Origin of the sequence: Pseudomonas sp. MPDS, assembly GCF_013283895.1 — a bacterium.
Taxonomy (GTDB): Bacteria; Pseudomonadota; Gammaproteobacteria; order Pseudomonadales; family Pseudomonadaceae; genus Aquipseudomonas; species Aquipseudomonas rhizophila.
Window position 1 is genome coordinate 1,168,187 of the sequence record NZ_CP054128.1, and the last position, 115,343, is coordinate 1,283,529.

At 58.9% G+C, this 115,343-nt stretch carries 87 protein-coding genes, 3 tRNA genes and 1 pseudogene (2 of these 91 running past the window's edge); 64 read left to right on the forward strand and 27 right to left on the reverse strand.

What is annotated here, in order from left to right; genetic code table 11:
• Both HQ912_RS05080 and HQ912_RS05085 read right to left on the reverse strand, forming a co-directional pair.
• On the reverse strand, window positions 1-765 hold the 5' portion of the coding sequence (locus HQ912_RS05080; RefSeq protein WP_107321857.1) for a (Fe-S)-binding protein. Its footprint begins 60 nt before the window's first position; 765 of the gene's 825 nt are visible here — the first part of the coding sequence; it begins with the start codon at window positions 763-765; its stop codon lies off the left edge, out of view.
• 151 nt (window positions 766-916) lie between these two features.
• Window positions 917-2,611 carry a lactate permease LctP family transporter gene (locus HQ912_RS05085; protein WP_107321858.1) on the reverse strand — a complete coding sequence of 565 codons (1,695 nt, stop codon included), beginning with the start codon at window positions 2,609-2,611 and terminating at the stop codon, window positions 917-919.
• A 263-nt stretch (window positions 2,612-2,874) separates the two neighbouring features.
• On the opposite strand from HQ912_RS05085, the gene HQ912_RS05090 reads away from it, so the two are divergent.
• Window positions 2,875-3,642, forward strand: a complete 768-nt coding sequence (locus tag HQ912_RS05090; RefSeq protein ID WP_047229074.1) for an FCD domain-containing protein — start codon at window positions 2,875-2,877, stop codon at window positions 3,640-3,642.
• Between the two features lie 154 nt (window positions 3,643-3,796).
• On the opposite strand, the gene smpB is transcribed toward HQ912_RS05090, so the two are convergent.
• Window positions 3,797-4,279, reverse strand: coding sequence for an SsrA-binding protein SmpB (gene smpB / locus HQ912_RS05095; protein WP_047229073.1), 483 nt, complete (start codon window positions 4,277-4,279; stop codon window positions 3,797-3,799).
• A gap of 118 nt (window positions 4,280-4,397) precedes the next feature.
• Between smpB and HQ912_RS05100 the strand changes: the two genes are divergently transcribed.
• Genes HQ912_RS05100 through HQ912_RS05110 form a run of 3 tightly spaced genes read left to right on the forward strand, consistent with a single transcriptional unit; the run spans window position 4,398 to window position 6,551 of the window.
• A complete protein-coding gene (locus tag HQ912_RS05100) occupies window positions 4,398-5,801 on the forward strand; it encodes a sodium-dependent transporter (RefSeq protein ID WP_047229088.1) in 1,404 nt (467 codons plus the stop codon).
• Window positions 5,802-5,808: 7 nt separating this feature from the next.
• Window positions 5,809-6,252, forward strand: coding sequence for a type II toxin-antitoxin system RatA family toxin (locus HQ912_RS05105; protein WP_047229072.1), 444 nt, complete (start codon window positions 5,809-5,811; stop codon window positions 6,250-6,252).
• Window positions 6,249-6,551 carry an RnfH family protein gene (locus tag HQ912_RS05110; protein ID WP_107321859.1) on the forward strand — a complete coding sequence of 101 codons (303 nt, stop codon included), beginning with the start codon at window positions 6,249-6,251 and terminating at the stop codon, window positions 6,549-6,551. The genes HQ912_RS05105 and HQ912_RS05110 overlap by 4 nt, the downstream gene beginning before the upstream one ends.
• A gap of 58 nt (window positions 6,552-6,609) precedes the next feature.
• Here the strand turns inward: HQ912_RS05110 and HQ912_RS05115 are convergent, their stop codons facing one another.
• Window positions 6,610-7,137 (reverse strand): outer membrane protein assembly factor BamE, encoded by a 528-nt coding sequence (locus HQ912_RS05115; protein ID WP_047229070.1) that lies wholly within the window; start codon window positions 7,135-7,137, stop codon window positions 6,610-6,612.
• A gap of 97 nt (window positions 7,138-7,234) precedes the next feature.
• Between HQ912_RS05115 and fur the strand changes: the two genes are divergently transcribed.
• Window positions 7,235-7,645 carry a ferric iron uptake transcriptional regulator gene (gene fur, locus HQ912_RS05120; RefSeq protein ID WP_076383526.1) on the forward strand — a complete coding sequence of 137 codons (411 nt, stop codon included), beginning with the start codon at window positions 7,235-7,237 and terminating at the stop codon, window positions 7,643-7,645.
• Window positions 7,646-7,700: 55 nt separating this feature from the next.
• Here fur and recN read toward each other — a convergent pair whose 3' ends face one another.
• On the reverse strand, window positions 7,701-9,374 hold the full coding sequence (gene recN, locus HQ912_RS05125; RefSeq protein ID WP_173406548.1) for a DNA repair protein RecN: 1,674 nt from the start codon (window positions 9,372-9,374) through the stop codon (window positions 7,701-7,703).
• Window positions 9,375-9,615: 241 nt separating this feature from the next.
• Between recN and grpE the strand changes: the two genes are divergently transcribed.
• From grpE to HQ912_RS05165, 8 genes are all read left to right on the forward strand, one after another.
• Window positions 9,616-10,182: a nucleotide exchange factor GrpE gene (gene grpE, locus HQ912_RS05130; RefSeq protein ID WP_076383527.1), complete on the forward strand. Its 567-nt coding sequence runs from the start codon at window positions 9,616-9,618 to the stop codon at window positions 10,180-10,182.
• Window positions 10,183-10,283: 101 nt separating this feature from the next.
• Entirely contained in the window at window positions 10,284-12,200 is a 1,917-nt protein-coding gene (gene dnaK / locus HQ912_RS05135) for a molecular chaperone DnaK (RefSeq protein WP_047229066.1), read from the forward strand.
• 366 nt (window positions 12,201-12,566) lie between these two features.
• Complete coding sequence (gene dnaJ, locus HQ912_RS05140; protein ID WP_047229065.1) at window positions 12,567-13,691, forward strand: molecular chaperone DnaJ; 1,125 nt, start codon at window positions 12,567-12,569, stop codon at window positions 13,689-13,691.
• 9 nt (window positions 13,692-13,700) lie between these two features.
• Window positions 13,701-14,507: a 4-hydroxy-tetrahydrodipicolinate reductase gene (gene dapB / locus HQ912_RS05145; protein WP_107321860.1), complete on the forward strand. Its 807-nt coding sequence runs from the start codon at window positions 13,701-13,703 to the stop codon at window positions 14,505-14,507.
• Window positions 14,508-14,801: 294 nt separating this feature from the next.
• Entirely contained in the window at window positions 14,802-15,938 is a 1,137-nt protein-coding gene (gene carA / locus HQ912_RS05150) for a glutamine-hydrolyzing carbamoyl-phosphate synthase small subunit (RefSeq protein ID WP_076383528.1), read from the forward strand.
• Between the two features lie 105 nt (window positions 15,939-16,043).
• Window positions 16,044-19,265 carry a carbamoyl-phosphate synthase large subunit gene (carB, locus tag HQ912_RS05155; RefSeq protein ID WP_047229062.1) on the forward strand — a complete coding sequence of 1,074 codons (3,222 nt, stop codon included), beginning with the start codon at window positions 16,044-16,046 and terminating at the stop codon, window positions 19,263-19,265.
• A 2-nt stretch (window positions 19,266-19,267) separates the two neighbouring features.
• The gene (gene greA, locus HQ912_RS05160; RefSeq protein WP_027911987.1) at window positions 19,268-19,744 is read left to right on the forward strand and encodes a transcription elongation factor GreA; all 477 of its coding nucleotides are present in this window, start codon (window positions 19,268-19,270) and stop codon (window positions 19,742-19,744) included.
• A 28-nt stretch (window positions 19,745-19,772) separates the two neighbouring features.
• A complete protein-coding gene (locus HQ912_RS05165) occupies window positions 19,773-20,177 on the forward strand; it encodes a hypothetical protein (RefSeq protein ID WP_047229061.1) in 405 nt (134 codons plus the stop codon).
• Window positions 20,178-20,187: 10 nt separating this feature from the next.
• Here HQ912_RS05165 and HQ912_RS05170 read toward each other — a convergent pair whose 3' ends face one another.
• Window positions 20,188-20,496, reverse strand: a complete 309-nt coding sequence (locus HQ912_RS05170; RefSeq protein ID WP_003177852.1) for a YhbY family RNA-binding protein — start codon at window positions 20,494-20,496, stop codon at window positions 20,188-20,190.
• A 107-nt stretch (window positions 20,497-20,603) separates the two neighbouring features.
• Between HQ912_RS05170 and rlmE the strand changes: the two genes are divergently transcribed.
• From rlmE to HQ912_RS05255, 17 genes are all read left to right on the forward strand, one after another.
• Window positions 20,604-21,254, forward strand: coding sequence for a 23S rRNA (uridine(2552)-2'-O)-methyltransferase RlmE (rlmE, locus tag HQ912_RS05175; protein WP_047229060.1), 651 nt, complete (start codon window positions 20,604-20,606; stop codon window positions 21,252-21,254).
• 192 nt (window positions 21,255-21,446) lie between these two features.
• The gene (gene ftsH, locus HQ912_RS05180) at window positions 21,447-23,360 is read left to right on the forward strand and encodes an ATP-dependent zinc metalloprotease FtsH (RefSeq protein WP_047229059.1); all 1,914 of its coding nucleotides are present in this window, start codon (window positions 21,447-21,449) and stop codon (window positions 23,358-23,360) included.
• An 8-nt stretch (window positions 23,361-23,368) separates the two neighbouring features.
• Window positions 23,369-24,220, forward strand: a complete 852-nt coding sequence (folP, locus tag HQ912_RS05185; RefSeq protein WP_173406549.1) for a dihydropteroate synthase — start codon at window positions 23,369-23,371, stop codon at window positions 24,218-24,220.
• Window positions 24,221-24,236: 16 nt separating this feature from the next.
• Window positions 24,237-25,574, forward strand: coding sequence for a phosphoglucosamine mutase (glmM, locus tag HQ912_RS05190; protein WP_047229057.1), 1,338 nt, complete (start codon window positions 24,237-24,239; stop codon window positions 25,572-25,574).
• A 66-nt stretch (window positions 25,575-25,640) separates the two neighbouring features.
• Window positions 25,641-26,396, forward strand: coding sequence for a triose-phosphate isomerase (gene tpiA / locus HQ912_RS05195; protein WP_047229056.1), 756 nt, complete (start codon window positions 25,641-25,643; stop codon window positions 26,394-26,396).
• A 4-nt stretch (window positions 26,397-26,400) separates the two neighbouring features.
• Window positions 26,401-26,784 carry a preprotein translocase subunit SecG gene (gene secG, locus HQ912_RS05200; RefSeq protein WP_047229055.1) on the forward strand — a complete coding sequence of 128 codons (384 nt, stop codon included), beginning with the start codon at window positions 26,401-26,403 and terminating at the stop codon, window positions 26,782-26,784.
• Window positions 26,785-26,805: 21 nt separating this feature from the next.
• Window positions 26,806-26,891 (forward strand) — tRNA-Leu (locus tag HQ912_RS05205).
• A 97-nt stretch (window positions 26,892-26,988) separates the two neighbouring features.
• Window positions 26,989-27,065: transfer RNA gene (locus tag HQ912_RS05210), tRNA-Met, on the forward strand.
• 140 nt (window positions 27,066-27,205) lie between these two features.
• Complete coding sequence (gene rimP / locus HQ912_RS05215) at window positions 27,206-27,664, forward strand: ribosome maturation factor RimP (RefSeq protein WP_025211790.1); 459 nt, start codon at window positions 27,206-27,208, stop codon at window positions 27,662-27,664.
• A 59-nt stretch (window positions 27,665-27,723) separates the two neighbouring features.
• Window positions 27,724-29,205 carry a transcription termination factor NusA gene (gene nusA, locus HQ912_RS05220; protein ID WP_047229054.1) on the forward strand — a complete coding sequence of 494 codons (1,482 nt, stop codon included), beginning with the start codon at window positions 27,724-27,726 and terminating at the stop codon, window positions 29,203-29,205.
• A gap of 27 nt (window positions 29,206-29,232) precedes the next feature.
• A complete protein-coding gene (gene infB, locus HQ912_RS05225) occupies window positions 29,233-31,755 on the forward strand; it encodes a translation initiation factor IF-2 (RefSeq protein WP_047229053.1) in 2,523 nt (840 codons plus the stop codon).
• Window positions 31,756-31,914: 159 nt separating this feature from the next.
• Window positions 31,915-32,316, forward strand: coding sequence for a 30S ribosome-binding factor RbfA (gene rbfA, locus HQ912_RS05230; protein ID WP_003177871.1), 402 nt, complete (start codon window positions 31,915-31,917; stop codon window positions 32,314-32,316).
• A gap of 3 nt (window positions 32,317-32,319) precedes the next feature.
• Window positions 32,320-33,237, forward strand: coding sequence for a tRNA pseudouridine(55) synthase TruB (gene truB, locus HQ912_RS05235; protein ID WP_092394915.1), 918 nt, complete (start codon window positions 32,320-32,322; stop codon window positions 33,235-33,237).
• Window positions 33,238-33,379: 142 nt separating this feature from the next.
• The gene (gene rpsO, locus HQ912_RS05240; protein WP_024684882.1) at window positions 33,380-33,649 is read left to right on the forward strand and encodes a 30S ribosomal protein S15; all 270 of its coding nucleotides are present in this window, start codon (window positions 33,380-33,382) and stop codon (window positions 33,647-33,649) included.
• 175 nt (window positions 33,650-33,824) lie between these two features.
• Window positions 33,825-35,930 (forward strand): polyribonucleotide nucleotidyltransferase, encoded by a 2,106-nt coding sequence (gene pnp / locus HQ912_RS05245; protein WP_047229052.1) that lies wholly within the window; start codon window positions 33,825-33,827, stop codon window positions 35,928-35,930.
• Window positions 35,931-36,055: 125 nt separating this feature from the next.
• Window positions 36,056-36,131: transfer RNA gene (locus tag HQ912_RS05250), tRNA-Thr, on the forward strand.
• Window positions 36,132-36,332: 201 nt separating this feature from the next.
• A complete protein-coding gene (locus HQ912_RS05255) occupies window positions 36,333-36,638 on the forward strand; it encodes a DUF6388 family protein (protein WP_047229051.1) in 306 nt (101 codons plus the stop codon).
• Between the two features lie 38 nt (window positions 36,639-36,676).
• On the opposite strand, the gene nadC is transcribed toward HQ912_RS05255, so the two are convergent.
• Window positions 36,677-37,525, reverse strand: a complete 849-nt coding sequence (nadC, locus tag HQ912_RS05260) for a carboxylating nicotinate-nucleotide diphosphorylase (RefSeq protein WP_047229050.1) — start codon at window positions 37,523-37,525, stop codon at window positions 36,677-36,679.
• Window positions 37,526-37,814: 289 nt separating this feature from the next.
• Between nadC and HQ912_RS05265 the strand changes: the two genes are divergently transcribed.
• The 4 genes from HQ912_RS05265 (at window position 37,815) to HQ912_RS28055 (ending at window position 43,787) form a co-directional block, all read left to right on the forward strand.
• A complete protein-coding gene (locus HQ912_RS05265) occupies window positions 37,815-40,025 on the forward strand; it encodes a DUF1631 domain-containing protein (RefSeq protein WP_047229049.1) in 2,211 nt (736 codons plus the stop codon).
• Between the two features lie 64 nt (window positions 40,026-40,089).
• The gene (gene ampD, locus HQ912_RS05270; protein ID WP_047229048.1) at window positions 40,090-40,650 is read left to right on the forward strand and encodes a 1,6-anhydro-N-acetylmuramyl-L-alanine amidase AmpD; all 561 of its coding nucleotides are present in this window, start codon (window positions 40,090-40,092) and stop codon (window positions 40,648-40,650) included.
• The gene (gene ampE, locus HQ912_RS05275) at window positions 40,647-41,483 is read left to right on the forward strand and encodes a regulatory signaling modulator protein AmpE (RefSeq protein WP_076383532.1); all 837 of its coding nucleotides are present in this window, start codon (window positions 40,647-40,649) and stop codon (window positions 41,481-41,483) included. The genes ampD and ampE overlap by 4 nt, the downstream gene beginning before the upstream one ends.
• A 1,599-nt stretch (window positions 41,484-43,082) precedes the next feature.
• The gene (locus HQ912_RS28055) at window positions 43,083-43,787 is read left to right on the forward strand and encodes a methyl-accepting chemotaxis protein (RefSeq protein WP_373685061.1); all 705 of its coding nucleotides are present in this window, start codon (window positions 43,083-43,085) and stop codon (window positions 43,785-43,787) included.
• A gap of 58 nt (window positions 43,788-43,845) precedes the next feature.
• On the opposite strand, the gene HQ912_RS05285 is transcribed toward HQ912_RS28055, so the two are convergent.
• Window positions 43,846-44,622 carry a TatD family hydrolase gene (locus tag HQ912_RS05285; protein ID WP_160893423.1) on the reverse strand — a complete coding sequence of 259 codons (777 nt, stop codon included), beginning with the start codon at window positions 44,620-44,622 and terminating at the stop codon, window positions 43,846-43,848.
• A 20-nt stretch (window positions 44,623-44,642) separates the two neighbouring features.
• On the reverse strand, window positions 44,643-45,638 hold the full coding sequence (gene cra, locus HQ912_RS05290; protein WP_047229044.1) for a catabolite repressor/activator: 996 nt from the start codon (window positions 45,636-45,638) through the stop codon (window positions 44,643-44,645).
• Between the two features lie 289 nt (window positions 45,639-45,927).
• Between cra and ptsP the strand changes: the two genes are divergently transcribed.
• The 4 genes from ptsP (at window position 45,928) to HQ912_RS05310 (ending at window position 53,232) form a co-directional block, all read left to right on the forward strand.
• On the forward strand, window positions 45,928-48,792 hold the full coding sequence (gene ptsP / locus HQ912_RS05295) for a phosphoenolpyruvate--protein phosphotransferase (protein ID WP_047229043.1): 2,865 nt from the start codon (window positions 45,928-45,930) through the stop codon (window positions 48,790-48,792).
• Entirely contained in the window at window positions 48,792-49,733 is a 942-nt protein-coding gene (gene pfkB, locus HQ912_RS05300) for a 1-phosphofructokinase (RefSeq protein ID WP_047229042.1), read from the forward strand. The genes ptsP and pfkB overlap by 1 nt, the downstream gene beginning before the upstream one ends.
• A 14-nt stretch (window positions 49,734-49,747) precedes the next feature.
• Window positions 49,748-51,490, forward strand: coding sequence for a PTS fructose-like transporter subunit IIB (locus HQ912_RS05305; protein ID WP_107321866.1), 1,743 nt, complete (start codon window positions 49,748-49,750; stop codon window positions 51,488-51,490).
• Window positions 51,491-51,690: 200 nt separating this feature from the next.
• Window positions 51,691-53,232, forward strand: coding sequence for an alkaline phosphatase (locus HQ912_RS05310; protein WP_173406551.1), 1,542 nt, complete (start codon window positions 51,691-51,693; stop codon window positions 53,230-53,232).
• A gap of 139 nt (window positions 53,233-53,371) precedes the next feature.
• Here HQ912_RS05310 and HQ912_RS05315 read toward each other — a convergent pair whose 3' ends face one another.
• On the reverse strand, window positions 53,372-55,897 hold the full coding sequence (locus tag HQ912_RS05315) for a PepSY domain-containing protein (RefSeq protein ID WP_173406552.1): 2,526 nt from the start codon (window positions 55,895-55,897) through the stop codon (window positions 53,372-53,374).
• Between the two features lie 191 nt (window positions 55,898-56,088).
• Window positions 56,089-57,252 (reverse strand): type III PLP-dependent enzyme, encoded by a 1,164-nt coding sequence (locus HQ912_RS05320; RefSeq protein ID WP_047229038.1) that lies wholly within the window; start codon window positions 57,250-57,252, stop codon window positions 56,089-56,091.
• Window positions 57,253-57,881: 629 nt separating this feature from the next.
• Between HQ912_RS05320 and HQ912_RS05325 the strand changes: the two genes are divergently transcribed.
• Together HQ912_RS05325 and HQ912_RS05330 are read left to right on the forward strand one after the other, a co-directional pair.
• On the forward strand, window positions 57,882-59,327 hold the full coding sequence (locus HQ912_RS05325; protein ID WP_107321869.1) for a DUF2599 domain-containing protein: 1,446 nt from the start codon (window positions 57,882-57,884) through the stop codon (window positions 59,325-59,327).
• A 50-nt stretch (window positions 59,328-59,377) separates the two neighbouring features.
• Window positions 59,378-60,949, forward strand: coding sequence for a hypothetical protein (locus HQ912_RS05330; protein ID WP_173406553.1), 1,572 nt, complete (start codon window positions 59,378-59,380; stop codon window positions 60,947-60,949).
• A gap of 3 nt (window positions 60,950-60,952) precedes the next feature.
• On the opposite strand, the pseudogene HQ912_RS05335 reads toward HQ912_RS05330, so the two are convergent.
• A pseudogene (locus tag HQ912_RS05335) lies at window positions 60,953-61,143 on the reverse strand (glycine/betaine ABC transporter ATP-binding protein); the annotation flags it as partial.
• A 176-nt stretch (window positions 61,144-61,319) separates the two neighbouring features.
• On the opposite strand from HQ912_RS05335, the gene HQ912_RS05340 reads away from it, so the two are divergent.
• The 3 genes from HQ912_RS05340 (at window position 61,320) to HQ912_RS05350 (ending at window position 64,861) form a co-directional block, all read left to right on the forward strand.
• Window positions 61,320-62,228 (forward strand): hypothetical protein, encoded by a 909-nt coding sequence (locus tag HQ912_RS05340; RefSeq protein WP_047229035.1) that lies wholly within the window; start codon window positions 61,320-61,322, stop codon window positions 62,226-62,228.
• 166 nt (window positions 62,229-62,394) lie between these two features.
• Window positions 62,395-63,978 (forward strand): peptide chain release factor 3, encoded by a 1,584-nt coding sequence (locus HQ912_RS05345; RefSeq protein ID WP_047229034.1) that lies wholly within the window; start codon window positions 62,395-62,397, stop codon window positions 63,976-63,978.
• Between the two features lie 640 nt (window positions 63,979-64,618).
• The gene (locus tag HQ912_RS05350; protein ID WP_173406554.1) at window positions 64,619-64,861 is read left to right on the forward strand and encodes a hypothetical protein; all 243 of its coding nucleotides are present in this window, start codon (window positions 64,619-64,621) and stop codon (window positions 64,859-64,861) included.
• Between the two features lie 164 nt (window positions 64,862-65,025).
• Here HQ912_RS05350 and HQ912_RS05355 read toward each other — a convergent pair whose 3' ends face one another.
• The 8 genes from HQ912_RS05355 to HQ912_RS05390 form a co-directional block, all read right to left on the reverse strand.
• Window positions 65,026-66,006 carry a peptide ABC transporter ATP-binding protein gene (locus tag HQ912_RS05355; RefSeq protein ID WP_047229032.1) on the reverse strand — a complete coding sequence of 327 codons (981 nt, stop codon included), beginning with the start codon at window positions 66,004-66,006 and terminating at the stop codon, window positions 65,026-65,028.
• On the reverse strand, window positions 66,006-66,974 hold the full coding sequence (locus HQ912_RS05360) for an ABC transporter ATP-binding protein (RefSeq protein ID WP_173406555.1): 969 nt from the start codon (window positions 66,972-66,974) through the stop codon (window positions 66,006-66,008). Before HQ912_RS05360 ends, HQ912_RS05355 begins: the two co-directional genes overlap by 1 nt.
• A gap of 10 nt (window positions 66,975-66,984) precedes the next feature.
• Complete coding sequence (locus HQ912_RS05365; RefSeq protein ID WP_047229030.1) at window positions 66,985-67,896, reverse strand: ABC transporter permease subunit; 912 nt, start codon at window positions 67,894-67,896, stop codon at window positions 66,985-66,987.
• Between the two features lie 10 nt (window positions 67,897-67,906).
• Window positions 67,907-68,917, reverse strand: coding sequence for an ABC transporter permease subunit (locus HQ912_RS05370; RefSeq protein ID WP_047229029.1), 1,011 nt, complete (start codon window positions 68,915-68,917; stop codon window positions 67,907-67,909).
• A 74-nt stretch (window positions 68,918-68,991) separates the two neighbouring features.
• Window positions 68,992-70,587, reverse strand: coding sequence for an ABC transporter substrate-binding protein (locus tag HQ912_RS05375; RefSeq protein ID WP_076383542.1), 1,596 nt, complete (start codon window positions 70,585-70,587; stop codon window positions 68,992-68,994).
• A 75-nt stretch (window positions 70,588-70,662) separates the two neighbouring features.
• Window positions 70,663-72,096, reverse strand: coding sequence for an OprD family porin (locus HQ912_RS05380; RefSeq protein WP_047229027.1), 1,434 nt, complete (start codon window positions 72,094-72,096; stop codon window positions 70,663-70,665).
• A gap of 171 nt (window positions 72,097-72,267) precedes the next feature.
• Window positions 72,268-73,869 carry an ABC transporter substrate-binding protein gene (locus tag HQ912_RS05385; protein ID WP_047229026.1) on the reverse strand — a complete coding sequence of 534 codons (1,602 nt, stop codon included), beginning with the start codon at window positions 73,867-73,869 and terminating at the stop codon, window positions 72,268-72,270.
• A gap of 304 nt (window positions 73,870-74,173) precedes the next feature.
• Entirely contained in the window at window positions 74,174-75,799 is a 1,626-nt protein-coding gene (locus HQ912_RS05390) for an ABC transporter substrate-binding protein (protein ID WP_076383545.1), read from the reverse strand.
• Window positions 75,800-76,434: 635 nt separating this feature from the next.
• Here HQ912_RS05390 and HQ912_RS05395 point away from each other — a divergent pair.
• The 10 genes from HQ912_RS05395 to HQ912_RS05440 all read left to right on the forward strand — a co-directional run bounded on the left by HQ912_RS05395 (window position 76,435) and on the right by HQ912_RS05440 (window position 94,607).
• On the forward strand, window positions 76,435-87,528 hold the full coding sequence (locus HQ912_RS05395; protein ID WP_173406556.1) for a filamentous hemagglutinin N-terminal domain-containing protein: 11,094 nt from the start codon (window positions 76,435-76,437) through the stop codon (window positions 87,526-87,528).
• A gap of 1 nt (window position 87,529) precedes the next feature.
• Window positions 87,530-88,060, forward strand: coding sequence for a contact-dependent growth inhibition system immunity protein (locus HQ912_RS05400; RefSeq protein ID WP_047229024.1), 531 nt, complete (start codon window positions 87,530-87,532; stop codon window positions 88,058-88,060).
• A 902-nt stretch (window positions 88,061-88,962) separates the two neighbouring features.
• Window positions 88,963-89,409 (forward strand): hypothetical protein, encoded by a 447-nt coding sequence (locus HQ912_RS05405; protein WP_080962915.1) that lies wholly within the window; start codon window positions 88,963-88,965, stop codon window positions 89,407-89,409.
• A 347-nt stretch (window positions 89,410-89,756) separates the two neighbouring features.
• Window positions 89,757-90,272, forward strand: a complete 516-nt coding sequence (locus tag HQ912_RS05410; protein ID WP_173406557.1) for a hypothetical protein — start codon at window positions 89,757-89,759, stop codon at window positions 90,270-90,272.
• A 729-nt stretch (window positions 90,273-91,001) separates the two neighbouring features.
• Window positions 91,002-91,409, forward strand: coding sequence for a contact-dependent growth inhibition system immunity protein (locus tag HQ912_RS05415; protein ID WP_155417185.1), 408 nt, complete (start codon window positions 91,002-91,004; stop codon window positions 91,407-91,409).
• A gap of 167 nt (window positions 91,410-91,576) precedes the next feature.
• Window positions 91,577-92,131, forward strand: coding sequence for a hypothetical protein (locus tag HQ912_RS05420; RefSeq protein WP_173406558.1), 555 nt, complete (start codon window positions 91,577-91,579; stop codon window positions 92,129-92,131).
• 110 nt (window positions 92,132-92,241) lie between these two features.
• Window positions 92,242-92,535 (forward strand): hypothetical protein, encoded by a 294-nt coding sequence (locus HQ912_RS05425; protein WP_173406559.1) that lies wholly within the window; start codon window positions 92,242-92,244, stop codon window positions 92,533-92,535.
• Between the two features lie 105 nt (window positions 92,536-92,640).
• Window positions 92,641-92,979 (forward strand): Imm45 family immunity protein, encoded by a 339-nt coding sequence (gene imm45, locus HQ912_RS05430; RefSeq protein ID WP_260990065.1) that lies wholly within the window; start codon window positions 92,641-92,643, stop codon window positions 92,977-92,979.
• Window positions 92,980-93,224: 245 nt separating this feature from the next.
• Window positions 93,225-93,647 (forward strand): hypothetical protein, encoded by a 423-nt coding sequence (locus HQ912_RS05435; RefSeq protein ID WP_173406560.1) that lies wholly within the window; start codon window positions 93,225-93,227, stop codon window positions 93,645-93,647.
• A gap of 576 nt (window positions 93,648-94,223) precedes the next feature.
• Window positions 94,224-94,607 carry a DUF6124 family protein gene (locus tag HQ912_RS05440; RefSeq protein WP_173406561.1) on the forward strand — a complete coding sequence of 128 codons (384 nt, stop codon included), beginning with the start codon at window positions 94,224-94,226 and terminating at the stop codon, window positions 94,605-94,607.
• Between the two features lie 148 nt (window positions 94,608-94,755).
• On the opposite strand, the gene HQ912_RS05445 is transcribed toward HQ912_RS05440, so the two are convergent.
• Window positions 94,756-95,472, reverse strand: coding sequence for an SIMPL domain-containing protein (locus HQ912_RS05445; protein ID WP_047229019.1), 717 nt, complete (start codon window positions 95,470-95,472; stop codon window positions 94,756-94,758).
• Window positions 95,473-95,840: 368 nt separating this feature from the next.
• Here HQ912_RS05445 and HQ912_RS05450 point away from each other — a divergent pair, with 368 nt between their 5' ends.
• The 9 genes from HQ912_RS05450 (at window position 95,841) to HQ912_RS05490 (ending at window position 107,612) form a co-directional block, all read left to right on the forward strand.
• On the forward strand, window positions 95,841-97,103 hold the full coding sequence (locus HQ912_RS05450; RefSeq protein ID WP_047229018.1) for an ATP-binding protein: 1,263 nt from the start codon (window positions 95,841-95,843) through the stop codon (window positions 97,101-97,103).
• Window positions 97,096-97,656, forward strand: coding sequence for a response regulator transcription factor (locus tag HQ912_RS05455; protein WP_047229017.1), 561 nt, complete (start codon window positions 97,096-97,098; stop codon window positions 97,654-97,656). Before HQ912_RS05450 ends, HQ912_RS05455 begins: the two co-directional genes overlap by 8 nt.
• Before the next feature lie 93 nt (window positions 97,657-97,749).
• Window positions 97,750-99,477 (forward strand): ABC transporter ATP-binding protein/permease, encoded by a 1,728-nt coding sequence (locus HQ912_RS05460; RefSeq protein WP_173406562.1) that lies wholly within the window; start codon window positions 97,750-97,752, stop codon window positions 99,475-99,477.
• A gap of 256 nt (window positions 99,478-99,733) precedes the next feature.
• Window positions 99,734-100,480: a FadR/GntR family transcriptional regulator gene (locus tag HQ912_RS05465; protein ID WP_047229015.1), complete on the forward strand. Its 747-nt coding sequence runs from the start codon at window positions 99,734-99,736 to the stop codon at window positions 100,478-100,480.
• 428 nt (window positions 100,481-100,908) lie between these two features.
• On the forward strand, window positions 100,909-101,820 hold the full coding sequence (gene kdgD, locus HQ912_RS05470; RefSeq protein ID WP_047229014.1) for a 5-dehydro-4-deoxyglucarate dehydratase: 912 nt from the start codon (window positions 100,909-100,911) through the stop codon (window positions 101,818-101,820).
• A 129-nt stretch (window positions 101,821-101,949) separates the two neighbouring features.
• The gene (locus tag HQ912_RS05475) at window positions 101,950-103,395 is read left to right on the forward strand and encodes an aldehyde dehydrogenase family protein (RefSeq protein ID WP_047228689.1); all 1,446 of its coding nucleotides are present in this window, start codon (window positions 101,950-101,952) and stop codon (window positions 103,393-103,395) included.
• A gap of 85 nt (window positions 103,396-103,480) precedes the next feature.
• Window positions 103,481-104,845 (forward strand): MFS transporter, encoded by a 1,365-nt coding sequence (locus HQ912_RS05480; RefSeq protein ID WP_047228688.1) that lies wholly within the window; start codon window positions 103,481-103,483, stop codon window positions 104,843-104,845.
• Between the two features lie 13 nt (window positions 104,846-104,858).
• Window positions 104,859-106,412, forward strand: a complete 1,554-nt coding sequence (gene garD / locus HQ912_RS05485; RefSeq protein ID WP_160893412.1) for a galactarate dehydratase — start codon at window positions 104,859-104,861, stop codon at window positions 106,410-106,412.
• A 258-nt stretch (window positions 106,413-106,670) separates the two neighbouring features.
• Window positions 106,671-107,612, forward strand: coding sequence for an AEC family transporter (locus tag HQ912_RS05490; RefSeq protein WP_076383557.1), 942 nt, complete (start codon window positions 106,671-106,673; stop codon window positions 107,610-107,612).
• A gap of 134 nt (window positions 107,613-107,746) precedes the next feature.
• Here HQ912_RS05490 and HQ912_RS05495 read toward each other — a convergent pair whose 3' ends face one another.
• The 6 genes from HQ912_RS05495 to gatC form a co-directional block, all read right to left on the reverse strand.
• The gene (locus HQ912_RS05495; RefSeq protein ID WP_076383558.1) at window positions 107,747-108,127 is read right to left on the reverse strand and encodes a carboxymuconolactone decarboxylase family protein; all 381 of its coding nucleotides are present in this window, start codon (window positions 108,125-108,127) and stop codon (window positions 107,747-107,749) included.
• Window positions 108,124-109,185 carry a calcium/sodium antiporter gene (locus tag HQ912_RS05500; RefSeq protein ID WP_047228693.1) on the reverse strand — a complete coding sequence of 354 codons (1,062 nt, stop codon included), beginning with the start codon at window positions 109,183-109,185 and terminating at the stop codon, window positions 108,124-108,126. The genes HQ912_RS05495 and HQ912_RS05500 overlap by 4 nt, the downstream gene beginning before the upstream one ends.
• A 49-nt stretch (window positions 109,186-109,234) precedes the next feature.
• Window positions 109,235-109,612, reverse strand: a complete 378-nt coding sequence (locus HQ912_RS05505; RefSeq protein WP_047228684.1) for a septal ring lytic transglycosylase RlpA family protein — start codon at window positions 109,610-109,612, stop codon at window positions 109,235-109,237.
• Window positions 109,613-109,806: 194 nt separating this feature from the next.
• Window positions 109,807-111,252, reverse strand: a complete 1,446-nt coding sequence (gatB, locus tag HQ912_RS05510) for an Asp-tRNA(Asn)/Glu-tRNA(Gln) amidotransferase subunit GatB (RefSeq protein ID WP_047228683.1) — start codon at window positions 111,250-111,252, stop codon at window positions 109,807-109,809.
• A 10-nt stretch (window positions 111,253-111,262) separates the two neighbouring features.
• Window positions 111,263-112,714: an Asp-tRNA(Asn)/Glu-tRNA(Gln) amidotransferase subunit GatA gene (gene gatA, locus HQ912_RS05515; RefSeq protein WP_047228682.1), complete on the reverse strand. Its 1,452-nt coding sequence runs from the start codon at window positions 112,712-112,714 to the stop codon at window positions 111,263-111,265.
• Between the two features lie 16 nt (window positions 112,715-112,730).
• A complete protein-coding gene (gene gatC / locus HQ912_RS05520) occupies window positions 112,731-113,018 on the reverse strand; it encodes an Asp-tRNA(Asn)/Glu-tRNA(Gln) amidotransferase subunit GatC (protein WP_047228681.1) in 288 nt (95 codons plus the stop codon).
• Window positions 113,019-113,312: 294 nt separating this feature from the next.
• Here gatC and mreB point away from each other — a divergent pair, with 294 nt between their 5' ends.
• Both mreB and mreC read left to right on the forward strand, forming a co-directional pair.
• Window positions 113,313-114,350, forward strand: a complete 1,038-nt coding sequence (mreB, locus tag HQ912_RS05525) for a rod shape-determining protein MreB (RefSeq protein ID WP_002555108.1) — start codon at window positions 113,313-113,315, stop codon at window positions 114,348-114,350.
• Between the two features lie 142 nt (window positions 114,351-114,492).
• On the forward strand, window positions 114,493-115,343 hold the 5' portion of the coding sequence (gene mreC, locus HQ912_RS05530; RefSeq protein ID WP_076383560.1) for a rod shape-determining protein MreC. Its footprint extends 223 nt past the window's final position; only the first 851 of its 1,074 coding nucleotides appear in the window; its start codon is at window positions 114,493-114,495; the stop codon falls past the right edge of the window.

Below are 115,343 nucleotides of genomic sequence, written 5' to 3' on the forward strand. Positions count from 1 at the left end.
TTGCTGCTGTTTCTCCAGGGCGCCATTGATATTCATCAGGCAACCGCAGTCGGCACTGACGACCTGGTGCGCGCCGGATTCCTTCAGCGCGCGGGTTTTGTCGGCCACCATCGCGCCGGAAATATCCGGCATGCGAACGCTGAACGTCCCACCAAACCCACAGCATTCACTTTCATGGCTGTGTTCGACGCGCTCCACGTTGTCCAGCTGCGCCAGCAAGGCGCGGCCATGCAGGTGGGTGTTCATTTCCCGTCGTGCCGAGCAGGAGGTGTGCAGCGCGACCTTCACCGGTTCGCCACTGTCGTTCAACTGCACCTTGCAGACAAACAGCAGAAACTCGGCCAATTCATAGGTTCTGGCCGCCAGGGCCTGGACCTGTTTGAGCGTATCGGGCTCGTCCTTGAACAGGTCGGCATAATGCTCGCGCAGCATGCCGGCACAGGAGCCCGACGGCACCACCACCGGATAATCTCCGGCAAACAACGCCAATTGCGCCCGCGCTACCGTCCGGGCCTGCTCGGTGTAACCGGAGGTGTATGCCGGTTGCCCGCAACAGGTCTGCCCTTGCGGGTAGTCCACCCGGATCCCTTCGCGTTCCAGAAGATGAATCGCATCCATCCCGGCTTCGGGATAGAACAGGTCCACCACGCAGGTTCCGAACAGGTAAACCCGTTCGGGCTTGTTGCTGGGGTACTGCCGAGGCTCGGGCAATGGCGGGGCGACACGGGTCGCATTCGGCACGGCGTTGTAAAAAAGCTCGCTCATCAGGCGTGTCTCCGGGTGGTCCCGGTTATCCGTCCGCTGAGGCTGCTGAATATAGATAAGGAATCTTTCAGCAGCCTTGCAGACCCGGTTATCAATAGCAGACGCCGAATCGTGGTTCGGCGTCGTTCTTTTTCGGTGTTAGCTGTTGTGCTTAGTGCACCAGCATGCCGGTGAACCAGTAGGCCTGGGCCAAGGTGATCAAGCCTACGATCGTTGCAAAGAATAGGCTGTGTTTCAGGGTGAAACGGAACAGATCCGATTCCTTGCCCACCAGGCCGGTCGCAGCGCAGGCCACGGCAATGGACTGTGGCGAAATCATTTTGCCGGTCACGCCGCCGCTGGTATTGGCTGCCACCAGCAATGTGTCGTTGACGCCGATCTGGTGCGCGGTGGTGGCTTGCAGCGAGCCGAACAGCGCGTTGGACGAGGTATCGGAACCGGTCAGGAACACCCCTAGCCACCCCAGAAAGGGCGAGAAGAATGGGAACGCCGCGCCCGTGCCGGCCAATACCAGGGCCATGGTGGACGACATGCCCGAGAAGTTGGTGACGAAGGCGAACGCCAACACCATGCCAATGGACAGGATAGGCCAACGCAGCTCGTAGAAGGTTTCTTTTAAAGTGGTAAGACCAGTTCTGAGGTTGATCTTCAGCACCAGCATCGAGATCAATGCGGAAAAGAAAATCGCCGTACCGGTGGCGGAAATCGGATCAAGTTTGAAGATCGCCGGGATGGCTGTTGGATTGGTCACGATCGGCGCGACCTTGATCACCATCTGATCCAGGTGTGGGATGGCGAAATTGAACACCCAGCCGTACATCGATCCGCCCGGGGCGAACATCGCCTTGAACGGTTTGAGCGTCCAGATCGTCACCAGCACGGTGAGGATCAGGAACGGTGACCAGGCCTTGAGGATTTCTCCCAGGCTGTAAGGGGACGCCACGGTGCTGCGTGGCTGGCCGAAACCGCCGACGCTGGCGGTAATGGTTGCGCTGGAGGTGGCGCCGGCAATCTGGGCACCTGCGGTGCGTTTTGGCTGCCAGATTTTCAGGAACAGAGTCAGGGAAACCAGGCTGGCCAGGGCAGATGTGATGTCCGGCAGTTCCGGGCCGATGAAGTTGGAGGTGAAGTATTGGGTGATGGCGAAGCTCAAGCCTGCCACTAGCGCCGCCGGCCAGGTTTCCCGAACGCCGCGCAGGCCATCCATCATGAACACCAGCCAGAACGGTACAAACAGCGACAGCAATGGCAATTGACGGCCCGTCATGGCGCCGATCTTGAACGCGTCGATCCCGGTGACCTGGCCGGCCACGATAATCGGAATGCCCAGGGCGCCGAAGGCCACGGGGGCGGTGTTGGCGATCAAGCAAAGGCCGGCGGCGTACAGGGGATTGAAGCCCAGGCCGACCAGCAGCGCCGCGGTAATCGCTACCGGCGCGCCGAAGCCGGCGGCACCTTCCAGAAATGCCCCGAAGCAAAAGCCGATCAACAGCACCTGAAGGCGCTGGTCATCGGTGATCGACAGCACCGAGCTGCGGATCACTTCGAACTGGCCGCTCTTGACGGTCAGTTTGTACAGAAACACCGCCGCGACGATGATCCAGGCGATAGGCCACAGGCCATAGGCAAAACCATAACCGGCAGCAGCGAACGCCATGTCCGCCGGCATTTGAAACGCGAAGATCGCCACGGCAATCGCCAAGGCCAGGGTGATGCTGCCGGCCACATGTCCCTTGAGGCGAAACACCGCCAGGGCCAGGAAGAAAAATACGATGGGGATGACGGCCGCAAGTGCGGACAAGCCGAGGCTGCCGAGCGGGCTGTAGAGCTGTTGCCAGGTTTGCATAGTGGGTGGGCCCCTAATTGTTGTTGGTCAGGCACTGGTCAGCGATTTTGGATAATTGGTAAGACCAATTTACAAGCGCTGTCGGCTAGGGTAAAAGCCTTGGTTGTCGCATGTCAATTTGCCGCTCTGAAACTTTCGTCGAATGAGTGCGGCCGATGGCATCTGATCTGTGGGTCGAAGTGGCTTGTGGAGGGTGTCGGCGGGGCGCGGATAGGCGAGAATAGAGAGCCCGGCGAGCCGTCGGGATCGTGGAGAGTCGAGTTATGGGGTTTGATCAGATTCGTCAGCGCCGTTTGTCTGACGATATTGTCGAGCGGCTTGAAGGAATGATCCTTGAAGGCACGCTGAAGTCCGGCGAACGCCTGCCCGCCGAGCGTGCCTTGGCCGAGCAGTTCGGCGTGTCACGCCCTTCGTTGCGCGAAGCGATTCAGAAACTGGCGGCCAAGGGCTTGCTGGTCAGCCGCCAGGGCGGTGGCAACTATGTGGTGGAGTCGCTGGGCTCAACCTTCAGTGATCCCCTGTTGCAGTTGTTGGAAAGCAATCCTGAAGCGCAACGTGATTTGCTGGAGTTTCGCCATACGCTGGAAGCTTCCTGCGCTTACTACGCGGCACAGCGGGCCACGGACGTGGACCGCGAGCGGCTGACGGCGGCGTTCGAGGAGCTTCAGGATTGCTATTCACGCCATGAAAATGTGAGTCGGGCTGAGGAGGGCGCGGCGGATGCGCGGTTTCACCTGGCCATCGCCGAAGCCAGTCACAATGCAGTGTTGCTGCATACGATTCGGGGTCTGTTCGATCTGCTCAGGCGCAACGTCGTCACCAACATTGGCGGCATGTACAAACAGCGCAGCGAAACCCGAGACATGCTGATCAGTCAGCATCGGGAGTTGTACCAGGCCATTATGGGCGGGCACGCCGAGCAGGCGCGGGAAGTCTCCAGCCGGCATATTCTGTATGTGCAGGAGGTGTTGGAAGAGGTGCGTCAGGAAGTGCAGCGGGTGGCGCGGGCAGAGCGGCGCAAGGGGATGTAGTCAGTGGGTTCTATAGTGATTGGACCCCTGTGGGAGCGAGCCTGCTCGCGAAAGCGGTCTGTCTGACACATCAAGGTTGCATGTGCCTCCGTCATCGCGAGCAGGCTCGCTCCCACATTGGATCTTCAGCGAACGCATAACCCAGGCGAAAGAATCAGTCTTCCTTGCCCTTGTTGCGTACCGCGCGTTGCAGCTCGCGACCGGCGTCGCGTTCGCGCTCGGTATCACGCTTGTCGTATTCCTTCTTGCCTTTGCCCAGTGCAATTTCGCATTTGATCAAATGCTTGCTCCAGTACAACGACGTGCAGACGCAGGCATAGCCTTTTTGCTGCACGGACGCGAAGAGCTTTTCCAGCTCGCGCTTGTTGAGCAGCAGCTTGCGCGAGCGTGTCGGATCGGCGATCACGTGGGTGCTGGCGGTGGTCAGGGGCGTGATATGGCTGCCCAGCAGCCAGGCCTCGCCGTCCTTGAGCAGCACATAACTGTCGACCAGTTGCGCCTTGCCTGCACGTAAGCTCTTTACTTCCCAGCCGGCCAGGACCATGCCAGCCTCGAAACGTTGTTCGATGAAGTAGTCGTGTCGCGCTTTTTTATTTTGCGCGATGGTCCCTGTGGGGTGTTTCTTCTGTTTAGCCATAGGGGCGGCATTATAGGCAGTTGCGGGCGTGTCGGCTACGGTGAAGCTACGTGCTTGAGCAGGTTGAATGAATCCCGGACAATGCGGCCTCTTTTTCGAACGCTTGGGCGTGATCACGATGTCGACAGACAAGGTTTCTGTCCACGGCAGTTGGGCTAGCCGCTGGGTCTTCATATTTGCCGCAACCGGTTCGGCCGTGGGGTTGGGCAGTATCTGGAAATTTCCCTACATGGTCGGCGTCTATGGTGGCGGTGCCTTTGTATTGATGTTTCTGGCGTGTATCGCGCTCATCGGCGCGCCGGTGATGCTGGCCGAAACCCTCATCGGTCGTCGCGCCCGGCAAAGCCCGGCCAATGCCCTGAAGGTGCTGGCAGTGGAGGCCGGGCACTCGGCCAAGTGGTCGTGGGGCGCGTTTGCCGGAATGATCACGGCGCTGCTGATCCTGTCTTTCTACAGTGTGGTCGGCGGTTGGTCGCTGGACTACATCATCGATATGGGGCGTGGGGACTTTCAGGGGGTGACACCCGATCAGGTCGGCGCCTACTTTGGTGATGTGATCTCCGATCCCTGGCGGCTGACACTTTGGCATACGATTTTCATGCTGCTTTCTGCGGTAGTGATTGCCCGCGGGGTGGTTGCGGGGCTTGAGCGCAGCCTGCGAATAATGATGCCGCTGCTGTTCGTGATGATCCTGGTATTGCTGGGCTACAGCATGACCACCGGGCACTTCATGGAAGGCGTTCACTTCATGTTCGATTTCCAGCCGGAGAAAGTCATGGATGGCCTGCTGCCGGCCATGGGGCATGCGTTTTTCTCCCTGAGCGTGGGGGTGGGCTCGATCATGATCTATGGTGCCTACATGCCCAAGAGCGCCTCGCTGACCAAGACCGTTGTAGGTGTCGCGCTGCTGGATACCTTTGTATCGTTGCTGGCCGGGCTGGCGTTGTTTCCGATTGTCTTCGCCGCCGGCCTGAACCCCAGCGAAGGGCCGGGGCTGATGTTCGTCAGCCTGCCATTCGCTTTCGGCAACATGGCATTTGGTCAATTCATGGGGGTGGTATTTTTTCTCCTGGTGGCCATTGCTGCCTGGAGTTCGGCCATCTCCCTGCTGGAACCCATGGTCGCTTATCTGGTGGAGCGAACCCGGCTCAGTCGCGCCTGGGTGACGTTCTGGCTGGCCTTTACCTGTTGGTTCGTTGGCCTGGGGACGGTGTTTTCCTTCAATATATGGAAGCAAGCGAAGTTTTTCGTGAACGAAGGCGGGATGTTCCATCTCTACCAGTGGGGAGCAACCGGAGGGCTGGATTTCTTCGGCGTGATTGATTTCTTCACATCACGGATCATGCTGCCGCTGGGTGGTTTGTGTTTCGTGGTGTTTGCAGGATGGGTCATGGGGCGTGAGGCGGTGCGTGACGAATTGTCGTTGCGCAGCCCTGTACTGTTTACCTTGAGCCTGTTCTTGATGCGCTATGTAGCGCCCATCGGCATTCTTGTAGTGTTTGCCGCCCAGCTGTGGAAGTGACGCTTACATGACGACACATATTCAACGCTCGGCCTTGCTGCCCTATCCGGCGCAGGCGTTGTACGACCTGGTCAACGATGTGGCAAGTTACCCGCAATTTTTGCCTTGGTGCTCGTCCGCCGAAGTGCTCGAAAGCTCTGAAGCCCATATGCGCGCCAGGCTCAATGTCGCCAAGGGCGGATTGAGCCAGCACTTTGTCACGCGCAACACCCTGGTGCCTGGACAGTCCATTGAAATGAACCTGGAAGAGGGGCCTTTCAATCAGCTCCACGGCGTCTGGGTGTTCAAGGCGCTGGGAGAGAAGGCCTGCAAGATCAGCCTGGATCTGTCGTTCGACTATGCAGGTCCGTTGGTGCGAGCCACGCTGGGGCCGTTGTTCAATCAGGCGGCCAATACCCTGGTCGACGCGTTCTGCCAGCGCGCCAAGCAAAACGCCGAGCTTGCCCGTTGATTGAGCTGGAAGTGGTGTATGCCGGCGTCGATCGTCAGGTCTTGCGCGTATTTTCCGTGCCGGAAGGCACCAGTGTTCGGGCGGCGTTAGAGGCGTCCGGCATTGCTGCTGAGTTTCCGCAACTGGATCTGGCCACTTGCCCGGTGGGGATTTTTGGCAAGGTGGTTGCCGATCCGGATCGCCAGGTGGTGCGGGCGGCTGATCGACTTGAAATTTATCGACCGTTATTGGCAGATCCAAAAGAGATTCGGCGGCTGCGTGCCGCCAAGGCCGCCCAGGCGCGCCAAGCTGATCAATAGTCAGCTCTGAATTGCAGGCAATAAAAAACCCGGTAAGCCGGGTTTTTTATTGAGCAATTTATTGCGGCGAAGTATCCAGTGGTTCTGGCGTCGGGACCGGTACGGTCTCGACGTTGTCCACGTCCTTCTGGATCTGATCGAGCAACGAGCCTGGCTTGACCGGTTTTTCCGGTTTCGGCTGCTCGGCATTCTGGGTTGGGTCGGTCACCGTAGTGCCGCTGTCCTGGCCCATAATGGCCTCGTCGCGGCTCACGCCGGGCATGAAATCGCCAGACAGGCTGACAAGTTGGTCATTGGCGTTGAAGATAACGCTGATGCGTTCCTGTTGGCGTTCACCACCACCTGGTTGCAGGCTGTACAAATAATCCCAGCGATCGGCATGGAACGTGTCGGTCAGCAGAGGGTTGCCCATGATAAACCGTACTTGCCGACGGGTCATTCCCGGGCGTAACTGGTCTATCATGTCCTGCGTGACGACATTGCCCTGCTGGATGTCGATTTTGTAAACCCCGGGGAATGAACAACCGGCGAGTGCGAGCAGTCCCACAAAGGTGAAACTGGTTAGCAAGAGCTTGGTGTTTTGCATCGGTGGGCGACTTCCACTATCTTGGCTGGGACAACGTAAACGCCGATCATACCCGCATTAAGAGAAGCTGCGAAGCAGCATCGCGAGAAAGCTGACCATGGTTGAAAATAGCGAACTACGCAAAGCCGGCCTCAAAGTGACCCTGCCACGGGTCAAAATTCTGCAGATGCTCGATTCCGCCGAGCAACGCCACATGAGTGCCGAGGATGTCTACAAGGCGCTTATGGAAGCTGGCGAGGACGTCGGTCTGGCCACGGTTTACCGTGTCCTGACTCAGTTCGAGGCGGCGGGGCTGGTGGCTCGTCACAATTTCGATGGCGGTCATGCGGTCTTTGAATTGGCCGATGGGGAACATCACGACCACATGGTGGACGTGGAAACCCGTGAGGTCGTCGAATTCACTTGTCCGGCAATCGAAAAGCGCCAAAAGGAAATTGCTGAAGAGCATGGCTTCGAGTTGATCGATCACCATCTCGTCTTGCATGTGCGCAAGAGAAAGCCGGTTTAAAGCTGTTGAAACGCAAAAAGGCGACCCCAGGGTCGCCTTTTTGCGTTTGGGCTGTTCAGATTTTTGCCGCGACGACCATTTTTTTCGCGTGAGCCAGGGACTCCTTGGTGAGGTCGATGCCGCCCAGCATCCGTGCCACTTCTTCCACGCGCTCGTTCTTGTTCAGCTTGGACACGGCGGTGCGAGTGGCGTCCTCGTCACGCACCTTGTGCACAAATAAATGCTGGTGTCCTTGGGCTGCGACCTGGGGCAGGTGAGTCACTGTCAGCACCTGGCCGCGCTCCCCGAGTCGACGCAGCAACTGGCCGACAATTTCCGCCGTAGGGCCGCCAATACCCACGTCCACTTCGTCGAATACCAGCGTCGGTATGCGAGAGGTTTGTGCGGTGATGACCTGGATGGCCAGACTGATGCGTGACAACTCGCCGCCGGAGGCGACTTTGGCCAGGGCCTTGAGCGGTTGCCCGGGGTTGGCGCTGACCAGCAACTCCACCTGCTCCAGCCCGTTGGGTTGAAGGTCGTCACCCGCGTTGGGGTGCAGCTCGATGGTGAAGCGCCCGCCGGGCATGCCCAGGCGCTGGATCTCCTGCTCAACGGCACTGGCCAGCCCGGTCGCGGCCTGCTGACGCAGCTCACTGAGCTCCCTGGCTTTTTCCTGATAATGACGGGCATAGGACGCCAGTTCGTCTCCCAGGCGCTCAATGGATTCGTCGTTGGCGTTCAGGGTTTCCAGCTCTTCAAGCAGGCGCTGCTGCAGTTCGGCGACATCGGTTGGCTGGACGCGGTGCTTGCGCGCCAGCGTATAGATAGTGTCCAGGCGTTCTTCCAGATATTGCAGGCGCGCCGGGTCGGCGTCGAAATGATCCAGAAACCGGTTCAGTTCCCCGACGGCCTCCTCGACCTGGATCTGTGCGCTCGTGAGCAGATTGGTCGCTTCGCTCAGGGCGCCTACCGAATTGTTGACGCTGGACAGCCGGTTCAGGCTGGCGGTCAGCGCATTGAGCACGTTCCCCGAGTCGCTTTCACTGCATTGCTCGACCACTTGCCGGCAAATGCCCAGCAGCGTTTCGGCATTGGTGAGGTTCTTGTGTTCCTGTTCCAGTTCCGCCAGCTCGTTTTCACCCAGGGCCAGGTTCTCCAGCTCTTCGAGCTGATAACTCAGCAACTGGTGGCGGGCACGTTGTTCGTCGCCGGAGTTGGAGAGGCGATCCAGTTCCTGGCGGGTCTGGCGCCATCGCTGGGCGGCCAGTTGAACCTGGCGGGCCAGATCGGTGGCGCCGGCGTATTCGTCGAGCAGGCGGCGATGGGTCTCGGTCTTGAGCAGGGACTGGTGTTCATGCTGGCTGTGAATGTCGATCAGCAGCTCGCCCAGGGCCTTGAGGTCGCCGAGGGGGCAGGGCGTACCGTTGATGTAACCCCGGGAGCGGCCTTCGGCGGTGATGACCCGGCGCAATATGCACAGGCCGTCGGTATCCAGGTCACGTTCCGCCAGCCAGGCGCTGGCCTCGGGGATGTCGATCAGGTCGAAGGTGGCCAGGATGTCGGCCTTGTCCGCACCGGGGCGTACCACGCCGCTGTCGGCGCGATCGCCCAGCGTCAGGCCCAGGGCGTCGAGCATGATCGATTTGCCGGCACCGGTTTCACCGGTGATCACGCTCATGCCCCGATCGAGCTCGAGGTCGAGGTGTTCGACGATGGCGTAGTTGTGTACGGACAGGTGCACCAGCATAAAGGCCGCTCCCAGGCTTAGGTCTGGTTATTTATACAGTGTTTTGTTTCGGCCTGACAATGCCTTCGCTTAGCTCGATTTGCTTGGGTGGAAGACTTTCTTAGCGCCGGGAGGAATGAATATGCAGGGGTTTTTTGTAAGGTTAATTCGTCGGACCGCCCTTGAAGCTGGAAAACACGGCCCCATATACCGGGGCAGAAGCGCGAGTTGAGCTCGCGGACGAAGTTGAAAGGAGAAATCTATGGCTGACGAACAGACGCAGGACACGCAAAATCTAGACGCCAATCAGGCTCCCCAGGATTCGGGTGACGACCTGGCGGCACGTGTACAAGTGCTCGAAGAGCAACTGGCCGGTGCGCAGGATCAGGCGCTGCGTGTAGCCGCCGACCTGCAGAATGTCCGCCGTCGCGCCGAGCAAGATGTTGAAAAAGCTCATAAATTCGCCCTGGAGCGGTTCGCAGGCGACCTGTTGCCGATCATCGACAGTCTGGAGCGCGGCCTGGAGCTGTCCAATCCGGACGACGAAAACATTCGTCCGATGCGTGAAGGTATCGAGCTGACCCTGAAGATGTTCCAGGACACGCTCAAGCGCTATCAGCTTGAAGCCATTGATCCGCATGGCGAGCCCTTCAATGCCGAGCACCATCAGGCCATGGCGATGCAGGAAAGTGCGGACGTCGAGCCCAACAGCGTATTGAAGGTTTTCCAGAAGGGCTACCTGCTCAACGGTCGCTTGCTGCGCCCGGCCATGGTTGTGGTCAGCAAGACGCCGGCGCCGGTTTCGCCTTCTATTGATGAGCAGGCTTGAAATTTAGCGCAGCGGCCCCATTTAGAAGTCAAGCGTTTAAGTGCTACCGCAGTTAGCCACCACTGCTGCGGCAACAAAATCCAAGTTCCGGGAGAGTTAACATGGGCAAGATTATCGGTATCGACCTGGGGACCACCAACTCGTGCGTCTCCGTGCTGGAAAACGGCAAGGCCAAAGTAATTGAAAACGCTGAGGGCGCGCGTACTACGCCGTCGATCATCGCGTACGCCAACGATGGCGAAATTCTGGTTGGCCAGTCGGCCAAGCGTCAGGCAGTGACCAATCCGCATAACACCCTCTACGCGGTGAAGCGTCTGATCGGTCGCAAGTTCGACGAAGAAGTCGTTCAGAAAGACATCAAGATGGTGCCTTACAAAATCGCCAAGGCTGACAACGGCGACGCCTGGGTTGAAGTGAACGGCCAGAAAATGGCGCCGCCACAGATCTCGGCGGAAATCCTGAAGAAAATGAAGAAAACCGCCGAAGACTACCTCGGCGAAGCGGTGACCGAAGCGGTCATCACTGTTCCGGCCTACTTCAACGACAGCCAGCGTCAGGCGACCAAAGACGCCGGCCGCATCGCGGGCCTGGACGTCAAGCGCATCATCAACGAACCAACCGCGGCCGCTCTGGCTTACGGTATGGACAAGGCCAAGGGCGATCACACCGTGATCGTTTATGACCTGGGTGGCGGTACCTTCGACGTCTCCGTGATCGAGATCGCTGAAGTCGATGGTGAGCACCAGTTCGAAGTACTGGCCACCAACGGTGACACCTTCCTCGGTGGTGAGGACTTCGACATTCGTCTGATCGACTACCTCGTCGACGAATTCAAGAAAGAAAGCGGCATGAACCTCAAGGGTGACCCGCTGGCCATGCAGCGTCTGAAAGAAGCTGCCGAAAAAGCCAAGATCGAGCTGTCCTCGAGCCAGTCGACCGACGTGAACCTGCCGTACATCACTGCAGATGCCACGGGGCCGAAGCACCTGAACGTGAAAATCTCCCGTGCCAAGCTCGAAGCGCTGGTGGAAGACCTGGTTCAGCGCACCATCGAACCTTGCCGCATTGCAATGAAGGACGCCGGTATCGACGTTGGCTCGATCAACGACGTGATCCTGGTCGGCGGCCAGACCCGTATGCCGCTGGTTCAGAAGCTGGTAACCGATTTCTTCGGTAAAGAAGCGCGTAAAGACGTGAACCCGGACGAAGCCGTTGCCATGGGTGCCGCCATTCAGGGTGCTGTTCTGGCCGGTGACGTGAAAGACGTTCTGCTGCTCGACGTCAGCCCGCTGACCCTGGGTATCGAAACCATGGGTGGCGTGATGACTGCGCTGATCGAGAAGAACACTACGATTCCTACCAAGAAATCCCAAGTGTTCTCGACCGCCGATGACAACCAGAACGCCGTGACCATTCACGTGCTGCAGGGTGAGCGCAAGCAAGCCGCGCAGAACAAGTCCCTGGGCAAGTTCGACCTGGCCGAGATTCCGCCAGCTCCACGTGGCGTGCCACAAATCGAAGTGACCTTCGACATCGACGCCAACGGCATCCTGCACGTTGGTGCGAAAGACAAGGCCACCGGCAAGACCCAGTCGATCGTGATCAAGGCCAACTCCGGTCTGTCCGAGGAAGAAATTCAGCAGATGGTTCGCGATGCTGAAGTCAACGCCGAAGAAGACCGCAAGTTCGAAGAGCTGGCCAGTGCCCGCAACCAGGGTGATGCCCTGGTGCACTCGACTCGCAAGATGGTCGCTGATGCTGGCGATAAAGTGACCGCTGAAGAGAAAACCGCCATCGAGGCAGCTGTGGTTGCTCTTGAAGCGGCTGTCAAAGGTGACGACAAGGCGGCCATCGAGGCGAAGATCGAAGAACTGTCCAAGGTCTCCGCTCCAGTGGCTCAGAAGATGTACGCCGAGCAGGCTCAGCCGGCTGAAGGCGCAGCGCAGCAAGGCGAGTCGGCCGAAAAAGCCGATGATGTCGTTGATGCCGAGTTCGAAGAAGTGAAAGACCACAAGTAATCGCTTGTTGGTCGGCCGGTTGACTGCATTTGTGCGGTGACTGGTAGGATGTCGCCGCGCGGGAGCTTGCTCCCGCGTTGGCGTGTCTGGAGTCAGTGAATTTTTACAGCATGCGACAGCGTTCGGATGCTGGCGGCGTGATCGGGAATGCTCCTGCTTTCCGAGCGAGAGACGCCGCGTTTTGGCCGGTTCCCTGGCTGAAAGATGTGGGTTTGTACGAATCGTCGCTCAGCCACTTTTCGTACAGGGCCCAAGACCAGGATCGTTGAATTGACGTGAGTTGGGTCCGGGCCTGTATTGGGGCTCAACGAGTTTGGCAAGGTTCAGGAGAGGTTTGCCGGACGTCCTATAAGAGTGCAAAGACTAATGGCAAAGCGTGACTATTACGAAGTATTGGGTGTCGAGCGTGGTTCAAGCGACGCGGACCTGAAAAAGGCCTACCGTCGTCTGGCAATGAAGCACCACCCGGACCGTAATCCCGACGACAAAGCGTCGGAAGAGTTGTTCAAGGAAGCCAACGAGGCTTACGAAGTACTGTCCGATTCCAGCAAGCGTGCGGCTTACGACCAGTACGGTCATGCCGGTGTCGACCCGAGCATGGGCGGCGGCGGTGCCGGTTTTGGCGGGCAGAACTTTTCCGATATTTTCGGCGATGTGTTCAGCGACTTCTTCGGTGGTGGTCGCGGTGGTGCTCGTGGTGGCGCCCAGCGTGGCAGCGATTTGCGCTACACGCTGGAGTTGAACCTGGAAGAGGCGGTGCGCGGTACCACCGTCAACATCCGCGTTCCCACGCTGGTCAATTGCAAGCCGTGTGACGGTTCGGGCGCCAAGAAGGGGTCCTCGCCCGTCACCTGTCCGACTTGCGGCGGCATCGGTCAGGTGCGCATGCAACAGGGTTTCTTCTCTGTGCAGCAGACCTGTCCGCGTTGCCATGGCCAGGGCAAGATCATTTCCGATCCGTGCGATTCCTGCCACGGCGAAGGGCGCGTCGAAGAGTACAAGACGCTGTCGGTGAAAGTGCCGGCCGGTGTCGATACTGGTGACCGCATCCGTTTGTCTGGCGAAGGCGAGGCGGGTGCTCAGGGCGGTCCGACTGGCGACCTGTACGTGGTCATCAACGTGCGTGAGCACGCGATCTTCCAGCGCGACGGCAAGCATCTGTTCTGCGAGGTGCCGATCAGTTTCGTCGATGCGGCCTTGGGCGGTGAGCTTGAGATCCCGACTCTCGATGGTCGCGTGAAGCTGAAAATCCCCGAGGGCACGCAAACCGGCAAGCAGTTCCGGATTCGCGGCAAGGGTGTTGCGCCGGTGCGTGGCGGCGGTGCGGGTGACCTGATGTGCCGTGTTGCGGTGGAGACTCCGGTCAATCTGAGTCGGCGTCAGCGCGAATTGCTGGAAGAGTTCCGCAGCTCGCTGGCGGACGATAACAGCCACTCCCCGAAAACCACCGGTTGGTTCGAAGGCGTGAAGCGCTTCTTCGGCGATCTGTAAGGAGCTCGCATGCGACGTATAGCTGTGATGGGCGCTGCCGGGCGCATGGGCAAGGCGTTGGTCGAGGCGGTGCAGCAGCGCTCGCCGCTCTCGGGCCTGACAGCCGCTATCGTCCGGCCCGACAGTACGCTGGTCGGTGCTGATGCGGGCGAGCTGGCCTCCCTGGGGCGTATCGGGGTGCCGATGTCCGGTGGCCTGGAAAAGGTCTTGGATGAGTTCGATGTCCTGATCGATTTCACCCTGCCGCAAGTGATGCTGAAAAATCTGGCCATTTGCCGCAAGCATGGCAAGGCCATGGTCATTGGCACGACCGGGCTGGATGCTGCGCAAAAGCAGTTATTGGCCGAGGCTGGCAACGATATTCCGATCGTTTTTGCGGCGAACTTCAGCGTGGGTGTGAATCTGTCGTTGAAGCTGCTGGAGATGACGGCTCGGGTTCTGGGTGACGATGCGGATATCGAAATCATCGAGGCTCACCACCGGCACAAGATCGACGCGCCTTCGGGCACGGCCCTGCGCATGGGCGAAGTGATTGCCGATACCTTGGGTCGCGATCTGCAGAAGGTGGCCGTCTACGGACGCGAAGGGCATACCGGTGCCCGTGAGCGCGACACCATCGGTTTCGCCACGGTTCGTGGTGGGGATGTGGTGGGGGATCACACCGTGCTGTTCGCCACAGAGGGCGAGCGTCTGGAGATCACTCACAAGGCGTCAAGCCGCATGACCTTCGCCAAGGGTGCGGTGCGTGCCGCGTTGTGGCTGGATGGCCGCCCGGCTGGTCTGTACGACATGCAGGATGTTCTCGACCTGCGTTGATGTTGCGGTGTGCTGTCTGGCAAACCTTTTGCCAGACGCAGCGCCAGAAAGCGGGGTTCAGGTTATACTGAGCCCCGTTTTACACCGCCTCGCGACGACCTGTCGCATTCCCCTGCCTTTAAGGCTCATTAGCGGTGGACCAAAAAAGCCTTTTTCTGTAAGCTACAGCTTTAGTGTGTCCACTAAAAGCGCGCAGAATAATTCAGTGAACAAGCGGGGTGACGTGTCCATACGTCACTCCGCTTTTTTACAACCTGCGATCGCCCTTTCAGGCTTTATTTACGGGAGGTCTTCTTGACTAAGCCAGCCATACTCGCCCTTGCTGATGGCAGCATTTTTCGCGGCGAAGCCATTGGAGCCGACGGCCAGACCGTTGGTGAGGTGGTGTTTAACACCGCAATGACCGGCTATCAGGAAATTCTTACCGATCCTTCCTACGCCCAGCAAATCGTTACTTTGACTTACCCGCACATCGGCAACACCGGCACCACGCCGCAAGATGCCGAGTCCGATCGTGTCTGGTCCGCCGGCCTGGTCATCCGTGATCTGCCGCTGGTAGCGAGCAACTGGCGTAACACCATGTCCCTGTCCGACTACCTGAAAGCCAACAACGTTGTGGCAATCGCCGGTATCGACACCCGTCGCCTGACCCGCATCCTTCGCGAGAAGGGCGCGCAGAACGGCTGCATCATGGCTGGTGAAAACATCACCGAAGAAGCCGCCATCGCCGCTGCCCAGGGCTTCCCTGGCCTTAAAGGCATGGATCTGGCGAAAGTCGTCAGCACCAAGAAGCAGTATGAGTGGCGCTCCACGGTCTGGGACTTGAAAACCGACAGCCACGCGACGATCGAGGCTTCCGAGCTGCCGTACCACGTGGTTGCTTACGACTACGGCGTCAAGCTGAACATCCTGCGCATGCTCGTGGAGCGTGGTTGCCGCGTGACCGTGGTGCCGGCGCAAACTCCGGCGGCAGATGTCCTGGCCCTCAATCCTGACGGCGTGTTCCTGTCCAACGGCCCGGGTGACCCCGAGCCTTGCGACTACGCGATCCAGGCGATCAAGGACGTGCTGGAAACCGAGATCCCGGTGTTCGGCATCTGCCTCGGTCATCAGTTGCTGGCCCTCGCTTCGGGCGCCAAGACCTTGAAAATGGGGCACGGCCACCACGGCGCCAACCACCCGGTCCAGGACCTGGATACTGGCGTGGTGATGATCACCAGCCAGAACCACGGCTTTGCGGTGGATGAGGCGACCCTGCCGGCAAACGTGCGGGCGATCCACAAGTCGCTGTTCGACGGCACGCTGCAAGGCATCGAGCGTACCGACAAGAGCGCATTCAGCTTCCAGGGCCACCCTGAAGCGAGCCCTGGCCCGAACGATGTAGCGCCGCTGTTCGATCGCTTCATCACCGAGATGGCCAAGCGACGCTGACCGCGTGAAGCCTGAGGGCGGCCCCGAAACCGGTGGTCCCCTTGGGCGCTGCAAAGATTGTTCGACGGCCTAGCCGACTGACCTGCGGATTTGAGTGACAAACCCATGCCAAAACGTACAGACATAAAAAGCATCCTGATTCTCGGCGCTGGCCCGATCGTGATCGGCCAGGCCTGCGAATTCGACTACTCCGGCGCCCAGGCCTGTAAAGCCCTGCGCGAAGAGGGCTATCGCGTCATCCTGGTGAACTCCAACCCGGCCACCATCATGACCGACCCGGCCATGGCCGACGCCACCTACATCGAGCCGATCAAGTGGCAGACCGTTGCCAAGATCATCGAGAAGGAGCGCCCGGACGCACTGCTGCCGACCATGGGTGGCCAGACTGCATTGAACTGCGCCCTGGACCTGGAGCGTGAAGGCGTCCTGGAGAAGTTCGGTGTGGAAATGATCGGCGCCAACGCCGACACCATCGACAAGGCCGAAGACCGTTCGCGCTTCGACAAGGCGATGAAATCCATCGGCCTGGACTGCCCACGCTCGGGCATCGCCCACAGCATGGAAGAAGCCAACGCCGTCCTGGAACGCCTCGGCTTCCCGTGCATCATCCGTCCGTCCTTCACCATGGGCGGCACCGGTGGCGGCATCGCTTACAACCGTGAAGAATTCGAAGAAATCTGTGCCCGTGGTCTGGATCTGTCGCCGACCAAAGAGCTGCTGATCGACGAATCCCTGATCGGCTGGAAAGAATATGAAATGGAAGTTGTCCGCGACAAAAAGGACAACTGCATCATCGTCTGCTCCATCGAAAACTTCGACCCGATGGGCGTGCACACCGGTGACTCCATCACCGTCGCACCCGCCCAGACGCTGACTGACAAGGAATACCAGATCCTGCGTAACGCCTCCCTGGCGGTACTGCGCGAGATCGGCGTGGAAACTGGCGGCTCCAACGTCCAGTTCGGCATCTGCCCGAACACCGGTCGCATGGTGGTCATCGAGATGAACCCGCGGGTATCCCGTTCCTCGGCCCTGGCCTCGAAAGCCACCGGCTTCCCGATCGCCAAGGTCGCGGCCAAACTGGCTGTGGGTTACACCCTGGACGAACTGTCGAACGACATCACCGGTGGCAAGACCCCGGCGTCTTTCGAGCCGTCCATCGACTACGTCGTCACCAAGCTGCCACGTTTCGCCTTCGAGAAATTCGCCAAGGCCGACGCCCGCCTGACCACTCAGATGAAATCGGTCGGTGAAGTCATGGCCATCGGCCGGACCTTCCAGGAATCCCTGCAGAAAGCCCTTCGCGGCCTGGAAGTGGGTGTTTGCGGCCTCGATCCGAAGCTGGACCTGAGCCACCCGGACGCCATGAGCGAGCTCAAGCGTGAGCTGACCGTGCCGGGCGCCGAGCGGATCTGGTACGTGGCGGACGCCTTCCGTGCCGGCATGACCGTCGAGCAGATCTTCGGCATGAACATGATCGACCCTTGGTTCCTGGTGCAGATCGAAGATCTGATCAAGGAAGAAGAGAAGGTCAAGACCCTGGGCATGTCCAGCATTGACCACGACACGATGTTCCGCCTCAAGCGCAAGGGCTTCTCCGACATGCGCCTGGCAAAACTGCTGGGTGTGACCGAGAAGAGCCTGCGCAGTCATCGTCACAAGCTTGAAGTGTTCCCGGTCTACAAGCGCGTGGACACTTGCGCCGCCGAATTCGCCACCGACACTGCTTACCTGTACTCCACGTACGAGGAAGAGTGTGAAGCCGCGCCGTCGACGCGTGACAAGATCATGATCCTGGGTGGCGGTCCTAACCGGATCGGCCAAGGCATCGAGTTCGACTACTGCTGCGTGCACGCGGCACTGGCCCTGCGCGACGACGGGTACGAGACCATCATGGTCAACTGCAACCCGGAAACCGTGTCCACCGACTACGACACCTCCGATCGCCTGTATTTCGAACCAGTGACCCTGGAAGACGTGCTGGAAATCGTCCGTGTCGAGAAGCCAAAAGGCGTGATCGTCCAGTACGGTGGCCAGACCCCTCTGAAACTGGCGCGTGCCCTTGAAGCGGCCGGTGTGCCGATCATCGGGACCAGCCCGGATGCCATCGACCGTGCCGAAGACCGTGAGCGCTTCCAGCAGATGGTTGAGCGTCTGAACCTGCGTCAGCCGCCTAACGCTACCGTGCGCAGCGAAGACGAAGCGATTCGCGCCGCCGCCAAGATCGGTTACCCGCTGGTGGTGCGGCCGTCCTATGTGCTGGGCGGTCGGGCGATGGAAATCGTTTACCAGGAAGACGAACTCAAGCGCTACCTGCGCGAAGCGGTTCAGGTGTCCAACGACAGCCCGGTGCTGCTGGACCACTTCCTCAACTGCGCCATCGAAATGGACGTGGATGCGGTCTGTGACGGCAAGGACGTGGTGATCGGCGCGATCATGCAGCACATCGAGCAGGCCGGTGTTCACTCCGGTGACTCCGCTTGTTCGCTGCCGCCTTATTCGTTGCCGGCCCACATCCAGGACGAAATGCGCGAGCAGGTCAAGAAAATGGCCCTGGAGCTGGGCGTGGTCGGCCTGATGAACGTGCAACTGGCCCTGCAGGGCGAGGACATCTACGTCATCGAAGTCAACCCGCGCGCGTCCCGTACCGTACCGTTCGTCTCCAAGTGCATCGGTGTGTCCCTGGCGATGATCGCTGCACGGGTCATGGCCGGTAAGACCCTGAAAGAGCTGAACTTCACCAAGGAAATCATTCCGAACTTCTACAGCGTCAAAGAAGCGGTGTTCCCGTTCGCCAAGTTCCCTGGCGTGGACCCGATCCTTGGCCCTGAAATGAAGTCCACCGGCGAAGTCATGGGCGTGGGCGATACCTTCGGCGAAGCTTTTGCCAAGGCCCAGATGGGCGCCAGCGAAGTTCTGCCAACTGGCGGCACGGCGTTCATCAGCGTGCGTGATGACGACAAGCCGCTGGTTGCAGGCGTGGCCCGTGATCTGATCAACTTGGGCTTCGAAGTGGTCGCCACTGCCGGTACCGCCAAGCTGATCGAGGCGGCTGGCTTGAAGGTGCGCCGCGTGAACAAGGTGACCGAGGGGCGTCCGCACGTGGTCGACATGATCAAGAATGACGAAGTCACGCTGATCATCAACACCACCGAAGGTCGCCAGTCGATCGCCGATTCGTATTCCATTCGTCGCAACGCGCTGCAGCACAAGATCTACTGCACCACGACCATTGCTGCGGGCGAAGCTATCTGCGAAGCGCTCAAGTTCGGTCCCGAGAAGACCGTGCGTCGCTTGCAGGATCTACATGCAGGATTGAAGGCATGAGCATAACCAAGTACCCGATGACGGTTCAGGGCGCGAAGGCCCTGGAAGAAGAACACGCTTTCCTGACCAAGGTCGAGCGTCCGCGCTTGAGCCAGGCGATTGGCGAAGCGCGTGAGCTGGGCGATCTCAAGGAAAACGCCGAATACCACGCTGCCCGCGAGGAGCAGGGTATGGTCGAGGCGCGAGTCCGTGATATCGAAGGTCGCATGCAGAATGCCGTGATCATCGATGTCACGACGATCCCGCACACTGGCAAGGTCATTTTCGGCACCACAGTGGAAATCGCCAACGTTGAGACTGATGAAAGCGTCACTTACCAGATCGTTGGTGAGGACGAGGCGGACATCAAGCTTGGCAAGATTTCCGTCGGCTCCCCCATTGCTCGTGCCTTGATTGCCAAGGAAGAGGGCGATGTAGTGGTTGTGAAGACGCCGGGTGGTGTCATCGAGTATGAGATTGTCGAAGTCCGTCACATCTGAGCGAAGGCGTCCGCTGCGAGCCGGCGCCATGATCTGGCAGCTCACCCAGATGTTGTGGGTGGGCGGCGTCTGGTTGTTGCACGTCGGTTTGCTGCCGGTGCTGGGTCGAATCGGCCTGGCACCGCTGCTCATCGATGAAATCGCAGCTATGCTGACGTCGCTTCTGGTGGGTTTTTCCTCGGCATGCGTAGTGTTTCAGGCTTTGGTGCTGGTTCAGGCCGAGGGCCTTGACAGTCTATGGCGCGACATTCGTGGGCAGTTGCTGCTCATGTCGTTGTATGCGTGCGGGATGTTTCTTGCTGTACGTCTCGGCTGGCCGGATGCGAGCCTGTGGCAGGTATTCAGCTACCTGGTGCTGGGTTTTTCCGGGTTGGTGCTGGTGTTGCAACCGGTACCCGGATGGAGCAGCAGGGTGCGCGAAGCACACCCTTGACCCTTTGGCATTACTTGAAGCGGTGAACGTTCGACAGTTGCTTGTTGACGCTGAAATTCTTGCGATAAATCAGTGCCATCTTGCCGATGACCTGCACCAGGTCTGCCTTGCCGGTCTTGCACAGTTCGGCAACGGCAGCCAGGCGGGCTTCGCGATCGAGAATATTGAGCTTGATCTTGATAAGCTCATGATCGCCCAAGGCGCGTTCCAGCTCAGCTAGAACACCTTCAGTCAAACCGTTGTCAGCCACAGTCAAAACCGGTTTCAGATGGTGGCCAATGGATTTGTATTGTTTCTTCTGCTCTTGAGTGAGCGGCATAATCTGACCCCTGCGTCTGATCTTGTAAAAAGCGGCGGCCAGTTTACCCGAGCGAGTCCGGGACCGCCCAGTTAATCACGACCCGTTTTATCTTTTAGAGGTGGCCCGTGGCCCGTTCCAAGACTAGCCAGAACTGGCTCAGAGAGCATTTCAACGATCCGTACGTCAAAATGGCGCAAAAAGACGGCTATCGTTCTCGTGCCAGCTATAAATTGCTCGAAATCCAGGAAAAGGATCGTCTGATCCGCCCTGGCATGACCGTGATCGACCTTGGCGCCGCGCCGGGGGGGTGGTCTCAGGTGACCAGTCGTCTGATCGGCGGTCAGGGGCGATTGATTGCTTCCGACATCCTGGAAATGGACAGCATCCCCGACGTGACCTTCATCCAGGGCGATTTCACCGAAGACGCCGTGCTGGCGCAGATTCTCGAGGCTGTCGGAAATACGCAGGTTGACCTTGTGATTTCCGATATGGCCCCCAATATGAGTGGATTGGCGGCTGTCGACATGCCTCGAGCAATGTTCCTCAGCGAGCTGGCCCTGGATCTTGCCGGGCGGGTGTTGCGCCCAGGTGGTGATTTTTTGATCAAGGTCTTCCAGGGTGAAGGTTTTGATGAGTACCACAAGGGGATGCGCAAGCTGTTCGACAAAGTGCAGATGCGCAAGCCATTGTCGTCGCGCGATCGCTCTCGTGAGCAGTATCTGCTGGCGCGAGGCTTCCGGGGAATTGAAGGCGCAGCCAGTGATGAGCGTCTTTGATAAAGGCCGATAGTTTTTTTTGTCTCGCCTTGCAAGAGCCGTGTTACGAAAATTACGCGGTCAGAGTTTCACAAAGGGTTACAGACGGCGCCTGCCAGAGTCGTAGGTAATGTAGTAAGTTAGGCCGGTGAATATCATGCGAAGCGCGCGCCAGTAGCGGAGCTTGCTTCAGAGGGTAGTTAATTGAACGATATGGCAAAGAATCTGATCCTGTGGTTGATCATCGCCGCTGTCCTTGTGACCGTGATGAACAACTTCTCCAGCCCTAACGAGCCGCAGACCCTCAACTATTCCGACTTCATCCAGCAAGTCAAGGATGGCAAGGTCGAGCGCGTTGCCGTCGATGGTTATGTGATTACCGGCAAGCGCACCGATGGTGACAGCTTCAAGACCATTCGTCCGGCGATTCAGGACAACGGCCTGATCGGCGACCTGGTGGACAATCATGTCGTGGTCGAAGGCAAGCAGCCTGAGCAGCAGAGCATCTGGACCCAGCTTCTGGTGGCCAGCTTCCCGATCCTGGTGATCATCGCGGTGTTCATGTTCTTCATGCGCCAGATGCAGGGCGGTGCCGGTGGCAAGGGCGGGCCGATGAGTTTCGGCAAAAGCAAGGCCCGACTGCTCTCCGAAGACCAGGTGAAAACCACCCTGGCCGACGTCGCCGGTTGCGATGAGGCCAAGGAAGAGGTTGGCGAGCTGGTTGAGTTCCTGCGTGATCCGGGCAAGTTCCAGCGCCTGGGTGGCCGTATCCCACGCGGCGTGCTGATGGTTGGTCCTCCGGGTACCGGTAAAACCTTGCTGGCCAAGGCGATTGCCGGCGAAGCCAAAGTGCCGTTCTTCACGATTTCCGGTTCCGACTTCGTGGAAATGTTCGTCGGTGTGGGCGCCAGTCGTGTGCGTGACATGTTCGAACAGGCCAAGAAACACGCGCCTTGCATCATCTTCATCGACGAAATCGACGCTGTCGGTCGCCATCGTGGCGCCGGCATGGGTGGTGGTCACGACGAGCGCGAGCAGACCCTCAACCAGTTGCTGGTCGAGATGGACGGTTTTGAAATGAATGACGGCATCATCGTGATTGCCGCCACCAACCGTCCGGACGTGCTCGATCCTGCGCTGTTGCGCCCAGGCCGTTTCGACCGCCAGGTCGTGGTGGGGCTGCCGGACATTCGTGGTCGCGAACAGATCCTCAAGGTTCATATGCGCAAGGTGCCGATGGGTGACGACGTCGCTCCGGCAGTGATCGCTCGTGGTACACCGGGTTTTTCCGGTGCCGACCTTGCGAACCTGGTCAACGAGGCGTCGCTGTTCGCTGCTCGTACCGGCAAGCGTGTCGTTGAGATGAAAGAGTTCGAACTGGCCAAAGACAAGATCATGATGGGCGCGGAGCGCAAATCCATGGTCATGTCCGAGAAAGAAAAGCAGAACACGGCGTACCACGAGGCGGGTCACGCGATCGTTGGTCGTGTGGTGCCCGAACATGACCCGGTCTACAAGGTCTCGATCATTCCGCGCGGTCGTGCCTTGGGTGTGACCATGTTCCTGCCGGAAGAAGATCGTTACAGCCTGTCCAAGCGGGCGCTGATCAGCCAGATCTGTTCGCTCTACGGCGGCCGTATTGCCGAAGAAATGACGCTGGGCTTCGACGGTGTAACCACCGGCGCGTCCAACGACATTATGCGTGCCAGCCAGATCGCCCGGAACATGGTCACCAAGTGGGGCCTGTCCGAAAAACTGGGCCCACTGATGTACGCCGAAGAAGAGGGTGAAGTGTTCCTCGGTCGTGGTGGCGGTGGCCAGCACGCAAGCTTCTCTGGCGAGACGGCAAAGCTGATCGACTCTGAAGTACGCAGCATCATCGACCAGTGCTATGGCACCGCCAAGCAGATCCTCACGGATAACCGTGACAAGCTCGACGCCATGGCTGATGCCCTGATGAAGTATGAAACCATTGATGCCGAGCAGATCGACGACATCATGGCAGGTCGCGAGCCTCGCGAGCCTCGTGACTGGTCGGGCGGCGGCACCGGTACGTCCGGTACGCCTCCGGCGGTACAGGGCGAGCGTCCGGAGACACCGATTGGCGGTCCGGCTGCTGACGTTTAAGGCTTGAAATGACTTCTGTTCAGTCCTCAACCCGGTTGCCTTGCGGCAACCGGGTTCTTGATTTGTCCCGTGTACATGTCATGGGCATTCTCAATGTCACTCCCGATTCCTTTTCCGATGGCGGTCGATTCAGTCAGCTTGATGCTGCGTTGCGGCATGCCGAGGCGATGGTCGTCGCTGGCGCAACGCTGATCGATGTCGGCGGTGAGTCGACCCGGCCAGGCGCGCGGGCAGTCTCGCCCACCGAAGAGCTGGAGCGGGTGGCGCCGATTGTCGAGCGCATCCACCGTGAGCTTGATGTCATAATCTCGGTGGATACATCCACGCCTGCGGTCATGCGTGAGTCTGCGCGGCTTGGAGCGGGGTTGATCAACGACGTTCGCTCCTTGCGGCGCGATGGTGCCCTGGATGCCGCAGCGGCTACGGGGTTGCCGGTGTGTCTGATGCATATGCTGGGCGAGCCCGGAACGATGCAGGACGACCCGCACTATCATGATGTGACCAGGGAAGTCGGAGAGTTTTTGGTGGAGCGCCTGGATCAATGTGCCGCCGCAGGTATTCCTGCGCAGCGGATCATTCTTGATCCCGGGTTCGGCTTTGCCAAGACGCTGGCTCACAATCTGAGCCTGTTCAAACATATGGAAGCCTTGCATACCCTGGGGCGGCCCCTGTTGGTCGGGGTTTCGCGAAAGAGCATGATTGGCAATGCCCTGGGTCGTCCCGTGGGGGAGCGCCTGTACGGCGGTCTTGCGCTGGCGGCCCTGGCTATTACAAAAGGCGCACGCATATTGCGGGTGCATGATGTGGTCGAAACGATGGATGTTGTGCGGATGATCGCAGCAGTGGATTCAGCCGAATAAGAATGACGGAGCACTTATGAGCAAGAAATACTTTGGCACCGACGGTATTCGTGGTCGGGTCGGCGAATACCCCATTACCCCTGATTTCATGCTCAAGCTCGGCTGGGCTGCCGGTATGGCATTCCGCAAGATGGGCGCCTGCAAAGTGCTGGTTGGCAAGGACACGCGAATTTCCGGCTACATGTTCGAATCGGCGCTCGAGGCCGGCCTGACTTCGGCGGGCGCCGATGTGATGCTGCTCGGTCCGATGCCGACGCCGGCCATTGCCTACCTGACGCGTACGTTCCAGGCCCAGGCAGGCATCGTAATCAGTGCTTCGCACAACCCGCATGATGACAACGGCATCAAGTTCTTCTCCGGCCAGGGTACCAAGCTGCCGGATGATATCGAGCTGATGATCGAAGAGCTGCTGGACGCGCCGATGACTGTGGTTGAGTCCAGCAAGATCGGTAAAGTGTCGCGGATCAACGATGCGTCAGGTCGTTATATCGAGTTTTGCAAAGGCAGCGTGCCCACCGGTACGAGCTTTTCGGGTCTGAAAATCGTCGTCGATTGTGCTCATGGTGCGACCTATAAAGTCGCGCCAAGCGTATTTCGCGAATTGGGAGCAGAGGTTGTCGTGCTCTCCGCCCAGCCTAACGGGCTGAACATCAACCACAACTGCGGCTCCACTCATACCGAGGCGCTGCAAGCGGCCGTGCTGGCCGAGCAGGCTGATCTCGGGATTGCCTTTGATGGTGACGGTGACCGGGTTCTGATGGTCGATCACACCGGCACTGTCGTCGATGGTGATGAGCTGCTGTTCATCATTGCTCGCGATCTGCACGGGCGCGGCAAGCTGCAGGGCGGCGTGGTCGGGACGTTGATGAGCAATCTCGGGCTCGAGTTGGCCCTGGTGGACCTGGATATTCCCTTCGTACGGGCCAACGTCGGTGATCGCTATGTGATCTCGGAGCTGCTGGAGCGCAATTGGGTGATCGGTGGCGAGAACTCCGGGCATATTGTTTGTTTTGACCACACCACCACTGGCGATGCGATTATCGCTGCTTTGCAAGTGTTGATGGCACTCAAGGCGCGCAATGAAGGGCTTGCGCAGTCGCGTCAGGCATTGCGCAAATGTCCGCAGGTGCTGATTAATGTGCGTTTCGGCGGTGGTGCGAACCCTCTTGAGCATGCGACGGTCAAGCAAGCCAGCGAGCGCGTAACGCAGGCTATGGCCGGGCGTGGGCGCGTGCTATTGCGCAAGTCTGGTACCGAGCCGTTGGTGCGGGTCATGGTCGAAGGCGAGGATGAAGCACAGGTCCGCGGTTATGCTGAAGAGCTGGCGAAGCTTGTTAGTGAAGTTTCTGCCTGAATTCGGCTTGCCAGTCATCAATCGGTTGGGTAACATCTGCGCCCACTTTGACCGACGAGGTACAGCATGCGTCGCCCTATGGTAGCTGGTAACTGGAAGATGCACGGTACCCGCGCCAGCGTCGCTGAGCTGATCAAAGGCCTTCGTCATCTGGCTTTGTCAAGCGGTGTTGACGTCGCGGTATTCCCGCCTTGCCTGTATATCAATCAAGTGGTTGATGGTTTGAAAGGTAAGTCGATTGCGGTTGGTGCGCAGAATTCCGCGGTGGAATCCATGCAGGGCGCGTTGACCGGTGAAATTGCGCCGAGTCAGCTGGTGGATGCAGGTTGTTCCCTGGTTTTGGTCGGGCATTCCGAGCGCCGCATGATCATGGGCGAGCAGGACAAGACCTTGATCCGCAAGTTTGCTGCGGCCCAGGCCTGTGGTCTGATTCCGGTGTTGTGCATAGGTGAAACCCTTGTGCAGCGTGAAGCCGGTAAGACCCTTGAAGTTGTCGAGCGTCAGCTGGGCAGCATCATCGAGGAGCTGGGTGTCGGTGCTTTTGCAAAGGCGGTCATTGCTTACGAGCCGGTCTGGGCCATTGGCACCGGGCTGACTGCTTCGCCGCAACAGGCGCAGGATGTGCACGCCGCCATCCGCGCGCAGTTGGCGGCAGAGAATTCTGAAGTGGCACGAGGTGTGCGGCTTCTATACGGCGGCAGCGTGAAGGCGGCCAATGCGGTCGAACTGTTCGGCATGCCGGATATCGATGGGGGGCTCATTGGTGGAGCGTCCCTGAATGCAGATGAGTTCGGTGCGATCTGTCGCGCCGCGGGAAACTGAAAAAATGCTGGAAACAGTCGTAGTCGTTTTTCATCTGCTGGGTGCATTGGGTGTAGTTGCCCTGGTATTGCTGCAGCAGGGTAAAGGTGCGGATGCTGGTGCGTCTTTCGGTGCAGGTGCTTCAAATACTGTGTTCGGAAGCCAAGGTTCCTCTACCTTTCTTAGTAAGTTTACTGCTATACTTGCCGCCGGTTTCTTCATAACCAGCTTGGGGTTAGGTTACTTTGCTAAAGAGAAGGCTCAAGAGCTGACTCAAGTAGGTTTGCCAAATCCAGCAGTGTTGGAAGTACCAAAGCAACAACCGGCTTCTGATGATGTACCGGTGCTTCAAGAGCAACAGTCGGCCAATCCGGCGACTGACGTGCCTCCAGCTCAAGAGCAGAAGTAAGAAGGTTTCAAACGCTGTATTGCCGAGGTGGTGGAATTGGTAGACACGCAACCTTGAGGTGGTTGTGCCCATAGGGTGTAGGGGTTCGAGTCCCCTTCTCGGTACCAATTATCAGGAGAGCCCGCGATTGCGGGCTTTCTTGTAGGTGGAAGGGTTACATTGACCCTGTAAGGGATCGGTCGTATACTTCCGCCCCAGCTTTGTCGCGGGATGGAGCAGTCTGGTAGCTCGTCGGGCTCATAACCCGAAGGTCGTCGGTTCAAATCCGGCTCCCGCAACCAGTTTCAGGGGCCCCTTCCAAGGGGCTTTTTGTTAGCTGGACACTTTATAACGCCGCTGTTCAACGGCGTTTCAGGGATGGGCTATTCGCCCATTTTTTTTTATTTGCACAGCATGCACAAACATGCACGAGGGGGTTCAGGTGTCGAGCAAGCTAGAACAGTTGCAGGCCTTGTTGGCCCCGGTGGTCGTGGCCCTTGGCTATGAATGCTGGGGTATTGAGTTTTCGGCTCAAGGTCGCCACTCACTGTTGCGCGTTTATATCGATAAGGAAGGCGGCGTATTGGTGGATGACTGCGCCATCGTCAGCCGTCAGATCAGCGGTGTATTGGATGTCGAAGATCCAATCACTTCCGAATACACCCTTGAAGTTTCCTCGCCTGGCATGGAACGCCCTCTGTTCACCCTTGAACAGTTCGCTTCGTTTGCCGGTGAACAAGTGAAGATCAAGCTGCGCTCGCCCTTCGAGGGTCGACGCAACTTTCAAGGCCTTCTGCGCGGTGTAGAAGAGCAGGATGTCGTGGTGCAGGTAGAAGACCATGAGTTCCTGTTGCCGATCGATATGATCGACAAGGCCAACATTATTCCCAGTTTTGACTGATACGTGCCAGATACTGCGGATCCCGCGGATCCAATGGCTTGCGAAAGGCGAGGCGTACGATGAGCAAAGAAGTACTGCTGGTTGTTGAGTCGGTATCCAATGAAAAGGGCGTACCGGCTAACGTTATTTTTGAAGCGCTGGAGCTGGCTCTGGCCACTGCTACCAAGAAGCGGTTTGAAGACGAAGTTGATTTGCGTGTGGAAATCAATCGCCACACCGGTGCCTATGAGACTTTCCGTCGCTGGACGGTCGTCGAAGAAGCCGACCTGGACGATCCGGCTATCGAAACCTGGCCAAGCAAGGTTGCAGAAACGCATCCTGGCGCCAAGGTAGGTGATGTAGTCGAAGAGAAGATCGAATCCATCGAGTTCGGTCGTATTGCTGCGCAGACCGCCAAGCAGGTCATTGTGCAGAAAGTTCGCGAAGCCGAGCGTGCGCAAGTCGTCGATGCTTATCGCGAGCGCCTGGGTGAAATCATCTCCGGCACCGTGAAGAAAGTCACCCGCGACAACGTGATTGTCGACCTGGGCAACAACGCTGAAGCGTTGCTGGCTCGTGAAGACATCATTTCTCGCGAAACTTTCCGGGTTGGCGTGCGACTGCGTGCGCTGCTCAAGGAAATCCGCACCGAGAACCGGGGCCCGCAGCTGATCCTGTCGCGTACCGCGCCGGAAATGCTGATCGAGTTGTTCCGCATCGAAGTGCCGGAAATTGCTGAAGGCCTGATCGAAGTAATGGCCGCCTCCCGTGATCCGGGTTCGCGTGCCAAGATCGCGGTCCGCTCCAAGGACAAGCGCATCGACCCGCAAGGTGCCTGCATTGGCATGCGTGGTTCGCGTGTCCAGGCCGTATCCGGCGAGTTGGGCGGCGAGCGTGTGGATATCGTCCTGTGGGACGACAACCCGGCTCAGTTCGTGATCAACGCCATGTCGCCTGCTGAAGTGGCGGCAATTATCGTCGACGAAGATGCCCATGCAATGGACATCGCCGTTGGCGCAGACAATCTCGCTCAGGCCATCGGTCGCGGTGGTCAGAACGTGCGTCTGGCTAGCCAATTGACTGGCTGGACACTGAACGTGATGACCGAATCGGACATCCAGGCTAAGCAGCAAGCTGAAACCGGCGATATCCTGCGCAACTTCATCGAAGAGCTTGAAGTCGATGAAGAACTGGCGCAGGTGCTGGTGGATGAAGGCTTTACCAGCCTGGAAGAGATTGCCTACGTACCGGTGGAGGAAATGCTCAACATCGACGGCTTTGACGAGGACATCGTCAACGAGCTTCGCGCTCGGGCCAAGGATCGTTTGTTGACCAAAGCCATCGCTACTGAGGAAAAGCTGGCAGACGCCCATCCGGCCGAAGACCTGCTCTCGCTTGAGGGCATGGACAAGGATTTGGCGATGGAACTGGCGGTGCGCGGCGTAATTACCCGCGAAGACCTGGCCGAGCAGTCTATTGACGATCTGCTCGACATCGACGGCATTGACGATGATCGTGCCGGCAAGTTGATCATGGCCGCCCGAGCCCACTGGTTCGAGTAATTAGGCGCGGCCTGAGGAGAGAAGTGCATGACGCAAGTCACGGTGAAACAACTGGCCGATGAGGTCAAAACACCGGTAGAGCGCCTGTTGCAGCAGATGCGTGAGGCAGGTCTGCCGCACACCGCCGCCGAGGAACATGTGACCGACAGTGAGAAGCAGTCCCTGCTGACTCACTTGAAGAGCAGTCACAAGGCGAAAGTGGAGGAACCGCGCAAGATCACTCTGCAGCGTAAAACCACCAGCACCCTGCGTGTTGCCGGTAGCAAAAGCATCAGCGTTGAAGTACGCAAGAAGAAAGTCTTCGTACAGCGCAGCCCGGAAGAAATCGAAGCCGAGCGCAAACGCGAACTGGAAGAACGTCGCGCAGTAGAAAATGCTGCACGTCAGAAGGCTGAAGAAGAAGCCAAGCGTCGCGCCGAAGAAGAAGCGCGTCGCCAGCCTGCTGCTGCGCAATCCGCTCCGGCCGAAGCCGTTGCGGCTCCAGCCCCGGCAGCCGAGCCTGTGCGTGAAAGCGCGCCGGTCCCGGCACCCGCTCCAGCACCTGCGGCCGATACCCGCAAGCGCGACGAACAGCGTCGTCCGGACAAACCACGTGCCGACGACAACCGTCGGGGCAGTGGCGATGGCGAGCGCAAAAACGCTCCTCATCGTGCTTCGGTCAAGGAAAAGGCGCCAGCACCACGCGTTGCGCCACGTACCACCGACGAAGAAAGCGATGGCTTCCGTCGTGGCGGTCGCGGCAAGGCCAAGCTGAAGAAACGCAACGCCCACGGTTTCCAGAGCCCTACCGGCCCTGTCGTGCGTGAAGTGAAAATCGGCGAGACCATCACTGTGGGCGATCTGGCCCAGCAGATGTCGGTCAAGGCTGCTGAAATCATCAAGTTCATGTTCAAGCTGGGTACGCCGGCCACCATCAACCAGGTACTGGATCAGGAAACTGCCCAACTGGTTGCTGAAGAGCTGGGCCACAAAGTGACCCTGGTCAGCGACACTGCCCTGGAAGATTCCCTGGCCGAGTCCCTGAAGTTTGAAGGCGAGGCGGTTTCCCGTGCTCCGGTCGTGACCGTAATGGGCCACGTTGACCACGGTAAAACCTCCCTGCTCGACTATATCCGTCGTGCGAAGGTTGCGGCAGGCGAGGCGGGTGGTATCACCCAGCACATCGGCGCCTACCACGTTGAAACCGACCGCGGCATGGTGACGTTCCTCGACACCCCGGGTCACGCTGCGTTTACCGCAATGCGTGCCCGTGGTGCCAAAGCGACCGACATCGTGATCCTGGTGGTAGCAGCGGACGACGGCGTGATGCCACAAACCATCGAAGCCGTTCAGCATGCCAAGGCAGCTGGCGTCCCTCTGGTGGTTGCGGTGAACAAGATCGACAAGCCGGGCGCCGATCTCGATCGCATCCGTAGCGAACTGTCGGTTCACGGCGTGACTTCCGAAGAGTGGGGTGGCGACACTCCATTCGTACCGGTCTCTGCGAAGATGGGTACCGGCGTTGACGAACTGCTCGAAGCCGTTCTGTTGCAAGCCGAGGTTCTGGAACTGACTGCTACACCTTCGGCTCCTGGCCGTGGCGTGGTCGTCGAATCGCGTCTCGACAAGGGCCGTGGCCCGGTTGCGACCGTTCTGGTTCAAGACGGTACCCTGCGCCAGGGCGACATGGTGCTGGTCGGTTCGAACTATGGCCGCGTGCGCGCCATGCTCGACGAGAACGGCAAGCCCATCAAGGAAGCAGGTCCTGCTATCCCGGTCGAGATCCTCGGCCTGGACGGCACTCCGGACGCTGGCGACGAGATGAGCGTTGTGGCTGACGAGAAGAAAGCCCGTGAAGTGGCTCTGTTCCGTCAAGGCAAGTTCCGCGAAGTCAAACTGGCTCGTGCTCACGCCGGCAAGCTGGAAAACATCTTCGAGAACATGGGTCAGGAAGAGAAGAAGACGCTCAACATCGTCCTCAAATCCGACGTCCGTGGATCGCTGGAAGCGTTGAACGGCGCCTTGAATGGCCTGGGTAACGACGAAGTGCAAGTGCGCGTGGTCGGTGGCGGTGTCGGTGGTATCACCGAATCCGACGCCAACCTGGCACTGGCCTCCAACGCTGTACTGTTTGGCTTCAACGTGCGTGCCGATGCCGGCGCTCGCAAGATCGTCGAGCAGGAAGGTCTGGATATGCGTTACTACAACGTGATCTACGACATCATCGAAGACGTCAAGAAAGCCCTGACCGGTATGTTGGGCAGCGATGTTCGCGAGAACATCCTGGGTACCGCTGAAGTGCGTGACGTGTTCCGTTCGCCGAAGTTTGGCGCGATCGCCGGTTGCATGGTGATCGAAGGTGTCGTTCACCGTAACCGTCCAATCCGTGTACTGCGTGAAGACATCGTTATCTTCGAAGGCGAGCTGGAATCCCTGCGCCGCTTCAAGGATGACGCTTCGGAAGTCCGCGCTGGCATGGAATGCGGTATTGGCGTCAAGAGCTACAACGACGTCAAGGTCGGCGACAAGATCGAAGTCTTCGAGAAGGTCCAGGTTGCTCGCAGCCTCTGACTCGCGTACTTCAAGAGCCGCACCGGGCAGTTGCATGAACATGCGCTGCCTCTCAGGCGGACTCTAAACGCAACGCCCGGTCTGGCTTTTGTCAGGCCGGGCGTTTGCCGCTTTCAGACCTCACGGGTTTGACCGTGGGGCAGTAACAGGTAACAAGACATGGCAAAAGAATATAGCCGTACCCAACGAATCGGCGATCAGATGCAGCGCGAGCTGGCCCAACTGATCCGTCGCGAAGTCAAAGACCCGCGCGTCGGCCTGGTCACCATTACCGCAGTGGAAGTCAGCCGTGACGTCGGTCATGCAAAGATTTTCATCACCGTGATGGGGCAGGACAGCGCCGAAGAAATCGCCCAAAGCATCAAGGTGCTCAACTCGGCTGCCGGTTTCCTGCGGATGCAGTTGGCCCGGGAGATGAAGCTGCGCAGCGTTCCACAGTTGCACTTCCACTACGACGAAAGCGTCGTGCGGGGCGCGCATCTGTCGGCCCTGATCGAGCGCGCCGTGGCTGAAGACAGTCAGCACCCGGTTGCGGCTGAACCCGAAGACACCAAGGAGTAATCGGTGGCTCAGGTCAAACGTATCCGCCGTAACGTCAGCGGCATCATCCTGCTCGACAAACCGCTGGGGTTCACCTCCAATGCGGCGTTGCAGAAGGTTCGCTGGCTGCTCAATGCCGAGAAAGCCGGGCACACCGGCAGCCTTGATCCGCTGGCTACCGGCGTGTTGCCACTGTGTTTTGGCGAGGCGACCAAGTTCTCTCAGTATTTGCTCGATTCGGACAAGGGTTACGAAACCCTGGCGCAACTGGGCAAGACCACCACCACGGCGGACGCCGAAGGTGAGGTGTTGCTGGAGCGACCGGTGACCGTTGGTCAGGCTGATGTCGAGGCTGTGTTGCCGGGTTTTCGCGGACAAATCAGCCAGATACCGCCGATGTACTCTGCTCTCAAGCGTGATGGCCAGCCGTTATACAAGCTGGCCCGTGCAGGCGAAGTAGTGGAGCGTGAACCGCGTTCTGTTACTATTGCGCGCTTGGAATTGCTGGCCTTTGACGGTAATACTGCGCGGCTGGCAGTCGATTGCAGCAAAGGCACCTATATCCGCACCCTGGTGGAGGATATTGGTGAAAAGCTCGGCTGTGGTGCGTACGTGGCCGAACTGCGACGGACCCAGGCCGGACCTTTCACGCTGGCCCAGACGGTCACGCTGGAAGAGCTCGAAGCGGTACATGCCGAAGGCGGCAACGAAGCGGTTGACCGTTTCCTGATGCCATCGGACAGCGGCCTGCTGGACTGGCCACTGTTGCAGTTCTCCGAGCACAGCGCGTTCTACTGGCTCAACGGCCAACCGGTACGTGCTCCGGATGCACCGAAGTTCGGCATGGTACGGGTACAGGATCACAATGGCCGCTTCATCGGTATCGGTGAAGTGAGCGAAGACGGGCGCATTGCGCCGCGTCGACTGATTCGGTCGGAATGACCGGAACCAGCCTGTGTAACAGCAGGTTGGCGAGTGTGGCTGTTAACAGGCACGGTCACTACTCATTTATAGATACAGGGATTTGTCCCTGGCCTGTTGGTACGGTTTCCTTGGGAACGGTACCTTACAAGAGGAAAGCCACATGGCACTCAGCGTTGAAGAAAAAGCTCAGATCGTGACCGACTACCAGCAAGCTGTTGGTGATACTGGTTCGCCAGAAGTGCAAGTTGCACTGCTGACCGCCAACATCAACAAACTGCAGGGTCACTTCAAGGCCAACGGTAAAGATCACCACTCCCGTCGTGGTCTGATCCGCATGGTAAACCAGCGTCGTAAGCTGCTGGATTACCTCAAGGGTAAGGACGTAAGTCGTTACAGCACCTTGATCGGTCGCCTGGGTCTGCGTCGCTAATCAGCGATTGCGCTATGAGGTTGGTTGTCTGCCTGTTGCCTGCGTTTTGCGCCGGCAGCCGGCAGGCTCCCAGCCTCAAGTTTTATCTGGACAGTCGTTGGGCCGATTCCCCGCACTGCCCAAGAATTTCGCAAGAAGACAAGTTCCCCAAGAGCCACAAAGAAGGTAGGACACCGTGAACCCGGTAATCAAAAAATTCCAGTTCGGTCAGTCGACCGTTACCCTCGAGACTGGCCGTATCGCCCGTCAGGCCTCCGGCGCAGTGCTGGTCACCGTTGACGACGACGTCAGCGTATTGGTGACCGTTGTCGGTGCCAAGCAAGCCGATCCAGGCAAGGGCTTCTTCCCTCTGTCTGTCCACTACCAGGAAAAGACTTACGCTGCCGGTAAGATCCCTGGCGGTTTCTTCAAGCGCGAAGGCCGTCCTTCCGAGAAGGAAACCCTGACTTCCCGACTGATCGACCGTCCGATCCGTCCGCTGTTCCCAGAAGGCTTCATGAACGAAGTGCAGGTTGTCTGCACCGTCGTTTCCACCAGCAAGAAGACTGATCCGGACATCGCTGCGATGATCGGTACTTCGGCCGCGCTGGCGATCTCCGGCATTCCTTTCGATGGTCCGATCGGCGCTGCCCGTGTTGCGTTCCACGAAAGCACCGGCTACCTGCTGAACCCGACCTACGAGCAACTGAAAGCTTCGAGCCTGGACATGGTCGTGGCCGGTACTTCCGAAGCAGTGCTGATGGTTGAATCCGAAGCCAAAGAGCTGACCGAAGACCAGATGCTGGGCGCTGTACTGTTCGCCCACGACGAGTTCCAGGTGGTGATCAACGCCGTCAAGGAACTGGCCGCCGAAGCCGCCAAGCCAACCTGGACCTGGGCTCCACAAGCCGAAGCCACCGAACTGCTGGGCGCGATCCGTGCCGAGTTCGGCGAAGCGATCTCCCAGGCTTACACCATCACCGTCAAGGCCGACCGTTATGCGCGCCTGGGTGAGCTGAAAGACCAGGTAGTTGCCAAGCTGTCCGGTGAAGAAGGCCAGCCGACTGCCGCTGAAGTCAAAGCCGCTTTCGGTGAAATCGAATACCGCACCGTTCGCGAAAACATCGTCAACGGCAAGCCACGTATCGACGGTCGCGACACTCGCACCGTGCGTCCGCTGAACATTGAAGTCGGCGTTCTGCCAAAGACCCACGGTTCGGCGCTGTTCACCCGTGGCGAAACCCAGGCCCTGGTCGTTGCAACACTGGGCACCGCCCGTGACGCGCAACTGCTGGACACCCTGGAAGGCGAGAAAAAAGACCCGTTCATGCTGCACTACAACTTCCCTCCGTTCTCGGTGGGCGAGTGTGGTCGCATGGGTGGCGCCGGTCGTCGCGAAATCGGTCACGGCCGTCTGGCCCGTCGTTCGGTCCAGGCCATGCTGCCAGCCGCTGACGTGTTCCCGTACACCATTCGCGTGGTATCGGAAATCACCGAGTCCAACGGTTCGAGCTCCATGGCTTCGGTCTGCGGCGCTTCCCTGGCCCTGATGGACGCCGGTGTGCCGATGAAGGCTCCGGTTGCCGGTATCGCCATGGGTCTGGTGAAAGAAGGCGAGAAGTTCGCCGTCCTGACCGACATCCTGGGTGACGAAGACCACCTGGGCGACATGGACTTCAAAGTGGCCGGTACCGCCAAAGGCGTGACCGCACTGCAGATGGACATCAAGATCAAAGGCATCACCGAAGAGATCATGGAAATCGCCCTGGGCCAAGCCCTGGAAGCGCGCCTGAACATCCTCGGCCAGATGAACCAGATCATTGGTCAGTCGCGTACCGAGTTGTCGGAAAACGCTCCGACCATGATCGCGATGAAAATCGACACCGACAAAATCCGTGATGTCATCGGTAAAGGCGGCGCGACCATCCGTGCGATCTGTGAAGAAACCAAGGCTTCGATCGACATCGAAGACGACGGCTCGATCAAGATCTTCGGCGAAACCAAGGAAGCGGCAGAAGCAGCACGTCAGCGCGTCCTGGGCATCACCGCAGAAGCCGAGATCGGCAAGATCTACGTGGGCAAGGTTGAGCGCATCGTCGACTTCGGCGCGTTCGTCAACATCCTGCCGGGCAAGGACGGTCTGGTTCACATCTCCATGCTGAGCGATGCTCGCGTCGAGAAAGTGACCGACATCCTCAAAGAAGGTCAGGAAGTGGAAGTGCTGGTACTGGACGTGGACAACCGCGGTCGTATCAAGCTGTCCATCAAGGACGTAGCGGCAGCCAAGGCGTCGGGCGTTTAATCACCCCCTCGCTTAGCCGCTGAACAAGCAAACGCCCCGACTGGTTCGGGGCGTTTTGCTGTGTGCGGGAAATCACCGTGTCGCAGGTTGCCTGGCCATAAGCTCAGTGCTAGGTTTAGCCCACCGCCCGTGTAGCTCAGCCGGTAGAGCAGCGCACTCGTAACGCGAAGGTCGCAGGTTCGATTCCTGTCTCGGGCACCAGGTTCTTCTCACTTGCGGTTGTTGCACAGGCTTGTGTCTCTGTTAGGATTCCCTTGTCCCAAAAAGCACACACATTTGTTTTCAGATGATCCCCGAATGGTTCTGAAGGCCAGATAAACCGGGCTTCACACGGTTTTTTGCGTCAGAGAGATCCTTGATGATCCAGATCCATCTTCCATTCCCCAGATCAACGAGAACGCCATGACTGCTAAAGCATTGACCCAGGAAGCCAGACACGAAGAAGCACTGAAGAAGTACGTGCTGGATGCGCCCCAGTTGCTCGAAGAGATCAAGGACCTGAGCGCCGACGATCAAAAAGACCAGATCCAGTGGGCGTTCGAGGATGAGGCCGAAGCCCAGGGATTACAGCCTTGGGAGTTGACGCTCAAGTACACCAGCACACCTGAAGAGTTCGAGGAACAGCGCCTTGCCTTGCACAAGGAAGCGGCCGAGGTACTGGGTGTGGAATGGGATGAATACTGCGAGATGAATAATCTGGTGGTCTGATAAAAACGCCAGCCTTTTGAGGCTGGCGTTTTTTGTTGTCAGAGACTGAGCCGCATCGACAGGTCCACCGCTTTCACATCCTTGGTCATTGCCCCGATCGAGATGTAATCCACCCCGGTCTCGGCAATCGGGCGCAACGTGCTTTCGTTGATCCCGCCGCTGGCCTCCAGCTTCGCCTTGCCGCCGTTCAGGCGTACGGCTTCGCGCATGTCATCCAGGCTCAGTTCGTCGAGCATGATGATGTCGGCATTGGCCGCCAGCGCTTCTTTCAATTCAGTCAGGCTTTCCACTTCGATTTCCACCGGTTTGCCCGGTGCGATCTTGTGGGCGGCGGCAATGGCCTGGGCGATGCCGCCGCAGGCTGCGATGTGGTTTTCCTTGATCAGGAAGGCATCGTAGAGGCCGATGCGGTGGTTATGGCAACCGCCACAGGTGACGGCGTACTTCTGGGCCAGGCGCAGCCCAGGGAGGGTTTTGCGAGTGTCCAGCAGCTTGACCTGGGTGTCGGCCACAAAGTCGGCCAGGTAGCGGGCCCGGGTGGCCACGCCAGAAAGCATCTGCAGAAAGTTCAGCGCGCTGCGTTCGCCGGTCAGCAGCGAGCGGGCCGGGCCTTCGAGGTGGAACAGCGCCTGGTCGGGGCTTGCCCGGTCGCCATCGCGTACTTGCCAATGCACGGCGACGCGCGGATCCAGTTGCCGGAACACGGCATCGACCCAGGCCGTGCCGCTGATGACTGCGGCTTCCCGGGTAATGATGGTGGCTTTGGCCAGGCGTTCGGCGGGGATCAGTTGCGCGGTGATGTCGCCGCTGCCGATGTCTTCGAGCAACGCGCGGCGCACGTTGGCCTCGATTTCGGCGGTCAGATCGGCGAGACGTAGATTCGGCATAACGGGCTCCACAAACAAAGTGGCCCGATTATAGGGCCAGTGGCTTGTCTCACAAACAATGTTCCTTATGGGGGGACGGCGCCGGACGTCTGCGCCAGGCATCGAAACCTGCATTTGGTCGCATCCTCGCAACATTTCCCCGATTGTCCGGTCACTTATTGCGGAGTATTTCGACCTGGGTCACAGAGTCTGCTGGCATGACCGGGTTCTTTTACCAGATAATCCGCCTTTCGATTGACGTCATGGCTTTGACGTTTCGAGCGCAAGAGCACCCTTTCAGGAGACCAGGATGCACAACGACGGGAATGTAGTGCCCTTGCACAAGGTTTCTACCGATCAGGCGAACCGTTCGCCGCTCGCCCGCCTGCCTGTGATTCTGCTTCAGGTGCGCGACAAGGCCGCCCAGCAGTTGCGCCTTGGTTTGCAGGGGCTGTTCGACAATGCCGACGACACGCTGTTTGAAATGGCCGATCGGGCGCGCAACGATGTCGATCAGAACCTGTTCTTCGAAGCCATGCGGGACTTGCGCCTCAAGCGCAAAAGCATTGAGCGCGAATTTATCGAGCAGTTTTTCGAAGCGTTCGTCAGCCTCGCCCAATACGACCCGACCCAAGCCACCTTGGCGCCGACCCATACCTCCGGCCCTCAGGTTCAGCGCACGCATGATGACCTGGAGCGTCATCTGGCGGTGGAGGCCATGGTCACCCGTGTGCTCAGTCGCGATAGCGTGGCTCTTGAGCAGCTGACTGCACGGCTCAGCGTCTTGCTCACCAGGCCGCTGGCAAACCAGCAGAACCCTTTGAGCCCGGCGCTGCTGTGTGAAAACTTTCTACAGGCCGGTCGCAACCTGGGGGTGGAGATCAAGGTCAAGCTGATCCTGCTCAAATTGTTCGAGCGCTATGTGCTCAGCGAGTGCGATCAACTGTATACCGAGGCCAACCAGTTGCTGGCCGCTACGGGCATCCTGCCGGATCTCAAGATTTCACCCTCGCGACGAGCGTCGGATCGCGCCGATGAGGCCCCGCGTACCAAGACTGAAAGTGCCGGCCCCAAGGCCGCCGAAGTCGATGACAGCGTGCAGGAAGTATTTGCTGCGTTGCAGAAACTATTGATGCAGGTGCGTGGCAGCGTGGCCCCGACTCTGGAGGCCAGCGCACCGGCTCAACCGATCTCGACCCGTGATTTGCTGCGCCTGCTCTCCCATTTGCAGCAGTACGTGCCGGCGCCTGCCATCGAGGATGAGTTCGACCTGCGCAGCCAACTCGAACAGCTGCTGACCCGGGTCAGCGTCAGAAGCGGCAAGTCGCGGGTGGTCGACGACGCCGATGAAGACGTGATCAACCTGATCTCGATGATGTTTGAATTCATCCTCGACGACCATAACCTGCCGGACTCCTTCAAGGCGTTGATCGGCCGTCTGCAGATTCCGATGCTCAAGGTTGCGGTGCAGGACAAGAGCTTTTTCAGTCGGGGCAATCATCCGGCCCGACGGCTGCTCAATGAAATCGCCGCTGCTGCCACCGGCTGGGGCGATTGCGACGACCATCAGCGCGACAGCCTCTATCTGCGCATCGAACAGGTGGTGCAGCGGTTGTTGAATGACTTTGTCGATGACCCGGCGATCTTCTCTGAATTGCTGGCCGATTTCCTGGCCTTCACCAGCGATGAAAGACGTCGCAGCGAATTGCTCGAACAGCGTATTCGTGACGCCGAAGAAGGTCGGGCCAAGGCCGAACTGGCGCGCCTGCGCGTCGAAGGCGTGCTGAACCAGGTCATGCTGGGCAAAGTGTTGCCGCAAGCGGTGGTGGAGTTCGTGCAGCACGCCTGGAGCCAGGTGTTATTGCTGACCTGCTTCAAGCACGGCAAATATTCAGCCGAGTGGCAGGCCGACGTTTTGACGCTGGAAGAACTGATCTGGAGCGTCCAGCATCACGAAGAACCGGATGCCGGCCTGCGCTTGCTGACGATAGTGCCGCAGCTGCTCAAAGCCTTGCGTGAAGGCCTGAGCCGTTCGGCGTTCGACCCGTTTGCCACCAGCGAGTTTTTCAGCGAGCTGGAAACCCTCCACGTGCTGGCCCTCGAACGCATGGGACAGGCAACGGAACAAACCCAGTCGTTCAATTCGCCGGTCATGGTCCAGGTTTCGGAGAAAATTGTCCTGCGCACCGCTCAAAAGGCCCCGGAAGACAGTGCGGCGGTGCACTTGCCGGCCGATGATGTGGGCCTGCTTCAGGTCGATCAGTTGCGATTGGGAAGCTGGGTTGAGTTCCAGGAGGACGATGACAACAGCCTGCGTTGCAAACTGGCGGCGATCATCGAGGCCACCGGCAAATATGTCTTCGTCAACCGCACGGGCCTCAAAGTGCTGGAGCACAGCCGCACCAGCCTGGCCCTGGAATTTCGCCGAGGGACGGCGCGTCTGTTGGACGACACCTTGCTGTTCGACCGGGCGCTGGAATCGGTGCTGGGCAATCTGCGTCAGCTCAATCGCGGCAAGTGATCGCACAGCCAGGGCCGATCGCGGCATACTGGCGGCATTCACTGACGTCATCGAAGGAACCTGTATGCAGTTGGACCCCGCCAGTGGTTGGTGCGATGGCGTGCGGCATTGCCCATCACCCAACTTCAATGCGCGCCCCGAAGGCGAAATTTCACTGCTGGTGATCCACAACATCAGCCTGCCGCCGGCACAGTTTTCCACGGGCAAGGTGCAGGAGTTTTTCCAGAATCGTCTGGATGTCACGCAACACCCCTATTTTGCCGGTATCGCCGATCTGCGTGTGTCTGCGCATTTTCTGATCGAGCGTGACGGCGCGATTACCCAGTTTGTCTCCTGTCTGGATCGTGCCTGGCACGCGGGCGTTTCGTGCTTTGAAGGGCGGGAGACGTGTAACGATTTTTCCCTGGGCATCGAGCTGGAAGGCACCGACGATCTGCCCTTCACTGACGCGCAATATGCCGCATTGGTCTGCCTGACCCGGCAGTTGCAGGCGGCGTTCAAGGCGATCACGCTGCAGCGCATCTGCGGGCACAGCGACATCGCCCCGGGTCGCAAGACCGATCCGGGACCGGCATTCGACTGGGCGCGCTACCGCGCTGCCTTGATAGAAGGGGAAGGGCAATGAGTTTTCTGGTGCTGCTGCTGGCGATCTGGATCGAGAAATTCTCGGCGTTGCGCCATCGGGTCCAGCGTGACGGCGGTTGGCTGCGCGAACTGAACAAACTCGAGACGAACCCACGCTGGGTCAACCGGCCCTGGCTGGTGCTGGTTGTGCTGGTCCTGCTGCCCGTGGCGCTACTGGCCTTGTTACTGTGGGTATTGGAGCCGGTGGCCTATGGTCTGCTGGCACTACCGGTGCATCTGCTGGTGGTGATTTACAGCCTCGGTCGAGGGGATCTGCTCGCTGACCTGGGGCCGTTTCGTGACGCCTGGCGACGGGAAGACCTGCAAGCGGCCGACCATGTGGCCAAGCGCGACCTGAATATCGAGGCCGATAGCGGCGAGCAGTTGCTGGAGCGGGTCCAGGGGCATCTGCTGTGGCAGGCCTATCAGAGTTTTTTCGCGGTGATTTTCTGGTATTTCCTGCTGGGGCCGGTCGCGGCGCTGAGCTATCGCCTGCTGGCGCTGGCCGCCGAGCACAGTCAGAACCCCGGCGTGGCCGAGCGGGCGACGCAGTTGCGCCATGCCTTCGATTGGGTGCCGGTGCGGTTGCTGACCGCGAGCTTCGCCCTGGTGGGCAACTTCGTGGCAGTCAGCCGGGTCATGCTGCATGAGTTGCTGAACTGGAACATCAGCGCAGCAGACCTGATCGGCAAGGTCGGGCTGGTGGCCGGCGAGATTCCCGACCCTGTCGCGGGCCCGGACGGCATCAACAGCCTGGATCGGCTGTGGGAGCTGTTGTTGCGTGCGGCGGTGCTCTGGTATGCCGGGTTTGCACTGTGGACAGTGCTGGCTTAGGCAAACGCACGCTCTGTGGCGAGGGGATTTATCCCCGCTGGGATGCGCAGCAGCCCCATTGATTGCGGGCTTTAAGATAGCTAGGGGCCGCTTCGCGCCCCAGCGGGGATAAATCCCCTCGCCACAAGAACCGTGCCACGGCTCGTCGTTAACCTTAAGTTACAAATCTTCCCGCCGATTTAGGCTATACAGGGACAGCGCCCAAATAGTGGCTATCTGCTGTCTCTGTGCGCCTGCCCATAAAAACAAGAAATACAACCGGGAGACTTCCTTGTGAAGAGTTTGCTCTGGCCCGCCGTCGCGCTGATGAACCGCCTGAGCTTCGGCATGAAGTTCAGCCTGATCAGCGTGTTGTTCCTGCTGCCGATGCTGGTGACCAATTTCTTTTTGGTGCGCGATTCCTATCGCGAATTCCAGGGCACGCAAGTGGAGCTGCAAAGCCTCGATCTGCTGGGCAACAGCCTGACCCTGCGGCGCGACCTGGAAACCCTGAACAATCTGGTGCAGATCAATGCCAGCCTCGGTCAGTCCGGCAAGGCCGGGGACGTGGAAGCGAAGATCGGCACCCTTGAAAAGCAGGTGCTGGCGCGGTTGCAGAGCTTGAAAGCCATGGCCGTCGATCCTGAACAGGTCAGCGCCTTCGATGCCAAGCGCGACGAAATGATTGCCGCTTTCAAGGCCCAGCAGGCCGAGCGCTCCCTGCAAAGCAAAAGCGCACTGATTGGCAAGCTGCTCAACAGCGCGCAGATGTTCAGTCAAATCATCGCCAGCCAGGCTGGCCTGAGCCGCGACAACCAGGGCGACATCCGCCAACTGAGCGAATTGATCATCAGCGTGACCCCCAACGTGACCCAAACCCTCGGTGAAGGCCGTGCGCTGGGCGCTGCGTCCCTGGGCCTGGGCTTTCTCAATTCGGCGTCGAGCACCCGGTTCGACGAGTTGCTGGGGCAAATCGAAAAGCTGCAGGGTGAATATGACCTCAAGCTTCAGGACGCCCTGGGTTCCAGCCAGGCGGCCGAGCAGGCGCTTGCCAGTCAGGCCGAAGGCAGCAAGGCAACCTTGAAGAAAGCCGGTGAGCTGATCGAAGATCAGGTGGTGATGGCTGACACGCTGGATGCTCCATGGCTGCCGTTTTACGAGCAGGTCAGCAGTCTGATGGAGCAAACCTACCGACTGAACGACGTAACCCTGGGTTTTCTGGATGTTCAGTTGCAGCATCGCCTGGAGCAGAACCGCAGCCACATGGTGCTGCAAGCCGTTGCGCTGGTCGCCGTATTTCTGCTGATCTTTTACCTGTACGCCGGTTTCTACGCCTCAACCCGCACCACACTCAAACATCTCGGCGAGATGATGGACAAGGTCGCAGCGGGCGACATGACGGTCAACTTCGTGGCGCGCAGCAAGGATGAGTTGGGGGAGTTGGGTGAAGTGTTCAATGGCACGGTGGCGAAGATCCATGACCTGATCGAACAGGTCGGCCGGACCGTTGCCGAGGTCGAGCGCCAGGCCGGGCAGGTGGAGGCGGTGTCGGCCCAGAGCAACCAGGCCGTGTCCGGGCAGCGCAGCCAGATCGAACTGGTCGCCACGGCGATGAACCAGATGTCGGCCACCGCCCAGGAAGTGGCTCGTAGCGCCGCCGCGGCGGTCAGTAGCGCCCACAGCGTGAACGACGAAACCCTCAGCGGGCGCGGGCTGGTGGAGTCGCAACAGAGCAGCATCGTGCGCTTGGCCAGCGAGATCGATCAGTCGGTGCAGGTGATCAATCAACTGGCGACTGACAGCCAGGCCATCAGTCGTGTGCTGGACGTGATCAAGAGCATTGCCGAACAGACCAACCTGCTGGCGCTCAACGCCGCGATCGAAGCCGCAAGGGCCGGAGAGCAGGGGCGCGGTTTCGCGGTGGTGGCTGACGAAGTGCGGACCCTGGCCAAGCGCACCCAGCAATCGACCGAAGAAATCGAAGAAATGATCACCCGCCTGCACGGCGGTGTGGGTGCTGCCGTCAAAGCCATGGGCACCAGCCATGAGATGGCCAGTGGCACGGTGGGGCAGTCGGAAAAGGTCCAGCAGGCGCTGGAAAATATCCTCGGCGCCGTCGGCATGATCGTCGACCAGAACCAGCAGATCGCTGCAGCGGTGGAGCAGCAGACGGCCGTGGCCCATGACATCGACCAGAACATCGTCGAGATCAATCGCGCCGGTGAACGCACCGCCGAAGGGGCGCACCAGACCGAGGACGCCAGCCGTGAGTTGTCCGCCCAGGTGGTGCAGCTCAAGCAGTTGATTAATGCGTTTCGGGTGTAGTTAAAGGATGGTGCTCACCACCGATCCGATGTGGGAGCAAGCCCGCTCCCACAGGGGGTCACCAATTGAACAATTGGCGGGCGTTGGCCGTGCTGGCCTCTGCCAGCTGCTCAGGGCTGATTGTCATGATCCCAGCCAGTGCTTCACAAATGGCCGGTAAATGCGCCGGGCTGTTGCGTTGGCCGGGGAACATCGCCGGGGCCATGTCCGGCGAATCGGTTTCCAGCACCACCGCGTCCAGCGGCAGTTTTGCCAGTACCCGATGCATGCGCAGGGCCTGAGGCCAAGTGGCGGCGCCACCAAGGCCGAGCTTGAAGCCGAGCTTGATGTACTCGCGAGCCTCCTCAAAACTGCCGGCGAAGGCGTGGATAATCCCCCCGCGCTTGAGGTCAATGCGCTTGAGGGTGGCGATCACGGCGGCGTGGCTGCGGCGCACATGGATCAGCGCCGGCAATTGGAATTCCGCCGCCAGTTGCAGTTGCGCCTCGAACAATGCCTGCTGGCGCTCCCGATCCAGGGTTTGGATGAAGTAGTCCAGACCGATTTCCCCCACCGCACACAACTGCCGATGCCCAGCCAGGCGGATCAGCCATTGGCGCAATTGCCCCAGATCATCGGGGCGATGCTGGTCGAGATACACTGGATGCAGGCCCAGCGCGGCGTGCAGGTCCGGGTCGCTTTGCACCAGATCCCACACCCGTTGCCAGTTATCCCGATACACCCCCAGCACCACCATCTGCCGCACGCCCAAGGCGCGGCTTTCGGCCAGCAGCGCCGGGCGATCCGCATCGAAGTCGGGGAAATCCAGATGGGTGTGGGTATCGATCAGTTCCATGCTTCAATCCTGAAGAATGCTCAGCCCTGATGAATGCGCTGCTTGAACGTGCGTGGGATGGCCTGCACACCGGGTTGGTAATCATCGTTTTCGATGGCGGCCAGGGCCAGCGCCAGGGCTTTGTCGGCGATCAGTTGGTGCTGCTGGGACATGGCGTTGACCGGCAGCGGCAGGAAGTCCAGCAGTTGCGTATCACCAAAGGTGCCCAACCGTAGTGGGCGCGACTTGAGCGGGAAGTCGTGCAGGGCGTCGAACACCCCTTGCAGCAGCACATAGGAGGTGGTGATCAACGCATCAGGCAGGTGCCCCAGTCGCGCGAGCAATTCGTCCATCAACTGGCGACCGCATTCACGGCTGAACGACTCGCCGTGCTCGATCAGCACCTGGCCTTCGAACCCGGCCAGGGCTTCGTTGAACCCGGCGGTGCGTTCCTGGCTGATGCTCAATTCGGGCCGGGCGCTGATCAGCGCGATCTGGCGGGGATTGGTTTCCAGCAGGCTACGGGTCAGTTGCAGGCTGGCCTGGCGGTCATCGCTGATCACCGAGCAGAAGTGCGCAGGCTCCATCACCCGGTCGATGGCGATGATCGGGATACCCTTGGCCTGTAACTGGCGATAACTGTCGTCCCCGGCAGGCAGGCAACTGGCGACAATCAGCGCATCGCAACGTCGGGCGCGGAACAGTTGCAACAGTTGCCGTTCGCTCTCGGGCGCATCGTCGGAGCTGGCGATCAGCAATTGATAGCCCCGCGCTCGGGCACCCTGTTCCAGCAGTTTGGCGATGCGGGCGTAACTGGGGTTTTCCAGGTCCGGCAGGATGAAACCCAGCGTGCGCGTATGCCGGCTGCGCAACCCGGCAGCCTGGGGGTTGGGCGTGAAGCCATGCTCCTCGACCACGGCGCGTACACGTTCGACGGTGGCGCTGCTGATGCGTTGCTGTTCGGCCTTGCCATTGATGACATAGCTGGCGGTGGTCACGGACACACCGGCCAACTGGGCGATATCACTGAGTTTCAACCCGGTTTTCCTTGTTTTTTCGAGTTTGCCCCGACAATGAGGGGCATCCTACCCGATTCAGGACGACGGTTACTGTCGCGACAGCGGCGACAAGTTGCACTTCAAGGATGAGAGATTATCGAGTAACGTGCCAATCTTTCTAGATTAAACGTTTCAGCAGGCGTATTTTCAAGGTTAGCAGGATTTTTTGGCCCGTCTGCCGCGATAGCGCCAAATGCCGTCCTGTAACGCTAAGCTGATTCATTCAAAACAATACCTGGCGCCAACCCGACGCCAAAAAGGAGAAAGCATGCTCGAGCTCACTCTAGAGCAGATATCCATGGCCCAGACGGCTGTGGATAAAGACGCCGCGCTGCAATTGCTCGCTGACAAACTGGTGGCCGATGGCCTCGTAGCCGAGGGTTACCTGGCCGGCTTGCAGGCTCGCGAGGCCCAGGGCTCGACCTTTCTTGGCCAAGGTATTGCCATCCCCCACGGCACCCCGCAAACCCGCGATCTTGTGTACTCCACCGGTGTGCGTCTGTTGCAGTTCCCCGACGGTGTGGACTGGGGTGACGGTCAGATCGTTTACCTGGCGATCGGTATCGCGGCCAAGTCCGACGAACACTTGCGTCTTTTGCAACTGCTGACCCGCGCCCTCGGCGAGACCGACCTGGGCCAGGCCCTGCGCCGCGCAGGTTCGGCCGAAGCGCTGTTGAAGCTGCTGCAAGGCGCGCCACAGGAACTGGCCTTGGATGCGCAGATGATCGGCCTCGGCGTGTCGGCCGACGATTTCGAAGAGCTGGTCTGGCGCGGTGCCCGTCTGCTGCGCCAGGCAGACTGTGTGAGCAACGGCTTTGCTGGAGTGTTGCAGCAGGTCGAGGCGCTGCCATTGGGCGATGGCCTGTGGTGGCTGCACAGCGAACAGACGGTCAAGCGTCCGGGCCTGGCCTTCGTCACGCCGGACAAGCCCATCCGTTACCTCGGTCAGCCCTTGAGCGGTCTGTTCTGTCTCGCCAGCCTCGGCGAGGCTCACCAGGCTTTGCTCGAAAGGCTCTGCGCGTTGTTGATCGAAGGCCGCGGCCATGAACTGGGGCGCGCCACCAGCAGCCGCAAGGTGCTGGAAGTGTTGGGCGGCGAACTGCCCGCCGATTGGCCCAGCGCCCGCATCGGCCTAGCCAATGCCCATGGTTTGCACGCGCGTCCGGCGAAGATCCTCGCGCAACTGGCGAAAAGCTTCGAAGGCGAGATCCGCGTGCGCATCGTCGACGGCCAGGACAGCGCCGTGTCGGTCAAGAGCCTGAGCAAATTGCTGAGCCTGGGCGCTCGTCGCGGCCAGGTCCTGGAGTTCATCGCCGAACCGAGCATCGCCGCTGACGCCTTGCCGGCGCTGCTGGCCGCCATCGAAGAGGGCCTTGGCGAAGAAGTCGAGCCGCTGCCGCCACCGAGTGCGCCACAGCAAACCACCATGGCCGAGGTTGCTGCCGTCGTGCTGGCGCCTGAATCCGGCAGCTTGATCCAGGCCGTTGCCGCCGCTCCGGGCATTGCCATCGGCCCGGCCCACATCCAGGTGTTGCAGGCCTTCGAGTATCCATTGCGCGGCGAATCAGCGGCCATCGAGCGTGAGCGCTTGCAAAACGCCTTGAACCAAGTGCGCCGCGACATCGAAGGTCTGGTCGAACGCGCCAAGGCCAAGGCCATCCGCGAAATCTTTATCACCCATCAGGAGATGCTCGACGACCCGGCGCTGACCGATGAGGTCGACACTCGATTGAAGCTGGGCGAGAGTGCGCAAGCGGCGTGGATGGGCGTGATCGAAGCGGCTGCCAAAGAACAGGAAGCGCTGCAGGATGCACTGCTCGCCGAACGTGCCGCCGACCTGCGGGACGTCGGTCGGCGTGTGCTGGCGCAATTGTGCGGCGTCGAAACCCCGAGCGAACCCGAGCAACCTTACATTCTGGTGATGGACGAGGTTGGCCCGTCCGACGTCGCCCGTCTGGATCCCGCCCGCGTAGCGGGGATTCTCACCGCGCGCGGCGGCGCCACCGCCCACAGTGCCATCGTCGCCCGAGCCCTGGGGATCCCGGCGCTGGTGGGGGCCGGTGCGGCGGTGTTGCTGCTGGCGCCGGGCACTTCACTGTTGTTGGACGGCCAGCGCGGTCGCCTGCACGTGGACCCCGACGCGCCTACGCTGCAGCGGGCCACCGAAGAGCGCGACACCCGTGAGCAACGTCTCAAGGTCGCAGCCGAACAACGTCATCAACCGGCGCTGACCCGTGACGGTCACGCCGTGGAAGTGTTCGCCAACATTGGCGAGAGCGCCGGTGTCACCAGTGCGGTGGAGCAGGGCGCCGAAGGCATTGGCCTGTTGCGCACCGAACTGATTTTCATGGCTCATACCCAGGCTCCCGATGAAGCGACTCAGGAAGCCGAATACCGCAAGGTGCTCGATGGCCTGGCCGGGCGACCGCTGGTGGTGCGTACCCTCGATGTGGGCGGCGACAAACCGCTGCCGTACTGGCCGATCGCGAAAGAGGAAAACCCGTTTCTCGGCGTGCGAGGCATTCGCCTGACCTTGCAACGTCCGCAGGTCATGGAAGCGCAATTGCGCGCCTTGTTGCGTTCTGCCGACAACCGTCCGTTGCGGATCATGTTCCCGATGGTGGGCAGCGTCGATGAGTGGCGTCAGGCCCGGGACATGACCGAGCGCCTGCGCCTGGAGATCCCGGTGGCGGACCTGCAACTGGGGATCATGATCGAGGTGCCGTCCGCGGCATTGCTGGCGCCGGTGCTGGCCAAGGAAGTCGACTTCTTCAGTGTCGGCACCAACGACCTGACGCAATACACCCTGGCCATTGACCGCGGTCACCCAACCCTTTCGGCTCAGGCTGACGGCCTGCACCCGGCGGTGCTGCAACTGATCGACATCACCGTGCGTGCCGCCCATGCGCATGGCAAGTGGGTCGGCGTGTGCGGTGAGCTGGCGGCCGACCCTTTGGCGGTGCCGGTGCTGGTGGGCCTGGGCGTAGACGAGCTGAGTGTTTCGGCACGCAGCATTGCCGAGGTCAAGGCGCGGGTACGCGAAGTGAGCCTGGCGCAGGTAAAAATCCTCGCCCAAGAGGCCTTGGCCGTGGGCAGCGCCAATGACGTGCGCGCATTAGTGGAGGCGCTGTAATGGCCAAGATCCTTACCCTGACCCTCAACCCGGCGCTCGACCTCACGGTGGAACTGGCGCGCCTGGAACCCGGTCAGGTCAACCGCAGCGATGCCATGCACAGCCACGCCGCCGGCAAGGGCGTGAACGTGGCCCAGGTGCTGGCTGACCTCGGCCACACTGTGACCGTCAGTGGCTTTCTCGGTGAAGACAACGCCCAGGCATTCGAAACGCTGTTCGCCCAGCGCGGTTTTGTCGACGCCTTTATTCGCGTCCCAGGGGAGACCCGCAGCAACATCAAGCTGGCCGAGCAGGACGGACGCATCACCGACCTCAACGGTCCAGGCCCGGTGGTTGATGACGCCGCGCAGCAAGCGTTGCTTGAGCGACTGGAACACATCGCCCCGGGCCACGATGCCGTGGTAGTGGCGGGCAGCCTGCCCCGGGGCGTCAGCCCGCAATGGTTGCAGGCGCTGATCATTCGCTTGAAGGCACTGGGCTTGAACGTGGCCCTCGACACCAGCGGCGAAGCCTTGCGCGTCGCCCTCGCGGCGGGGCCGTGGCTGATCAAGCCAAACACCGAGGAACTGGCCGATGCGCTGGGTTGCGACGTGGTGAGCGAATTTGCCCAGGCGGAAGCGGCGCAACGATTGCACGCCCAAGGCATCGAGCATGTGGTGATTTCCCACGGCGCCGACGGCGTGAACTGGTTCAGTGTCGGTTCGGCGCTGCATGCCTCGCCGCCCAGCGTCACTGTCGCCAGCACCGTGGGGGCCGGCGATTCGCTGCTGGCCGGCATGCTGCATGGCCTGCTCAGCGCCGATACGCCGCAACAGACCCTGCGCACCGCCACGGCCATCGCCGCCATGGCCGTGACGCAGATCGGTTTTGGCATCCATGACACCGCGTTGCTGGCGTCGCTTGAACAGGGCGTGCGCGTGCGCCCCCTGACCGAACAATAAGAGGGTTCGCAAGAATGAAATTAGCCATTGTGACGGCCTGCCCGAACGGCATGGTCACCAGTGTGTTGTGCGCCCGCCTGCTGGACGCGGCAGCCCAGCGCCAGGGTTGGAGCACCAGCGTGGAAGTCCATGACGCGGCCCATCCGGAGCGCCAATTATCGGCGGCGACCCTGGAAGCGGCCGAGTGGGTGTTGCTGGTAGCCAGCGGCCCGGTGGATATGTCGCGGTTCGTCGGCAAACGTCTGTTCCGCAGCACCCCGGCCCAGGCCTTGCAGGATGTCGATTCGGTGCTGCGTCGCGGCGCCGAAGAGGCCAAGGTTTTTGTCGAGTCGGATGTGCTGGAAGAGGCACCTGCGGTTTCGGCTGAGCGGGCTCCTCGTCTGGTCGCCATCACTGCTTGCCCAACCGGCGTGGCCCATACCTTCATGGCCGCCGAGGCGTTGCAGCAGGCAGCGAAGAAGCTCGGTTACGACTTGCAAGTGGAAACCCAGGGCTCGGTGGGCGCCCGCAATCCGTTGAGCCCCGAGGCCATCGCCGAGGCCGACGTGGTGCTGCTGGCCACCGACATCGAAGTCGCCACCGAGCGTTTTGCCGGCAAGAAAATTTATCGCTGCGGCACCGGCATTGCCTTGAAGCAGGCCGAAGCCACGCTGAACAAGGCGCTTGCCGAAGGCCGCCAGGAAAGCGCGTCGGGCGGTGCCAGTGCTGCGGCAAAAACGGAGAAGACCGGTGTCTATAAGCACCTGCTGACCGGCGTGTCGTTCATGTTGCCGATGGTGGTGGCCGGTGGTCTGTTGATCGCCTTGTCGTTCGTGTTTGGCATTACCGCGTTCAAGGAGCCCGGCACGCTGGCGGCGGCGCTGATGCAGATCGGCGGTGACACCGCGTTCAAACTGATGGTGCCGTTGCTGGCCGGCTACATCGCCTATTCCATCGCCGACCGTCCCGGCCTGGCGCCCGGCATGATCGGCGGGATGCTCGCAAGCACCTTGGGCGCGGGGTTCATCGGCGGGATCATCGCCGGTTTCCTGGCCGGTTACGCGGCCAAGGCGATCAACCGCTACGCGCGCCTGCCCCAGAGCCTGGAAGCGCTCAAGCCGATCCTGATCATCCCGCTGCTGGCGAGCCTGTTTACCGGTCTGGTGATGATCTACATCGTCGGCAAACCGGTGGCGGGTATGCTGGATGGCCTGACCCATTTCCTCGACAGCATGGGCACCACCAACGCGATTCTGTTGGGTGTTTTGCTGGGGGCGATGATGTGTGTCGACCTTGGCGGGCCGATCAACAAGGCCGCCTATGCGTTTTCCGTGGGACTGCTGGCGTCGCAAAGTTATGCACCGATGGCGGCGGCCATGGCCGCTGGCATGGTGCCGCCGATTGGCCTGGGCATCGCAACCTTTATCGCCCGTCGCAAGTTTGCCCAGACCGAACGCGAGGCCGGTAAAGCGGCGCTGGTGCTGGGGCTGTGCTTCATCTCTGAAGGGGCGATTCCGTTCGCCGCCAAGGACCCGTTGCGGGTGATCCCGGCCAGCATCGCCGGTGGCGCACTGACCGGTGCGCTGTCGATGTACTTCGGCTGCAAACTGATGGCGCCTCACGGTGGGCTGTTCGTGATGCTGATTCCTAACGCCATCAACCACGCGTTGTTGTATTTGCTGGCGATCGTGGCGGGGAGCCTGCTGACGGCGGTGTCCTATGCGCTGCTCAAGCGGCCGGAAGTGGTGGAGATGGCGTTGGAGCCGGCCAAGGCCTGATCACTTAAGTTTGAACAATGAAAATTCCCTGTGGGAGCGAGCCTGCTCGCGATAGCGGTGTATCAGTCGACAATGGGTTGCCTGATACTCTGCAATCGCGAGCAGGCTCGCTCCCACAGTGGTTTTGGGGTGTTCACAAGATCCCTGTCACGCCTGATTAACACTGCCATGCTTAAGTTTCCCCATTTGGGGGAAACACCATGAGCGAATTTGACCTGGGCCGTCGCCGTGTGATGCAAGCCGTGGGGGCGGGGTTGTTGTTGCCGGGGCTGGCGCCGGCGGTGATTGCCTCAGTCAAGGATCGCCCGGTGCTCACCGATGGCGTGCAGTCTGGCGATTTGCAGGGCGACCGGGCGATGATCTGGAGCCGCTGCGACCGCCCGGCCCGGATGGTGGTGGAATGGGACACCCGCAGCCAGTTGCCCAACCCGCGGCGTTTTGTCTCGCCACTGGTTGACAGCCGCAGCGATTTTACCGCTCGGGTCGAGCTCACCGGGCTGCCGCCTGACCAGGCAATTTTCTACCGCGTGCATTTTGAAGACGCCCAGACCGGTGTCGCCAGTGAGCCCTGGCTCGGTCACCTGCGCAGCGTGCCGCAGTTCAAGCGCAACATCCGGTTTGTCTGGAGCGGCGACACCGTCGGCCAGGGCTTCGGGATCAACCTGGATATTGGCGGCATGCGCATCTACGAAGCCATGCGTTTGCGCCTGCCGGATTTTTTTATCCACAGCGGCGACACCATCTACGCGGACGGTCCGGTGCCGGCGCAGATCACCACCGAAGGCGGGCGCATCTGGCGCAACCTCACCACTGAAGCCAAGAGCAAGGTCGCCGAGACTCTGGACGAGTATCGTGGCAACTACCGCTACAACCTGATGGACGAGAACGTGCGCCGCTTCAACGCCGAAGTGCCGCAGATCTGGCAATGGGACGATCATGAGGTGGTCAACAACTGGTCGCCGGGCAAGCAACTGGATGAACGTTACCAGACCAAGGATATCCACAGTCTTGTGGGCCGTGCGCGGCAGGCCTGGCTGGAATACGCCCCCATGCGCTTGCAGAAGGCCGACGGCGGCGGGCGGATCTACCGCAAGCTCGCTTACGGGCCGATGCTGGATGTGTTCGTGCTGGACATGCGCAGCTACCGCGAAGCCAACGACGCCAACCTCGGCGGGGCCAAACCCTTTCTCGGTCGCGAGCAGTTGGACTGGCTCAAGGGCGAACTGAAGCAGTCCCGTGCCCAGTGGAAAGTCATTGCTGCCGACATGCCCATCGGCCTGGGTGTGCCCGACGGCGAAGTCAGCCCCGGCGTGTCGCGTTGGGAAGCGGTCGCCAGCGGTGACCCGGGGCCGGCCCAGGGCCGTGAGCTGGAGATCGCCGAGTTGCTCGGCTACCTGCGCAAGCATCAGGTGCGCAACTACGTCTGGCTCACCGCTGACGTGCACTATTGCGCCGCCCACCATTACCACCCGGAACAGGCCGCGTTCCAGGATTTCGAACCCTTCTGGGAGTTTGTCGCCGGGCCGTTGAATGCCGGCAGCTTCGGGCCTAATCCTCTGGACAAGACGTTCGGTCCCGCAGTGGTGTTCCAGAAAGCCCCCCCGGCGCAGAACACGTCGCCGTTTGCCGGATATCAGTTCTTTGGCGAGGTGAACATCGACGGCCAGAGCGGGGAGATGAGCGTGGTGTTGCGGGACTTGGAAGGTTTGGCAGTGTTCGAGAAGAAGTTGCAGCCGGTCTGAGTTTCAAGTACGCCACCAATCAATGTGGGAGCGAGCCTGCTCGCGATGCGCTGTGTCAGTCGACAAAAGTGCCGTCTGATACTCCGCCATCGCGAGCAGGCTCGCTCCCACAGAGGGCAGTGTTTTAGCGGGTGGCTTGTCAGTAGACATCCCGCCGGTACCGGCCCTGTTCGATCAAGCGCTCCACTGCCGCGGCGCCGAGCACGTCGTTGAGCACCTGATCCACGCCCGACGCCATGCCCTGCAAGCTGCCGCAGACATAGATCGCCGCACCGTCGGCCAGCCATTGCTTGAGCAGGGCCGAGGATTCGCGCAGGCGGTCCTGGACGTAGATTTTCTGTTCCTGATCCCGAGAAAACGCCAGGTCCAGGCGTTCCAGATCGCCGGATGTCACCCATTCCTGTAACTCATCACGGCAGTGGAAATCATGCTCGCGCTGGCGCTCGCCGAACAGCAGCCAGTTGCGCTGCATGCCCTCGGCCACGCGCGCCTTGAGCAGGCTGCGCAGGCCGGCCAGACCGGTGCCGTTGCCCAGCAATATCATGGGCACGCCCTGAGGCGGCAGATGGAAGCCGCTGTTGCGGCGTACCCGCAGGCTGATTGCACTGCCCAGCGGCGCATGTTCGGTGAGCCAACCGGAGCCGATACCCAGGTTGCCGTCGGCGTGACGTTCCTGGCGCACCATCAGTTCCAGCAGGCCATCGGCGGGAATCGAAGCGATGGAGTATTCGCGCAGTGCCAGTGGCGCCAGGGCATCCACCAGGGCCTGGGCATGCATGCCCACCAGATGGGCGCGATTTTCCGGCAGTTGGCGGTTGGCCAGGGCCTGATCGAGGCGCTGGGGCAAGCCATCGACCTGCACGCGAGCAACGCCGGCGATGCCCAGGCCCTCCAGGAAATGGTCGATGGCCGACAGGTCATTGCGCGGCAGGATTTCCACCAGGTCACCGGCCAGCCAACTGCTCGGGCCGGGCGCGGTGAGGCCCAACAGATACACGCCAGAGCCGCTGCTCTCGGGGTTGAGCAAGGTGCGCTGGTGCAGGGTCCAGTTCTCGAAACTGGGCGCCTGCCAAGTGTCCAGCGGAGCCTGGCCAGTCAGTTCGGCCAATTGCTGTTGCCAGTGACGCAAGGCGTAAGGGTCGCCACTGTCGACTTCCACCGGAGCGAACAGGGTCTTGCCGCCGTGCTCCGACAGCCAGGTGTGCAGGCGTCGGGCGAAGCCGCAGAAGTTTTCGTATTGCCGATCGCCCAGGCCCAGCACTGAATACTGCAGGCGCTCCAGGCTCATGGTCCGACCCAACACGTTGCGCTCGAAACCCCGGGCGCTGTCCGGTCCTTCGCCGTCGCCAAAGGTGCTGACGACGAACAAGGCGTGGCTGCAATTGCTCAGCTCCTGCTCGCTGACACCGGCCAGCGGCTGGACCTTCACCGGCAAACCGGCAGCCTGGAGCTGGCCGGCGGTCTGCCAGGCCAGTTGCTCGGCGAAACCGCTCTGGCTGGCGAACCCGATCAGCCAGGCGGGCGCATCGCTGCGGTTGGCACCCAGCTCCTGGCGGGCATTCTTGATTTGGCGCTTCTTGCGGCGACGGTCCAGGTACAGCAACCAGCCGGTGATGAAGAACAGCGGCATGGTCAGCGCGGCGACCGTCACCAGGATCCGCCCGATCAGGCCGAAATAGCTGCCGATATGCAAGGCGTAGACGCTGGTCAGCAACTGCGCCTTGAGGCTCTTGTCGCTGTAGCGGCTGTGACCACTGATGACACCGGTGGCCGGGTCGAGGATGAGCTGGTTCAGCGCCCGGTCATGAGGTGAGTTTTTCAGCAGGTAGAACACCGTTGCCGGTTGCCCGGCCACCGGCGGCATGCGCACGTTGTAGGCGATCAGGCCAGGGCCCGCGGCGCTGTAGATGCTGCTCCACATGGCCCGATAATCGGCCACCGGCGGCGGGCCGCTCGGCGCTGGGCCGCGGTTGCGCACCCGTTCTTCTTCGGGGGAATCGGAGAGCAGGTGGGTCACGCCTTTGTTGTACCAATCGTAGGACCAGGTCAGGCCGGTCAGGGCCGCCAGCAGATAGAACGCCAGGCACCAGGTGCCCGCCACCGAGTGCAGGTCCCAGTTGAAGCTGCGGCCTTTTTTCGCCCAGTCGAGGGTCAGCCAGGCACGCCAGCTTTTCCATTGGCGTGGCCAGCGCAGGTACAGCCCGGACAGGCAGAAAAACACCAGGATCAGCGTGCAGGCACCGGTAATCTGTCGACCCACATCCTCCAAGGCCAGGACGCGATGCAGCCTGAGTATCAGAGCGAAGAGATCCTGGCCCACCACATCGCCCATGAATTGTGCGTTGTACGGGTTGAAATAGCGCATGGGCCCGCGCTTTTCCCCAGGCGGGGCGGCGAAAATTGCCCGTGCGGCGTGGCCGCTGTCGGTCTCGACCCAAAGCATGGCGACGGTTTTACCGGAAGCGGCCTCGATCTGTTGCACCAGCTCGGCAGGCGGCAGGACGCCTTCCGGTTGTTTCGGGACCATCAACACCTGGGGGTTCAACGCCCGCAGGATTTCGTCCTGAAACGACACCGCGGCACCGGTAATGCCCATAAACGCCAGGACCAGCCCGGCGCTGATGCCGAAAAACCAGTGCAACTGGAACAGGGTTTTCTTAAACACGTCACTCGCCTTTCAGTCATTGCTGTTCATCATGGCGCGCATGTTATCGAGAACCATTCATAAACACACATAAAAGCCACATGATTCAGACAAGCCTGAAGTCAATAGCATTGCGCTGATGGGCGCGTTTCGCGCTATTGCAAAAAAGCCCGTGACACAGTCACGGGCTTTCGGGTCCAGCGACCAGCGAATTACACGTAGAACGACTTCAGCGGCGGGAAGCCATTGAATTCCACCGCGCTGTAGCTGGTGGTGTAGGCACCGGTCGACAGCCAGTACAGACGGTCACCGATGGCCAGGTTCAGCGGCAAACCGTACTTGTAGTTTTCGTACATGATGTCGGCGCTGTCGCAAGTAGGGCCGGCGATGACCACTTCTTCCATCTCGCCTTTCTTCTCGGTCCAGATCGGGAACTTGATGGCTTCGTCCATGGTTTCGATCAGGCCGGAGAACTTGCCCACGTCCGTGTACACCCAGCGCTCGACGGCGGTACGGGATTTACGGGCCACCAGCACCACTTCGCTGACCAGGATGCCGGCGTTGGCGATCAGCGAACGGCCCGGCTCCAGGATGATCTCCGGCAGTTCGTCGCCGAAGTCTTCCTTGAGGAAACGGATGATTTCCTCTGCGTAGGTTTCCAGGCTGTTGGTGCGGGTGATGTAGTTGGCCGGGAAGCCACCGCCCATGTTGATCAGCTTCAACACGATGCCGTCTTCTTCTTTCAAGCGCTCGAAGATGACCTTGACCTTGGCGATGGCCGCGTCCCAGACGCTGATGTCACGCTGTTGCGAACCGACGTGGAAGGAAATGCCGTACGGCACCAGGCCCAGGTCGCGGGCCAGGATCAGCAGGTCCATGGCCATGTCGGTCTGGCAGCCGAACTTGCGCGACAGCGGCCAGTCAGCGGTGGTCGAGCCTTCGGTGAGGATGCGTACATAGACTTTCGAGCCCGGCGCGGCCTTGGCGATGTTACGCAGGTCGGCTTCGGAGTCGGTGGCATACAGGCGCACACCCTTCTCGTAGAAGTAGCGGATGTCCCGGGATTTCTTGATGGTGTTGCCGTAGCTGATCTGATCCGGGCCTACGCCACGGCTCATGACTTTATCCAGCTCATAGATCGAAGCGATGTCGAAGTTCGAGCCTTTATCCTTGAGCAGGTCGATGATTTCCACTGCCGGGTTGGCCTTGACGGCGTAATAGACCTTGGCGAATTCGAAACCTGCGCGCAGGTCATCGTAGGCCTGGGAGATCATCGCGGTGTCGATCACCACGAACGGGGTTTCCTGCTTGTCGGCGAACGCCTTCATTTTCTGAAAGGTCTCGCGCGCGAAATAATCTTCGACCTGGATCGACATACTTGGGACTCCTACTGGCAAACATCAGGATCAATGGGTGTAAGGGCAAGCAGCCCTCGTGAACGTCCTCCGTATCCCCACTTTGGTTCGCCTACTTCCCAAGGCATGTCGCCGAAAGCAAAAAGGCCACGGGATGCTTGATTCCCTTGGCCTTGCTGTCTCGTCGTCAGTACTTGAGCCGGATGGATCGTTTCCAGCATGGACGTTCGGCGCGAACTTTAGGGCGTGAGGGGCCTGAGATCAACAAAAAATGTCGCGTTTTTGCACTCATTCGTCGTGCGGCCCGCGACAGCTCCTGATGTAACCGACCTGTGTGACAGTCAGATGTTCCTCGGCAATGCGACACAGGCCTCCAGGCTGGCCATTTGCACATGGCAGCTTGGAAGGGTGTTTCATGGCAGATCATTTGTTGACTGATTGGCGGCCGGTTATGAGGAAATCGTTTAAACAGATCTAAAAAACTGTAAGTGTCGACAGTGGGCGCGACGAAGCGATCATCGAATACTCAAGACTCCAGTTGTACTCGCCGCTGAATAAAACCGGTGTTGGGTTTATGCCGGGAACGCAGGTTATTAGGCGAGATTGCATAACTGATTGAGCTGAGCGATGAAAAGCTCTAGGAGAGAGTCATGCGCAAGCGTCGGGTCATACGGATATTAAACATTTCTTTGTTTCTCGGTTTTGTATCGGGCTCCAGCCTGTTGCAGGCAAGCCCTGGCACCGATACGGCCAAATTGATGGAGTACTGGTATCGATTGACCGCACGGGATTGTGGAAGTGGCAGGTTGGCGTCTGATTGCTCTGGGTTGATACTTCGAGGGATCGCCAGTAAACAAAGTTATTTGCCGTGGGATCCCAGCCCGTTATCGCATAGCCTGGAAGCGGGAGGCACCGGTATAGCGGCCGGAGGTACATCGGTTTCATATTTAAGAAAAGATGTGGAGTTCAATGGTCTTGGCATGCTCAGGTTCAATGGTTTTGCCTTGGTGCCCAATGATTTTGTGAATGAAAAGACGCAATTCAAAATCAAAGTGTTGTGTGCCTTTCCTATTGATTCCTGGACGAATTATCGAAACAACAGCGGCTGCGGCGATTATCAGGAGAATGGGAACTCCCTCGGCGTTGTCGAGGACTATTGCCAGAAGCTGGGCATCAGCAATGCCAAGGCGTGGATGGAGCACTATGACCGTCAAACCCGAGACCCTGAAGCCACGAAAGCGCACAAGTTTCAATGCGGCTTTGATACCACGAGAGACTACTTCGGTACCTATAACAAGGCTGATGCATTCAATACGTTTGTCGAAGCACGAAAAATTTTGGCCAATGATCCTGAGGAAAAGGACGATGCGATCCATACCCAGTCGGAGCTGCGAATTGAAACCTGGCCGGATAATAAATACTGGAAAAGGGACTGGGGCAGTCAGGAACGGGTGAAGTTTGATGCGCCTGTCGCCAGTGACAGCGACTCAGCAAAAGCCACGTACCTGGAGCTCCCTATCGCTGCTTTTATTTATGAGAGTGGTATTGATTACATTGACAGAACTACAAAGACTTTTACGTCTCGTGAGTTTGCTCGAGATGATCAGCGCCGATGGGTAGAGCAAGGCAATACGTGGAAGCCGATCATAAAAATACAATTTCCGAACTCGATCGCTGAGGACGCGAAATTTGCTTACTACCCCGCCGATCAGCATGTTCAAGCCCCGGTGGATAGTCGTTCCTGCGATAACTACATAGAAAAGATCGAGTGGGATAACAATTATGTAGAACCCGTATTGGGAAAAATTTCATCGCTTAAGGTCACGCCCACGGCCTGCGGAAGAAAAGCCGGCGTAGGGAAAACCAATGTCGTGCTGGCCGAGCTGGCGATCAAGGCTGCTGCCCTTGATCCGAATCGCAAGGACTGGAATTTCGATAACATGGGCAGCAGCATGCGCCGTCAGTTGGCCTGCCATCTTGATTCCCCCGATATCGCCGAGAATAAACCTACGTGGAGCCTTGAGCCCGCTCGTCCCTATGTGGCCCATGATGTGATTATTAAATTGCCGGGTGATAACCGGTGTAATCCTCATTGAAAGGGTCAGATCAGCCTGTTGACCCGACCGGGATACTCAAGGCGACGAACATGGCAACTCTCACGCTTAAAAAATCAGCAAAGCTGCTGATTCTACTGGGCAGTCTTTGTGTTTCGCCGCTGTCCTTTAGCGAAGCGCTCGTGGCCACGAGCGTGCAATCAGGAGAAGCAACCGCAGCCGCCTTGACCCGCAACTACTACGACACCGCGGTCAACTGTGGCGCTGCCACGGCACCGGCTTTTTTATGCACGGGTGTCGTGGCACGCACAACCAACGCAGGAAACTTCGATCCTTGGGACCATAGCGAATTTTCCAGGACCAGCGGCGCGGTTTCATTTTCCTACCTGAGGGCCGACGCCAAGTTTGGTGGTGCGCCATGGGGCAACAACGAAGCCCGGCATGGCTATATTTTTTATCCCACCCTCCGGGTTCCGCAGGGAAAAATAAGGCCCTCGATCATCTGTTATTTTCCCTACGATGGCGCGACGATCTATCGCAGCAAACCGGGCGCCCACGGTTGCCGTGACAGCATTACTCAGTTCGTCTATCCCCTTAGTAAACCCTGTAATGAACAGAATATTTTCACTGCCAGGGCCTGGCTGACCCATTTTCGAAGGGTCAGTTACGGAAATCCTGCCAGTTGCGCGTGGATGCTCAACGATGCGTTGAATGAGCAAGCCGTGGCTAACTTCAATGCGGGATTGCAAGTCAGAAAACTTGTTGAGCTTGAGGCCGGGGGCGCCGATTTTAATTTCAAGAATCACAACGAGCTTCGCATCGAAGCCTGGCCGGAAAAAAATCCGGCTGCGCTGCCCATCCAGGCGTTTTTCTGGATCACCGGCTCAAACGATCTGGAAACCTCCCGAATCGACCAAAAAAAATATCATGAGCGCACCAACGGTCTTTTTATCCCCATCGTTCGTGTCACATTGCCTCCCAGCCCACAAGGTCATTTCAGTTTCCAATATGTGAGTGCGGACCAAGCGATCTCCCCGGTTATCCCGATGCCCGCTTTTGCTGCACCCACCATTCCCAAGGCTTACAGCACAGTCTCTGGCGACCGTCTGAACACTCAGGATATCTATAGGGATGAATACCTCATCGTGCAATTGCCCACCGAAGCAATTGCCGCCTCCGATATCTTGAGCGTTCGGTGGGGAGGCCGGGTGCCATACAGCAGTCCGCCGGTCGCATACGGCGAGCTTCCCGCGAACAAACAGGTGCTGATTCCCCGCACTGAGGTCGTCGATAGCATCGGGCTCACCGTACCGGTGAGCTACACCATCAAGAAAAGCGGTGCCGGTGAAACCCTGGAGTCTGGGGTGCGGTTTCTGACCATCGATCCCCAGGCGCTGGTGCTTCCGGCACCCAGTTATGCCTCGGGGACAGTCACAGTCAACTCTCCAGATCCGTCGGGCTCGACCCTGCGCGTACGTGTCATAGGGGAAACCTTCCTTGATACGGCCCATCAGCTGGTTACGGCCGGTAAGCCCAATTCTTTCGTTCTTGACCCGACCTGGGTCTCGAAACACAAGGGAAAAACGGTGCTGATCAATTATTCGGTGTTTACCAAACTCAGCCCGCAGTGGTTGTTTTCCCAAGTGCTCCGGGTCCAGCTATAAACGTCAGGCCAACGCTGTCTCGGCTGGCGAAACAATACTGGTCTTACCCCACGGGACTTGCCGGAGCTTAGGTACTCGGCATCGATTCATTCGCTCAGGTACTGCGAGCAGGCGCCGTTCTGACGGTGCAAGTCGCGGCGTCGTACAAAACCCTGGGCCTTGTTCTGATTGCTCTCGCTGATCACTTCTTCTCTGGTGGATTAAGAAGGAACACTCGGTTTTTTATTTCAAATAAGTATTGAGCACTGTGAAAGTTGACAGGTGTTCGAAGGGGAGCGCTCTTGTAGCGTAGATAAAACTGTTAACGGAAAAAGCCTGAAAAAGACATAGCTTACTTAGAGCCTTGTCTGTTCATGTATGGGAGTCTGAAATGAAAAGACAATTTTGCATTGTGCTGTTTTTATTGTTGACGGCTGGCTGTGCAACACATGAATTGGATAGGAGCACTATTGATGAGCCGTCAGGACAGGCTGTTGGCGTCCAAGGCGCAGGTACCGGTCCAGAAATAGCGGCCTATCTCACGGAAGCCTATAACAACGTCTTGACCATGTGTCGCAACAACCCCTCGGCGCCGTCGTTTTTATGCACAGGGGTGACGCTACGGGCAACCCAACACTCCACGCAGTTTCATTTTTGGAATCCCAACCCAGCATCGACGGGCGTTTCTTTTTCCTGGCTGCGTAAAGACGCGAAGTTCAGCAAATTAGTATTTGGCTACAATAACGGCTTTATTCTTTATCCCGATTTTTTTAAACCGACAGGGAAGATCGCATTGGCGGTGCTGTGCTTCTTTCCAGTCGACGGCGCCACTGACCATCGACCTGACGAAGGTTGTGGTCAATATCCCAATCGCCCCAACAGCCGACCTTGCCAATCCCAAGGTATTACCACAGCCGCGCACTATATTGCCCATTTCAACGCTAACGCAGGTATGTACGGTGCATTGTGTGGCTTCGATGTTCGTGACGAGCTGGATGAAAGAGGCGCCGTTGCGTTCACCGAGGGCGTGAAGGCCCAGGGGCAACTTCCAGCCTCCGCATTTGGTACGCAGAATGAATTTCGCGTGAGAAAGTGGGCTCAGAATATTGGTCAGACCCTTCCGATTGAGGCCGTTTTTTACATCAATGATACGGGTAAGGTTGGCGCTCAATATGATCAACGGGACTTTAAAACGCAGACCGGCATTTGGATCCCCATGATCAAGATTACGCTTCCCCAAACGGCCGCAAATGATGCGAGATTTGAGTTTATTCCCGCTGATCAGGCTATCTCATCCTGAACCTCTGGGGCTGGGCAGCGGTGATGAAGATGTCTGATTCTTGCGTTGGACGTGTGCCGTCGAGGGGGGGGCGAGTCGTTAGGCTGCTCTTGCGCAGGTGGTCCATAGAGGGGGTTCTGGGCTATAATCGCCGCCCTTTTTTGAATCACCTGCCAGGCGATTTCCCATGACCAAACAGGCCGCCGAAGTCGCGAAACGCCGCACTTTCGCCATTATTTCCCACCCCGATGCCGGTAAGACCACCATCACTGAAAAGCTCTTGCTGATGGGCAAGGCGATTGCAGTGGCCGGCACGGTGAAATCTCGCAAGTCCGACCGCCATGCCACCTCCGACTGGATGGAAATGGAAAAACAGCGGGGTATTTCCATTACCACGTCGGTCATGCAGTTCCCGTATCGCGATCACATGATCAACCTGCTCGACACCCCGGGCCACGAAGACTTCTCCGAAGACACCTACCGCACCCTCACGGCGGTGGACTCGGCGCTGATGGTCCTCGACGGCGGTAAAGGCGTCGAGCCACGGACCATCGCCCTGATGGACGTCTGCCGTCTGCGGGATACTCCGATCGTCAGCTTCATCAACAAACTCGACCGTGACATCCGCGACCCGATCGAACTGCTCGACGAGATCGAAGCGGTCCTGAAGATCAAGGCCGCGCCGATCACCTGGCCGATCGGCTGCTATCGCGACTTCAAGGGCGTGTACCACCTGGCCGACGATTACATCATCGTCTACACCGCCGGGCATGGTCATGAACGCACCGAAACCAAAATCATCGAGAAGCTCGACTCCGACGAGGCCCGCGCCCACCTGGGCGACGAGTACGACCGTTTTGTCGAGCAGCTGGAGCTGGTGCAAGGCGCCTGCCATGAGTTCGACCAGCAGGAATTCCTCGACGGCCAACTGACCCCGGTGTTCTTCGGTACGGCGTTGGGCAACTTCGGTGTCGACCATGTGCTCGACGCCGTGGTCGATTGGGCACCGCGCCCGCTGGCCCGTGTCGCCAACGAGCGCACCGTGGAGCCGGTGGAAGAGAAGTTCACCGGCTTCGTGTTCAAGATCCAGGCGAACATGGACCCCAAGCACCGCGACCGCATCGCCTTCATGCGCATCTGCTCGGGCAAATACGAAAAAGGCATGAAGATGCGCCACGTGCGCACCGGCAAGGACGTACGCATCGGTGACGCCCTGACGTTCTTCTCCTCGGAACGCGAGCAACTGGAAGAAGCCTTTGCCGGTGACATCATCGGCCTGCACAACCACGGCACCATCCAGATCGGCGACACCTTCACTGAGGGCGAAGCCCTGGGTTTCACCGGCATCCCGCACTTCGCCCCGGAGCTGTTCCGCCGCGTGCGCCTGAAAGACCCGCTCAAATCCAAGCAACTGCGCCAGGGCCTCCAGCAACTGGCCGAGGAAGGCGCCACCCAGGTGTTCTTCCCGACCCGCAGCAACGACATCATCCTCGGCGCTGTCGGTGTGCTGCAGTTCGACGTCGTCGCCAGCCGTTTGAAGGAGGAATACAAGGTCGAGTGCTCCTACGAGCCGATCACCGTGTACTCCGCTCGTTGGGTCGAATGTGGCGACAAGAAGAAATTCGAAGAGTTTTCCAACAAGGCCGTGGAAAACCTCGCCTTGGATGGCGGCGGTCACCTGACCTACCTGGCCCCGACCCGGGTAAACCTGGCGCTGATGGAAGAGCGCTGGCCGGATGTGAACTTCCGTGCGACGCGTGAGCATCACTAAGCGCTGAGCTTTACACCCAGAACCCCGCACCGAAAGCTGCGGGGTTTTTTATTTCCACTTAACGACTGGGCACCACCAACCCCCGGTGGGAGCGAGCGTGCTCGCGATGGCGCAGTGTCAGTCAATCTCAAAGCTGCTGACCCACCGCCATCGCGAGCAGGCTCGCTCCCACACTGGAACTTCAGCGGGCAAAAAAATGTGTTCGGCCCAGATTCCTCTGTGGGAGCAAAGCTTGCTCGCGATAGCGGAGTGTCAGTCAATCTCAAAGCTGCTGACCCACCGCCATCGCGAGCAGGCTCGCTCCCACACAGGAACTTCAGCGGGCAAAAAAATTGTGTTCGGCCCAGATTCCTCTGTGGGAGCAAAGCTTGCTCGCGATAGCGGTGGGTCTGGTTGCGGGGGTGTTGAATGTGCCTTCGCCATCGCGGGCAAGCCTTGCTCCCACAAGGTTTGTGGGGTGAGCTGATAGTCGGTCCACTTCATAACCGTTCGGGATAATCCTTATTCGAAACCATTCTGTGCCCGCATGGCATTTCTGCCTGTGCATGGGCGTCTTATCTGAGGAACCGACCGTTCAGGATCAGCGTTTCTTGAACGCCGTCAGGCTTGGGCTTTAACCAGAGAAAAAAAGGAATCGGCTATGAACGCATTTCTACGCGCGATGATTTTGTTGAAGGTTTTGCTGATGCTGTCCCTCGGTTCGTCAGCGGCTTGGGCCGAGTGCGATGAGCATGAAAAGCAAGCGGCGAACGGGCCCGTGGCGCAGGGCGAATTGATCCTTGCCGCCAATGAAGAACAGCAACCCGGCGATCAGGATGATGACGATTCGACGATTGATGATCCTGATGCCGATGATGGTGATGAAGGTGATAGCCAGACGTAGAGTTCAGATAACAAAAAACCCCTTCCGGCCGATCGATGTTGATCGGAGGGAAGGGGTTAGTTGTGTTCCGGCCTCATAGACCGAGGTGGTCGATTTGCGGCCGCTACGCGCCCCAGCGGGGATAAATCTCCTCGCCACAGGGGCGCGCCTAGTCCTTGACGGGTTTACGCCGCGCCGTCGAGGAATTGCTCGGCGTAGTGACACGCCACCTGCCGGTTATCCAGCAACCGCAAGGCCGGTTCTTCGGTCTGGCAGCGCTCGGTGGCGTATGGGCAGCGCTTGTGGAAGGCGCAGCCGGACGGTGGGTCGAGCGGGTTGGGCAGTTCGCCGACGATTTTGATCTTCGGCTTGTTCGGGTCCGGGTGGATGGTCGGGGTGGCCGAGAGCAGCGCCTGGGTGTACGGGTGCAGCGGACGGCTGTAGATGGACTCGTTAGGGCCCATTTCCACCGGACGGCCGAGGTACATCACCATCACGTCGTCGGCCACGTGCTGCACCACCGCCAGGTTGTGGGAGATAAACACGTAAGCGGTGTTGAACTCCTGCTGCAGATCCATGAACAGGTTCAGCACCTGGGCCTGGATCGACACGTCCAGCGCCGACGTCGGTTCGTCCGCCACCAGCACCTTGGGTTGCAGCATCATGGCGCGGGCCAGGGCGATGCGCTGGCGTTGGCCGCCGGAGAACATGTGCGGGTAGCGCTGGTAATGCTCGGGGCGCAGGCCCACCTGCTTCATCATCGCCTGGACTTTCTCCCGCCGCTCGGTGGCCGACAGGTTGGTGTTGATGAGCAAGGGCTCGGCCAGTTGATCACCGACTTTCTGCCGTGGGTTGAGGGACGCGTACGGGCTCTGGAACACCATCTGCACGTCTTTGCGCAACTGCTTGCGCTCGGCCTTGTTCGCGCCGGCCACTTCCTGGCCGGCGATTTTCAGGGAGCCGGTGGACGGTTCCTCAATCAGCGTCAGGGCCCGGGCAAGGGTGGATTTGCCGCAACCGGATTCGCCCACCACGGCCAGGGTCTTGCCGGCTTCCAGTTCGAACGACACGCCGTTGAGGGCGCGCACGGTCGCATGGCCCTTGAACATGCCACGGGACACTTCGTAATGACGGGTCAGGTCACGGGCGGTAAGTACGACGGCCATCACGCCACCTCCTGGTTCAACGGGTAGAAGCAGCGGGCGAGGCTGTTGGATTTCGGATCGAGGGCCGGGCGTTGTTGACGACAGTTGTCCTGCACATACGGGCAGCGCGGCGACAGCAGGCAGCCTTGCGGACGGTCGTAGCGACCGGGGACGATACCTGGCAGCGTCGCCAGGCGCTCGGCGCCCATGCTGTGTTCCGGAATCGCCGCCAGCAGTGCTTCGCTGTACGGGTGGGCGGGGATGTCGAACAGCTCCGGCACCTTGCCCACTTCCACCGCTTGGCCGGCGTACATCACGCACACACGCTGGGCGGTTTCAGCCACCACGGCCAGGTCATGGGTGATCAGCACTAGACCCATGTCCTGCTCTTTCTGCAGGGCCAGCAGCAGGTCCATGATCTGCGCCTGAATGGTCACGTCGAGGGCGGTGGTCGGTTCGTCGGCGATCAACAGTTTCGGCTCGCCGGCAATCGCCATGGCAATCGCCACACGCTGGCTCATGCCGCCGGACAGTTGGTGCGGGTAGGCGTTCATGCGGCTGGCGGCGCCCGGGATTTCGACTTTCTCCAGCAGTTCGATGGCGCGCTGGCGGGCGGCCTTGCCGGACATCTTCAGGTGCAGGCGCAGCACTTCTTCGATCTGGAAACCCACTGTGTAGCTGGGGTTGAGCGCGGTCATCGGGTCCTGGAACACCATCGCCAGGTCCTTGCCGACGATCTGCCGACGCTGGCGGTTGCTCAGCTTGAGCATGTTCTTGCCATCGAAGTTCAGCGCGTCGGCGGTGACGATGCCCGGGTGCTCGATCAGGCCCATCAGCGCCATCATGGTCACGGATTTACCCGAGCCTGATTCACCGACGATGGCCAGTACTTCACCCTTTTCCACGCTCAGGTCCAGGCCGTCGACCACCGGCACGGCGGTGGCGTCGCCGAAGCGAACGTTGAGATTCTTGATTTCTAGCAGTGACATGGGAATCTCCTCAGGCGGCATTCTTGAGTTTCGGGTCCAGCGCATCGCGCAAACCGTCGCCCATCAGGTTGATTGCCAGCACGCTGAGCAAAATGGTCAAGCCAGGCAGGCTCACCACCCACCAGGCGCGTTCGATGTAGTCTCGGGCCGAGGCCAGCATGGTGCCCCACTCCGGGGTTGGCGGCTGGACGCCCAGGCCGAGGAAGCCCAGGGCGGCGGCGTCGAGGATCGCCGAGGAAAAGCTCAAGGTTGCCTGCACGATCAGCGGCGCCATGCAGTTGGGCAGCACAGTGATGAACATCAGGCGCGGCAGGCCGGCACCGGCCAGGCGGGCGGCGGTCACGTAGTCACGGTTGAGTTCGCCCATCACCGCGGCGCGGGTCAGGCGCACGTAGGACGGCAGCGACACGATGGCGATGGCGATCACGGTGTTGATCAGGCCAGGGCCGAGGATGGCGACAATCGCCACGGCCAACAGCAGCGAGGGTAGGGCGAGCATGATGTCCATCAAACGCATGATGGTCGGGCCGAGCAGACGCGGGAAGAACCCGGCGAACAGTCCCAGCAGGATGCCCGGGATCAGCGACATCACCACCGACGACAAGCCGATCAGCAGCGACAGACGCGAACCCTGGATCAGCCGCGACAGCAAATCGCGCCCCAGTTCGTCGGTGCCCAGCAAAAATTGCATCTGACCGCCTTCGAGCCAGACCGGCGGTGTCAGCAAAAAGTCGCGGTATTGTTCGCTCGGGTCATGGGGGGCGACCCACGGGGCGAAGATCGCGCAGAACACGATCAGGGTCATGAACATCAGCCCGGCCACGGCGCCCTTGTTGCGGGAAAACGCCTGCCAGAATTCTTTGTAGGGGGACGGGTACAGCAGGCTTTGATCGACTGCTACCGAGGTAGTTGGAGTACTCATGGTTTTGATCTCAGCGCTGGTGACGGATACGTGGGTTGGCAAAGCCGTAGAGCACGTCCACGACGAAGTTGACCAGAATCACCAGGCAGGCGATTAACAGGATGCCGTTCTGCACCACGGGATAGTCCCGGGCGCCGATGGCTTCGATCAGCCACTTGCCGATACCTGGCCAGGAGAAGATCGTTTCGGTCAGCACCGCACCGGCCAGCAATGTGCCGACTTGCAGGCCGACCACGGTCAGCACCGGGATCAGCGCGTTGCGCAGGCCATGCACGAATACCACTCGCGAAGGCGACAGGCCCTTGGCGCGTGCGGTGCGAATGTAGTCTTCACGCAGCACTTCGAGCATCGAGGAGCGGGTCATGCGGGCGATCACCGCCAGCGGAATAGTACCCAGCACGATGGCCGGCAGGATCAGGTGGTGCAGGGCGTCGAGGAATGCCCCCGGCTCATCGGCCAGCAGCGTGTCGATCAGCATGAAGCCGGTTTTCGGCTCGATGTCGTAGAGCAGGTCGATCCGTCCCGACACCGGCGTCCAGCCCAGGGACACCGAGAAGAACATGATCAGGATCAGGCCCCACCAGAAGATCGGCATCGAATACCCCGCCAGGGAGATGCCCATCACCCCGTGGTCGAACAGGGATCCTCGCTTGAGTGCCGCGATCACCCCGGCCAAAAGGCCCAGGATACCGGCGAACAACAGGGCGGCCATGGACAGTTCCAGGGTCGCGGGAAACAGGGAACTGAACTCGGTCCAGACGCTTTCGCGGGTGCGCAGCGATTCGCCGAGATCGCCCTGGGCCAGTTTGCCGATGTAGTCCAGGTACTGGGCATACAGCGGTTTGTTCAGGCCAAGGCGTTCCATTGCCTGAGCGTGCATTTCGGGATCGACCCGACGTTCGCCCATCATCACTTCCACGGGGTCGCCGGGGATCATGCGAATCAACGCGAAAGTCAGCAAGGTGATGCCGAAGAACGTGGGGATCAATAATCCCAGTCGGCGGGCAATAAAACTAAACATCTTAAGGTGTACCTCATCAGCCGGTTAGGCGTGCCCGACAGCTCCTGGATAAGAGTTGTCGGGCGTTTTCTTATCTACTTCACCTGGGTGGTGGCGAAGTTATTGGTCGTAAGCGGGCTAATCACATAGCCCTCTACGTTCTTGCGCATTGCGGTAAACATTCGGGTGTGGGCCATGCTGATCCACGGCTGGTCCTGGTTGAAAAGCACCTGGGCCTGTTCATAGAGCTTGGTGCGCTCCTCGGGGTTCACTGTGGCGCGGGCCTGGTCGATCAGCGCCTGGAATTGCTCGTTGCACCAGCGCGCGTAGTTTTCGCCGTTCTTGGCCGCTTCGCAACTGAGCATAGGCGTCAGGAAGTTATCCGGGTCGCCGTTATCGCCCGCCCATCCGGCGGAAACCATGTCGTGCTCGCCGTTCTTGGCGCGCTTGAGCATTTCGCCCCATTCCATCACGCGGATGTCGACCTTGATCCCGACTTTGGCCAGGTCGGCCTGCATCATCTGCGCGCCGAGCATCGGGTTGGGGTTGGTCGGGCCGCCGCCGTTACGGGTGAACAGAGTGAACACGGTGCCTTCAGGTACGCCGGCTTCCTTGAGCAGTTGACGGGCTTTGTCCAGGTCCCGGGGCGGATTTTTCAGATCATGATTGAAGCCCAGCAGCGTCGGTGGGTACGGGTTGACCGCCACGGTGGCATTGCCCTTGCCGAACAGCGCGTTGACGTAGGCTTCCTTATCGAAGGCCAGGTCGATGGCTTTGCGCACCCGCACATCGCTCATGTATTTGTGGCTGGTATTCAGGGCGGTGTAGGAAACGGTCATCGCGTCCAGTTCCGTCACCTTCAGGTTCGGGTCTTTTTTGATGCTGGGGATGTCATCGGGTTTTGGATACAGCGCGATCTGGCACTCGTTGGTCTTGAGCTTTTGCATGCGCACGTTGTTGTCGGTGGCGATGGCCAGGATCAGCGCATCGGCCGGTGGCTTGCCACGGAAGTAGTCCGGGTTGGCCTTGAAACGAACCTGGGCATCCTTGTTGTAGCGCTGGAAAATGAACGGGCCGGTGCCAATCGGCTTGCTGTTGAGGTCGCCGGTCTTGTTTGCCTTGAGCAACTGGTCGGCGTATTCGGCCGGGTAGATCGAGGAGAAGGCCATGGCGATGTCCGCCAGAAATGGCGCCTCGCGGCGGGTCAGGCTGAACCTGACTGTGTGCTCGTCGACTTTCTCGACGCTCTTGAGCAGCTCTTTGAAGCCCATGCTTTCAAAGTAGGGGAAGCCTACGCTCGACAGCTTGTGCCAGGGATGATTCGGGTCCAGCTGGCGCTGAAAACTCCAGACCACGTCGTCGGCATTCATGTCGCGGGTCGGCTTGAAATAATCGGTGGTGTGAAACTTGACGCCTTTGCGCAGATGAAACGTGTACGTCAGGCCGTCGTCACTGATGTCCCAGGATTCGGCCAGGGCCGGAATCACTTCGGTGGTGCCGGGCTTGAAGTCGGCCAGGCGATTGAAGATGGTTTCTGCCACGGCATCGGCAGTGACTGCAGTCGTGTACTGGACCATGTCGAAGCCTTCCGGGCTGGCTTCTGTGCAAACCACCAGGGGTTTGGCCGTGGCGCCTACGGCGACACTCAGCAACGCAGCGGCGATGGCTGCGCGTAGGGGATTCATGTTCATCGGCAATCCTCTGCAATCGGTTAAATGGCAAAAACCGAACGACCGACCTCGTGAGTCGGCCGTTCGGTGGATGGTTTAGAGAATGTTGAACGGGATGGTGGTGACCAGGCGGAATTCGTTGATGCTGCCATCAGACTGGTTTTCGCTGGCACGGTGAGCGGTGTAGGTCGCACGGATCGCGGTAGCTTTCAATGGGCCGCTTTGTACGGCATAGGACGCGCCGATGCCGTATTCGTAGTGATGTTCACCGTCTTGAATCTGAATGCCATCGTAGCCTTTGTCGATCACACCGTTGTTGCCTTTGTAATGGGTGCCGTCGATGCCCCAGCCGCGCGCTTGGTAGATGTTGAACTTCAGACCTGGAACGCCATATTCAGCCATGTTCAGGCCGTAGGCGATCTGGAAGGATTTTTCGTTCGGGCCATTGAAGTCCGACAACAGGGAGTTGGCCAGATAGATGCCGTTAGTTTCGTTCAGGTAATCGAAATACTCGTTACCGTTCACTTGCTGGTAGGAGAGTGTCAGGCTGTGGGCCTGGTGCGCGAGGCCAAACGATAAGGAGTAAGTGTCGTTGTCGATGTCGCCGATTAGCGCCTTGCCTTCCTCCTGGGTTTTGTAATAGTTCAGCCCGGTGGTCAGGCTCAGTACCGAACTGTCGCCCAGCACATGAGTGGCGCCGAAATAGTATTGATTCCAGAGATCTTCGGCCTTAGTGGCCCAGAGGCTCGTGGTCAGGCTAGCGAGTGGCGTGTAAGTGATGCCGGCGGTGTTAATGTGATCGGACTCTTGCCGACCGTTAGCATACTCGGCGCGGAATTTACGCAGGCTTTGTTCCGAACGAGGAGATACGCGGTCGAAAGTTGCTACGTCAAAAGTCAGGTTTTCCAGCTCCGCGACATTCAGGCTCACCCCTTGAAAGCTCGACGGCAGGGCACGGTTGCCGATGGTGTCGACTTGCGGGCTGCTATAGCTCTGGCGACCGGCCGTCAGGGTGGTGCTGGAGACCCGCGCCTTTACGTTGGCCAAGCCCAGTTTGCTCCACTGGCCTACCGCGTCACCGCCTTTTTCGGTCAGGGTGCGGTTGTTGCCCGAAGCAGTGCCCGTCTTTGGCGCGCCACCGTTGCCGGCGGCCAGGTTCTCGCGATCCCGCTCTAGTGCAATGGCGTTGTAGGCAGCGATTTCAGTGCTGAAACCAACAGTGCCTTCAGTGAAGCCCGAATTGTAATTGACGATAGTGCCCTGAACCCAGTTGATACGACGATCAGTTTCGGCCAGAGCGCCATTTTTGATGTAGCCAAACTTGGCACCGCGCTTGAGCTGCTCGTTCGCGTACCAGTTACGCGTAGACCCCGTCACCGACTGGCCTTCCAGAAAGCCGGTGGCTTCGCTCTGGGCGTTTTTTTCTTTCACGGTCACCGGAGTGAACGCCTGGCTCTGTGATTCTGCGTACGCCGTGGCCGTAACGCTGCTGATGGCCAAGGCCAGTAACGCGGTGTTGCTCAGTTTCATCGGTAACGCTCCTTTTCTTTCTTTTTAATGCCGGTCTTTTTTAGTGATACGGCTATCGGTTTTTACAACTCATCTTGGCTTCGCAAACGTTTGCATTACGCCTGAACGGTGAATTTCGGCAAGACGTCTGCGTGAGGGCCCCAAATGGGGCCCTGCTGTATGGCTAATCAGTTATGGGTTCAGGCTGACGCCCGAGAACACGTTGCGACCGAAGGGGCTGACCTTGAACCCTTCGACTTTGGCGCTCAGCGGCTGGTTGACCGTCGAGTGAGCGACAGGGGTGATCGGCACTTGCTGCTTGAGCAATTGCTGGGCCTGTTTGTAGAGCACGGTGCGCTGGTCGCGATCGGTGACGACCTTGGCCTGCTTGATCAGCTTGTCGTAGTCCTGATCGCACCACATGGAGTAGTTGTTGCCGCCAATGGCATCGCAGCTGTACAGCGTGCCCAGCCAGTTGTCCGGGTCCCCGTTGTCACCGGTCCAGCCGATCAGGCTGACATCGTGCTCGCCGTTCTTGGTGCGCTTGATGTATTCGCCCCATTCATAGCTGACGATCTTCACCTTCAGGCCGATTTTCGCCCAGTCGGCCTGAAGCATTTCGGCCATCAGCTTGGCGTTGGGGTTGTACGGGCGTTGTACCGGCATGGCCCAGAGGGTGATTTCGGTGCCTTCCTTGACCCCGGCAGCCTTGAGCAACTCCTTGGCTTTTTCCGGGTTGTAGGCGGTGTCCTTGATCGTATCGTCGTAAGACCACTGGGTCGGCGGCATGGCGTTGACCGCCAGTTGCCCCGCGCCCTGGTACACGGCGTTGAGGATGCTCTGCTTGTTCACCGCCATGTCCAGCGCCCGGCGCACTTCGACCTGGTCGAACGGTTTGTGACGGGTGTTATAGGCGATGTAGCCGAGGTTGAAACCGGGTTTCTCGATCAGTTGCAGTTTCGGGTCGTTCTTCAAGGCCGGCACATCGGCTGGACGCGGATGCAGGGTGACCTGGCATTCGTTGGCCTTGAGTTTTTGCACCCGTACCGAGGCATCGGTGTTGATGGAGAAGATCAGGTTGTTCAGCTTGACCCGCTCCGGCGCCCAGTACTGTTTGTTGGCGACATAGCGGATGTTGGAGTCTTTCTGGTAGCTCTTGAACTCGAACGGCCCGGTGCCGATCGGCTTCTGGTTGATGTCGCTGGGCTTGCCGGTCTTGAGCAACTGATCGGCGTATTCGGCCGACAGGATCGCGGCGAAACTCATGGCGATGTTCTGGATGAACGCGGCGTCCACGCTGTTGAGCGTCATGACCACGGTCAGCGGCCCGGTGGCCTCGACCTTGGCGATGTTCTTGTTCAGGCTCATGCCGTTGAAGTATGGAAACTCGGTCGGGTAGGCCTTACGGAAGGGGTGCTGCGGGTCAAGCATGCGGTTGAAGGTGAACAGCACGTCGTCGGCGTTGAAATCCCGGGTCGGCGTGAAGTAATCGGTGGTATGAAACTTCACCCCTTCGCGCAGGTGAAAGGTGTATTTCAGGCCGTCTTCGGAAATGTCCCAGCTAGTCGCCAGGCCAGGTACGACGTTGGTCGCGCCCTTTTCAAACTCGGCCAGGCGGTTGTACAGCGGTTCGGCGGCATCGTTGTCAGTGGCGGTGGTGTATTGCGCGGTGTCGAAACCGGCGGGGCTGCCTTCGGAGCAGAACACCAGACTGCCGCCGGCGGCCTGGGCCATGGAAGTGGCGGCCAGCAGGCCGGTGCCCAGCAATGCGGATAAAACCAAGGTATGGCGCATGACGCTCCCTCTCTCTATGGGGTGTTTAACAGAGACCGGCGCCCTTGCAGGACCTGTCCGGGCACTGAGTTCAATCCATTGCGAACAGCGATGCCGCAGCGTCAGCAGATCGACCTGGCTCCCGACGGTATGGGCCGCGGGCCAGGCAGTAAATGCGTAACGCCTGAAAGACTTGTGGGAAAAGGCGATACGTCCTAAACCAGCTGCTGTGGTACGCAGTGCTTTTGGATGTAGGCGTTTTCCTGAGTCTTGGTCTCGGCAGGTAAAGCAACGGCGCCGTCAGAAACGCCGCCGTTGCCTACCTTTATTTGCTGACGCTGACGCCGTAGAAGGAGTTCAAGCCAAACGGGCTGATCTTGAAGTCCTGCACATTGGCGCGCATGGGTTGATACACCGTCGAGTGAGCGATAGGTGTCATTGGCACAGCGTCCTTGAGGACGTGTTGCGCCTGTTTGTACAGTTCGGTGCGCTTGGCCTGGTCGGTCGTGCGCTTGGCCTGCTTGACGAGGTCGTCGAACTTCTTGTCGCACCATTTGGAGAAGTTGTTACCGGCCAGCGAGTCGCAGCCGAACAGCACGTTGAGCCAGTTGTCCGGGTCACCGTTGTCACCGCTCCAGCCAATGATCATGGCCTGGTTCTCGCCGCCCTTGGAGCGCTTGATGTACTCGCCCCACTCATAGCTGACGATGTTGACGTTCAGGCCGATCTTCTTCCAGTCGGACTGCAGCATTTCAGCCATCAGCTTGGCGTTCGGGTTGTACGGACGCTGTACCGGCATCGCCCACAGGGTGATGTTGGTGCCTTCCTTGACGCCGGCTTCCTTGAGCAGCGTCTTGGCTTTTTCAGGGTCGTACTTGGCGTCCTTGATGGTGGTGTCGTAGGACCATTGGGTCGGCGGCATGGCGTTGACCGCCAGTTGGCCAGCGCCCTGGTAGACCGAATCGATGATCTGTGGCTTGTTGACCGCCATGTCCAGCGCCTGGCGAACTTTCAGGTCGGCCAGAATGTTCGGCTCGTTGCTGCCCTTGATCTTGTCCATCACGTTGTAAGCGATGTAGCCCAGGTTGAAACCCGCCTGGTCAGGCATCTTCAGTGCCTTGTCTTCTTTCAGCGCCTTGAGGTCGGCTGGGCGTGGGAAGAGGGTGACCTGGCACTCGTTCTTCTTCAGCTTCTGGATGCGTACCGATGGGTCGGTGGTGATGGCGAAGATCAGGTTGTCGATCTTCACGTCTTCAGGCTTCCAGTAATCCTTGTTCCCGGTGTAGCGGATGTTGGAGTCTTTCTGGTAGCTCTTGAACACGAACGGGCCGGTGCCGACCGGCTTCTGGTTGATGTCGGGGGCCTTGCCTTCCTTGAGCAGTTGGGCCGCGTACTCAGCGGACTGGATCGAGGCGAAGCTCATGGCCATGTTCTGGATGAACGCGGCATCAACATCCTTGAGGGTGAACTTGACGGTGTGGTCGTCGACTTTATCGATCTTGGTGATGTTGGTGTCCATCCCCATGTCGGTGAAGTACGGGAATTCGGTCGGGTAGGCCTTACGGAACGGGTCATCCTTGCTGATCATGCGATTGAAGGTGAACAGCACGTCGTCGGCGTTGAATTCACGAGTCGGCTTGAAATACGGGGTGGTGTGGAACTTGACGCCTTCACGCAAGTGGAAGGTGTAGGTGAGGCCGTCTTCGGAAATGTCCCATTTGGTCGCCAGGCCAGGAATCACAGCGGTGCCGCCGCGTTCGAACTGGGTCAGGCGGTTGAACATGGTTTCTGCAGAGGCGTCGAAGTCGGTTCCGGTGGTGTACTGACCAGGGTCAAAACCGGCCGGACTCCCTTCGGAGCAGAACACCAGGTTAGTCGCCGCATGGGCGAAAGGTGCGCTGGCTAACAAGCCTGCGCCGACTAAAAACGGAATGACCGCGTGTTTAAGCATGTTGGCCTCATGATTTGTTGTCATTTTTGGATTTGAGGGCGACCTCGTGAGTCGTCCTGCGGATACTTATGCAGGCCCCATACCCAATGCAAGATCCAGAGCGGTTACAGGCCTGAAACAGTGGCACGAACGTACCTTAATGTCGCATCTGTGTAACTTCTGACGCATTTGATCGTTTGCGGGGCCGTTTTTGATACAAGTTGCGCCCGATTCCTGTGCGCCTCGAAGGTATTTGTGCACCGCATTGGGGCGGGTATCACCCCATGAAACCCGCGAGATAGAGGGGTGCAACCCAAGGGGCCTTGTGTGTTTAACCACGCGGCCTTTGTGTGTATTGCGCGCTACTGCATGTGACTGATCCTCTGTGGGAGCAAAGCTTGCTCGCGATGGCAGCCTGACAATTACCCCTCCATCTCCAGACCGGTGGTCCGTACAGCCCCTTCTTTGCGTATTCATTCATTGACGCCAGAATAATGGCTATCTAATATCGCGCCACTATTTTGATGTCACTTTCTGGCCCGGGGGTAAGCACCTGCCTTCACCCACCCCTGGAGCAAAGTCGTGTCTGGTTTTGCCGCCGCTCGACATTCGCATGGAAGTGCTTCTTTAAATTCCTGCTGCGACGAGACTCGATCATGGACGACCGCCAACACGCCTTTCTGGCCCGCCAGCCTTCTGCTGCCTTGCAAACCCGCGAGCACTTCTGGGGCATGCCCAAACGCGGCCTGGCGTTCCTGTTGGCCAACGTCATGTTCTGGCAACCGCTGTGGGCCCAGGCTGACGGCATCGTAGTCAGCGCACCGGGCACTGGCCTGGACCGGGCCGGCAACGGCGTGCCCGTCGTCAACATCGCCAAGCCCAACGGTAGCGGCCTGTCCCACAACCAGTTCAAGGATTACAACGTCGGCAGCAACGGTGTGATTCTCAACAACGCCACCGCCCGCACCCAGTCCACCCAGTTGGGCGGGATCATCCTCGGCAACCCGAACCTCAATGGCACGGCGGCCAAGACCATCCTCAACGAAGTCAACGGCGGCAACCCGAGCCAGTTGCGCGGCTACACCGAAGTGGCGGGGCAATCGGCCCACGTCATCGTCGCCAACCCGTACGGCATCACCTGCAACGGCTGCGGTTTTATCAACAGCCCCAAAGTGACCTTGAGCACCGGTAAACCGGTGGTGGAAAACGGTCGGCTGGATCGTTATCAGGTAGATAAAGGCAGCGTCGCCATCGAAGGCGCAGGCCTCAACGCCAACAACGTCGACCACTTCGAAATCATCACCCGCAGCGCCAAGATCAACGCCGAGATCCAGGGCAAGAACCTGACGATTATTGCCGGACGCAATGACGTCAACGCCGACACCTTGAGCGCCACCGCCCGCGCCGATGACGGCAGTGCTAAACCGGAACTGGCCATCGACTCCTCGGCGCTGGGCGGGATGTACGCCGGGGCGATCAAGTTGGTGGGCACCGAGGCCGGTGTTGGCGTGAAGCTGGACGGAAAACTGATCGCCAGTGGTGGGGATATTCAGCTCGATGCCAATGGGCATCTCAGCATGGTCGATAGCTCGGCCAGCGGCGCCGTCAAGCTCAAGGCCGCCAGCCTCGACGCCCGTGGTCCGGTCTACGCCGGCACCACGTTGAACGCGCAAACCCAAGGCAACCTGACCAACCAGAAAACCCTCGCGGCGCGCAACTCCATCACCCTGAATGCCGGTGGGCAGTTGAGCAACAACGGCATTATTGAGGCTGGGGTCAATGCTGATAACTCGCGCAATGCGGCGGGGGATGTGAGCCTCACGGCGCAAAACCTCAGCAACAACGGCAAGAGTGTGATCGCCAGTCGCAATCTGACGGCCAATGTTGCGCAGACGTTGAAAAACCAGGGCGGGACCTTGAGCGCCGGGCAAACCGGCACGGTAAAAGCCGGGACGTTGGATAACCAGAGCAAGGGGCGGGTGCTGAGCAGTGGTGCGTTGAGCGTGACGGCCGACAAGCTGCTCAACACTCAAGGCGTGGTCAGCAGCAACGGCAACCTGACGGCCAATGTTGGGCAGTTGAACAATCGCAACGGCCAGCTCAACAGCTTGAGTGACGTCACCTTGAATGTCGCCTCGCTGGATAACACCGCAGGTCGGTTGCTCAGCGGTGACGCACTCACCGCCAGCATCTCGGCGCACCTGCTCAATCAGGCTGGGTTGCTGTCATCGACCGGGCTGCTGACCCTCAATGCGGCGAGCCTGGACAACCGTCAGGGCGGCGTCATTACTACCGCCCAGGCAGCGAGTCTTAACGTAGGCAGTCTGGATAACCGGGGCGGTGAAGTGTCGAGCCAGGGCGTCCTGGCGCTGGCCGGCACCGAGTTGGACAACAGCGATAGCGGCAAACTGATTGCCTATGGCGACCTGAGCCTGACTCTCGAACGCGTGAACAACCAGGCCAAGGGTTTGATCTCCAGCCGCGCCGCTCTGGCTATTGATGGGGAGCAACTGGATAACCGCCAGGGATCTCTTTATGCACAGCAAGGGCTGAATCTGGACCTGCGCGGACAACTGCTCAACGCCCAAGGCAGCGTGAAAAGCGACACCACGGCCAGCGTCAAAACGGGCGAGCTGAATAATGACGGTGGTCAGCTTTCCAGTTTGGGAGCGTTGAGCATCGACAGCGCCGCGACACTAAGTAACGTCGACGGCAGCGTGATCAGCAGAGACACGCTGCTGCTAAAGGCCGGCCAGGTGAATAACGCCGCTGGCCGCATTGCCAGTGAAAAAGCTCTGGATGCTAGTGTTACCGGTCTGGATCAACAACAAGGTGAGTTGTTCAGCAACACCAGCCTGAGCCTGGACATGAACCAGGGCCAGTTGAACAACCAGGGCGGCCTGATCAATGCCTCGGGTGCGTTGCTGCTGAACAACCTCAAGGACGTGAACAACCAGAACGGGGAAATTTCCAGCAAACAAGCGTTCACCCTGGCGGCGCAGAACTTCGATAACAGCGGCGGCAAATTGCTGAGCAATCAAGGTCTGGTGCTCAGAATCGCCCAGCTCCTCAACAACGCCCGGGGCGTCATCTCGGCGGCGTCCGTGGACAGTCGCAGCAACAGCCTGGACAACAGCGATGGCCTGATCAGCAGCCGCGATCAGCTCGACCTGACTGTCGACACCCTGCTCGACAACCAGCGCGGCTCGCTGATCGCCGATGGCGCGATGCTGCTCGCCGCTGATCATCTGGACAACCGCGCCGGGAGCATCGCCGGCAAGACCGGGCTTGAGGCCACCGTCACCTCGCTGGATAACCGCGAAGGCACGTTGATCAGCACCGATGCCTTGACGCTCAAGGCGACCAGTCTCGACAACCGTCAGGCCGGTTTGATCGGCGCGACAAAAGCGCTGGATCTCGATGTCGACGACCTCGACAACCGTGGCGGTGAGCTGTCGAGCAACGCAGACGTCACCCTGATCAGCCAGAACCTCGACAACAGCGATGGCGGCCAGGTATTCGCCGGTCAGGCGCTGAAGCTGACCGTGGATAAACTGCTCAACCGCACCAAAGGCCTGCTCAGCGCCAAGGCTGGACTCGAGCTGGATGGCGGCTCCCTCGACAACAGCGGCGGCTACCTGATCAGCCAGCAGAACCAGCGCATCAACCTGAGCCGCGATCTGCTCAACACCCAAGGCCAACTCAGCAGCGAAGGCACGCTGAATGTCAGCGCCGCCAACCTGACCAACACCGACGGCAGTCTGTCGAGCGCCGCCGACCTCACCGTGAAAAGCCTGGGGCGTCTCGACAACCAGGGCGGCGAACTGGTCACCGACGGCGCGTTGCTGCTCACCAGCGCGGCGCTGGACAACCGTCAGCAGGGCAACATCAGCGGCAAAGGCACGGTGAGTGTCACCACTGGCGCGTTCGATAACAGCCAGAGCGGTCGCCTCAACAGCGGCAGCACGCTGAACCTCGTGGCTGGCCAAGTCACCAACCAGGATGGCGGGAGCATCGGCAGCCAAGGCGCGTTGACCGCGTCGGTGTCCGGTCTGGATCAGCAGGGCGGCAAGCTGTTCAGCAACACCTCGCTGAGCCTGGACCTGAACAATGGCCAGCTCAACAACCAGAGCGGTTTGATCAACGCCCCCGGCGTGCTGTTGCTGAAAAACCTCAACGGCGTGAACAACCAGGGCGGTGAAATCTCCAGCGCCGAAGCCTTTACCCTGGCGGCCAATAATCTCAACAACGACGGTGGCCGGCTACTCAGCAGCCAGGGCCTGACCCTGCGCATCGCCCAGGCGTTGAACAACGTCAAAGGCCTGATCGGCGCGGCGACCCTGGATGCCACGGCGCAAAGCCTGACCAACAACGGCGGCACCCTCACCAGTCGCGGCAACCTCGACCTGACCGTCGATCAGCAACTGGATAACCAGGCGCAAGGCCTGATCAGCGCCGCGCAACTGCTCACGCTCAATAGCGGTGATCTGAACAACCAGGGCGGTAGCGTGCTGGCGGGCGGCGCGTTGGTCCTCAACGCCATGGCCCTGAACAACAGCGCCGATGGCCTGATCAATGCCCAGGGCGACCTTACCCTCGGTGCCGAGTCCCTGGATTCCAGCGACGGCGGTGAAGTGTCGGCCAAGGGCGACATCAGCCTGACCCTCGCATCGCTGACTCAAGACGGCGGCCGCCTGTTGGGCGAAAAAGCCGTCACCCTGAACCTGGGCAACGGCGACCTGAATAATCGCAATGGCTTGATCACCGCCAAAGGCCCGCTGACCTTCAACGCCCTGCGTGACCTGAACAACCAGGGCGGCGAAATCTCCAGCAGCCAAAGTTTCAACCTGCGCGGCCGGACGCTGGACAACAGCGGCGGCAAGCTGATCAGCAGCCAGAACCTGAGTCTCGACGGCAAAACCCTGGTCAACCAGAACGGCTTGATCTCCGGGTGGCAAGGGTTGCTGGTCAACGGCACCAGCCTGGACAACCGCAACAACGGCACGCTTTCCAGCCGCAACGGTAACGTGAACCTGACGCTGCTGGGCAACCTGCTCAACAGCAACGGCGGTGCGCTGGTAAGCCTGGGCACCCTTGATGTGAAGGCCGTTGCGGTGAACAACTCACAAAAAGGGGTGCTCAGTAGCGGCGGCGCCCAGAACCTCATCCTCAGCGGCGCCCTCGACAATGGCCAGGGTGGCCTGATCGACAGCGGTGCCGGCCTGACCATCAAGACCACGGCCCTGGACAATGCCAGTGGTGCCATCAACGCTCAACAAGCGCTGACCATTAACGCCGACGAACTGGATAACCGCCAAGGCAACCTGATCGGTAACGCGGCGGTCAACCTGAACCTCAACGGCGCCCTCGATAACAGCGGCGCCAAGCTCGCCAGCGCCGGCCCGCTGACCGTTAAGGGCGCGACGGCGATCAACAACCAGGGCGGTCAAATCGCCAGCCAAGATCAAATGACCCTGACCTCCGGCTCCCTGGACAACAGCAACACCGGCACCGTCGCCGCCAAAAACGCCCTGGCAATCACCGCCACTGGCGCCGTGCAGAACCATACCAACGGCCTGATCTACAGCCAGACAGCCGACGTCAACCTGAAAGCCGCGAGCCTGGCCAACGGCAAGGGCGAGATGCAAGGCCAGAGCGGCCTGACTGTTGAACTGAGCGGTAACCTGGACAACCAGGGCGGCAAACTCATCGCCCAGACCGGCGATGTCAGCCTCACCGCGGCCAACATCGACAACCGCGGCGGCACCCTTGCCGCCCTCAAGGGCGCCCTTGAAACGCGCACCGTGGGCGTATTGCGCAACGGCTTCGATGTGAACAACAAGGGCGGTGTGATCCAGGCGCAGAGCCTGAACATTCGCGCCTTGGCGGGGCTGAACAACAACGGTGGCCGAATCGCGGCCCAAACCGGCGATGTCGTCATCAACACCGCCGACTTGAACAACCGCAACGGCGGCCTCTACGCCACCGGACTGCTCAGCGCCATCGGCACCAGCCTGGACAACACCGCTGGCCAGATCGCCGGCAACCGCATCGACCTCGGCCTGAGCGGCACCCTGACCAACCGCAGCGGCATCCTCGAAAGCGATAGCACCCTGGCCGTGCGCGCTGCGAACCTCGACAACCAGAGCGGCAAATTGCGCGCCTTGGGCGCCAGCGGCAAAACCGACTTCCAGGTCGGCAGCCTCTTCGACAACCGTAACGGCAACCTGGAAACCGCCAACACTCATCTGACCCTGGCCGCCAACAGTTTCCTTAACAGCGGCGGCCAATTGCTGCATCTGGGCGACGGCACGTTCGACATCTCCCTGCCCAACGTCACCGGCGCAGGCGGCACCATCGTCACCCGCGGCGGCCTGACACTCAACGCCGACACCTGGACCAACACCAGCGTCATCCAGGCCGGGCGATTGAACGTCAACGTCAAGAACTTCACCCAGACCGCGACCGGGCAACTGCTGGCCTCGACGCGGCTGGAGGGTAAGGGCGGGAACTGGATCAACCATGGGTTGATCGCCAGTGATGGCAGCATGGGCTTGCAGTTGACCGGGCGGTATAGCGGCAATGGCCGCGTCACCAGCTTGGGCTCCATGACGGTGGATGCCGCTGCGATCGACCTGAGCAGCATGGCAAGCATTACCGGCGGCGGGACCACGACGATTGGTGGCCGCGGTGGCTTGAGCAGCCTGAATAACTACGGGCGGCTGACATCGGCGGGTGCGTTGAATATCAATGCGGGCACCATTAATAACTATGGGACCGTGGCTGGCGCGGATGGATTGAAACTGACGGCTTCGACGTTGCTGAACGACCAAGGTGGGTTTTTGTTCAGCGGTGGGGATTTGAAGTTTCGGGTGGGGAGTTTGACCAACCGTAAGTCGGATGTTTATGCGTTGGGGGATATTGATGTAGCGCGCAATGACCTGGGTGGACGGTCGGCGCTGATGGAGAATGATTCGGGCACTATGGAGAGTGGACGGGATTTTTCTATTAATGCGGATTCCATTATTAATAAACGCGGGGATTTTAAGACTGAGGCGGAGTTGTATTCTTCGGCGATAGGGATTCAGTGTTATAGCTGTGATTCGCTTCCTCGTTATTGGCAACGCCAACAGCCGGCCTCCTATTATGTGCATGAACAGAAATACCGAGTAGTGGTTTCAGGGGATACAACAGCCCCTGCCGCCTCCTTGAGTTCATCTGGTGATTTTTTAGTTAGAGGTGGGTCGTTTCTGAACTCAAACTCATCGGTTGCTGCAGCAGGTGATATAGACATTTCTGTGGGTAATTTTGAAAATTCCGACACTGCTCTGGGGGATTATGTAAGTAGGGAGTATTACTCGTACTACAAGCCTACATATAATGAAATGGCTGAATTTGTAAAATATAATGTCTATAATGATGCCGATTACAGTGGTGGCATGCATTTTTGGAATGCGTCTGGCACTGAGACTATTATCTATTCTCAGAGCGGAGTGTTAGGGGCGAAGCCGTTTGAAAAGGAATACTTTCAGATTTTTGGCCCGATCATTATAGCGCTTGGCGGAAATGTGAGTAAACGTATCCCTGAAATAGAGTTTGCCGCATCCCAGTATTCGACTGGCATTAAAAGTGCGTTGCCAAGCTTTATAAAAAATTCCACTCCGTTTGATCAAATAGTTGTTTCCTCCACCTCATCCGACAACTTTGCTCCGGCCATCATCCAAGCCGGCGGCAACGTCTCCATCACCGCAACAAACAAAATCACCAACGGCGTAGAGCGTCCCTTCTCCGCCGGCATATCAACTTCATCCCGTAACACCACAACCGCCGCGTCAGGATCAGGCAGAACCACGGTCGTCACACTGAACAGCCAACTCCCACCGGACCTGGCTCAACAACAGATAAACCCCCTGACACTTCCCGGTTTCAGCCTCCCGACCGGGCAAAATGGCCTGTTCCGATTGAGCGGGCAGGGTTCCAGCAATGCCTCGGCATCTCCGGCTCCGGCCGTGCCGCAGAACTGGACAATTGGCAACGCCAGCGTGAGCGCATCAGATCGCTCCACCGCCGCCCCAATCGCTAATGTGCGCGACATTCAGGTCGCCGACGCCACTCAGCTTTCGGCCTCTGATCGTCAGTTGCAGCCATTGACTGGTGACAACACTGGCGGGTCCGCCTTCCAGATAACCTCTCCAGCAGGCGGTGCCTCTGCAGGAACCCCAACACCTCCGACCAGCCAGGCCCTGGCACGAGTCACGGGCCTGCCGAGCGCAACGGTTACCTCGAAGCCGCATAAATACCTGATCGAGACCAACCCGGTCCTCACCAATCTCAAGTCATTTACCAGCTCGGATTATTTGCTGACCAAACTCGGCTACGACCCCGACATCAGCGCCAAACGCCTGGGCGACGGTCTGTTCGAACAACGTCTGATCCAGCAAGCCGTCGTCGCCCGCACCGGCCAACGCTTCATCGAGGGCCAGACCTCTGACGACGCGATGTTCAAGTACCTGATGAACAACGCCCTCGCCAGCAAAGACGCCCTCAACCTGTCGATGGGCGTCACCCTCACCGCCCAGCAAGTCGCCGCGCTGACCCACGACATCGTCTGGCTTGAAGAGCATGAAGTGAACGGTGAGAAGGTGTTGGTGCCGGTGTTGTATATGGCGCAGGCCAACAATCGTTTGGCGCCTAATGGTGCGTTGATTGCCGGCCAGAACGTCACGTTGATCGCCGGTAAGGATCTTGAGAATGCTGGCACCCTCCGGGCCACCAATAACCTCTCCGCGACCGCCGGCCAGAACCTCGCCAACAGCGGGTTGATCGAAGCCGGAAACCGTCTCGACATGCTGGCTGGCAACGACATCGTCAATAAGTCCGGCGGGATCATCGCCGGGCGTGACATCAGCATGAACGCGATAGTCGGAGACGTGATTAACGAGCGCACCATCACCACTGCCAGCTTCAGCAACAAAGGCTACAACCAGCTAAAGGACTACACGGACAGCGCTTCGCGCATCGAAGCCGCCAATGACCTGACCATGGGCGCCGGTCGGGACTACAAGAGCGTTGGCAGCGTCATGGTCAGCGGTCGTGATACCCGGATCGATGTTGGACGGGATGTCAATATCGTCTCGGCTCAACAGCAAAGCTCCAGTACGGGTGGGATTCGCAGAAGCTCGATCACTCAACTGGGTTCGAACGTCGACGCCGGTCGTGACGTTATTGTGAATGCTGGCCGAGACTTCAACGCCATTGCCAGCCAGATCAGCGCTGATCGCAACGTAGCCCTGGCCGCCAACGAGAATATGACGGTCTCTTCCGGCGCCGACGAATCACACTATTACTACAAGTCGAAAAAGGTCACGTCCCAGAAAGATCACGTCAAACAGATCGGCAGCACCATCAGCGCTGGGGGTAATGTGTCGATGAGTGCCGAAAAAAACATGGCGCTCATCTCCAGCCGCGTCACCGCCGGTGATGAAGCTTACTTGGTGGCTGGCGAAAATCTTGACTTGTTGGCTGCGCAAGACAGTGATTACTCGCTGTATCAGAAAAAGAAAAACGGCAGTTGGGGAAAGAAACAGTTCCGGCGTGATGAGCTGACCAAGGTCACCCATGTTGGGAGCCAGATCACCACGGGTGGGGATCTGATTTTGCTCAGTGGAAGTGACCAGCGCTATCAAGTCGCCAAGCTGAACAGTGGCGATGACCTGACAATACACAGCGGGGGGGCGATCACCTTCGAGGGCGTCAAGGATCTAGATCAGGAAAGCCATACCAAGAGCAACACCAGCTTGGCCTGGAACTCGATGAAGGGTAAAGGTCACACTGATGAAAACCTCCGCCAGAGCCAACTGGTGGCTCAAGGCGACTTGGTCATTAAGGCTGTCGATGGCTTAAACATCGATATCAAGCACATCAATCAGAAGACCGTCAGTCAAACCATCGACGCCATGGTCAAGGCTGACCCGCAACTGGCCTGGCTCAAGGAGGCCGAGCAGCGCGGTGATGTGGATTGGCGGTTGATCAAGGAAACTCACGAGTCGTTCAAGTACAGCAGCTCGAGCCTTGGGCAGGGTGCGATGCTGGCGATTATTATTATTGTTACCGTATTGACGGCGGGAACCGCCAGTGCGGCGGTGGGTTCCGCAGCCAGTGCGACGGCGGGTTCCGGCACGGCAATGGCTGCGGCCAGCTCCACTGCAGCAGCAGGATGGGGCAATATCGCTGTCACTTCCATGATCACCACGGCGGCCAGTGGTGCTGCGATCAGCACTATCAATAATAAGGGCGACCTTGGTGCTGTTGTTAAAGATGTTACGTCTAGCGATAGCCTCAAAAATATTGCGGTCGCAGGCATTAGTGGCGGTCTAGGAGGGGCAAATGTCGGTGCCCGCCTAGCGGTCAATGCGGCTTTGAAAACCATTGTCGACGGCGGGAAGTTTAAGGACAACTTGGGACAGGCTGCGGTGGCGTTGGCCGCTGATATGTTGGCAGGTGCCATTTATGCACAAGTAGGGGACAGTCTTTTAGGAAGTGGTCTCCCCACCAAAGTCGCGGTTCACGCCATCGTAGGTGGTCTGATTGGAGAGGCCGCCGGAGGTGATTTCACTACTTCAGCGTTGGCTGCCGGAGCCAATAAAGCCTTGATTCAGATGGTTGGGGACAAAATTTTCCCTGGTGTTGCGCATGATCAGGCTCTAGCCATGACATCTCAACTCCTGGGCATGGTCGTCGCTGCTGGCGCTGGTGGTAGCGATAAGGATCAACAGGTCGCGGGTTGGGTATCGCAACTTGCCACCGTTCATAATTACCTAACACATGAACAAAGAGAGAAGCTAGCCAAAGAAATTGACTCGGCTTGTAAGGGCGAAGTCGGATGTATTAAAGATGTTCTAAATAAAGCGAAACCTTTGGCGGATAGCCAAAATGGATTCTCAGTAGCCGAGCAAGCACAATATGACCAGGCTCAGACCATTCTGGGCAGTAAGTTGCTTGAAAATTGCCAGACAAGTTTTTGCAAAACTTTCACGTTGATAGAAATGCAGCGGGCGGGTTTAGAGTGTGGGACTATTTCTTGTTTGCGTGAATCCGCTGGTTCTATTCAAAAATCACAATACCTGGCGCAAGAACAATGGGGTAAGCTTCTTCTCGACGCCTTAGGTGATGGAGGGGCTATCGCGGGGGCCTTGGCGCCGATATTAACTGCTCCGAAGGGGCTGAGTGGCGCTGGAGCGATCGTTGATGATGTAGGTTTGGGTGCAGCAACTGGTGGTACTGATGCTCTGGTGGTAGGTACAAAAGCAACTGGCGGGGCGGTAGATCGTGCTACTACTGGGATTGAGTGGGGTAAGGGTATCCAAGGTCAAGGAATGCCTTGGGAGGATTACCTTGGGACGCAACTGCCAGCGGGCTCTCGACTACCGCCGAACTTCAAGACGTTTGACTTTTTTGATAGAACGACCGGTGTTGCGACCAGTGCAAAAACACTTGATACGACCACAGCGGCTAAAATTGCCAATCCAAGTCAGGTTTATTCATCGCTCAAAGGAAATATTGATACAGCCGCAGGGTTTACTGAGTACGGTTTGAAGGATGTAACAGTATCCTCTAGTCAAATTACTAGTCGTGAATTGCAAGTGGCAGTTCCAAAATCTACGACGAGTGCTCAGTGGGATCAAATTAATAGAGCTATTGAGTATGGTCAGGGTAAAGGCGTTACGGTAAAAATTACCAAGGTGGATTAAGATGAATGATGTCGTGAAAACAGCTTGGGCAGATGCGAAAATAAATAAGGATTTTATTTCCATAAAGACTTTTTCTGGCTATCGAAGTAGCCAAGCGGACCCGCAAGGTGTGGAACATTTTTTAAGCCCTGACGTTGCCGATAAAGAGCTAGGCTTTGCTGTGCTTGACGCCTTGGCTCATAGCCGATTTGTGCTTCCCGAGCCGCGAAAGGATGTTTGGATTCATCCTGAAGCTACTTTTGATATGGAGTTATACGACTACAACTTGACCAATCAACGATATGATCAATGGGTTGGCAGTACTTTGGAGCGCTATGGCTACAAGACTAAACGTGCATTATTTAAAGATATGAAGAAATGCAGTATCGAAAGTAATAGGGGGCAGATAACTATTCGTCCTAGCTATCATGAAAAGCTAGAAGCCTGGAGTGGTAAGGGAGTAAGTGAGAGTGACTATGTCATTATCCCCAGTGGCAGTAGCCCTTCTGATGTAGGTGCGGCCTTACGCTTGGCTTTTAGTCGGTGCACCTAATGTGTAGGGGATAGGATAACGGGGACAGACCATTTTTCAGTGATGTAAGAACGTGGTTTGTCCCCGTTTTTCCAATCGGGCGCAGAGCCTGGAGTGAATTTGTGGGGATCCTTCAGGGGCTGTCCCCGTTTTTACACAACCCTTGAGGGCGCCAAATGGAATTGAAATTTTATCATGTTGAAGGGGGGTAAACCCCCCTCCTGTGGGGCAGGTTTTTGATACTGTAGCCGAGGTGGCTTTCGGTCAGAAGGACGCGCAACGTTACGATCTTTATGTTTGTAGTGTACTGGACGCAATCGCTCAAATACCGAAGCATTGTGATCGAATGCTAGAGGCTATTGCCTCGATCGAGGAGGGGGTTCAGGCTTCAACCATTGAGGGGGGATGATGTCCTATTGCGTATTAACGCTTCAGGTGTACAGGTCGATATTCTGGCTAATGACGAATGGATCGGGCAGCCGAAAGGTAAGTTTACTTTGCAGGAGTGGCGCGCGATCCTGGAGCACTGGAAGTACCTTCTGGAACTACCCAAAGGCTCTAATGAAGTCGTTATAGTCAAGTTGCCATAAGCAAAAAAGGGGATAGGTTCTGTGGAAAAAAAGGGGAGTAACGGGGACAAACCATGTTTTCTGTGATGTAAAAAACGTGGTCTGTCCCCGTTTTTCTCGAAAAATGACATGCTAGATCACCCTGCGACTCTACCCAGTACTCTCATACGGGAAAGGTGAATCCTGATGCTATGCATAAAGCTATCAGTAAGTATTTGCCACCCATGGTACGTGGTAAGCCGGCTACGTATACTCCTGGGCAAATAAGCTCGGGGTTGCAGAAAGCCTATGGCGATATAGGGCGGCCCGAATTGTTTGACTCAATCAAGCACCTGATTAAATAGGTATGCAAGCATGACTGATAAACAAATATATGAATTAACCATTGGTGATCTTGCTAGTTTTGGTGTTTGGTACTTTCCTATGGATGAATCTGCGGAAGATGAGCTAACAGCCCGTCCTCTCCTTGATAAGGAGACTTGTACTGACGCTCAAATAATCGTTCGCGCTAGTTTTGTTGGGAAAAATGGTTCTAGTTACTTAGGTTATCTGTACTGGGATGATGGTGGGGAAGTTGAGTACTTAAAACCTGTCATTCTTCTTGAGGATGGCTCCTTTGTTACATTCTGGAATGGGATGATTGAGCCTTCTTGGGCAGACTACTCTGCAAGAGCTCAAGAGCTAAGGAGTGGGCTTCCTTTTTCATATATTTCAGAGTCTCTTCTCGAGCTGCCTAAAATTTCAGGAAGGCTTGAAGGACTATATTATTTAGATGGAGATCACATTTCCTGGGTAAGTTGATGGTCCAAAAGGAACAGGGCAAGCTTTACGGGAAGACGAGATTAGTTCTGGTGGTAAAGGTGCATGGAATAAAGAGCTGAATAAGCCTGTGCCGAATACCGTATATAAAGTCGATGGGAATAAAACCTTCCAAACAGATGGCTTGGGCCGCGTTGAGAAAGTCGAGTCAAATCTTTCATTGACTAAAAATGATCGGAATACATATCAGGGGCGGTAACGGGGACAGACCACGTTTTCAGTGATGTAAAAACGTGGTCTGTCCCCGTTTCTGTCAGGGGTAAAATAAAAAACGGCGACCTTGTAACAGCTATACAACCTTCACCTCAGCAAATGGCGAATTTTGGATTATGAAAACTTTAGATAGTCTGGTGATATTTTGGAGTGTTAAAGACGCGATAACTGGCGAAGTTTATCAAGGCGAAGTCAGTGGTTTGGTTTTTTATGGCTATTGGTCCTCGGGCTTTACTGAGGAGTTGGCTAAGGACCTCCCTTCCTTTGAAGCTATTTGGAGTGGAGGCGCAGAATTTAAGTCGCGATTGTGGAAGGGTGAGACGCTGAGTGATCTATCAATAGAACTTAGGATAAGATCCTGGCCGGCTGAGAGTGTATGGCCTCTTCTTATTCAGGCATCACTTGAGTGGTTCGTTAGTCGTGGTGCTACGATTGCTTGGTGCGGTACGGAATACAGCAGTCCGTCTATTAAGGTTTTTTGTGTCGATGATGATCAGTGGGATGGAAGTGTATATGCCGTTTATAGCGATAAAGCAGGATTGCTTCTAGGCTCTGATTTGTCAGCCGAATATAGGGAGCTTGAGTCATTCGAGCTGGAAATGGCATATAAAATTGCATTCGGGATTTCGTAGTAGGGGGTAATAAGGGAAGCCCTGCAATTAAAAGCTGTAGGGCGAGTTGGCTTTTAGCCTTGACTTGAGGCCGGCTAATGGGTGTCTCCTTTCTCTGCAAAAATGATACATTCTGGATAAGAGAATGTATGAGTGTAACTGGGAAGTTATAGAGAGTTTTTCATCGCCAAAGGAGTATGAGCGATTTCTTGCCTGGATCACTGAGCAGGTTAAAGCTGGGGTCGTAGAGCAGACTCTCGTTCAGGAAAACTATACGGGGTCAGAATTTGAAGAGAAGTGGTTCAAATGCATGATGTCAAGTGAAGCATGGAGATTGGTTTTCCCTCAAGATCCATTTCATGGCTATTGGGGGCCAGTATAGAAGGAAAGCGGAGACAGGCTAACGGCTAACTAGCTGATGGGTCTGTAAAAACTTAAGAAGTTTGGTCTTGCTCTCTTAGGTGGAAAATCTGATCCAAGAAGAGCTTTATTAGTTTTTGAGAAAAAGGGGACAGATTTATTTTCTCTTTTGCTACGCTGAAAGCTTCCACGGACGGATGAGTCATCCGCACCACGTTGTGCAACGTGGCCAAGAGCGGCGAGGTCAGGGTAGACGGAGGATTGATTTGAGAAAATAAATCTGTCCCCTTATTCCATCAAAGGTATGAATGATCCCGCTGCACAAGCCGCACGTCAAAGGGCTTTAGATTCTATTTATCGTATTGAATCGGCTTTAAATGGTGTAGGTATATGAATTTTCGTGACCTAGAAAGAAATGAATCTGTTGGTTGGTTGTCAGAGCAAAATCCATCCGCGCTAACGGAATGGTATCTCTCAGTACGTGACATTCCTCTTGCTCAGTTGGGGGTGGGAGATATTTGTCGTTCGTTAAGACAAAATTTGTTCGTTTGTGAAATATTACACGTGGCTGTAGAGATACTAAATAACGATGTGTTGGCAGGCGAACGCTATGATGGTGAACTGATTTCTGCTATTGCGGGCTTGGATTTGAGTTTTTTTCGGGAGAACTCAAGTGTGGTGCCACAGATTGTTCAAGCATTGCATGAGGTTATCCAATTGACTAATGATGCGGAGTTGCTAAGAGATTCTTTGGGTCTAATAAAAATCTTGAAAAATTCAATGAGTGAAGCTTTTTAGAAAAGCGGAAAGAAAGAGAAGGAAGGGGTAGATTTGAATGGCACTTACTTAACGGCTAACTAGCTGATGTATCTATAAAAAATGACGAAGTTTGGCCTTGCTCTCTTAGGTGGAAAACCTGCTCCAAGAAGAGCTCTATTAGTTTCTTGGTTTTTAAGGATTATTCAATGCACTATTTCGGCACGTCCCTCCTACTATCCATGACATTGCTCTTGTCAGCCTGCAACACTACCCCCTACGACAAGGCTACCATCTACTACGACCGAACACAGTTTCCTGCACAACTTGTCAAGGACTACCCAGGACTGAGCAGCCCCGTTTTGCAACATGGCCGTTGCTCTCTGATCGTATCTACCCCGGGTTCGAATACCGGCACCTACTATTTCTGCACCTACGCGTTGACCGCCAATGATCTGTACGTTCAGGGTTGGGACGCCAAGGCGTTGAAATACGTCGAGATCGCTCATGTGGATATATCGACGCTTAAAAACATCGCCTTGCACACGATTTTTCGGACCAGTCAGCTCCAGATGACGGAAGAACGGCGTCAATTGGCGTTGAGCGCGTCTATAGATGAGGGGGGCTATATCGACTCGGCAGCTACCAAGGAACTGTTTGAGGCAATTAAACGCAAGGGTGTGCCGGTGGTTAAAAGCGAAGGCATGATCAGCCCACCAGCGGGGCCCTCTCCGATGTTCATTCCGGTGGTTATTACGAAATGAATAGAGAAAGAGCTGGCCGACCGCTTTACCGGCTAATGGGTGTCCCCTTTTTTCTGTGGAGTTCGATAAAAGGGTAACGGGGTTTTATGATGTTTTTAAGGTCAAGGGTTGTGATTGATGCTTTGTTTAGGTACCGGAATTATGTCGCAATTGGGCTGTTATTTGCTTCGGTCTTGAATGCTGTTCTAAAATTTAATGGTGGATGGGGGCGTTTTTTTCTAATGATTGTAGTTCAGCTGTTATTTGTGCAAGCTGTCTGGAATTATTTGAGAGGGGCTAGGATCGCTATCGGACCTAGCAGCTTGGGCGAAGATGCTGATCCTGAGTGGCGAGCTGCTTTAGCGATATTCTCTTTCACTCTATACGTAATCGTTTTTTTTCTAGATTTTGAAAGCGGTCTGTGAAAAAATCAAAAAGATGCGCGAGAAAGGGGGTGGGTTTTAAAGGGTGACGTGGTCTGTCCCCGTTTTTACTGTTTTCGTTTCGTGGACATGGTTTAAGGTTGAATAATGGAAGGCATTAAGTTGGTCGATAGTTTGGCTTCGGCGATAACCCGAGGGCAGATATTCCGACTCCCTGCCCGATGGCCGTATGAAGAAATTGTAGATTTTATGGTTCTCGATATTCCCGACGAGCAATACGGGCATTCTATAGCCGTTGCTTCAGGTAATAAGGCGGGGCTTTTAGTGGTGCGTTTGCCTGTGGAAAGTCGTTTGCCAGGTACTTGGGGCCTTTCAAGGGAGTGGGTAGTCAAAAACTGGGCTAAATGGATATATCCCGACTGCCCTGTTGAGAAGGTTTATCTGTTTAAGCAGGCAGATGTTCCATTTAGTTTGATAGAGCGTTAATTGTTATTGTGTAATTGTGCGATGGTTACCGTTCGTGCGGTTATGGTGGGAGAGGTCGATTGGCTTGTGTTCCTTCTCAGGCGAAGAGGCAGGAATTAATCTGACCCTTTTCTGTTAATTGGTTTGGGAGTCACGGGGGGCGCGTTGTCCATACCGTTTCTTAAGTGGGGAGCGTGCTCTATCCCTAGATGCACTGATGGATTGTGCGTCAAAGTTAAACCCAGATAACTTTCGGAAAGCTAATGATGAGTTTCGAGTTGTTGGGTTTTGGTGATTTAGGTTCTGTGCATATCGGTATGACTCGCGATCAATCGAGGGCATTATTGGGGCGCGGTTTTGAGGAGTTTTTAAAAGCTGCTGATTCTACAGTTCCAACTGACGCGTACGATGATTTAGGAGTACACGTTTATTTTGATGAGGGTTACAGGGTCATCGGCGTGGAGTTCTTGAAATGGAGCGATCTCAGTTGGCGCGGACAGCGTTTGTCCGGTGCAGATGTACTTAAAGTTCAGCAGTACATGGTTGCGGAAGGTGAGGCCCTGAACTTTAATGGCTCAGGGTTTGATGTGAACGGATTGGGTCTTAGAGTTTATGCGCCTGATCTTGATATCGGTGAAGAGGAAGCTGTGATAGAGACAGTTTATGTGAGTTTTGTAAAAGATAAATAAGTTGTTGTAAATCATTTGGATATGAGCAAGGCGCCTTAATTTTTTACGGCGGATTAATCTCCGGTTGTCCACATTTCATCAAACGTGGACAAGTGGCGTTCGCTTTTTTTTATGGTGTCAAAGGATATTTTTGATTTCGGCTTTGATACACCGAGGAGTCTGGTTTGGGGCTGCTGCGCAGCCCAGCGGGAGCAAGCTCCCTCGCCACGGGGTTTGTGGTGTCAGGAAGCGAAGCGGCACGAGTCATTCATTTGTGTCGGAAGGATCACCGGCCCCGAACCGAAACATCCCACAGTTTTTTAGGGTTGCCGCTCGGAAATGCGCTCTCTAACCTTTGAACGTCGCTGCCTAATCAGCGACCGGGTGTGGAAACCTGAATTTAGTAGGGCATGGCTGAACATCGTGTTGCCGACGTCTCGTTTCGTCTGCAAACTGCGTCTTGGCGGCTGTGCGTGGGCAGACTTCGGTCTGGCCGGGTCCTGCTAACCGGTATTTCCACCCCGCGTACCGCTGCCACCTATTGTCGCGTGGAAACGACACAGAGATGGCTCCAATTTTTAAGCAGGAGCATTGAATATGGATAAGTCAGTCCCCGACCCACCCTTCAACAAAACCAACCCTCTTTCCGGCTTCGACTCCATCGAAGACCTACTCAAAGACCGAGCCGCCGCCGAGCGGGCACTCAATCATTACCTCAATCCAAAAAAACCAGAGCCAAGCACCGATCCGCGCATCGACAGCCTGTTCTCCGTCACCGCCAAAGCCGACGCTGACACGCTGCTGACCAGCACCTCCGAAACCCTGGCCTCGATAAAAGCCATGGCCGAGGACCTGGCCTTTGAAGTGGAGGGCACGCGGCGCAGTGTGGCGTTGGGGATTCATCAGTTGGTGGAGTTGTGCCAGTTGCTGGTGGACAAGGCGTTGGATCAGCTTGAAGTGCCGGCCAGTCCGGCACCTTGATCCCCTCGCCACGGAAGTTGATCGTTCCCATGCTCCGCGTGGGAATGTAGCCCGGGACGCTCTGCGTCCCTTTCCAAAGCCGAACGCGGAGCGTCCGTGGAGGCATTCCCACGCGGAGCGTGGGAACGATCGGCAACGATCAGGCGGGTTACTGCATCAACACCTCAACCACCCCATCCGCCGTCATGTTCACTTTGCTGGTGCCTGCTTCGACTTCCGGCGTGACGGATTCAGCATCCATGGACGCCGCTTTCATCATCATCTGCGGGCGCATGTAGGGCTGTGGGTAGCCGTTGCTGTTGAGGTTCAGGTTGACGATTTTGTAACCCTTGCCGCCCAGGGCTTCGGTGGCCAGTTGGGCGCGGGCTTTGAAGGCGTTGACGGCGTCCTTGAGCAGGGCGTCTTCGCTGGTCTGGCGGGTGGCGGTGGAGATGGTGAAGTCCATGCCGCCCATTTTCAGGTCGGTGAGCAACTCGCCGGTGAGTTTGGACAGGGCCGCGAAGTCGGCGCTTTCCAGGCGCAGTTCAGCGCGTTCGCGCCAGCCGGTGATTTTCTGGCCTTTGTTGTCGTAGACCGGGTAACTGTTACGGCTGCCCTGGCGCAGGGTGATGTCCTTGACCTGCTTGGCCTGGCCGATGGCTTTGTTCAGCGTGGTGGTGACGGCCGCAGCGAGTTTGGCCGGGTCGGTGTTTTGTTCCTCGGTGTAGAGGGTGACGATCATCAGGTCGCGGGCGACTTCCTGGCTGGCTTCGGCGCGCAGGGAAATCTGGTTGTAGTGAAGCTCATCGGCGGCCAGGGCCGGCAGGCTGGCGACGGTGCCGAGGCTGAGGGCGAGCAGGGCGGCGTGACGACTGAACGTTTGCATGAAAGCTCCTTGGGATGAGGCGCAGGGGTGAGATCCGGGCCTGCGTGAACGGTAAGACTCTAGCTTTTATGGGCGGGTTCGCACAGTTACAACTTCTATACAGATGCGAAGGTCAGGGGAGCTTTTGTGGCGAGGGGATTTATCCCCGCTGGACTGCGCAGCAGTCCCAGAATTGTCATGATCTAGCTCAGCGTGGTGCCCGACCTTATTTTGGGGGCCGCTTCGCGCCCCAGCGGGGATAAATCCCCTCGCCACAATGGTTAGTGTGTCATTTCGGGGCTGTGGCGCTTTGCCGCATAGCTGCCTGTGCACGTCGCGCCTTGGTTATACTCCGTGCGATCCGCCTGGAGCGCTCATCAGGAGAGCTCATGCTCGCCCCTTTGCAAATGACTTCCGCCTCTCGCCAGAACCTCTGGCGTCTGACGTTTATCCGCATTCTGGTCCTGGCCGCCCAGGCCGGGTCCGTGGGGCTCGCCTATTGGTTCGAGCTGCTGCCGCTGCCGTGGCTGCAATTGGCGATCACCCTGGCCTGCTCTTCGATACTGTGCGCGCTGACCGCCATCCGTCTGCGCACCTCGTGGCCGGTAACTGAGCTGGAATACGCCGTGCAACTGGCCTGCGATCTGTTTATCCACAGCGCGTTGCTGTATTTCTCCGGCGGCTCCACCAACCCTTTTGTGTCCTATTACCTGGTGCCGCTGACCATCGCCGCGGTGACGTTGCCGTGGCGGTATTCGCTGATCCTGTCCGGCATCGCCCTGGCGCTGTACACCTTGTTGCTGGCGCGCTTCTATCCGCTGGAAACTTTCCCTATCGCTCGGGAAAACCTGCAGATCTACGGCATGTGGCTGAGTTTCGCCCTGGCGGCGGCGGTCATTACGTTTTTTGCTGCGCGCATGGCCGAAGAGTTGCGTCGTCAAGAAGAGCTGCGGGCCATTCGCCGTGAAGAGGGCCTGCGGGACGAGCAATTGCTGGCCGTGGCGACCCAGGCCGCGGGTGCCGCCCATGAGTTGGGCACGCCGTTGGCCACCATGAGCGTACTGCTCAAGGAGATGCGCCAGGATCATCACGACCCGGCGCTGCAGGAAGACCTCGGTGTGTTGCAGGATCAGGTCCAGCTCTGCAAGGAAACCCTGCAGTACCTGGTGCGTGCCGCCGAGGCCAATCGCCGGCTGGCCATCGACATGCAGGACGTCACCGACTGGCTCGACGAGGCCCTGAATCGCTGGCACCTGATGCGCCCGGAGGCCAGTTATCGCTTCCAGCGTCTGGGTCAAGGACCGGTGCCGCGCATGGCGCCGCCGCCGGACCTGACCCAGGCGTTGCTCAACTTGTTGAACAACGCCGCCGACGCCTGCCCCGAAGGCCTGGAAGTGGCGCTGGACTGGAATGCCTACGAGCTGACCATCAGCATCCGCGACCATGGCGCCGGTGTGCCGCTGGCGATTGCCGAGCAAATCGGCAAGCCGTTCTACACCACCAAGGGCAAAGGTTTCGGCCTGGGCCTGTTTTTGAGCAAGGCCAGCGTGACACGCGCCGGCGGCTCGGTGAAACTCTACCCCCATGAGGAGGGCGGCACGCTCACCGAGCTGCGCCTGCCCCATGCCGACCGAGGAGACGAACATGAGTGACGAGATCCAAGTCGACGGCGAAGAACTGCCGCATCTGTTGCTGGTGGACGACGACGCCACCTTCACCCGCGTCATGGCCCGGGCCATGTCCCGTCGGGGCTTTCGCGTGAGCACCGCAGGTTCCGCCGAGGAAGGTTTGAGCATCGCCCAGGCCGACCTGCCGGACTACGCCGCGCTGGATTTAAAAATGGACGGCGACTCGGGCTTGGTGCTGTTGCCCAAGCTGCTGGAGCTGGACCCGGAAATGCGCGTGGTGATCCTCACCGGTTACTCGAGCATCGCCACCGCGGTCGAGGCGATCAAGCGCGGCGCCTGCAATTACCTGTGCAAACCGGCCGACGCCGATGACGTGCTGGCCGCCCTGTTGTCCGAACACGCCGATCTGGACACCCTGGTGCCGGAAAACCCCATGTCGGTGGACCGCCTGCAATGGGAGCATATCCAGCGGGTGCTGACCGAGCACGAAGGCAACATTTCCGCCACTGCCCGCGCCTTGGGCATGCACCGGCGTACCTTGCAGCGCAAATTGCAGAAGCGCCCCGTGCGTCGCTGAACCTGCGCTGAACAGATGTTGTCCACCCTCGCGGCAAATCGGGCCGTTGTTCTATGATCGGCCCGAGTTTTTTTTCTTTACAGAGCCTTAACCATGAATCAGAACGCTGAATATTCCGCGGTCAATGATGCGGTGCGCGGGCAGTTTTTCCGCCGTGTCTGGCAAATGACCACGCCGTACTGGCGCAGTGAGGAGAAGGGCAAGGCCTGGACGCTGTTAATTGCCGTCATCGTGCTGTCGTTGTTCAGCGTGGCGATTTCGGTGTGGATCAACAGTTGGTACAAGGATTTCTATAACGCCTTGCAGGAGAAGGACAGCGTCGCGTTCTGGCGGTTGATCCTGTATTTCTGCGGCATCGCCGCGGTGGCGATCCTGGGCGCGGTGTATCGCTTGTACCTCACGCAGATGCTCACCATTCGCTGGCGGGCCTGGCTCACGGAGAAACACTTCGCCCGTTGGCTCAATGACAAGAATTACTACCGGCTGGAGCAGGGCGGTTACACCGATAACCCGGACCAGCGGATCTCCGAAGACCTCAACAGTTTTACCAGCAACACCTTGGGCCTGGGCCTGGGGCTGCTGCGCACCGTGGTCAGCCTGGTGTCGTTCTCGATCATTTTGTGGGGCGTGTCGGGCAGCATCCAGGTATTTGGCTACACCATCCCCGGCTACATGTTCTGGTGTGCGCTGGTGTATGCGGCGGTGGGCAGTTGGCTGACGCACCTGATCGGTCGTCGCTTGATCAGCCTGAACAACAACCAGCAACGCTTTGAAGCCGACCTGCGTTTTTCCATGGTGCGGGTGCGTGAGAACGCCGAGAGCATTGCCTTGTACAACGGCGAACCCAACGAGAACCGCCGCTTGAGTGGCCGCTTTGGTCTGGTCTGGCATAACTTCTGGGACATCATGCGGGTGTCCAAGCGCTTGACCTTCTTCACCTCCGGCTACGGCCAGATTGCGATCATCTTCCCGTTCATCGTCGCCGCGCCGCGCTACTTCGCCGGCAAAATCCAGCTGGGCGAGCTTATGCAGATCAACTCGGCGTTCGGCAATGTGCAGGAGAATTTCAGTTGGTTCATCAGCGCGTACACCGACCTCGCCGCGTGGCGCGCCACGTGTGACCGTCTGCTGAGCTTCCGCCAGGCCATGAGCGACAACGAAGACCGCGTACCGGCCATCGATGTGCAGAACCAAGGTCATGCATTGAAAGTGCAAAACCTGGGGTTGGACCTGGCCGATGGCCGCCATCTGCTCAGCCACACCAACATGACCGTTGAGCCGGGCGAGCGGGTGATGCTCAGCGGGCGTTCGGGCAGCGGTAAATCCACCCTGTTCCGGGCAATGGGGCATTTGTGGCCGGATGGCCACGGCGCGATCCGGTTGCCCGCGGCGCGTTATCTGTTCCTGCCGCAAAAACCCTATCTGCCCATTGGCACCTTGCGCGAAGCGCTGAGTTATCCACAACCGGGCGACACGTACCCGCCAGAGCGTTATGCCCAAGTGCTGGAAACCTGTCGCCTGCCGCATCTGGTGGCGCGACTGGACGAAGCCAACCATTGGCAGCGCATGCTCTCGCCCGGCGAGCAGCAACGCCTGGCGTTCGCCCGCGCATTGCTCTACGCACCACAATGGTTGTATATGGACGAAGCCACGTCGGCGATGGACGAAGAAGATGAAGCGACGCTGTACCAGGCGCTGATTGACCAGTTGCCGGGGCTGAGCATTGTCAGCGTTGGCCATCGCAGCAGTTTGAAACGGTTCCATCCGCGACATGTGCGTATCGAAAATGGCCAACTGGTGGAGCAAGCTGTAGTCGCCTGATTGTCATTGCCGAACACCGTTGTGGCGAGGGGATTTATCCCCGTTGGGTGCGAAGCGCCCCTTCAAAATCAAAGGTCAACGATATTGATCTGCTGGTAGATCAAGAGGGCTGCTCCGCAGCCCAGCGGGGATAAATCCCCTCGCCACAACGGTGCATGGCGGCAAACTTTGCCAAGACCGCCAGGGAGCACGGTGATCGTACAACCACGTTGCGCTATCATGATGCGCATTCAGCCGCTTGCCGAGACACAGACACATGGAAAGACCGATCGACGTACCACGCCTTCCCCGCAAGCGCCGCAGCCTGGCGCAGGAGCTGGTGACGGTGTTGACCGAGCAGATTCGCGACGGTCTTCTCAAGCGTGGCGATAAATTGCCCACCGAGTCGGCGATCATGGAAGCCCATGGCGTCAGCCGCACCGTGGTGCGCGAGGCGATTTCCCGTTTGCAGGCCGCCGGCCAGGTGGAAACCCGCCACGGCATCGGCACCTTCGTGCTGGACACGCCCAGCCCGAGCGGCTTTCGCATCGACCCGGCGACGGTGGTCACCTTGCGTGACGTGCTGGCGATCCTGGAGTTGCGCATCAGCCTGGAAGTGGAATCGGCAGGCCTTGCAGCCCAGCGCCGCAGCGACGAGCAACTGGCTGCGATGCGCGCAGCCCTGGATGCGCTGAACGAAAGCGCCGCCCACGCCAGCGACGCGGTGGCCTCGGACTTCGCCTTCCACCTGGAAATCGCCCTGTCCACCGGCAACCGCTACTTCACTGACATCATGACCCACCTGGGCACCAGCATCATCCCACGCACCCGGTTGAATTCGGCGCGCCTGGCCCACGACGACCACCAGCACTACATGGACCGCCTGAGCCGTGAGCACGAGGAAATCTACGAAGCCATCGCCCGCCAGGACTCCGACGCGGCCCGTGCGGCCATGCGCTTGCACCTGACCAACAGCCGCGAACGGCTGCGCCAAGCTCATGAAGAGGCGCAAGCGCAGGGCTGAATCGCTCACTGCTCTGCTGGCAAGGATGCTGTCGTGGCGAGGGAGCTTGCTCCCGCTGGGCTGCGAAGCGGCCCCTCAGCTCTTTCGGTCGATCGCCGTTCAACAGGTTGGCGACTGCTTCGCAGTCGAACGGGAGCAAGCTCCCTCGCCACAGCGGTCCCGTGTTTGGTTCGAGTTCAATAAGCCCTACACCTTAATCCGCAACTTGAAGAGCGGTCCGCTGCCTCGCAGGGCAAGATTCCTCAGTTTGCCAGCAAACCTCAAAGGCCCGATCTCAAAGGCTTTTCGCCAAACTCCGCGCACCTGACCCCCGACAAAAGACGAAATGCAGTTGACGTTCGTATTTTAAGTTGTACGATGACTTACAACTTCTCTTGAAGCTGAACCGTTTCCTACAACACAACATTTGCGTCCAGGGTGTTCGAATAATGAATCCACAAGAACTGAAGTCCATCCTCTCGTCTGGCCTGCTGTCTTTCCCGGTCACCGATTTCACTGCTCAAGGCGATTTCAATCGCGACAGCTACGTCAAGCGCCTCGAGTGGCTGGCCCCGTATGGCGCCTCGGCACTTTTCGCGGCCGGTGGCACCGGTGAGTTTTTCTCCCTGGCCGCCAGCGAGTATTCGCAAGTCATCAAGACAGCTGTTGATACCTGCGCCACCAGCGTGCCAATCCTCGCCGGTGTCGGCGGTGCTACCCGTCAGGCCATCGAGTACGCTCAGGAAGCCGAGCGTCTGGGCGCCAAGGGCCTGTTGCTGCTGCCGCACTACCTGACTGAAGCCAGCCAGGACGGCGTAGCCGCCCACGTTGAAGCCGTGTGCAAATCGGTGAAGATCGGCGTGGTGGTTTACAACCGCAACGTCTGCCGCCTGAACGCCACGCACTTGGAGCAACTGGCCGAGCGCTGCCCGAACCTGATCGGCTACAAGGATGGCCTGGGCGATATCGAACTAATGGTGTCGATCCGCCGTCGTCTCGGCGATCGTTTCAGCTACCTGGGCGGCCTGCCGACCGCAGAAGTCTATGCCGCGGCCTACAAGGCCCTGGGCGTGCCGGTCTACTCCTCGGCGGTGTTCAACTTCATTCCGAAAACCGCGATGGATTTCTACCACGCCATTTCCCGTGAAGATCACGCGACCGTCGGCAAGATCATCGACGACTTCTTCCTGCCTTACCTGGACATTCGTAACCGCAAGGCCGGTTATGCCGTGAGCATCGTCAAGGCTGGCGCGAAGATCGTCGGCTACGACGCAGGTCCTGTGCGTACGCCGCTGACCGATCTGCTGCCGGAAGAATACGAAGCCCTGGCCGCGCTGATCGACAAGCAAGGCAAGCAGTAACAGACCCGACAAAGCCGCTGAGCAATCAGCGGCTTTTTGCGTAAGGCTTGATCGTTCCCACGCTCCGCGTGGGCACGCAGCCAGGGACGCTCTGCGTTCCTAGACAGCTATTGTAGAAGGAGTAGCTCCGTGGCAGATTCAAAGCGTTTCGATAACTACATCAACGGTCAGTGGGTGGCCGGTGCCGACTATTGCACCAACATCAACCCGTCTGACTTGTCCGATGTCATTGGTGAATACGCCAAGGCTGATGCAGCTCAAGTCAATGCCGCCATCGAAGCCGCCCGCGCCGCGTTCCCGGCCTGGTCGACCTCGGGCATCCAGGCCCGTCACGATGCGCTGGACAAAGTCGGCAGCGAGATCCTCGCCCGTCGCGAAGAACTCGGCCAACTGTTGGCCCGGGAGGAGGGCAAGACCCTGCCCGAAGCCATTGGCGAAGTGACCCGCGCCGGCAACATTTTCAAGTTTTTCGCTGGCGAGTGCCTGCGCCTGTCGGGCGATTACCTGCCGTCGGTGCGCCCGGGCGTCAACGTCGAAGTCACCCGTGAAGCGTTGGGTGTGGTCGGTTTGATCACGCCGTGGAACTTCCCGATCGCGATCCCTGCCTGGAAGATCGCCCCGGCGCTGGCCTACGGCAACTGTGTGGTGATCAAACCCGCCGAATTGGTGCCAGGTTGTGCCTGGGCCCTGGCGGACATCATTTCCCGCGCCGGTTTCCCGGCCGGTGTGTTCAACCTGGTGATGGGCAGCGGCCGTGTGGTCGGTGAAGTCCTGGTCAACAGCCCGAAGGTCGACGGTATCAGCTTCACCGGTTCCGTGGGCGTGGGGCGGCAGATCGCGGTCAATTGCGTGGCGCGCCAGGCCAAGGTGCAACTGGAGATGGGCGGCAAGAACCCGCAGGTCATCCTCGACGACGCCGATCTCAAACAGGCTGTCGAACTGGCGGTGCAGAGCGCGTTCTACTCCACCGGCCAGCGTTGCACGGCTTCGAGCCGCCTGATCGTGACCGCCGGCATCCACGACAAGTTCGTCGCTGCCATGGCCGAGCGCATGCAGTCGATCAAGGTCGGTCATGCCTTGAAGGCAGGCACCGATATCGGGCCGGTGGTTTCCGAAGCCCAGCTCAACCAGGACTTGAAGTACATCGACATCGGCCAGAGCGAAGGTGCGCGGCTGGTCAGCGGTGGCGGCCTGGTGACGTGTGACACCGAAGGTTATTTCCTGGCGCCGACACTGTTCGCTGACAGCGAAGCCTCGATGCGCATCAGCCGCGAAGAAATCTTTGGCCCGGTGGCCAACGTCGTGCGTGTGGCCGATTATGAAGCGGCGCTGGCGATGGCCAACGACACCGAGTTCGGGCTGTCCGCCGGTATCGCCACCACCTCGCTCAAATATGCCAACCACTTCAAGCGTCATTCCCAGGCGGGCATGGTGATGGTCAATCTGCCGACCGCCGGCGTGGATTACCATGTACCGTTCGGCGGCCGCAAAGGTTCGTCCTATGGCTCGCGCGAGCAAGGTCGCTATGCGCAAGAGTTCTACACCGTGGTGAAAACTTCTTACATCGGATCGTAATTGCGACACCGGCCGGAGCGGGACAACCCGCCCGGCCGTACAACCAGATTTCCCGTATAAAAATAAATAGTGGAAGTAGATTTAAATGCAAGAAACCAAGCCGACTCGCGTCCGCTATTTGATCCTGCTCATGCTGTTTCTGGTGACAACGATCAACTATGCCGACCGCGCAACCATCGCTATCGCCGGCTCCAGCCTGCAGAAAGACCTCGGCATCGATGCCGTTACCCTCGGTTATATCTTCTCCGCCTTCGGCTGGGCCTACGTGGCCGGGCAGATCCCGGGCGGCTGGCTGCTTGACCGGTTCGGGTCGAAAAAAATCTATGCCTTGAGCATTTTTACCTGGTCGCTGTTCACCGTGCTGCAAGGCTATGTCGGTGAATTCGGTGTCTCCACCGCCGTGGTGGCGCTGTTCATGCTGCGTTTTCTGGTGGGGCTGGCCGAGGCGCCTTCCTTCCCGGGTAACGCCCGCATCGTCGCGGCCTGGTTCCCCACCGCTGAACGCGGCACCGCTTCGGCGATTTTCAACTCCGCCCAGTATTTCGCCACGGTGTTGTTTGCGCCGCTGATGGGTTGGATCGTCTACCGCTTTGGCTGGCAGCACGTGTTCATCGTGATGGGCGTGGTCGGTATCGTGTTCTCGCTGGTCTGGCTGAAGGTTATCCACAGCCCGCGTCAGCACCCGATGATCAATGAGGCCGAGTTCAATCACATCGCCGCCAACGGCGCGATGGTCGACATGGACCAGGACAAGGGCAGGGGTAAGAAGACCGACGGTCCGAAGTGGGATTACATCCGCCAACTGCTGACCAACCGCATGATGCTCGGCGTGTACCTGGGCCAATACTGCATCAACGGCATCACCTACTTCTTCCTGACCTGGTTCCCGGTGTACCTGGTGCAGGAGCGCGGCATGACCATCCTCAAGGCTGGTTTCATCGCCTCCTTGCCGGCCATCTGCGGCTTCATCGGCGGCGTGCTCGGCGGGGTGATTTCCGACTACCTGCTGCGCAAGGGCCACTCGCTGACCTTCGCTCGCAAGGCGCCGATCATCGCCGGCCTGCTGGTGTCCAGCAGCATCGTGGCGTGCAACTACGTGGACATCGAATGGATGGTGGTCGGCTTCATGGCCCTGGCCTTCTTCGGTAAAGGCGTGGGCGCATTGGGTTGGGCCGTGGTGTCCGACACTTCGCCAAAACAGATCGCCGGTCTGAGTGGCGGCCTGTTCAACACCTTCGGCAACCTGGCATCGATCACCACGCCGATCGTCATCGGCTACATCATCAGCTCCACCGGTTCGTTCAAATGGGCGCTGGTGTTCGTGGGCTGCAACGCGCTGATGGCGGTGTTCAGTTACCTGGTGATCGTCGGGCCGATCAAGCGTGTCGTGCTCAAAGAGCCCGCGGCCCGGGATGATCAACTTTCCAGCCTGTCTGAAGCGAAATCCTGAAGGAGCGATGTCGATGCAACTGATTGAACATGCCGATTCGCCCCGTTACATCCGCCTGAATGAGCGGGACAACGTGGTCATTGTGGTGAACGACCAGGGCGTGCCAGCCGGGACTGAGTTCCCGGATGGCCTGGTCACCGTAGACTTTGTACCGCAGAGCCACAAGGTCACCCTGGAAGATATTCCCGAGGGCGGCGAGGTGATTCGCTACGGCCAGGTCATTGGCTACGCATTGCAACCAATCCCCCGTGGCAGTTGGGTCAAGGAAGACCAACTGCGCATGCCCACCGCGCCGCCGCTGGACAGCCTGCCGCTGTCCACCGACGTGCCGGCGGCCGAAGCGCCGTTGCAAGGCTACACCTTCGAGGGCTATCGCAACGCCGACGGTACCGTGGGCACGCGCAACATCCTGGGCATCACCACCACGGTGCAGTGCGTGACCGGGGTGCTGGACCATGCGGTCAAGCGCATCAAGGACGAATTGCTGCCCAAGTACCCGAACGTCGATGACGTGGTGGCGCTGACCCACAGCTACGGCTGCGGCGTGGCGATCACCGCCACCGACGCTTACATCCCGATCCGCACCGTGCGCAATCTGGCACGCAACCCGAACCTGGGGGGCGAAGCGCTGGTAATCAGCCTGGGCTGCGAGAAATTGCAGGCCGGGCAGGTGATGCATGAGAACGACAGCTCGGTGGACCTCAGCGAGCCGTGGCTGTATCGCTTGCAGGATTCCAGTCACGGTTTCACCGAAATGATCGAGCAGATCATGGAACTGGCCGAAACCCGGCTGAAGAAACTCGACCAGCGCCGCCGCGAAACCGTGCCGGCCTCGGAGCTGATCCTGGGCATGCAGTGCGGCGGCAGCGATGCGTTTTCCGGCATCACCGCCAACCCGGCCCTGGGCTATGCCTCGGACCTGCTGCTGCGGGCCGGGGCGACGGTGATGTTTTCCGAAGTCACCGAAGTGCGCGATGCGATCTACCTGCTGACCTCCCGGGCGCAAACCCGGGAAGTCGCCCAGGAGCTGGTACGCGAGATGGACTGGTACGACCGTTACCTGGCCAAGGGCGAGGCCGATCGCAGTGCCAACACCACGCCGGGCAACAAGAAAGGCGGGCTGTCGAACATCGTCGAAAAATCCCTGGGCTCGATCGTCAAGTCCGGCAGCAGTGCGATCAACGGCGTGTTGGGGCCGGGCGAGCGCTTTAAGCAAAAGGGCCTGATCTTCTGCGCCACGCCGGCCAGTGATTTTGTCTGCGGCACGTTGCAACTGGCGGCGGGGATGAACCTGCACGTATTCACCACCGGCCGTGGCACGCCGTACGGCTTGGCCATGGCGCCGGTGGTAAAGGTCTCGACCCGCACCGAACTGGCCCAGCGCTGGCCGGACCTGATCGACATCGACGCCGGCCGGATCGCCACCGGGCGCGCCTCCATCGAGGAACTGGGCTGGGAACTGTTCCATTACTACCTGGACGTGGCCAGCGGCAAGAAACAGACCTGGGCCGAGCGGCACAAGCTGTACAACGACATCACCTTGTTCAACCCGGCGCCGATTACCTGATGTACTTGTGATCGCTGGAGATCCAGTGTGGGAGCGAGCTTGCTCGCGATGACGGCGGTACATTCAGCATTTATGCAAGCTGACACACCGCTATCGCGAGCAAGCTCGCTCCCACAGGGGTTGTGGTGAATATGGATTTTGTGTTCACCCAGGAACAAATGTGGGAGCGAGCCTGCTCGCGATAGCGGTCTACCAGACGCCAGTGTCGTTAGTGGCTATCATTAGCCACCTAACGACACCCTTCTCAAGGTCCCCGGCATGCTGGCAATTTTCCTCGAAACCCTGAACATCACCGCACCGGTGTTTGCCATGTTGTTTCTGGGGACACTGCTCAAGCGCATTTACTGGATCAACGACAATTTCATTCACATCGCCTCGTCCCTGGTGTTCAACGTCACCATGCCGGCGCTGTTGTTCCTCGGCATCCTGCATGCCGATCTCCACGCGGCATTGCAGCCGGACCTGCTGATCTATTTCTCCATTGCCACCCTGGTGTGCTTTGCCGTGGCCTGGGGCTGGGCGATCTGGCGTTGCCCGCGTGAGGACCGTGGCATCTATACCCAGGGCGCCTTTCGCGGCAACAACGGCGTGATCGGCCTGGCACTGGCGGCGAGCATGTATGGCGACTACGGGATTTCCCTGGGGTCGATACTCGCGGCGCTGGTGATCCTGTTCTACAACACCCTGTCGACCATCGTGCTGGCGGTCTACAGCCCAGTGATCAAGTCCGACCCCTGGAGCATCTGCAAAAGCGTGGTCAGCAACCCGCTGATCATCAGTGTGGTCGTAGCCGCGCCGTTGGCCTATTGGCAGATAGGCCTGCCGAACTGGTTTGAAACCTCGGCCAAATACCTTGCCCAGATGACTTTGCCGCTGGCGTTGATCTGCATCGGCGGCACGCTGTCGCTGGCGGCGCTGCGCAAAAGCGGCAAGATGGCCCTGAGTTCGAGCCTGGTGAAAATGATCGGCCTGCCCCTGCTGGCCACCCTCGGCGCCTGGCTCTGGGGTTTTCGTGGGGCGGAGCTGGGAATTCTGTTCCTGTACTTTGGCAGCCCCACCGCCGCCGCCAGTTACGTCATGGCCCGCGCGGCCGATGGCAACCATGAACTGGCCGCGGCGATCATCGTCATCACCACGCTGATGGCGGCAATTACCACCAACTTGGGGATTTTTGTGTTGCAGTGGGGTGGGTGGATCTGAAGCCTGGGGTGGCGGTGTTCTTGAGGGCCCATCGCGAGCAGGCTCGCTCCCACAGTAGATGGCGGTGTACACAAGTTTCCAGTCCGCCTGCGATCTCTGTGGGAGCGAGCTTGCTCGCGATAGCGATCTAACAGTCACTCAGATTTCTGATAACTATCGATCACTTCCTGCGCCGCCCTGAATGCATCAATCGCCGCCGGCACCCCCGCATACACCGCGCAATGCAGCAACGCCTCGCGAATCTCCTCAACCGTACAACCATTGTTCAGCGCTCCGCGCACGTGGCCTTTCAATTCCTGCGGGCATTTGAGGGCGGTGAGGGCGGCGAGGGTGATCAGGCTGCGGGTTTTGAGCGGCAGGCCTTCGCGGCTCCAAACGCTGCCCCAGGCGTGCTCGTTGACGAAGTCCTGCAGCGGCTGGGTGAATTCGGTGGCGTTGCCCAAGGCACGGTCGACGAACGCGTCGCCCATCACCTGGCGGCGCATGTCCAGGCCGGTCTTTGGAGTGTCGGTCATGGCAAATCCCTCTTGTGGTGTTGACGGCGCCAGGCGCGCAAGGAGCTGAACAGCAAAAACGCGAGCAGGGCCGGCAGCACATAGAACAGCATCAGTCGTTCCAGTTGGCCGGCCAGAGGCATGCCGGTAGTGAACGACACCACATGCAGCCCATAGGCCAGGTACAAGCCCAAAAACAGCAGACCTTCGGCGCGGGTGACGCGGTAGCCGGAATAAAACACCGGCAGGCACAGTACCGCCACGCCGAGCATCACCGGCAGGTCGAAATCCAGAGCATTGGGGGACACCGAGAGCGGCGAGGGCGCGGCGAGGGCCGTCACCCCCAGCACGCCCAGCAGATTGAACAGGTTGCTGCCGATCACGTTGCCCACGGCAATGTCTCGCTGGCCCCGCAGCGCGGCGATCAGCGAGGTGGCGAGTTCCGGCAGCGAGGTGCTGACGGCGACGATGGTCAGGCCGATGATGCGTTCCGACAGCCCCAGGTCCGTCGCCACTTCCACCGCCGCGCCCAACAGCAAGTGCCCGGCGAAAATCAGCATCGCCAGGCCCACGACCATCATCGACAGGCTTTTGGGCCATGACACTTGCGCCACGTCCACGCCCATCCCATGCGGTCGCCCCGAATGCCGCGACTGGCGCAGCAACAGGCCCAGGTACACCGCCAGGGCCATCAACAGCAACGCGCCGTCCAGTTGCGTCAGTTCCTCGTTCCAGGCCAGCACGAACACCAGCAGGCTGGCGCCGATCATCAGCGGGATGTCCAGGCGCACCAGTTGACGCGAGACGCGCAACGGAATGATCAGCGCCGACAACCCGAGGGTGACGAGGATGTTGAAGATGCTGCTGCCGATCACGCTGCCCACGGCGATGTCGGCGTTCTGCGCCAGGGTCGCTTGCAGGCTGACGGCCATTTGCGGGGCGCTGCTGCCAAAGGCGACCACGGTCAGGCCGATGATCAGCGGTCGCACCTGCAAACGTGCCGCCAGGCCCACGGCGGCGCGCACCAGCAGCTCGGCCCCGGCGATCAACAACAGCAGGCCACCGAACAGTTCGATCAGGCTCAGCAGCGGGATGGCATTGAGTAGGGAAATGTCCGGGCTCCGTCTATCAATTGTCGAGGGCTTGCACACGCACCCGTGCGGTGCCGCTGCGTAGCATGCCCAGTTGCTCGGCGGCAGCGCGGGATACATCGATCAGGCGGCCACGAGTGTAGGGGCCACGGTCGTTGATGCGGACCACGACACTGTCGTTGTTTTTCAGGTTGGTGACTTTCACCCGTGTGCCGAACGGCAACCGGCGATGGGCGGCGGTCAAGCCATGCTGGTTGAAGCGCTCGCCGCTGGCGGTGCGCTTGCCATGGTGCCTGGCACCGTAATAAGAGGCGACGCCGGTCTGGTCATAGCCGTGTGGATCGACCGTCCCGCTCTGGCTGGCGCAACCGGCCAACAGGGACAGCAGGGCGCAGGCGCCGAGGAGACGCTTCATGTAGGGGTTTCCAACTACAGATAGGGGCGCTGGCCAGTGAGAGAAAAGCCTGTGGGAGCAAAGCTTGCTCGCGACGAACGATAACGCAGTCCACTGATGGATCAAGGTGTCTTCATCGCGAGCAAGCTTTGCTCCCACAGGATCTCTCCCACAAGGGAGAGTGGAGCCAGGCTTGAAATCTGGCTCCATGGTCATCAGCCCTCGAGCTTGCTTTTAAGCAGTTCGTTGACCTGTTGCGGGTTGGCCTTGCCCTTGGAGGCTTTCATGGCCTGGCCGACGAAGAAACCGAACATCTTGCCGCGCTTGGCTTCGTCTGCCGCACGGTATTGCTCGACTTGCTCGGCGTTGGCCGCGAGCATTTCATCGAGTACGGCGCTGATCGCACCGGTGTCGGTGACTTGCTTCAGGCCGCGCTTCTCAATGATCTCATCAGCGCTGCCTTCACCATTGGCCATGGCTTCGAAGACCATTTTGGCGATCTTGCCGGAAATGGTGTTGTCCTTGATCCGCAACAGCATGCCGCCCAGTTGCTCGGCCGATACCGGCGACTGGTCGATCTCCAGGCCCTGCTTGTTCAGCAGACTGCCCAATTCCACCATCACCCAGTTGGCCGCCAGCTTGGCGTCGCCGCCGATGCTCACGACTTTTTCGAAGTAATCGGCCTGTTCGCGGCTGGTGGCCAGGACGTTGGCGTCATAGCTCGACAGCCCGAACTGCGCCTGGAAGCGCTCGCGTTTCTGGGGTGGCAGTTCCGGCAAGGTGGCACGCACGTCATTGAGGAACGAGTCCTCGATCACCACCGGCAGCAGATCCGGGTCGGGGAAGTAACGGTAGTCGTTGGCTTCCTCTTTACTGCGCATCGGACGGGTTTCGTCCTTGTTCGGGTCGTACAGGCGAGTCTGCTGGATGACCTTGCCGCCGTCCTCGATCAGTTCGATCTGGCGCTGGATCTCGCTGTTGATCGCTTTCTCGATGAAGCGGAACGAGTTGACGTTCTTGATCTCGCAGCGGGTGCCGAATTCAACCTGGCCCTTGGGCCGGATCGACACGTTGCAGTCGCAACGCAGCGAGCCTTCGGCCATGTTGCCGTCGCAAATGCCCAGGTAGCGCACCAGAGCGTGGATCGCCTTGACGTAGGCTACGGCTTCCTTGGCACTGCGCATGTCCGGTTCAGAGACGATTTCCAGCAACGGCGTGCCGGCACGGTTCAGGTCGATGCCGGTGGCGCCGTTGAATTCTTCGTGCAGGCTCTTGCCGGCGTCTTCTTCCAGATGCGCACGGGTGATACCAACGCGCTTGACCGTGCCGTCTTCCAGGGCGATGTCCAGGTGGCCCTTGCCGACAATCGGCAACTCCATCTGGCTGATCTGGTAGCCCTTGGGCAGGTCCGGATAGAAGTAGTTCTTGCGGGCGAATACGTTGTGCTGGCCAATCTCGGCGTCAATCGCCAGACCGAACATCACCGCCATGCGCACGGCTTCGGCGTTGAGCACCGGCAACACGCCGGGCATGCCCAGGTCGACCAGGCTGGCCTGGGTGTTGGGCTCGGAGCCGAACGTGGTGGAGCTACCGGAAAAGATTTTCGACCGGGTGGTGAGCTGGGTATGAATCTCCAGCCCGATCACGACTTCCCATTGCATGTGTTTCTCCTCAGAAGCCGGTTGGGGTGCGGGTGTGCCAGTCAGTGTTCAACTGATACTGGTGCGCCACATTGAGCAGGCGGCCTTCCTGGAAGTACGGCGCGAGCAACTGCACGCCCACCGGCAGGCCATCGACGAAACCGGCCGGCATGGACAGGCCCGGCAAGCCGGCGAGGTTGGCGGTGATGGTGTAGACGTCTTCCAGGTACTCAGCGACCGGGTCGCTGCTCTTGGCGCCGAGTTTCCAGGCCGGGTTCGGCGTGGTTGGGCCAAGGATGATGTCGACCTCGTTGAAGGCGGCCATGAAGTCGTTCTTCACCAGGCGACGGATTTTCTGCGCCTTGAGGTAGTAGGCATCGTAGTAGCCGGCGGACAGCGCGTAGGCACCGACCATGATCCGGCGCTGCACTTCGGCGCCGAAGCCTTCGCCACGGGAACGCTTGTACAGGTCCATCAGGTTGTCCGGATTTTCGCAGCGATAGCCGAAGCGCACGCCGTCGAAACGCGACAGGTTCGAGGACGCTTCCGCCGGGGCGATCACGTAGTACGCCGGAATCGCGTGCTGCATGTTCGGCAGGCTGATTGGCTTGATCACCGCGCCGAGCTTCTCCAGCGCCTTGATGCTGTTGTGGGTCAGCTCGGCGATGCGCGGGTCCAGGCCGGCGCTGAAATATTCCTTCGGCACGCCGATGCGCAGGCCCTGCAACGAGCCGTTGAGGCTGGCGCTGTAGTCCGGCACCGGTTCATCGATGCTGGTGGAGTCGTTCGGATCGAAGCCAGCCATGCCTTGCAGCAGGATCGCGCAGTCTTCGGCGGTGCGGGCCAGCGGACCGCCCTGGTCGAGGCTGGAGGCGTAGGCGATCATGCCCCAGCGCGATACGCGGCCATAGGTCGGCTTGAGGCCCGTGAGGTTGGTAAACGCCGCCGGCTGGCGAATCGAACCGCCGGTGTCGGTGGCGGTGGCGGCCGGCAGCAGGCGCGCGGCCACGGCGGCGGCGGAACCACCGGACGAGCCACCCGGTACGTGTTCCAGGTTCCACGGGTTTTTCACTGCGCCGTAGTAGCTTGACTCGTTGGCCGAACCCATGGCGAATTCGTCCATGTTGGTCTTGCCCAGGGTCACGGCGCCGGCTGCGGCCAGTTTGGCGACCACGGTGGCATCGTACGGGGCCTTGAAGTTGTCGAGCATCTTCGAGCCGCAACTGGTGCGGATGCCCTGGGTGCAGAACAGATCCTTGTGGGCAATCGGTGCGCCGAGCAGGGCGCCGCTCTCACCGTTGGCGCGACGGGCGTCGGCGGCCTTGGCCTGGCTCAGGGCCAGTTCTTCGGTGAGGCTGATGAAGCTGTTGAGCTGCGGGTCGAGCTGGGCGATGCGCGCCAGCAGGGCCTGGGTCAGCTCTTCGGAAGAAAACTTTTTATCGGCGAGTCCGCGGGCGATCTCGGCCAGGGTCATGTGATGCATGAGAGGCTCTTTCCCTTTAGTCGATGACTTTCGGAACCAGGTACAGGCCGTTTTCGACCGCTGGTGCGATGGACTGGTAGGCCTCGCGGTGATTGGACTCGGTCACGACGTCGGCGCGCAGGCGCTGGCTGGCTTCCAGTGGGTGGGCCAGGGGTTCGATGCCGTCGGTGTTGACCGCCTGCATCTCGTCGACCAGCCCCAGAATGCTGTTCAGGGCAGAAGTAATGTGTGGAAGATCGGCTTCATCGAGGCCCAGACAGGCCAGGTGAGCGATTTTTTCCACGTCGGAGCGTTCAAGCGCCATGGGATTCTCCAGTGGAAAACAAAACGGACGCAATCTGTCCGTGTGTTAGATTGTCGGAACACTACCGCATTTCTACGGTCCAGTGCCCTGTATCACAAATACTGTTCCTTTTTGACGGCCTCTATTGTCGTCAACAAAGGAACGTATCTGCGAAACAGGGCATTGGCCGCGATTTCGGGGTTTGGTGCACAGAAAAGCGGCCAATTTAACATATTGGCGCCTTGCCCAAAATCCCTGTCGTTGTTAGAGTTTGCCGCACTTTTTTACCCACGCGTTGCCTAGGGTCCCTTTCCCATGTTCAAGAAACTGCGTGGCATGTTTTCCAGCGATCTTTCCATTGACCTGGGCACTGCCAACACCCTTATTTACGTGCGCGAGCGCGGTATCGTCCTGAATGAACCCTCGGTCGTGGCCATCCGCACCCACGGTAACCAGAAGAGTGTCGTGGCTGTCGGTACCGAAGCCAAGCGCATGCTGGGCCGTACTCCGGGCAACATTGCAGCCATTCGCCCCATGAAGGACGGCGTGATCGCCGACTTCAGCGTCTGCGAAAAGATGCTGCAGTACTTCATCAACAAAGTTCACGAAAACAGTTTCCTGCAGCCCAGCCCTCGCGTGCTGATCTGCGTGCCCTGCAAATCCACCCAGGTGGAGCGTCGTGCCATCCGTGAGTCGGCCCTTGGCGCCGGTGCCCGTGAAGTGTTCCTGATCGAAGAACCGATGGCCGCTGCCATCGGTGCCGGCCTGCCGGTCGAAGAGGCCCGTGGTTCGATGGTCGTCGACATCGGTGGTGGTACCACTGAAATCGCCTTGATCTCCCTCAACGGTGTGGTCTACGCCGAGTCCGTACGTGTGGGCGGCGACCGTTTCGACGAAGCGATCATCACCTACGTGCGCCGCAACTACGGCAGCCTGATCGGCGAATCCACCGCCGAGCGCATCAAGCAGGAAATCGGCACGGCCTATCCGGGCGGCGAAGTACGTGAAGTCGACGTTCGCGGCCGTAACCTGGCTGAAGGCGTTCCACGTGCCTTCACCCTCAACTCCAACGAAGTGCTCGAAGCACTGCAAGAGTCGCTGGCGACCATCGTGCAGGCGGTCAAGAGTGCTCTGGAGCAGTCGCCGCCGGAACTGGCGTCGGACATCGCCGAGCGCGGCCTGGTGCTGACCGGTGGTGGCGCGCTGTTGCGTGACCTCGACAAGCTGCTGGCTCAGGAAACCGGCTTGCCGGTGATCGTTGCCGAAGACCCGCTGACTTGCGTTGCCCGCGGCGGTGGCCGTGCATTGGAAATGATGGACAAGCACACCATGGATCTGCTCTCCAGCGAATAAGCCCGCCTGGATGGTCTATGTTGTTCGCTCCCCGGGCAGCACTTTGCAGTGCTGCCCGTTGACGTTTATCTTCTGTCATTCGTATCCAGGCCGGTTTGATGCCGTATGAATAAAGAAAACATTTGCCTGGGAGGAGCGGCTTATTAAACCGCTTTTCGCCAAAGGCCCCTCATTGGGTGTGCGCCTGCTGGTGCTGACCGTGCTGTCGGTCGCGCTGATGGTGGTCGATGCCCGTTTCACGCTGCTCAAGCCAGTGCGCAGCCAGATGTCGCTGGTATTGATGGAATCCTACTGGATCACCGATTTGCCGCAGCGCTTGTGGCAGGGTGTGGCCAGCCAGTTTGGCAGCCGGACCGAGCTGGTGGCCGAAAACGAAAAACTCAAGACCGAGAACCTGCTGTTGCAGGGACGCATGCAGAAGCTGGCGGCCCTCACCGAGCAAAACGTGCGGCTGCGCGAGCTGCTCAATTCCTCGGCGCTGGTCAACGAGAAGGTCGAAGTGGCCGAGTTGATCGGCATGGACCCCAACCCCTTTACCCATCGCATCATCATCAACAAGGGTGAGCGCGACGGTGTTGTCCTCGGCCAGCCGGTACTCGATGCTCGCGGCCTGATGGGGCAGGTGGTGGAGTTGATGCCCTACACCTCTCGCGTGCTGTTGCTGACCGATACCACCCACAGCATTCCCGTGCAGGTCAACCGCAACGGCTTGCGGGCGATTGCCAGCGGCACCGGTAATCCGGAGCGCCTGGAGCTGCGGCACGTCGCAGACACCGCCGACATCAAGGAAGGCGACCTGCTGGTCAGTTCCGGTCTCGGTCAGCGATTCCCGGCCGGGTATCCGGTGGCGACGGTCAAGGAGGTCATACACGACTCAGGTCAGCCGTTCGCCATCGTGCGTGCGGTGCCAACGGCTGCGCTGAATCGCAGCCGATACCTGCTGCTGGTATTCAGCGACAACCGCACCCCGGAAGAGCGCGCCAACGACGCCGC

What these genes read in the sequence shown, in the direction of transcription:
- HQ912_RS05115 (WP_047229070.1), bottom strand. Translation starts at nt 7,137, where the DNA reads ATGCAAAACACCAAGCTCTTGCTAACCAGTTTCACCTTTGTGGGACTG.
- HQ912_RS05405 (WP_080962915.1), top strand. Translation starts at nt 88,963, where the DNA reads ATGACTGATAAACAAATATATGAATTAACCATTGGTGATCTTGCTAGT.
- pfkB (WP_047229042.1), top strand. Translation starts at nt 48,792, where the DNA reads ATGGCCAAGATCCTTACCCTGACCCTCAACCCGGCGCTCGACCTCACG.
- HQ912_RS05350 (WP_173406554.1), top strand. Translation starts at nt 64,619, where the DNA reads ATGAACGCATTTCTACGCGCGATGATTTTGTTGAAGGTTTTGCTGATG.
- recN (WP_173406548.1), bottom strand. Translation starts at nt 9,374, where the DNA reads ATGCTGGTGCACCTGTCCGTACACAACTACGCCATCGTCGAACACCTC.
- dapB (WP_107321860.1), top strand. Translation starts at nt 13,701, where the DNA reads ATGCGACGTATAGCTGTGATGGGCGCTGCCGGGCGCATGGGCAAGGCG.
- grpE (WP_076383527.1), top strand. Translation starts at nt 9,616, where the DNA reads ATGGCTGACGAACAGACGCAGGACACGCAAAATCTAGACGCCAATCAG.
- imm45 (WP_260990065.1), top strand. Translation starts at nt 92,641, where the DNA reads ATGGAAGGCATTAAGTTGGTCGATAGTTTGGCTTCGGCGATAACCCGA.
- HQ912_RS05085 (WP_107321858.1), bottom strand. Translation starts at nt 2,611, where the DNA reads ATGCAAACCTGGCAACAGCTCTACAGCCCGCTCGGCAGCCTCGGCTTG.
- HQ912_RS05490 (WP_076383557.1), top strand. Translation starts at nt 106,671, where the DNA reads ATGCTGGCAATTTTCCTCGAAACCCTGAACATCACCGCACCGGTGTTT.
- HQ912_RS05505 (WP_047228684.1), bottom strand. Translation starts at nt 109,612, where the DNA reads ATGAAGCGTCTCCTCGGCGCCTGCGCCCTGCTGTCCCTGTTGGCCGGT.
- HQ912_RS05355 (WP_047229032.1), bottom strand. Translation starts at nt 66,006, where the DNA reads ATGGCCGTCGTACTTACCGCCCGTGACCTGACCCGTCATTACGAAGTG.
- HQ912_RS05420 (WP_173406558.1), top strand. Translation starts at nt 91,577, where the DNA reads ATGCACTATTTCGGCACGTCCCTCCTACTATCCATGACATTGCTCTTG.
- nadC (WP_047229050.1), bottom strand. Translation starts at nt 37,525, where the DNA reads ATGCCGAATCTACGTCTCGCCGATCTGACCGCCGAAATCGAGGCCAAC.
- HQ912_RS05415 (WP_155417185.1), top strand. Translation starts at nt 91,002, where the DNA reads ATGAATTTTCGTGACCTAGAAAGAAATGAATCTGTTGGTTGGTTGTCA.
- HQ912_RS05480 (WP_047228688.1), top strand. Translation starts at nt 103,481, where the DNA reads ATGCAAGAAACCAAGCCGACTCGCGTCCGCTATTTGATCCTGCTCATG.
- ptsP (WP_047229043.1), top strand. Translation starts at nt 45,928, where the DNA reads ATGCTCGAGCTCACTCTAGAGCAGATATCCATGGCCCAGACGGCTGTG.
- nusA (WP_047229054.1), top strand. Translation starts at nt 27,724, where the DNA reads ATGAGCAAAGAAGTACTGCTGGTTGTTGAGTCGGTATCCAATGAAAAG.
- infB (WP_047229053.1), top strand. Translation starts at nt 29,233, where the DNA reads ATGACGCAAGTCACGGTGAAACAACTGGCCGATGAGGTCAAAACACCG.
- HQ912_RS05100 (WP_047229088.1), top strand. Translation starts at nt 4,398, where the DNA reads ATGTCGACAGACAAGGTTTCTGTCCACGGCAGTTGGGCTAGCCGCTGG.
- HQ912_RS05445 (WP_047229019.1), bottom strand. Translation starts at nt 95,472, where the DNA reads ATGCAAACGTTCAGTCGTCACGCCGCCCTGCTCGCCCTCAGCCTCGGC.
- rpsO (WP_024684882.1), top strand. Translation starts at nt 33,380, where the DNA reads ATGGCACTCAGCGTTGAAGAAAAAGCTCAGATCGTGACCGACTACCAG.
- HQ912_RS05330 (WP_173406553.1), top strand. Translation starts at nt 59,378, where the DNA reads ATGGCAACTCTCACGCTTAAAAAATCAGCAAAGCTGCTGATTCTACTG.
- HQ912_RS05255 (WP_047229051.1), top strand. Translation starts at nt 36,333, where the DNA reads ATGACTGCTAAAGCATTGACCCAGGAAGCCAGACACGAAGAAGCACTG.
- HQ912_RS05285 (WP_160893423.1), bottom strand. Translation starts at nt 44,622, where the DNA reads ATGGAACTGATCGATACCCACACCCATCTGGATTTCCCCGACTTCGAT.
- glmM (WP_047229057.1), top strand. Translation starts at nt 24,237, where the DNA reads ATGAGCAAGAAATACTTTGGCACCGACGGTATTCGTGGTCGGGTCGGC.
- HQ912_RS05410 (WP_173406557.1), top strand. Translation starts at nt 89,757, where the DNA reads ATGAAAACTTTAGATAGTCTGGTGATATTTTGGAGTGTTAAAGACGCG.
- gatC (WP_047228681.1), bottom strand. Translation starts at nt 113,018, where the DNA reads ATGGCGCTTGAACGCTCCGACGTGGAAAAAATCGCTCACCTGGCCTGT.
- HQ912_RS05305 (WP_107321866.1), top strand. Translation starts at nt 49,748, where the DNA reads ATGAAATTAGCCATTGTGACGGCCTGCCCGAACGGCATGGTCACCAGT.
- HQ912_RS05395 (WP_173406556.1), top strand. Translation starts at nt 76,435, where the DNA reads ATGGACGACCGCCAACACGCCTTTCTGGCCCGCCAGCCTTCTGCTGCC.
- HQ912_RS05460 (WP_173406562.1), top strand. Translation starts at nt 97,750, where the DNA reads ATGAATCAGAACGCTGAATATTCCGCGGTCAATGATGCGGTGCGCGGG.
- gatA (WP_047228682.1), bottom strand. Translation starts at nt 112,714, where the DNA reads ATGCATCACATGACCCTGGCCGAGATCGCCCGCGGACTCGCCGATAAA.
- HQ912_RS05170 (WP_003177852.1), bottom strand. Translation starts at nt 20,496, where the DNA reads ATGCCGCTCACTCAAGAGCAGAAGAAACAATACAAATCCATTGGCCAC.
- fur (WP_076383526.1), top strand. Translation starts at nt 7,235, where the DNA reads ATGGTTGAAAATAGCGAACTACGCAAAGCCGGCCTCAAAGTGACCCTG.
- HQ912_RS05105 (WP_047229072.1), top strand. Translation starts at nt 5,809, where the DNA reads ATGACGACACATATTCAACGCTCGGCCTTGCTGCCCTATCCGGCGCAG.
- HQ912_RS05495 (WP_076383558.1), bottom strand. Translation starts at nt 108,127, where the DNA reads ATGACCGACACTCCAAAGACCGGCCTGGACATGCGCCGCCAGGTGATG.
- kdgD (WP_047229014.1), top strand. Translation starts at nt 100,909, where the DNA reads ATGAATCCACAAGAACTGAAGTCCATCCTCTCGTCTGGCCTGCTGTCT.
- HQ912_RS05440 (WP_173406561.1), top strand. Translation starts at nt 94,224, where the DNA reads ATGGATAAGTCAGTCCCCGACCCACCCTTCAACAAAACCAACCCTCTT.
- rbfA (WP_003177871.1), top strand. Translation starts at nt 31,915, where the DNA reads ATGGCAAAAGAATATAGCCGTACCCAACGAATCGGCGATCAGATGCAG.
- HQ912_RS05380 (WP_047229027.1), bottom strand. Translation starts at nt 72,096, where the DNA reads ATGAAACTGAGCAACACCGCGTTACTGGCCTTGGCCATCAGCAGCGTT.
- HQ912_RS05365 (WP_047229030.1), bottom strand. Translation starts at nt 67,896, where the DNA reads ATGAGTACTCCAACTACCTCGGTAGCAGTCGATCAAAGCCTGCTGTAC.
- ftsH (WP_047229059.1), top strand. Translation starts at nt 21,447, where the DNA reads ATGGCAAAGAATCTGATCCTGTGGTTGATCATCGCCGCTGTCCTTGTG.
- smpB (WP_047229073.1), bottom strand. Translation starts at nt 4,279, where the DNA reads ATGGCTAAACAGAAGAAACACCCCACAGGGACCATCGCGCAAAATAAA.
- HQ912_RS05435 (WP_173406560.1), top strand. Translation starts at nt 93,225, where the DNA reads ATGAGTTTCGAGTTGTTGGGTTTTGGTGATTTAGGTTCTGTGCATATC.
- HQ912_RS05320 (WP_047229038.1), bottom strand. Translation starts at nt 57,252, where the DNA reads ATGTCGATCCAGGTCGAAGATTATTTCGCGCGCGAGACCTTTCAGAAA.
- carB (WP_047229062.1), top strand. Translation starts at nt 16,044, where the DNA reads ATGCCAAAACGTACAGACATAAAAAGCATCCTGATTCTCGGCGCTGGC.
- HQ912_RS05265 (WP_047229049.1), top strand. Translation starts at nt 37,815, where the DNA reads ATGCACAACGACGGGAATGTAGTGCCCTTGCACAAGGTTTCTACCGAT.
- HQ912_RS05450 (WP_047229018.1), top strand. Translation starts at nt 95,841, where the DNA reads ATGCTCGCCCCTTTGCAAATGACTTCCGCCTCTCGCCAGAACCTCTGG.
- HQ912_RS05340 (WP_047229035.1), top strand. Translation starts at nt 61,320, where the DNA reads ATGAAAAGACAATTTTGCATTGTGCTGTTTTTATTGTTGACGGCTGGC.
- HQ912_RS28055 (WP_373685061.1), top strand. Translation starts at nt 43,083, where the DNA reads ATGTCGGCCACCGCCCAGGAAGTGGCTCGTAGCGCCGCCGCGGCGGTC.
- HQ912_RS05325 (WP_107321869.1), top strand. Translation starts at nt 57,882, where the DNA reads ATGCGCAAGCGTCGGGTCATACGGATATTAAACATTTCTTTGTTTCTC.
- HQ912_RS05465 (WP_047229015.1), top strand. Translation starts at nt 99,734, where the DNA reads ATGGAAAGACCGATCGACGTACCACGCCTTCCCCGCAAGCGCCGCAGC.
- HQ912_RS05310 (WP_173406551.1), top strand. Translation starts at nt 51,691, where the DNA reads ATGAGCGAATTTGACCTGGGCCGTCGCCGTGTGATGCAAGCCGTGGGG.
- gatB (WP_047228683.1), bottom strand. Translation starts at nt 111,252, where the DNA reads ATGCAATGGGAAGTCGTGATCGGGCTGGAGATTCATACCCAGCTCACC.
- HQ912_RS05385 (WP_047229026.1), bottom strand. Translation starts at nt 73,869, where the DNA reads ATGCGCCATACCTTGGTTTTATCCGCATTGCTGGGCACCGGCCTGCTG.
- ampD (WP_047229048.1), top strand. Translation starts at nt 40,090, where the DNA reads ATGCAGTTGGACCCCGCCAGTGGTTGGTGCGATGGCGTGCGGCATTGC.
- HQ912_RS05455 (WP_047229017.1), top strand. Translation starts at nt 97,096, where the DNA reads ATGAGTGACGAGATCCAAGTCGACGGCGAAGAACTGCCGCATCTGTTG.
- HQ912_RS05400 (WP_047229024.1), top strand. Translation starts at nt 87,530, where the DNA reads ATGAATGATGTCGTGAAAACAGCTTGGGCAGATGCGAAAATAAATAAG.
- HQ912_RS05345 (WP_047229034.1), top strand. Translation starts at nt 62,395, where the DNA reads ATGACCAAACAGGCCGCCGAAGTCGCGAAACGCCGCACTTTCGCCATT.
- HQ912_RS05090 (WP_047229074.1), top strand. Translation starts at nt 2,875, where the DNA reads ATGGGGTTTGATCAGATTCGTCAGCGCCGTTTGTCTGACGATATTGTC.
- HQ912_RS05165 (WP_047229061.1), top strand. Translation starts at nt 19,773, where the DNA reads ATGATCTGGCAGCTCACCCAGATGTTGTGGGTGGGCGGCGTCTGGTTG.
- tpiA (WP_047229056.1), top strand. Translation starts at nt 25,641, where the DNA reads ATGCGTCGCCCTATGGTAGCTGGTAACTGGAAGATGCACGGTACCCGC.
- dnaJ (WP_047229065.1), top strand. Translation starts at nt 12,567, where the DNA reads ATGGCAAAGCGTGACTATTACGAAGTATTGGGTGTCGAGCGTGGTTCA.
- mreB (WP_002555108.1), top strand. Translation starts at nt 113,313, where the DNA reads ATGTTCAAGAAACTGCGTGGCATGTTTTCCAGCGATCTTTCCATTGAC.
- folP (WP_173406549.1), top strand. Translation starts at nt 23,369, where the DNA reads ATGACTTCTGTTCAGTCCTCAACCCGGTTGCCTTGCGGCAACCGGGTT.
- dnaK (WP_047229066.1), top strand. Translation starts at nt 10,284, where the DNA reads ATGGGCAAGATTATCGGTATCGACCTGGGGACCACCAACTCGTGCGTC.
- HQ912_RS05370 (WP_047229029.1), bottom strand. Translation starts at nt 68,917, where the DNA reads ATGTTTAGTTTTATTGCCCGCCGACTGGGATTATTGATCCCCACGTTC.
- HQ912_RS05360 (WP_173406555.1), bottom strand. Translation starts at nt 66,974, where the DNA reads ATGTCACTGCTAGAAATCAAGAATCTCAACGTTCGCTTCGGCGACGCC.
- ampE (WP_076383532.1), top strand. Translation starts at nt 40,647, where the DNA reads ATGAGTTTTCTGGTGCTGCTGCTGGCGATCTGGATCGAGAAATTCTCG.
- secG (WP_047229055.1), top strand. Translation starts at nt 26,401, where the DNA reads ATGCTGGAAACAGTCGTAGTCGTTTTTCATCTGCTGGGTGCATTGGGT.
- garD (WP_160893412.1), top strand. Translation starts at nt 104,859, where the DNA reads ATGCAACTGATTGAACATGCCGATTCGCCCCGTTACATCCGCCTGAAT.
- HQ912_RS05375 (WP_076383542.1), bottom strand. Translation starts at nt 70,587, where the DNA reads ATGAACATGAATCCCCTACGCGCAGCCATCGCCGCTGCGTTGCTGAGT.
- HQ912_RS05390 (WP_076383545.1), bottom strand. Translation starts at nt 75,799, where the DNA reads ATGCTTAAACACGCGGTCATTCCGTTTTTAGTCGGCGCAGGCTTGTTA.